General features: G+C 67.5%; 114 protein-coding genes (2 of these 114 only partly in view). 69 read left to right on the top strand and 45 right to left on the bottom strand.

The window, feature by feature from the left end:
* The 20 genes from rpsC to rplQ form a co-directional block, all read left to right on the top strand.
* On the top strand, window positions 1-484 hold the 3' portion of the coding sequence (gene rpsC / locus G578_RS0116865; protein WP_028795252.1) for a 30S ribosomal protein S3. It extends 209 nt beyond the left edge of the window; 484 of the gene's 693 nt are visible here — the last part of the coding sequence; its start codon lies beyond the left edge, outside the window; its stop codon occupies window positions 482-484.
* A 24-nt stretch (window positions 485-508) separates the two neighbouring features.
* Entirely contained in the window at window positions 509-922 is a 414-nt protein-coding gene (gene rplP / locus G578_RS0116860; RefSeq protein ID WP_028795251.1) for a 50S ribosomal protein L16, read from the top strand.
* A 16-nt stretch (window positions 923-938) separates the two neighbouring features.
* Entirely contained in the window at window positions 939-1,151 is a 213-nt protein-coding gene (gene rpmC, locus G578_RS0116855) for a 50S ribosomal protein L29 (protein ID WP_028795250.1), read from the top strand.
* A gap of 28 nt (window positions 1,152-1,179) precedes the next feature.
* A complete protein-coding gene (gene rpsQ / locus G578_RS0116850; protein WP_028795249.1) occupies window positions 1,180-1,428 on the top strand; it encodes a 30S ribosomal protein S17 in 249 nt (82 codons plus the stop codon).
* A gap of 22 nt (window positions 1,429-1,450) precedes the next feature.
* A complete protein-coding gene (gene rplN / locus G578_RS0116845; protein WP_028795248.1) occupies window positions 1,451-1,819 on the top strand; it encodes a 50S ribosomal protein L14 in 369 nt (122 codons plus the stop codon).
* Window positions 1,816-2,148, top strand: coding sequence for a 50S ribosomal protein L24 (gene rplX, locus G578_RS0116840; RefSeq protein WP_038015146.1), 333 nt, complete (start codon window positions 1,816-1,818; stop codon window positions 2,146-2,148). Before rplN ends, rplX begins: the two co-directional genes overlap by 4 nt.
* Window positions 2,149-2,154: 6 nt before the next feature.
* On the top strand, window positions 2,155-2,694 hold the full coding sequence (gene rplE / locus G578_RS0116835; RefSeq protein WP_028795246.1) for a 50S ribosomal protein L5: 540 nt from the start codon (window positions 2,155-2,157) through the stop codon (window positions 2,692-2,694).
* 18 nt (window positions 2,695-2,712) lie between these two features.
* The gene (gene rpsN / locus G578_RS0116830) at window positions 2,713-3,018 is read left to right on the top strand and encodes a 30S ribosomal protein S14 (RefSeq protein WP_028795245.1); all 306 of its coding nucleotides are present in this window, start codon (window positions 2,713-2,715) and stop codon (window positions 3,016-3,018) included.
* A 15-nt stretch (window positions 3,019-3,033) separates the two neighbouring features.
* Window positions 3,034-3,432 (top strand): 30S ribosomal protein S8, encoded by a 399-nt coding sequence (gene rpsH / locus G578_RS0116825; RefSeq protein WP_028795244.1) that lies wholly within the window; start codon window positions 3,034-3,036, stop codon window positions 3,430-3,432.
* A gap of 12 nt (window positions 3,433-3,444) precedes the next feature.
* Window positions 3,445-3,978 (top strand): 50S ribosomal protein L6, encoded by a 534-nt coding sequence (gene rplF / locus G578_RS0116820; protein ID WP_028795243.1) that lies wholly within the window; start codon window positions 3,445-3,447, stop codon window positions 3,976-3,978.
* 10 nt (window positions 3,979-3,988) lie between these two features.
* The gene (rplR, locus tag G578_RS0116815; protein ID WP_028795242.1) at window positions 3,989-4,351 is read left to right on the top strand and encodes a 50S ribosomal protein L18; all 363 of its coding nucleotides are present in this window, start codon (window positions 3,989-3,991) and stop codon (window positions 4,349-4,351) included.
* A 13-nt stretch (window positions 4,352-4,364) separates the two neighbouring features.
* Window positions 4,365-4,937 carry a 30S ribosomal protein S5 gene (rpsE, locus tag G578_RS0116810; RefSeq protein ID WP_028795241.1) on the top strand — a complete coding sequence of 191 codons (573 nt, stop codon included), beginning with the start codon at window positions 4,365-4,367 and terminating at the stop codon, window positions 4,935-4,937.
* Between the two features lie 14 nt (window positions 4,938-4,951).
* Window positions 4,952-5,143 carry a 50S ribosomal protein L30 gene (gene rpmD / locus G578_RS0116805; RefSeq protein WP_028795240.1) on the top strand — a complete coding sequence of 64 codons (192 nt, stop codon included), beginning with the start codon at window positions 4,952-4,954 and terminating at the stop codon, window positions 5,141-5,143.
* A 72-nt stretch (window positions 5,144-5,215) separates the two neighbouring features.
* Window positions 5,216-5,704 carry a 50S ribosomal protein L15 gene (rplO, locus tag G578_RS0116800; RefSeq protein WP_028795239.1) on the top strand — a complete coding sequence of 163 codons (489 nt, stop codon included), beginning with the start codon at window positions 5,216-5,218 and terminating at the stop codon, window positions 5,702-5,704.
* 72 nt (window positions 5,705-5,776) lie between these two features.
* A complete protein-coding gene (gene secY, locus G578_RS0116795; RefSeq protein ID WP_028795238.1) occupies window positions 5,777-7,126 on the top strand; it encodes a preprotein translocase subunit SecY in 1,350 nt (449 codons plus the stop codon).
* The gene (locus G578_RS0116790) at window positions 7,123-7,686 is read left to right on the top strand and encodes an adenylate kinase (RefSeq protein ID WP_028795237.1); all 564 of its coding nucleotides are present in this window, start codon (window positions 7,123-7,125) and stop codon (window positions 7,684-7,686) included. The genes secY and G578_RS0116790 overlap by 4 nt, the downstream gene beginning before the upstream one ends.
* Window positions 7,687-7,914: 228 nt before the next feature.
* Window positions 7,915-8,283, top strand: coding sequence for a 30S ribosomal protein S13 (rpsM, locus tag G578_RS0116785; RefSeq protein WP_028795236.1), 369 nt, complete (start codon window positions 7,915-7,917; stop codon window positions 8,281-8,283).
* A 75-nt stretch (window positions 8,284-8,358) separates the two neighbouring features.
* Window positions 8,359-8,754 carry a 30S ribosomal protein S11 gene (gene rpsK / locus G578_RS0116780; protein ID WP_028795235.1) on the top strand — a complete coding sequence of 132 codons (396 nt, stop codon included), beginning with the start codon at window positions 8,359-8,361 and terminating at the stop codon, window positions 8,752-8,754.
* Between the two features lie 124 nt (window positions 8,755-8,878).
* Window positions 8,879-9,895, top strand: a complete 1,017-nt coding sequence (locus G578_RS0116775) for a DNA-directed RNA polymerase subunit alpha (RefSeq protein WP_028795234.1) — start codon at window positions 8,879-8,881, stop codon at window positions 9,893-9,895.
* Window positions 9,896-9,937: 42 nt separating this feature from the next.
* Window positions 9,938-10,378 (top strand): 50S ribosomal protein L17, encoded by a 441-nt coding sequence (rplQ, locus tag G578_RS0116770; RefSeq protein ID WP_028795233.1) that lies wholly within the window; start codon window positions 9,938-9,940, stop codon window positions 10,376-10,378.
* Between the two features lie 177 nt (window positions 10,379-10,555).
* Here rplQ and G578_RS0116765 read toward each other — a convergent pair whose 3' ends face one another.
* The 12 genes from G578_RS0116765 to G578_RS0116710 form a co-directional block, all read right to left on the bottom strand.
* On the bottom strand, window positions 10,556-11,314 hold the full coding sequence (locus tag G578_RS0116765) for a sulfotransferase domain-containing protein (RefSeq protein ID WP_028795232.1): 759 nt from the start codon (window positions 11,312-11,314) through the stop codon (window positions 10,556-10,558).
* Window positions 11,315-11,407: 93 nt separating this feature from the next.
* Window positions 11,408-11,806, bottom strand: coding sequence for an LIC12192 family sporadic carbohydrate cluster protein (locus G578_RS0116760; RefSeq protein ID WP_038015145.1), 399 nt, complete (start codon window positions 11,804-11,806; stop codon window positions 11,408-11,410).
* A 5-nt stretch (window positions 11,807-11,811) separates the two neighbouring features.
* Window positions 11,812-12,642: a sporadic carbohydrate cluster 2OG-Fe(II) oxygenase gene (locus G578_RS0116755; protein WP_051244946.1), complete on the bottom strand. Its 831-nt coding sequence runs from the start codon at window positions 12,640-12,642 to the stop codon at window positions 11,812-11,814.
* A 52-nt stretch (window positions 12,643-12,694) separates the two neighbouring features.
* A complete protein-coding gene (locus G578_RS26755) occupies window positions 12,695-13,294 on the bottom strand; it encodes an SIS domain-containing protein (protein WP_051244945.1) in 600 nt (199 codons plus the stop codon).
* A 6-nt stretch (window positions 13,295-13,300) separates the two neighbouring features.
* Window positions 13,301-14,860: a PfkB family carbohydrate kinase gene (locus tag G578_RS0116745; protein WP_051244944.1), complete on the bottom strand. Its 1,560-nt coding sequence runs from the start codon at window positions 14,858-14,860 to the stop codon at window positions 13,301-13,303.
* A 269-nt stretch (window positions 14,861-15,129) separates the two neighbouring features.
* Window positions 15,130-16,743, bottom strand: a complete 1,614-nt coding sequence (locus G578_RS0116740) for a TIGR04372 family glycosyltransferase (protein WP_156907366.1) — start codon at window positions 16,741-16,743, stop codon at window positions 15,130-15,132.
* Entirely contained in the window at window positions 16,740-17,816 is a 1,077-nt protein-coding gene (locus G578_RS0116735; RefSeq protein ID WP_084618973.1) for an FkbM family methyltransferase, read from the bottom strand. The genes G578_RS0116740 and G578_RS0116735 overlap by 4 nt, the downstream gene beginning before the upstream one ends.
* Window positions 17,817-17,911: 95 nt before the next feature.
* Window positions 17,912-19,030, bottom strand: coding sequence for an FkbM family methyltransferase (locus G578_RS0116730; RefSeq protein ID WP_028795226.1), 1,119 nt, complete (start codon window positions 19,028-19,030; stop codon window positions 17,912-17,914).
* 73 nt (window positions 19,031-19,103) lie between these two features.
* Window positions 19,104-19,958 carry a class I SAM-dependent methyltransferase gene (locus tag G578_RS0116725; protein ID WP_028795225.1) on the bottom strand — a complete coding sequence of 285 codons (855 nt, stop codon included), beginning with the start codon at window positions 19,956-19,958 and terminating at the stop codon, window positions 19,104-19,106.
* A 173-nt stretch (window positions 19,959-20,131) separates the two neighbouring features.
* Window positions 20,132-21,415 carry a TIGR04372 family glycosyltransferase gene (locus G578_RS0116720; protein WP_038015144.1) on the bottom strand — a complete coding sequence of 428 codons (1,284 nt, stop codon included), beginning with the start codon at window positions 21,413-21,415 and terminating at the stop codon, window positions 20,132-20,134.
* 31 nt (window positions 21,416-21,446) lie between these two features.
* Window positions 21,447-22,109, bottom strand: a complete 663-nt coding sequence (locus G578_RS0116715) for a class I SAM-dependent methyltransferase (protein ID WP_028795223.1) — start codon at window positions 22,107-22,109, stop codon at window positions 21,447-21,449.
* Between the two features lie 117 nt (window positions 22,110-22,226).
* Window positions 22,227-23,435 (bottom strand): hypothetical protein, encoded by a 1,209-nt coding sequence (locus G578_RS0116710; protein ID WP_028795222.1) that lies wholly within the window; start codon window positions 23,433-23,435, stop codon window positions 22,227-22,229.
* 136 nt (window positions 23,436-23,571) lie between these two features.
* Between G578_RS0116710 and G578_RS0116705 the strand changes: the two genes are divergently transcribed.
* The 12 genes from G578_RS0116705 (at window position 23,572) to G578_RS0116650 (ending at window position 36,638) form a co-directional block, all read left to right on the top strand.
* Window positions 23,572-25,026: a Do family serine endopeptidase gene (locus tag G578_RS0116705; protein WP_038015143.1), complete on the top strand. Its 1,455-nt coding sequence runs from the start codon at window positions 23,572-23,574 to the stop codon at window positions 25,024-25,026.
* Between the two features lie 9 nt (window positions 25,027-25,035).
* Entirely contained in the window at window positions 25,036-26,331 is a 1,296-nt protein-coding gene (locus G578_RS0116700; protein ID WP_028795220.1) for a replication-associated recombination protein A, read from the top strand.
* Window positions 26,332-26,336: 5 nt separating this feature from the next.
* Window positions 26,337-27,188, top strand: a complete 852-nt coding sequence (locus tag G578_RS29615) for a hypothetical protein (protein WP_156907365.1) — start codon at window positions 26,337-26,339, stop codon at window positions 27,186-27,188.
* 15 nt (window positions 27,189-27,203) lie between these two features.
* Complete coding sequence (gene crcB, locus G578_RS0116690; protein WP_028795218.1) at window positions 27,204-27,584, top strand: fluoride efflux transporter CrcB; 381 nt, start codon at window positions 27,204-27,206, stop codon at window positions 27,582-27,584.
* On the top strand, window positions 27,581-28,570 hold the full coding sequence (locus G578_RS0116685) for an RluA family pseudouridine synthase (RefSeq protein WP_028795217.1): 990 nt from the start codon (window positions 27,581-27,583) through the stop codon (window positions 28,568-28,570). The genes crcB and G578_RS0116685 overlap by 4 nt, the downstream gene beginning before the upstream one ends.
* A 2-nt stretch (window positions 28,571-28,572) precedes the next feature.
* Window positions 28,573-29,259, top strand: a complete 687-nt coding sequence (locus G578_RS0116680) for an HAD-IA family hydrolase (RefSeq protein WP_093154058.1) — start codon at window positions 28,573-28,575, stop codon at window positions 29,257-29,259.
* Between the two features lie 3 nt (window positions 29,260-29,262).
* Window positions 29,263-31,152 (top strand): AsmA family protein, encoded by a 1,890-nt coding sequence (locus G578_RS0116675; protein ID WP_028795215.1) that lies wholly within the window; start codon window positions 29,263-29,265, stop codon window positions 31,150-31,152.
* 68 nt (window positions 31,153-31,220) lie between these two features.
* The gene (locus tag G578_RS0116670) at window positions 31,221-31,925 is read left to right on the top strand and encodes an ATP12 family chaperone protein (protein WP_028795214.1); all 705 of its coding nucleotides are present in this window, start codon (window positions 31,221-31,223) and stop codon (window positions 31,923-31,925) included.
* Between the two features lie 97 nt (window positions 31,926-32,022).
* A complete protein-coding gene (locus G578_RS0116665; RefSeq protein ID WP_028795213.1) occupies window positions 32,023-33,555 on the top strand; it encodes an acyl-CoA carboxylase subunit beta in 1,533 nt (510 codons plus the stop codon).
* 130 nt (window positions 33,556-33,685) lie between these two features.
* A complete protein-coding gene (locus G578_RS0116660; protein ID WP_028795212.1) occupies window positions 33,686-35,674 on the top strand; it encodes an acetyl-CoA carboxylase biotin carboxylase subunit in 1,989 nt (662 codons plus the stop codon).
* A 14-nt stretch (window positions 35,675-35,688) separates the two neighbouring features.
* Window positions 35,689-35,973: an acylphosphatase gene (locus G578_RS0116655; protein WP_028795211.1), complete on the top strand. Its 285-nt coding sequence runs from the start codon at window positions 35,689-35,691 to the stop codon at window positions 35,971-35,973.
* Between the two features lie 173 nt (window positions 35,974-36,146).
* Window positions 36,147-36,638: a hypothetical protein gene (locus G578_RS0116650; RefSeq protein ID WP_028795210.1), complete on the top strand. Its 492-nt coding sequence runs from the start codon at window positions 36,147-36,149 to the stop codon at window positions 36,636-36,638.
* A 6-nt stretch (window positions 36,639-36,644) separates the two neighbouring features.
* Here G578_RS0116650 and G578_RS26750 read toward each other — a convergent pair whose 3' ends face one another.
* The 5 genes from G578_RS26750 to G578_RS0116625 all read right to left on the bottom strand — a co-directional run bounded on the left by G578_RS26750 (window position 36,645) and on the right by G578_RS0116625 (window position 40,059).
* A complete protein-coding gene (locus G578_RS26750; RefSeq protein ID WP_038015141.1) occupies window positions 36,645-37,076 on the bottom strand; it encodes a GFA family protein in 432 nt (143 codons plus the stop codon).
* Window positions 37,077-37,172: 96 nt separating this feature from the next.
* Entirely contained in the window at window positions 37,173-37,910 is a 738-nt protein-coding gene (locus G578_RS0116640) for an SDR family oxidoreductase (RefSeq protein WP_028795209.1), read from the bottom strand.
* Window positions 37,911-38,003: 93 nt separating this feature from the next.
* The gene (locus G578_RS0116635) at window positions 38,004-38,678 is read right to left on the bottom strand and encodes a cupin domain-containing protein (RefSeq protein ID WP_028795208.1); all 675 of its coding nucleotides are present in this window, start codon (window positions 38,676-38,678) and stop codon (window positions 38,004-38,006) included.
* Window positions 38,675-39,145 carry a peptide-methionine (S)-S-oxide reductase MsrA gene (msrA, locus tag G578_RS0116630; RefSeq protein ID WP_028795207.1) on the bottom strand — a complete coding sequence of 157 codons (471 nt, stop codon included), beginning with the start codon at window positions 39,143-39,145 and terminating at the stop codon, window positions 38,675-38,677. Before msrA ends, G578_RS0116635 begins: the two co-directional genes overlap by 4 nt.
* A 92-nt stretch (window positions 39,146-39,237) precedes the next feature.
* Window positions 39,238-40,059 (bottom strand): enoyl-CoA hydratase/isomerase family protein, encoded by an 822-nt coding sequence (locus tag G578_RS0116625; RefSeq protein ID WP_028795206.1) that lies wholly within the window; start codon window positions 40,057-40,059, stop codon window positions 39,238-39,240.
* Between the two features lie 76 nt (window positions 40,060-40,135).
* On the opposite strand from G578_RS0116625, the gene G578_RS28585 reads away from it, so the two are divergent.
* Window positions 40,136-41,470, top strand: a complete 1,335-nt coding sequence (locus G578_RS28585; protein ID WP_051244943.1) for a class I adenylate-forming enzyme family protein — start codon at window positions 40,136-40,138, stop codon at window positions 41,468-41,470.
* 6 nt (window positions 41,471-41,476) lie between these two features.
* Here G578_RS28585 and G578_RS26740 read toward each other — a convergent pair whose 3' ends face one another.
* Window positions 41,477-42,352 carry a DMT family transporter gene (locus G578_RS26740; RefSeq protein ID WP_051244942.1) on the bottom strand — a complete coding sequence of 292 codons (876 nt, stop codon included), beginning with the start codon at window positions 42,350-42,352 and terminating at the stop codon, window positions 41,477-41,479.
* 161 nt (window positions 42,353-42,513) lie between these two features.
* On the opposite strand from G578_RS26740, the gene G578_RS0116610 reads away from it, so the two are divergent.
* From G578_RS0116610 to G578_RS28580, 5 genes are all read left to right on the top strand, one after another.
* Window positions 42,514-43,269 (top strand): SDR family oxidoreductase, encoded by a 756-nt coding sequence (locus G578_RS0116610; RefSeq protein ID WP_028795205.1) that lies wholly within the window; start codon window positions 42,514-42,516, stop codon window positions 43,267-43,269.
* Between the two features lie 555 nt (window positions 43,270-43,824).
* The gene (locus tag G578_RS0116605) at window positions 43,825-44,940 is read left to right on the top strand and encodes an LLM class flavin-dependent oxidoreductase (protein ID WP_038015140.1); all 1,116 of its coding nucleotides are present in this window, start codon (window positions 43,825-43,827) and stop codon (window positions 44,938-44,940) included.
* Between the two features lie 48 nt (window positions 44,941-44,988).
* Window positions 44,989-46,380, top strand: coding sequence for an aspartate aminotransferase family protein (locus G578_RS0116600; protein WP_028795203.1), 1,392 nt, complete (start codon window positions 44,989-44,991; stop codon window positions 46,378-46,380).
* Window positions 46,381-46,405: 25 nt separating this feature from the next.
* The gene (locus tag G578_RS0116595) at window positions 46,406-47,647 is read left to right on the top strand and encodes an MFS transporter (RefSeq protein WP_028795202.1); all 1,242 of its coding nucleotides are present in this window, start codon (window positions 46,406-46,408) and stop codon (window positions 47,645-47,647) included.
* Window positions 47,648-47,678: 31 nt separating this feature from the next.
* Window positions 47,679-48,533, top strand: a complete 855-nt coding sequence (locus tag G578_RS28580; protein ID WP_051244941.1) for an alpha/beta fold hydrolase — start codon at window positions 47,679-47,681, stop codon at window positions 48,531-48,533.
* 69 nt (window positions 48,534-48,602) lie between these two features.
* On the opposite strand, the gene G578_RS0116585 is transcribed toward G578_RS28580, so the two are convergent.
* A complete protein-coding gene (locus tag G578_RS0116585) occupies window positions 48,603-50,513 on the bottom strand; it encodes a PhoX family protein (RefSeq protein ID WP_051244940.1) in 1,911 nt (636 codons plus the stop codon).
* 197 nt (window positions 50,514-50,710) lie between these two features.
* On the opposite strand from G578_RS0116585, the gene G578_RS0116580 reads away from it, so the two are divergent.
* From G578_RS0116580 to G578_RS0116565, 4 genes are all read left to right on the top strand, one after another.
* Window positions 50,711-51,778, top strand: coding sequence for an isocitrate/isopropylmalate dehydrogenase family protein (locus G578_RS0116580; protein ID WP_028795200.1), 1,068 nt, complete (start codon window positions 50,711-50,713; stop codon window positions 51,776-51,778).
* A complete protein-coding gene (locus G578_RS0116575) occupies window positions 51,775-52,524 on the top strand; it encodes an enoyl-CoA hydratase/isomerase family protein (RefSeq protein WP_028795199.1) in 750 nt (249 codons plus the stop codon). The genes G578_RS0116580 and G578_RS0116575 overlap by 4 nt, the downstream gene beginning before the upstream one ends.
* Before the next feature lie 2 nt (window positions 52,525-52,526).
* Window positions 52,527-53,357, top strand: a complete 831-nt coding sequence (locus G578_RS0116570; RefSeq protein ID WP_028795198.1) for an aldo/keto reductase — start codon at window positions 52,527-52,529, stop codon at window positions 53,355-53,357.
* Between the two features lie 121 nt (window positions 53,358-53,478).
* Window positions 53,479-53,952: a thermonuclease family protein gene (locus G578_RS0116565; protein ID WP_051244939.1), complete on the top strand. Its 474-nt coding sequence runs from the start codon at window positions 53,479-53,481 to the stop codon at window positions 53,950-53,952.
* 15 nt (window positions 53,953-53,967) lie between these two features.
* Here G578_RS0116565 and G578_RS0116560 read toward each other — a convergent pair whose 3' ends face one another.
* The gene (locus tag G578_RS0116560; protein WP_028795196.1) at window positions 53,968-54,393 is read right to left on the bottom strand and encodes a hypothetical protein; all 426 of its coding nucleotides are present in this window, start codon (window positions 54,391-54,393) and stop codon (window positions 53,968-53,970) included.
* Window positions 54,394-54,655: 262 nt separating this feature from the next.
* On the opposite strand from G578_RS0116560, the gene G578_RS0116555 reads away from it, so the two are divergent.
* Together G578_RS0116555 and G578_RS0116550 are read left to right on the top strand one after the other, a co-directional pair.
* Complete coding sequence (locus tag G578_RS0116555) at window positions 54,656-54,970, top strand: hypothetical protein (protein ID WP_093154019.1); 315 nt, start codon at window positions 54,656-54,658, stop codon at window positions 54,968-54,970.
* Window positions 54,971-55,050: 80 nt separating this feature from the next.
* Window positions 55,051-56,013 carry a DUF3179 domain-containing protein gene (locus G578_RS0116550; protein ID WP_028795194.1) on the top strand — a complete coding sequence of 321 codons (963 nt, stop codon included), beginning with the start codon at window positions 55,051-55,053 and terminating at the stop codon, window positions 56,011-56,013.
* On the opposite strand, the gene G578_RS26730 is transcribed toward G578_RS0116550, so the two are convergent.
* Window positions 56,007-57,236: an MFS transporter gene (locus tag G578_RS26730; protein ID WP_051244938.1), complete on the bottom strand. Its 1,230-nt coding sequence runs from the start codon at window positions 57,234-57,236 to the stop codon at window positions 56,007-56,009. The two genes, G578_RS0116550 and G578_RS26730, sit on opposite strands and share 7 nt — an antisense overlap.
* A 221-nt stretch (window positions 57,237-57,457) precedes the next feature.
* On the opposite strand from G578_RS26730, the gene G578_RS0116540 reads away from it, so the two are divergent.
* Entirely contained in the window at window positions 57,458-58,834 is a 1,377-nt protein-coding gene (locus G578_RS0116540) for an NAD(P)/FAD-dependent oxidoreductase (RefSeq protein WP_051244937.1), read from the top strand.
* Here G578_RS0116540 and G578_RS0116535 read toward each other — a convergent pair whose 3' ends face one another.
* Both G578_RS0116535 and G578_RS29610 read right to left on the bottom strand, forming a co-directional pair.
* Complete coding sequence (locus tag G578_RS0116535; RefSeq protein WP_028795192.1) at window positions 58,835-60,046, bottom strand: MFS transporter; 1,212 nt, start codon at window positions 60,044-60,046, stop codon at window positions 58,835-58,837.
* A gap of 262 nt (window positions 60,047-60,308) precedes the next feature.
* Window positions 60,309-60,458, bottom strand: coding sequence for a hypothetical protein (locus G578_RS29610; RefSeq protein ID WP_156907363.1), 150 nt, complete (start codon window positions 60,456-60,458; stop codon window positions 60,309-60,311).
* Between the two features lie 121 nt (window positions 60,459-60,579).
* Between G578_RS29610 and G578_RS0116525 the strand changes: the two genes are divergently transcribed.
* Window positions 60,580-61,518 carry a VOC family protein gene (locus G578_RS0116525; protein WP_028795191.1) on the top strand — a complete coding sequence of 313 codons (939 nt, stop codon included), beginning with the start codon at window positions 60,580-60,582 and terminating at the stop codon, window positions 61,516-61,518.
* A gap of 10 nt (window positions 61,519-61,528) precedes the next feature.
* On the opposite strand, the gene G578_RS0116520 is transcribed toward G578_RS0116525, so the two are convergent.
* From G578_RS0116520 to G578_RS0116505, 4 genes are all read right to left on the bottom strand, one after another.
* Complete coding sequence (locus G578_RS0116520; protein WP_028795190.1) at window positions 61,529-61,990, bottom strand: YybH family protein; 462 nt, start codon at window positions 61,988-61,990, stop codon at window positions 61,529-61,531.
* Between the two features lie 92 nt (window positions 61,991-62,082).
* On the bottom strand, window positions 62,083-62,679 hold the full coding sequence (locus tag G578_RS0116515; RefSeq protein ID WP_169400873.1) for a protoglobin domain-containing protein: 597 nt from the start codon (window positions 62,677-62,679) through the stop codon (window positions 62,083-62,085).
* Window positions 62,680-62,851: 172 nt separating this feature from the next.
* Window positions 62,852-63,448: a thiamine pyrophosphate-dependent enzyme gene (locus G578_RS0116510; RefSeq protein WP_028795188.1), complete on the bottom strand. Its 597-nt coding sequence runs from the start codon at window positions 63,446-63,448 to the stop codon at window positions 62,852-62,854.
* Complete coding sequence (locus G578_RS0116505; protein WP_028795187.1) at window positions 63,445-63,981, bottom strand: thiamine pyrophosphate-binding protein; 537 nt, start codon at window positions 63,979-63,981, stop codon at window positions 63,445-63,447. Before G578_RS0116505 ends, G578_RS0116510 begins: the two co-directional genes overlap by 4 nt.
* A gap of 127 nt (window positions 63,982-64,108) precedes the next feature.
* On the opposite strand from G578_RS0116505, the gene G578_RS0116500 reads away from it, so the two are divergent.
* The 6 genes from G578_RS0116500 to G578_RS29605 all read left to right on the top strand — a co-directional run bounded on the left by G578_RS0116500 (window position 64,109) and on the right by G578_RS29605 (window position 71,701).
* A complete protein-coding gene (locus G578_RS0116500; protein WP_028795186.1) occupies window positions 64,109-66,817 on the top strand; it encodes a 2-oxoglutarate dehydrogenase E1 component in 2,709 nt (902 codons plus the stop codon).
* Window positions 66,818-66,843: 26 nt separating this feature from the next.
* On the top strand, window positions 66,844-69,156 hold the full coding sequence (locus G578_RS0116495) for a molybdopterin guanine dinucleotide-containing S/N-oxide reductase (RefSeq protein ID WP_028795185.1): 2,313 nt from the start codon (window positions 66,844-66,846) through the stop codon (window positions 69,154-69,156).
* Window positions 69,157-69,322: 166 nt separating this feature from the next.
* The gene (locus G578_RS0116490) at window positions 69,323-69,634 is read left to right on the top strand and encodes a GIY-YIG nuclease family protein (RefSeq protein WP_028795184.1); all 312 of its coding nucleotides are present in this window, start codon (window positions 69,323-69,325) and stop codon (window positions 69,632-69,634) included.
* Between the two features lie 180 nt (window positions 69,635-69,814).
* Window positions 69,815-70,555 (top strand): SDR family oxidoreductase, encoded by a 741-nt coding sequence (locus tag G578_RS0116485; RefSeq protein WP_028795183.1) that lies wholly within the window; start codon window positions 69,815-69,817, stop codon window positions 70,553-70,555.
* Window positions 70,555-71,496, top strand: a complete 942-nt coding sequence (locus G578_RS0116480; RefSeq protein WP_038015139.1) for a threonine ammonia-lyase — start codon at window positions 70,555-70,557, stop codon at window positions 71,494-71,496. The genes G578_RS0116485 and G578_RS0116480 overlap by 1 nt, the downstream gene beginning before the upstream one ends.
* A 16-nt stretch (window positions 71,497-71,512) precedes the next feature.
* Window positions 71,513-71,701 carry a hypothetical protein gene (locus tag G578_RS29605; protein WP_028795181.1) on the top strand — a complete coding sequence of 63 codons (189 nt, stop codon included), beginning with the start codon at window positions 71,513-71,515 and terminating at the stop codon, window positions 71,699-71,701.
* A 159-nt stretch (window positions 71,702-71,860) separates the two neighbouring features.
* Here G578_RS29605 and G578_RS0116470 read toward each other — a convergent pair whose 3' ends face one another.
* The 6 genes from G578_RS0116470 to G578_RS29145 form a co-directional block, all read right to left on the bottom strand.
* The gene (locus tag G578_RS0116470; RefSeq protein ID WP_028795180.1) at window positions 71,861-72,205 is read right to left on the bottom strand and encodes a hypothetical protein; all 345 of its coding nucleotides are present in this window, start codon (window positions 72,203-72,205) and stop codon (window positions 71,861-71,863) included.
* 4 nt (window positions 72,206-72,209) lie between these two features.
* Entirely contained in the window at window positions 72,210-73,226 is a 1,017-nt protein-coding gene (dgcN, locus tag G578_RS0116465; RefSeq protein WP_038015138.1) for an N-acetyltransferase DgcN, read from the bottom strand.
* A 67-nt stretch (window positions 73,227-73,293) separates the two neighbouring features.
* Window positions 73,294-74,973: a tripartite tricarboxylate transporter permease gene (locus G578_RS0116460; protein ID WP_028795178.1), complete on the bottom strand. Its 1,680-nt coding sequence runs from the start codon at window positions 74,971-74,973 to the stop codon at window positions 73,294-73,296.
* A 17-nt stretch (window positions 74,974-74,990) separates the two neighbouring features.
* Window positions 74,991-75,470: a tripartite tricarboxylate transporter TctB family protein gene (locus tag G578_RS0116455; RefSeq protein WP_028795177.1), complete on the bottom strand. Its 480-nt coding sequence runs from the start codon at window positions 75,468-75,470 to the stop codon at window positions 74,991-74,993.
* A gap of 102 nt (window positions 75,471-75,572) precedes the next feature.
* The gene (locus G578_RS0116450; protein WP_028795176.1) at window positions 75,573-76,553 is read right to left on the bottom strand and encodes a Bug family tripartite tricarboxylate transporter substrate binding protein; all 981 of its coding nucleotides are present in this window, start codon (window positions 76,551-76,553) and stop codon (window positions 75,573-75,575) included.
* 198 nt (window positions 76,554-76,751) lie between these two features.
* Complete coding sequence (locus tag G578_RS29145) at window positions 76,752-77,774, bottom strand: tripartite tricarboxylate transporter substrate-binding protein (protein WP_169400872.1); 1,023 nt, start codon at window positions 77,772-77,774, stop codon at window positions 76,752-76,754.
* A gap of 52 nt (window positions 77,775-77,826) precedes the next feature.
* Here G578_RS29145 and G578_RS0116440 point away from each other — a divergent pair, with 52 nt between their 5' ends.
* Complete coding sequence (locus G578_RS0116440; RefSeq protein WP_028795174.1) at window positions 77,827-78,657, top strand: aspartate dehydrogenase; 831 nt, start codon at window positions 77,827-77,829, stop codon at window positions 78,655-78,657.
* Window positions 78,658-78,725: 68 nt separating this feature from the next.
* Here the strand turns inward: G578_RS0116440 and G578_RS0116435 are convergent, their stop codons facing one another.
* Both G578_RS0116435 and G578_RS0116430 read right to left on the bottom strand, forming a co-directional pair.
* Window positions 78,726-82,364, bottom strand: coding sequence for an AsmA family protein (locus G578_RS0116435; RefSeq protein ID WP_028795173.1), 3,639 nt, complete (start codon window positions 82,362-82,364; stop codon window positions 78,726-78,728).
* Between the two features lie 117 nt (window positions 82,365-82,481).
* The gene (locus G578_RS0116430; RefSeq protein WP_051244936.1) at window positions 82,482-83,126 is read right to left on the bottom strand and encodes a malonic semialdehyde reductase; all 645 of its coding nucleotides are present in this window, start codon (window positions 83,124-83,126) and stop codon (window positions 82,482-82,484) included.
* 95 nt (window positions 83,127-83,221) lie between these two features.
* Between G578_RS0116430 and G578_RS0116425 the strand changes: the two genes are divergently transcribed.
* The 12 genes from G578_RS0116425 (at window position 83,222) to pncA (ending at window position 93,726) form a co-directional block, all read left to right on the top strand.
* Window positions 83,222-83,680: a hypothetical protein gene (locus G578_RS0116425; RefSeq protein WP_028795171.1), complete on the top strand. Its 459-nt coding sequence runs from the start codon at window positions 83,222-83,224 to the stop codon at window positions 83,678-83,680.
* 16 nt (window positions 83,681-83,696) lie between these two features.
* On the top strand, window positions 83,697-84,461 hold the full coding sequence (locus tag G578_RS0116420) for a sulfite exporter TauE/SafE family protein (RefSeq protein WP_028795170.1): 765 nt from the start codon (window positions 83,697-83,699) through the stop codon (window positions 84,459-84,461).
* Window positions 84,462-84,593: 132 nt separating this feature from the next.
* On the top strand, window positions 84,594-85,727 hold the full coding sequence (locus tag G578_RS0116415) for an isocitrate/isopropylmalate dehydrogenase family protein (RefSeq protein WP_028795169.1): 1,134 nt from the start codon (window positions 84,594-84,596) through the stop codon (window positions 85,725-85,727).
* A 129-nt stretch (window positions 85,728-85,856) separates the two neighbouring features.
* The gene (locus G578_RS0116410) at window positions 85,857-86,360 is read left to right on the top strand and encodes a PilZ domain-containing protein (RefSeq protein ID WP_028795168.1); all 504 of its coding nucleotides are present in this window, start codon (window positions 85,857-85,859) and stop codon (window positions 86,358-86,360) included.
* 36 nt (window positions 86,361-86,396) lie between these two features.
* Window positions 86,397-86,810, top strand: coding sequence for a DUF350 domain-containing protein (locus G578_RS0116405; protein ID WP_028795167.1), 414 nt, complete (start codon window positions 86,397-86,399; stop codon window positions 86,808-86,810).
* Window positions 86,811-86,993: 183 nt separating this feature from the next.
* Window positions 86,994-87,644: a S1 family peptidase gene (locus G578_RS26725; protein ID WP_051244935.1), complete on the top strand. Its 651-nt coding sequence runs from the start codon at window positions 86,994-86,996 to the stop codon at window positions 87,642-87,644.
* Window positions 87,645-87,707: 63 nt separating this feature from the next.
* Window positions 87,708-90,458: a hybrid sensor histidine kinase/response regulator gene (locus G578_RS26720; RefSeq protein ID WP_051244934.1), complete on the top strand. Its 2,751-nt coding sequence runs from the start codon at window positions 87,708-87,710 to the stop codon at window positions 90,456-90,458.
* Window positions 90,459-90,534: 76 nt separating this feature from the next.
* A complete protein-coding gene (locus G578_RS0116390; RefSeq protein ID WP_028795166.1) occupies window positions 90,535-90,879 on the top strand; it encodes a PilZ domain-containing protein in 345 nt (114 codons plus the stop codon).
* A 120-nt stretch (window positions 90,880-90,999) separates the two neighbouring features.
* Window positions 91,000-91,392, top strand: a complete 393-nt coding sequence (locus tag G578_RS26715; RefSeq protein WP_245565638.1) for an ArsR/SmtB family transcription factor — start codon at window positions 91,000-91,002, stop codon at window positions 91,390-91,392.
* A 25-nt stretch (window positions 91,393-91,417) separates the two neighbouring features.
* Window positions 91,418-91,930 carry an arsenate reductase ArsC gene (locus G578_RS0116380; protein ID WP_028795165.1) on the top strand — a complete coding sequence of 171 codons (513 nt, stop codon included), beginning with the start codon at window positions 91,418-91,420 and terminating at the stop codon, window positions 91,928-91,930.
* A 24-nt stretch (window positions 91,931-91,954) separates the two neighbouring features.
* Window positions 91,955-93,019, top strand: a complete 1,065-nt coding sequence (arsB, locus tag G578_RS0116375) for an ACR3 family arsenite efflux transporter (protein ID WP_028795164.1) — start codon at window positions 91,955-91,957, stop codon at window positions 93,017-93,019.
* A gap of 68 nt (window positions 93,020-93,087) precedes the next feature.
* Entirely contained in the window at window positions 93,088-93,726 is a 639-nt protein-coding gene (pncA, locus tag G578_RS0116370; RefSeq protein WP_028795163.1) for a bifunctional nicotinamidase/pyrazinamidase, read from the top strand.
* Here the strand turns inward: pncA and G578_RS0116365 are convergent.
* The 8 genes from G578_RS0116365 to G578_RS0116330 form a co-directional block, all read right to left on the bottom strand.
* Window positions 93,723-94,970, bottom strand: coding sequence for a cation:proton antiporter (locus G578_RS0116365; protein WP_028795162.1), 1,248 nt, complete (start codon window positions 94,968-94,970; stop codon window positions 93,723-93,725). The two genes, pncA and G578_RS0116365, sit on opposite strands and share 4 nt — an antisense overlap.
* Window positions 94,971-95,058: 88 nt before the next feature.
* A complete protein-coding gene (locus G578_RS26710; RefSeq protein WP_084618964.1) occupies window positions 95,059-98,241 on the bottom strand; it encodes an efflux RND transporter permease subunit in 3,183 nt (1,060 codons plus the stop codon).
* Entirely contained in the window at window positions 98,238-99,353 is a 1,116-nt protein-coding gene (locus G578_RS0116355) for an efflux RND transporter periplasmic adaptor subunit (RefSeq protein WP_051244933.1), read from the bottom strand. Before G578_RS0116355 ends, G578_RS26710 begins: the two co-directional genes overlap by 4 nt.
* Window positions 99,354-99,468: 115 nt before the next feature.
* Window positions 99,469-100,782 carry a tetratricopeptide repeat protein gene (locus G578_RS0116350; protein WP_028795160.1) on the bottom strand — a complete coding sequence of 438 codons (1,314 nt, stop codon included), beginning with the start codon at window positions 100,780-100,782 and terminating at the stop codon, window positions 99,469-99,471.
* A 174-nt stretch (window positions 100,783-100,956) separates the two neighbouring features.
* Complete coding sequence (gene rpsD, locus G578_RS0116345; protein WP_028795159.1) at window positions 100,957-101,571, bottom strand: 30S ribosomal protein S4; 615 nt, start codon at window positions 101,569-101,571, stop codon at window positions 100,957-100,959.
* 190 nt (window positions 101,572-101,761) lie between these two features.
* Window positions 101,762-102,526, bottom strand: a complete 765-nt coding sequence (locus G578_RS0116340; RefSeq protein WP_028795158.1) for an RNA methyltransferase — start codon at window positions 102,524-102,526, stop codon at window positions 101,762-101,764.
* A 4-nt stretch (window positions 102,527-102,530) separates the two neighbouring features.
* On the bottom strand, window positions 102,531-104,174 hold the full coding sequence (cimA, locus tag G578_RS0116335) for a citramalate synthase (RefSeq protein WP_051244932.1): 1,644 nt from the start codon (window positions 104,172-104,174) through the stop codon (window positions 102,531-102,533).
* A 104-nt stretch (window positions 104,175-104,278) separates the two neighbouring features.
* The gene (locus G578_RS0116330) at window positions 104,279-105,088 is read right to left on the bottom strand and encodes a phytanoyl-CoA dioxygenase family protein (RefSeq protein ID WP_028795156.1); all 810 of its coding nucleotides are present in this window, start codon (window positions 105,086-105,088) and stop codon (window positions 104,279-104,281) included.
* Window positions 105,089-105,315: 227 nt separating this feature from the next.
* Between G578_RS0116330 and G578_RS0116325 the strand changes: the two genes are divergently transcribed.
* Window positions 105,316-107,775, top strand: a complete 2,460-nt coding sequence (locus G578_RS0116325) for a penicillin-binding protein 1A (protein ID WP_156907360.1) — start codon at window positions 105,316-105,318, stop codon at window positions 107,773-107,775.
* A 66-nt stretch (window positions 107,776-107,841) separates the two neighbouring features.
* Window positions 107,842-108,970, top strand: a protein-coding gene (prfB, locus tag G578_RS0116315; RefSeq protein WP_139189426.1) for a peptide chain release factor 2 whose coding sequence is annotated in 2 segments (ribosomal slippage) — window positions 107,842-107,910 and window positions 107,912-108,970 — 1,128 coding nt in all. Because the reading frame shifts where the segments join, the coding sequence is not laid out codon by codon here.
* A 92-nt stretch (window positions 108,971-109,062) separates the two neighbouring features.
* Here prfB and G578_RS0116310 read toward each other — a convergent pair.
* Both G578_RS0116310 and G578_RS0116305 read right to left on the bottom strand, forming a co-directional pair.
* Entirely contained in the window at window positions 109,063-110,448 is a 1,386-nt protein-coding gene (locus G578_RS0116310) for an amidase (RefSeq protein WP_028795153.1), read from the bottom strand.
* Window positions 110,449-110,529: 81 nt separating this feature from the next.
* A complete protein-coding gene (locus G578_RS0116305) occupies window positions 110,530-111,417 on the bottom strand; it encodes an NAD(P)-dependent oxidoreductase (RefSeq protein WP_028795152.1) in 888 nt (295 codons plus the stop codon).
* 269 nt (window positions 111,418-111,686) lie between these two features.
* On the opposite strand from G578_RS0116305, the gene G578_RS0116300 reads away from it, so the two are divergent.
* Complete coding sequence (locus G578_RS0116300) at window positions 111,687-112,091, top strand: tellurite resistance TerB family protein (protein ID WP_028795151.1); 405 nt, start codon at window positions 111,687-111,689, stop codon at window positions 112,089-112,091.
* Between the two features lie 18 nt (window positions 112,092-112,109).
* A protein-coding gene (locus G578_RS0116295) for an NAD(P)-dependent oxidoreductase (RefSeq protein ID WP_051244931.1) crosses the window boundary here: on the top strand, window positions 112,110-112,489 show its start. 559 nt of this gene lie beyond the right edge of the window; 380 of the gene's 939 nt are visible here — the first part of the coding sequence; its start codon is at window positions 112,110-112,112; the stop codon falls past the right edge of the window.

Raw genomic sequence — 112,489 nt, 5'->3', positions numbered from 1 at the left:
GCGTCCGGGCGTGGTGATCGGCAAGAAGGGCACGGATATCGAGAAGCTCCGTCAGGACCTCTCGAAGATGACCAACACGGACGTCGCGCTGAACATCGTCGAGATCCGCAAGCCGGAGATCGACGCCCAGCTCGTGGCCGAGAACATCGCCCAGCAGCTGGAGCGCCGCGTTGCGTTCCGCCGGGCGATGAAGCGGGCCGTTCAGTCTGCCATGCGCCTGGGCGCGCTCGGCATTCGGATCAACTGCGGCGGCCGTCTCGGTGGTGCGGAAATCGCGCGCACCGAGTGGTACCGCGAGGGCCGCGTGCCGCTGCATACGCTGCGTGCCGACATCGATTACGGCGAGGCCACCGGCTTCACCACCTACGGCACCTGCGGCGTGAAAGTCTGGGTGTTCAAGGGCGAAGTCCTGGCACATGACCCGATGGCGCAGGATAAGCGCCTGGCCGAGCAGCAGCCGGGTTCCGGCGGCGATCGTCGCTAACCGTCCGCTGAGAGGAGAAGACAGATGCTGTCCCCGAAGCGCACAAAGTTCCGTAAGGCCCATAAGGGCCGCATCCATGGCCTGGCCAAGGGTGGGACGGCGCTGAACTTCGGCGCCTACGGTCTGAAGGCGACCACGCCCGCGCGTGTGACCGCCCGTCAGATCGAGGCCGCCCGTCGTGCGATCACCCGTCACATCCGCCGCGCCGGCCGCGTGTGGATCCGGATTTTCCCGGATGTGCCGGTGTCGAGCAAGCCGGCCGAGGTTCGCATGGGTAAGGGTAAGGGCTCTCCGGAGTTCTGGGTCTGCCGCGTGAAGCCGGGCCGTATCATGTTCGAGCTGGATGGTGTTCCGAAGGATCTGGCCGAGGAGGCGTTCCGCCTCGCCGCCATGAAGCTTCCGGTCGACACCCGGTTCGTGACCCGTCTGGGCGAGTGAGTCGGAGGAGTTAAAGATGGCAAACAAGATTGCCGAGGATCTCCGGACGAAGTCGCCGGACCAGTTGAAGGACCAGCTGCTGCAGCTGCGCAAGGAGGCGTTCAATCTGCGCTTCCAGCGGGCGAACGGGCAGCTCGAGAACTCCGATCGGATGCGCCAGGTTCGGCGCGAGATCGCGAAGGTTAAGACGATCATGGGCGAGAAGGCCCGCGCCGGGGCTTCGGCGTAAGCACCGGTCAAGGGGTTAGGAGAAAGCAATGCCGAGGCGTGTTCTTCAGGGCACCGTCGTCAGCGACAAGGGCGACAAGACGGTGGTCGTGAACGTCCAGCGGCGGGTCATGCATCCGCTCTACAAGAAGTTCATCACCCGCTCGAAGCGGTTCTCGGCACACGATCCTGAGAACCGGTTCAAGCAGGGCGACACGGTGCGCATCATCGAGTGCGCGCCGGTTTCGAAAAACAAGCGGTTCGCGGTCGTCTACGACGACGTCGCGGCCGGCGCGTGACCCGGACCTAGGAGGACAGGTCATGATTCAGATGCAGACGAACCTCGACGTCGCGGACAATTCCGGCGCTCGACGGGTGCAGTGCATCAAGGTGCTCGGTGGCTCGAAGCGCAAGGTCGCTTCGGTCGGCGATGTCATCGTGGTGTCCGTGAAGGAGGCTATTCCGCGGGGCCGCGTGAAGAAGGGTGACGTGCATCGCGCCGTCATCGTTCGCACGGCCAAGGAAATCCGCCGCCAGGACGGGACCGCGATCCGGTTCGACACCAACGCCGCCGTGCTGATCAACAAGCAGGGCGAGCCGATCGGAACGCGTATCTTCGGCCCGGTGACCCGCGAACTGCGTGCGAAGAGGTTCATGAAGATCATTTCGCTCGCTCCGGAGGTGTTGTGATGGCCGCGCGCGTTAAGAAGGGCGACCGGGTGATCGTCACCACCGGCCGCGACAAGGGCAAGCAGGGCGAAGTTCTGCGCGTGATCCCCTCGGAGAACCGTGTGGTTGTCCAGGGCGTGAACATGATCAAGCGCCACACGCGTCCGAGCCAGACCACTCAGGGCGGGATCGTCGAGCGCGAGGCGGCTCTGGATCTGTCCAACGTGATGCACGTGGATCCGAAGTCCGGCGAAGCGACCCGCGTTCGTTTCGAGGAGCGCGACGGCAAGAAGGTCCGTGTCGCGAAGCGCTCCGGCGACGTGATCGACGCTGACTCGGCGGCGAGGTAAGGCAAGATGGCTCGTTTGTACGAAGAATATACCAAGTCGATCCGCCCGGATCTGCAGTCCTCGTTCGGCTACTCGAACGTGCACGAGGTTCCGGAGCTCACCAAGGTCGTCCTGAACATGGGCGTCGGTGAAGCGGTTGGCGACAGCAAGAAGATCCAGTCGGCTCTCGACGAGATGACCCGGATCACCGGCCAGAAGCCGGTCGTGACCCGCGCCAAGAAGTCGATCGCCGGCTTCAAGCTGCGAGAGGGCATGCCGATCGGCGTGAAGGTGACCCTGCGCCGCGAGCGGATGTACGAGTTCCTGGATCGCCTGGTGAACATCGCGCTCCCGCGGGTGCGTGACTTCCGTGGGCTGAACCCGAAGAGCTTTGACGGCCGTGGCAACTACTCCATGGGCATCAAGGAGCAGATCGTGTTTCCGGAAATCGACTACGACAAGGTCGACAACATCCGGGGCATGGACATCATCGTGGTGACCACGGCGAAGACGGACGACGAAGCGCGCGAACTGCTCAAGCGCTTCCAGTTTCCGTTCGTCAATTGATCGAGGTCGGAGGACGACATGGCTAAGAAGAGCGCTGTTGAGAAGAACAACGCCCGTCGCAAGCTGCAGAGCCAGCAGGCCGCCAAGCGCGCGCGCCTGAAGGCGACTGCGATGGACCGGTCGCTGCCGATCGAGGAACGTTTCGCTGCGCAGCTCAAGATGCAGCAGCTTCCGAAGAACGGAGCGAAGGAACGCATTCGCAACCGTTGCGAACTCACCGGGCGCCCGCGCGGCGTCTATCGCAAGTTCAAGCTTTCGCGGATCGCGCTGCGGGATCTCGGCTCTACGGGCCAGATTCCGGGCCTGGTCAAGTCGAGCTGGTAAGAGGGAGGTCGGCAAATGTCGATGAGCGATCCTCTCGGGGATATGCTGACCCGCATCCGCAACGGTCAGAGCGCACGCAAGTCGGTCGTATCTAGCCCGGCGTCGCGTCTGCGGGCGAATGTGCTCGAGGTGCTGCAGCGCGAGGGTTATATCCGCGGTTTCTCGCAGGATGACGTCCGCGCCGGTGTGGCGGAAATCAAGATCGAGTTGAAGTATTCCGAAGGCGAGCCGGTCATCAAGGAGATCAAGCGGGTCTCCACGCCGGGTCGTCGGGTCTACTCCAAGATCAAGGACCTTCCGCGCGTCTATAACGGTCTCGGGATTGCGATCCTGTCGACCCCGCGCGGCGTCATGTCCGACAACGAGGCCCGTGCGGCCAATGTCGGCGGCGAAGTCCTGTGTCAGGTATTCTGATCGGAGGCGATGATGTCACGTGTCGGTAAATATCCGGTCGCCGTTCCGGACGGTGTGACGATCGAGATCGCCAACGACGAGATCAAGGCGAAGGGCAAGCTCGGTGAGCTGTCCGCCCCGATCTCGGCGGAGGTTGACGTCGTCCATCAAGATAACGTCATCAAGGTCACGCCGAAGCGCGAGTCCAAGAAGTCGCGCGCCATGTGGGGCACCACCCGCGCGCTGGTGAATAACATCGTCACCGGCGTGTCGACGGGCTTCACGGTCAACCTGGAGATCAACGGCGTCGGTTACCGTGCCGCGATCGAAGGTAAGGACCTGGTGCTGGCCCTCGGCTTCAGCCATCCGGTTCGCTTCCCGATCCCCGAGGGGATCACGATGAACTGCGAGCGCCCGACGGCGATCACCATCAGCGGTTCGGACAAGCAACGGGTCGGTCAGCTTGCTGCCGAGATCCGCGCGTTCCGTCCGCCGGAGCCGTTTAAGGGCAAGGGCGTCAAGTACGCGAACGAGATTATCCTTCGTAAGGAAGGTAAGAAGAAGTAGGAGTTCGGCGATGCTTTCGTCCAAGGATCTGTTCAAGCGCCGCCAGATGCGCAGCCGTGCGCAGCTTCGGCGCAAGGCGGCCGGTCGCCCGCGGTTGTCGGTGTTCCGGTCGTCCAAGCATATCTACGCCCAGGTCATCGACGATGTCGGTGGTGTCACGCTTGCGTCAGCCTCGTCGCTCGACAAGGAACTGAAGAGCGGGCTGAAGACCGGTGCCGACAAGGCGGCGGCCGAGGCGGTCGGCAAGCTTGTGGCGTCGCGCGCCATCGAGAAGGGGCTCAGCGACGTGGTGTTCGACCGCGGCGGCTATATCTATCACGGTCGGGTGAAGGCGCTTGCTGATGCGGCGCGCGAAGCCGGCCTGAAGTTCTAAGAGGGGCCAAGACATGGCACGTCAGGACAGGCAGGACCGCAACCAGGGTCGCGATCGCGAAGACAGCGATCTGATCGAGAAGCTGGTCGGCATCAACCGCGTGGCCAAGGTGGTCAAGGGCGGCCGCCGGTTCGGCTTCGCGGCGATCGTGATCGTCGGCGACCAGCGCGGTCGCGTTGGTCATGGTGCCGGCAAGGCGCGCGAGGTTCCGGAAGCGATCCGCAAGGCCACCGAGCAGGCCAAGCGCTCGATGATCCGGGTGCCGCTGCGCGAGGGCCGGACCCTGCACCACGACATCAGCGGTCGTTTCGGCGCGGGTCGCGTGACCCTGCGGGCGGCTCCGGCCGGTACCGGAATCATCGCCGGCGGTCCGATGCGCGCCATCTTCGAAGCGCTCGGTGTGCAGGACGTGGTGGCGAAGTCGATCGGCACCTCGAACCCGCACAACATGATCAAGGCGACCTTCGAGGCCCTGCGCAACGTGCATGCGCCGCGGTCGATCGCTGCCAAGCGCGGCAAGAAGGTGGCTGAGATCTTCGGTCGCGACAGCCAGGGCGACGCGGCGGAAGCCGCCAGCGCTGAGTAATCGGGAGACTGATGATGGCGAAGAATGCGACTGTCACCGTGCGTCAGGTCCGCAGCGGTCTGGGCCGGAAGAAGGATCAGATCGCGACGCTGACGGGCCTCGGCCTCGGCAAGCTGAACCGCGAGCGCACGCTCGAGGATACGCCGGCCGTGCGTGGCATGATCCACAAGGTTAAGCACCTGGTCGAGGTCGTCGACCAGGCGTAATCAACCGGTCGCGCGGCCCGGGGTTCACTCCCCGATCGCGGCCGCCCCGGATGCGCAGACGAGGACTGAACGATGCGATTGAACGAGCTGAAAGACAACGACGGCGCGACCAAGGCGCGCAAGCGCATCGGCCGCGGTACCGGGTCGGGCACGGGCAAGACCAGCGGCATGGGCCACAAGGGTCAGAAGGCGCGCAGCGGTGTTGCCATCAACGGCTTCGAAGGCGGCCAGATGCCGATCTATCGGCGCCTGCCGAAGCGCGGCTTCAACAACCACAACTTCACCAAGCGTTTCGACGCCGTGAATGTGGGCCGCATGCAGGCCGCGATCGACGCCGGCAAGATCGACGCCTCCAAGGTGATCGACGAGGCGGCGCTGAAGGCGGCCGGCCTCGCCGACAACGCCAAGGACGGTGTGCGGCTCCTCGCCAAGGGTGAGCTGACCTCCAAGGTCGAGGTCAGTGTCGCTGCCGCTTCCAAGGCTGCCGTCGCGGCGGTCGAGAAGGCCGGCGGTTCGATCACCACGCGCATCGCCCAGAAGGCGGAAGAGACGGCGGCCTAAGCTGCCGGTCTGTGTGCCCGGTCCCGGCGGATGCCGGGTGCCGGGCTAAGCCTCAGACGCTAGGACGAAGTCATGGCCACTGGTGCCGACCAACTCGCCTCGCAGATGAACCTCGGGGCCTTCTCCAAGGCGACCGAGCTCAAGAAGCGCATCTGGTTCACGCTGGGTGCGCTCATCGTGTATCGGCTCGGTACCTACATTCCGGTGCCCGGAATCGATCCCGGAGTCCTGAACGAGATCTTCCAGCAGACCCAGGGCGGCGTGCTGGACATCTTCAACATGTTCTCCGGCGGCGCCCTCGGCCGCATGACGATCTTCGCGCTGAACATCATGCCGTACATCTCGGCTGCGATTATCATGCAGCTGATGACGGCGGTGAGCCCGAACCTGGAGGCCCTCAAGAAGGAGGGCGAGACCGGGCGCAAGAAGATCAATCAGTACACCCGCTACCTGACCGTCGTTCTGGCGTCGTTCCAGGCCTATGGCATCGCCGTGGGGCTGGAGTCGCTGCCGGGGCCGGGCGGGACCACCGCGGTTCTCGATCCGGGCGCGTTCTTCCGCGCGACCACCGTGATCACGCTGGTCGGCGGAACGATCTTCCTGATGTGGCTGGGCGAGCAGATCACCGCCCGCGGTATCGGCAACGGTATCTCGCTGATCATCTTCTCCGGCATCGTCGCGAACCTGCCGTCGGCCCTGGCCAGCCTGTTCGAGCTCGGCCGCACCGGCGCGCTGCCTGCGATCGTCATCCCGCTGCTGCTGCTGATGGCGGTGGCGGTGATCGCCTTCATCTGTTTCATCGAGCGGTCTCAGCGGCGGATCCTGGTGCAGTATCCCAAGCGCCAGGTCGGCAACCGCATGACCGGCGGCGAGAGCTCGCACCTGCCGCTGAAGATCAACGTGTCGGGCGTGATCCCGCCGATCTTCGCCAGCTCGCTGCTGCTGATGCCGATCACGGTCGCCAGCTTCTCCGCCGGCGGTGGCGGACCGGAGTGGCTGACCCAGATCACGGTGCTGCTCGGCCACGGCCAGCCGCTGTACATCGCCATGTATATCGCGCTGATCGTGTTCTTCGCGTTCTTCTACACGGCCATCGTCTTCAATCCGCAGGAGACGGCCGAGAATCTGCGCAAGTACGGCGGCTTCGTGCCCGGCATCCGGCCCGGCAAGAACACCGCCGACTATCTGGATTTCGTGCTGACCCGTCTCACCGTGATCGGTGCCGCCTACCTGGCCTTCGTCTGCGTGTTGCCGGAAATCCTGATCAGCCAACTCTCCGTGCCGTTCTATTTCGGCGGCACCAGCCTGCTGATCGTCTGTACGGTCACGATGGACACGGTCACCCAAATTCAGTCCCATCTGCTGGCGCATCAGTACGAAGGACTGATCAAAAAATCGAAGATCCGGGGGAGACGCGGATGAACCTGATCCTTTTGGGTCCGCCGGGCGCGGGCAAGGGCACCCAGGCGAAACGCCTCGAAGAGAAGTTCGGCGTCAAGCAGCTGTCCACCGGTGACATGCTCCGCGCCGCGGTCGCCTCGGGCTCCGAGATCGGCCAGGAAGCCAAGGCCGTCATGGATGCCGGCCAGCTGGTGTCCGACGACATCATCGTCCGGATGATCTCCGAGCGGGTCGAGGAGCCGGACTGCGCGAAGGGGTTCATCCTCGACGGTTTCCCGCGCAACGTCGCCCAGGCCAAGGCGCTGGACGAGATGCTGGCGGAGAAGGGCCTGAAGATCGACCACGTGATCGAGTTCCGGGTCGACGAGGAGCGGATGATCGACCGCATCCTGAAGCGCGCGGCCGAGGAAGGCCGCAGCGACGATAATGAGGACACCCTGCGCAAGCGCATGGATGTCTACCGCGACCAGACCGCGCCGATCATTCCCCACTACCAGGGGAAGGGCGCCTTGAAGACCGTCGACGGCATGAAGCCGATGGACGACGTGACCAGGGATCTGGAGAAGATCCTCGCCGCCTGAGGCGGCACGGAGTTGGACCGCCTCTGGCGGCCAGGACTGAGGCAGACCCGGTGGACCGCGTAGGGGCGGTTCTTCGGGTTTGGGACATTGACTTCGGACCGTGTGCGACTATAATCCGCGCCCCTGATTAGCGGATTTTCTTGCGCGGGCCGACGAGGAGCCAATGGCTCCTTGTGCGGGGCGCGTTTGGTGTTTTATACGCCCCGAACTTGAGTGAGGAGAACAGGCGTGGCGCGCATCGCTGGTGTGAACATCCCGACGCAGAAACGCGTCGTTGTCGCGTTGACCTACATTCACGGTATCGGGCCGACGACGGCCGCGAAGCTGTGTTCGGTGGTCGGCATCCCCGCGGAGCGGCGGGTTCATGAGATGACCGAGGACGAGCTGTCCCGGCTGCGCGAGACCATCGACACCGATCTGGTGGTCGAAGGCGATCTGCGCCGCCAGACCTCGATGAGCATTAAGCGGCTGATGGATCTCGGCTGCTATCGCGGGCTGCGTCACCGTAAGGGCCTTCCGGTCCGCGGTCAGCGTACCCACACGAACGCCCGGACCCGTAAGGGCCCTGCCAAGGCGATCGCCGGTAAGAAGAAGTAACGACCTAGCAGCGACACCCGTCGGCACGCCAGCCTTGGCGGGTCGTCGCCGGGTCGGATCAGGAGACGGAAGACGATGGCAAAGCAACCGACGCAAGGGCGTGTTCGCCGCCGCGAAAAGAAGAACATCACCTCGGGCGTCGCGCATGTGAACGCGTCGTTCAACAACACCATGATCACCATTACCGATGCCCAGGGCAATGCCATTTCCTGGTCGTCGGCTGGTCACATGGGTTTCAAGGGCTCGCGCAAGTCGACCCCGTACGCCGCACAGGTTGCGGCCGAGGACGCGGGCCGCAAGGCCGCCGAGCACGGGATGAAGACCCTGGAGGTTGAGGTCTGCGGGCCGGGTTCGGGCCGCGAGTCGGCCCTGCGCGCGCTGCAGTCGGTCGGCTTCCAGGTGATGTCGATCCGCGACGTGACGCCGATCCCGCACAACGGGTGCCGTCCGCGCAAGCGCCGCCGGGTCTAAACGCGCCTTCCGAGGTGCCGGGGTTCCGAATTTCCGGGATCCGAAGAATACGAGCCCCGTCGGCCGCCGCCGGACCTGGTCCGGTAGCCCGACGGGATCGCCGTTCTAGAAGAAGGGTTTAGCCGTGATCCAAAAGAACTGGCAGACGTTGATTAAGCCGAACAAGCTCGATGTCCAGTCGGGCTACGACCCCAAGCGCAAGGCGACCATCGTTGCTGAGCCGCTGGAGCGCGGGTTCGGCCTGACGCTCGGCAACGCGCTGCGCCGCGTCCTGCTGTCGTCCCTCCAGGGCGCCGCGGTGACCGCGATCCAGATCGACGGCGTGCTACACGAGTTCTCCAGCGTGCCGGGCGTCCGCGAGGACGTGACCGACATCGTGCTGAACATCAAGGCTGTCGCCATCCGCATGCATGGCGAAGGCCCGAAGAAGATGCGCCTGAAGGCCGAAGGCCCGGGCGAGGTGACCGCCGGTCAGATCGAGACCGTCTCGGACATCGAGATCATGAATCCGGAGCACGTGATCTGCACCCTGGATCGCGACGCGACCCTCTCGATGGAGCTGACGGTGGAGACCGGCAAGGGCTATGTCCCGGCCTCGGCCAACCGTCCGGAAGACGCGCCGATCGGCCTGATCCCGGTCGATGCCATCTTCAGCCCGGTGCGCCAGGTCGCCTACAAGGTGGAGAACACCCGCGTCGGCCAGGTCACGGACTACGACAAGCTGTCGATCACCGTGGAGACCGACGGCTCGCTGACCCCGGATGACTCGGTGGCCTACGCCGCCCGCATCCTGCAGGACCAGTTGCAGCTGTTCATCAATTTCGAGGAGCCGACCCAGCGCGGCGCCGAGGAAGAGACCCACGATCTGCCGTTCAACAAGAACCTGCTGCGCAAGGTCGACGAGCTCGAGCTCTCGGTCCGCTCGGCGAACTGCCTGAAGAACGACAACATCGTCTATATCGGCGATCTGGTGCAGAAGACCGAGCCGGAGATGCTTCGGACCCCGAACTTCGGCCGCAAGTCGCTGAACGAGATCAAGGAAGTGCTGGCCTCGATGGGGCTGTCGCTCGGTATGGAAATCACCAATTGGCCGCCGGAAAACATCGAGGAACTGGCCAAGCGTCTGGAAGAGCCGTTCTAAGGCGCGTCCTTAGAAGCCAGGCGAGAACGAGGAGATCGAGAGATGCGTCACGGCAATAGCGGCCGCAAGCTCCACCGCACACCGGCCCACCGCAAGGCCCTGTTCAAGAACATGGCGGCGGCGCTGATCAAGCACGAGCAGATCGTCACCACCCTGCCGAAGGCCAAGGAACTGCGGCCGGTCGTGGAGAAGATGATCACCCTGGCCAAGCGCGGCGACCTGCACGCCCGCCGGCTGGTGCTGAGCCGTCTGAACGATGATGCGATGACCCGCAAGCTGTTCGACGTGCTGGCCGACCGTTACAAGGAGCGTCAGGGTGGCTACACCCGCGTTCTGAAGGCCGGCTACCGCTACGGCGATTCTGCCCCGATGGCGGTGATCGAGCTGGTGGACCGCGACGAGGATGCCCGCGGCCAGGATTCCGGCCCGGTCCAGAGCGCCGACCAGGACGAGTACGGCACGGCGATGCCGGCGGCGATCTGATCGCGGCCAGCAAGCGGAACGACAAAGGGGCGGCCGTCGGGCCGCCCTTTTTCTGTCGGAGGCAGGTGTCGCGACGTCTATCGGGACGCGGCGACCAGGCTGAGCAGTTCGAGCGCGACGGTGGCGCGGAGCACGTCGACGTGGAGTTTGGCAGTCCAGACCGCGCCGACGGATCCCCTACGCTTCGTCGAGGATCCCCAGCGAGACCGGATCCAGGCTTGGATAGAACCCGAGGATGCGGCGGATCTCGTCCTTCTGCGCGTCGGACAGCATGGCGGCCCCCCGGCCGACCACCCCCTTGTTGAACCGGGTCTTGTAGCCGAGGTCGGACCTGTCCTTGCTGAACGCGGCGATGCCCTGCTGGATGCGGTCGTCGCTGACGTCCTGGAAGTTGGCGACGTCCAGGATCCGGCGCAGGGTCCCATGGGTGTCACCGACCAGGTCCTCGTATCGGACCCAGTGCTTCTCGCCGTCCAGGGCCTCCCAGCGGTTCAGAAAGAACGTGACCCAGGGAACGAAAATCGTGATGAGGAAATCCAGCTTCTTCGACGTCTCCCACGCCATGTACTCGTCCGGGATGTAGATCATCGTCGTGTGCGGCGGGATGCCGGCCTGAACGACCTTTTCGATCTCGTCGTTGAAGCTGGCGATCACGTCATAGATGTTGCGCACCAGGATGATCGGCGCGGCGTCGCAATCGGTGAACAACTTGGACGCCCAGGCTCCGGGGCTCAGATGCATCATCGCGATCCAGGGAGAGCTCTCGCGGTGCGCATGAACGATCCGCGCGGTATCGATCTCGGCGCCAGTCACCGGGTCCCCGTAGAGCCGTACCTCGGTGTTGCCCGTGACTTGCGCCAGCATGTTGAAGAGCCAGGTCGTGCCGCATTTCGGTATGGAGGCGATGAACAGGCTTCTGGGCTTCGCTGTGTTCATGAATGCAACTTCTCAGTCATTCCAAAGGGGCGCGGCCATTGGCCCGGATCGGCTGCTTGAGACGCCCTGGATCATCAGGCCCGTGCACGGTCTCTAACCGCTCTGGAGGCTGCCCGGCTGCAGGGCGGCCTGGACTGTCAGGATGTTCTCCCAGCGCCGCGCGTCTTCCGGCGAGGCGAGCACCAGGTCCTCGCAGGCGGCATGCAGGCTGCATCCGGTTCCCAGGATTCGGTCGTAGAGTTGTCGGCGCCGGTCCGAGTGGCTCGGCAGCATGAACATGCTGTAGGCCACGATGCCGTCGAAGGCGGGCAGGTCGGAGACCAGCTTCTCCAGCATCAGGTAGCAGTGCGGGATCGCGTATTCAGTGGCGCTCAGATTGAAGCCCAGGCCGCGCTGGCGGCAGTACTCGCGGATCACCAGGTTCTGGATGTGCTGCGGGACGCGGGAGTCCGCGATCGGCCGGCTCGCGATATAGCCTGTGAGGACCGGCACCGGCGCTACTCCTGAAATCCGCCGGGGAGCTTGTAGTCGAGACCGAGACGGGTCGCCGGCCGCAGCGTGATCGGCTCGAAGAACTCGCCGAGGCGCTTGTCCGCATAGGGCGACATCACGCTCTTGAAGCGGCAGTTCATCGACCAGCGCGTCGTCGGCTCGGTGTTGACGCGGTTGCCGTGCATGACGTTCTGGCTGAACAGCAGGTAGCTGCCGTACGGCACCTCCAGGAACCGGACATGCGGTTCGATCCGCCGCCAGATGTCCTCCGCCGAACGGCCCTCGAAGTCGGTGAAGCGCGCCTGAAGCTCCCGGTCCAGGTCCGGCGGCGCGATGTACATGCTCTTGGTGGCGAAGCAGTTCACCAGCGGAATCCAGAGCACGATCTCGTACGGCGAGTCCCCGGACCAGACATCCGCGTGCACCGGCAGCAGCGAGCTGTCGTCGTTCGGAAGCTGGATCGACAGGTTCACCCGGCGCTGCATGGCGAGTTCGTTGCCGGCCAGGGTCTGCACCGCCTGCCGGGCGACCGAGAAATAGGCCGGGCGCAGCCAGTCCTGGTCGTTCATCGCGCGGAACACGGCGAGCCGGAAATCGTTCAGCTTCTCCACCGTCACGCGCGCATGGATCGAGTCGAGAAACGCCAGCGGGTCGTCCGGCGCCGGGCAGTCAAGAAGCGAGGCGGCGGTCTGCGCCACATGGTGCTGGATGCGGTCAAGCGCGGCACGGTCTTCCGCCGACCGGATGATATAGGCGTCGTCGAGGAAGGCGTCGGCCAGCTCGATCTCTTCGGGCCGGAAGAACGGGCTCAGGCTCTGCGGGATGTGTTTGCTCATGCCGGTCCCATCCTGCGGCTCACCCGCCGATCCTGACGTGGAAGCGGTGCGCTCATGCGGTCTCCGAGTCTCGGTCGCCGTGCTCCGGCCAGGCGCCGGTCAGGAGGTCGATCGCCAGATGGCACAGCATGAAATGGCTGCACTCGACGAAGCCGTAGCTGTCGCTGTTGATATAGAAGTTCAGCGCGCCCATCGATCGCAACGGGTTGTCCGGCCGAAACCCGCTCATCGTGACGACCTCCATCCCGCCGTCGCGCGCGGCCCGTGCGGCGGTCAGGATGTTGGCCGACGATCCGGAACTCGAGATCGCGAGAAGCAGGTCGCCCGGTTTGCCGAAGAGCTCTATCGGCCTGGCGTAGACGTTCTCGTATCCCAGGTCGTTGCTGATGCAGGTCAGCAGGGCGGCGTCACTGAATGCCAGGGTCGGGACCTTGCCGTTCTTCGAGAAATCCGTCGCGAAATGGCTGGCGATGGCGGCACTGCCTCCGTTGCCGACTATGACGGCCTTGGCGCCCGCGGCCGGCAGGGCGGCGAACCGGCCGACGAGGCGGCCGATGGCGGAATCAAGATCGACCGGCGCACCGGCGGCGTCGGAGACCTGAACCCCTCCCACCGTATCGCGCATGCGGTCGAAATAGCCGAGTGCCGCCATGATCTCTCACTTCAGCATGGAGATAACCGCCTTGATCATCATCACCTTGTCCACCGAGGTGCGGTGACCGACGATACCGACCTGGATCGCACCGGCAATGTTGCCAAGGAAACCGACCGTGCGCATGCGCCCGCCGGCGGCGACCAGCGGCGCGGTGATCGCAAGGAATGCGTCGCCGGCGCCCATCGTGTCCGCCACCCTGTCGGCGAAGGCCGGGATCTGCGTGGTCGCCTCGTCCGGGGCGTAGACCTGGCAGCCGATCCGTCCATGGGTCACGGCGATCTTGCTCTTCGGCTGCTGCAGCGCCAGGCCGCGTGTGATCAGGTCCTCGACCGAGCCATGCTGGTCGCCGATGGCCAGCCGGGCCTCCAGGGCATCGATGCAGATATAGTCGGGGCGCGGATACTTGGTGATCAGGTTGAAGCCGTAATTCGCGCTGTTCGTCTGAGTGTTCACGGCCAGGAAACGCGCGTGCCGGGTCAGCATGTCGATGGTCGACGGCTTGATCATGCCGTGGCCGAAATCGTTGACGATCACCACGTCGTAGCCGCCGGCGATCTCGGCCAGCCGTCCATTGATCTGCTGCTCGACATCGTCGGCCACCGGCTTGTCGACCATGTGATAGGTCTCGAACAGCTTGCGGACCGAGGCGGCGTCGATATAGCGGCTCTTGCGGGTCGTCGGTGCATCGGAGCGTTCCAGACCGATCAGCCCGACATTCGGATTGAGCTTGCCCTCGACGAACTCGCGGTAGGAGTCCTGGGCGCCGAAGACGGTCAGGACATCGACCTGGCGGCAGAAGGTCGAGACGTGGTTGGCCGTCGCGAAGACGCCGCCCGCAAAGACCTCGCTGGACTGGTTCAGCACCGTGACCAGGTTTTCCTTCGGGGCGCGGCCCATGGGGGTCACGTAGCGGTATTCGTCGATGATGGCGTCGCCGACCACGAGGATCCGCATGGTCTCGACCCGGTCGATCAGGTCGAGGATCTCCTGCTGCTCGTCGCGGGCGCGCAGCCCCTCGACGAACTGCCGGACATGTGGCTCGAAGGGATTGAAGAAGCGGTTGATCAGCGAGGACGAGCTGTGGGTGACGTCGTCGGTGAAGACCACCTTGCCGCCGAACCGCTCCACCGCGCGCCGCTCGTCGACGATCTTGCCGGTGACGTCCGACGCCATGTCGGCGTAGTCGGATCCTTTGACGTAGACGTCCGGTTTGATCGCCTGAATGGCCGGTTCGGCGGTCGGGCCGACATTCAGCCCGACATGGTCGACGAAGGAGAGGGCGGCCAGCATCTCGGCGCGCACCAATTCGCCGAACACGGGTCGGCCCGGGCCCTTGTTGACGAAGCGATCCGGGGTGACCGAGACCACCAGCAGATCGCCGTGGCTGCGGGCCTCCTCCAGATGCCGGATGTGGCCGATATGCAGAATGTCGAACACCCCATGGGCGAGGACCACGCGGCGACCCTCGGCACGCGCCATTTCGACCGCCTTGCCGATGTCCTCCAGGGTGTTGATCTTGGCGGCGGCATTGGCCGGCGGTTGCGTGGGTGACGGGGCCGTCATCGGTCGGTCTTGAACCTGTTCATGGTACTCTCACCGTCGCTTCGCGGGTCGGACCTGCTTGTCTCCACCTGTTGCCCGGACCGATTCCCCAGGCACTCCGCACCTTCTGACTGTAAACGCACTTAATTGGCGCTCATACCTCAATCCCCGACCCTGCCTGCCCGCCTGCCCCGGGTTCGTGTCCGATTGTCGCGCGCGGCGACATCGATCGCGCCGATTTCTGCAAGAACACTGGCCGAATAGGATCGCGCGGCCGGCCACGCGGCCGGTCATCCCCCGTAGTAATGGTTCCAGAAACGCGGCGGAATTTTCGGCCGCATGCGGAGTGGAGATTGTCCGAATCGACGCTGTGCTTCCTCAAAGTCGCTGTCCGGGAGATCGAGCAGGCCGGTCTCGCGGTCGGCGTGGCGCTCCATCAGCTGAACCGCCTCAAGGATATCCTCCGGGCGGCTGATCTCGTGATAAATGGCGTGGAACTCCAGTTCCTTGTCGTTGGCGAGGCGCGGGAAGCGTGTCGCGAAGGTTTCGAACGGCACGATGTTGCCGTCGACGTCGAACAGGGGTTTGAACACCGTCAGGACGTTCGGTGTGTCGCAGATGTTCACCAGGGTGATGTAGTTGGTGAAGGCGACCGGGCGGCCGAACAGCATGGGCACGTAGGACATGCCGGACGCCGTGCCGAGGTGGTAGTGGCACTGGCTGGCCAGAAAGATGTCCATCCAGTCCGACTTGTGCTCGGTGAACGGGTAGTCGATGAAGCCGGCCCGCGTTCCCAGCGGGGTCATGGAGGTGTCGCCCAGGCGGATGACAACGCCACCGTTGTCGATCACCGCATCGATCGCTTCGCGATAAGAGTCGATCGATCCGTTTCGCATGCCGTAGTACTCGGTATCCCGGAACCGCGCGGCGAGGGACTCCGCGTGGAACCCGGGCTCGCGGACATGCATGGTGACGATCCGGTCGCCGGGTTCGACGCCGTATTCGGCGAGCACCGCGTAACCGCGCTCGATCACCTCTGGCTCCAGGGTCAGGAACGGGCGCCGTCCCTCCGACCATACCCGACCCGCCTCCGACAGCAGCTTCATGACGTGAGCGAGCCGGTGATCCTTCAGGAAGAAGCTCTTCGCGCCGTCGGCGATTTCGCCGAAGCGGTGGTTTGGCGGCACCTCCGGATCCAGCCGCGTCAGGATGCGGGTGCTGAGGAACGCGTTGTGGAACCTGCCGGGGATGGCCGCGACCTTCCGGGGGCCGAACCCGTCGCCCCGCAGGGTTTCGACCAAAGCGGCGGCAACGACGCAGTGGCCGACATTCAGGAAGTATCCCGGCGACAGCACCAGGGTGTCTTCGGCCGAGCGCATCTGGTGCTCCACCGCGGCCCAGAACATCTCCAGCCGGTCAGCCTCCTCGAGAAGACCGGCGTTGCGCATCGGGGGCAGGGTGGCGCGTATCCCCTCGATCGCGTTGCGAAAGTCGCCCAGGACACTGCCGGATGTCTGCGAAATCGCGCCGGTGGTCATGAACGAGAAGAAGACTGCGGCGAGCTTCTGACCTGGCCCTTCCTGCATGCCGAGCAGATCTAGCGATGCCGATCTCTCACCGTTCTTCCAACGGGCGAAGTTCGTCAGGAAGATGTTCGCCGCTGCGTGAGGCGGGTTCACGCGTTGAAACATCCCGGCGACAATCCCGCCGCGCTGATCCAGGCTGCGTCCACCGGCCATAACCACGACCAGATTGAGCAGCGTTATCATCGCAGTGTGATCGAGCCACAGGATGAAGAGGGTCTTGAGCGCCGAGTCGTCCCGACCCGCTGATTGTCGCAGGGTATCCACCAGGTCACGGACCTGACGCAGGCGCTCCGGCGATGCCCCGGCCGGAGGAGTCACGGCGATGCGTTCCGGGCCGGTCCGGCCGGGCGGGGCTCGAAGACGAGCTTCGGGTTGGGATCCTTCGGATCGGGCCGAATGTCGCCGGCCTGGTCGATCGGGTACATGCCCTCTTCGGTCATCTGTTTGGCGATCCAGCGGTCCTTGGCGAAGAACGCGAGGAGATCGGCCGCGTCCCGGCCCTGCCGGGCAACCAGGTGGGGATGGAACTCGACGACGAAGATCGTGCGGGCCAGGTCGATGATCCGGGCCGCACCTTCGAGCACCGGGAGCTCATGCCCTTCGACATCGATCTTCACCATGGTGGGCAGGAGCCGATCATCGGCGAAGGTCGCGTCCAGGGTGACCAACGGCACGGCGTCGTTGACCAGCGACAGGGGAAACGTGTCGAGTTCTCCGCCTTCCTGGGCCTCCAGCTGAAATCCCGGATGCGGGGTCATCCGCTGGATCATGCCGAGGCCCGGCGTCGAGGAGGCGCCCGCATGGAGCACGCGCAGCTGGTCGAAGCCGTTGATGATGGCGAGCTGCTCGATCAGCGGGATCAGCTCTCTTTGCACCTCCAGGGCGAAGACGCTGGCGCCTGTGGTCGACGCGAAGGCGCTCGTGTACCCGATATGCGCGCCGACATCGACGAACACGTCCCCGGGTCGAAGCGTGTCGGTGACGAAGTCGTGCAAGGCATGCTCGAAGCCGCCTTCGTAGCCCTCGGCGATCTCCTTGAAGACCCGGGCGGGGCCGTCGGCCAGCGGGAAATTGATCGGCTGTCCGTTCCGGGTGGTTGCCTGCCACGTGTTGGCATTGGCAACCCGCATCGCACGCTGCCGGATGTACTGGATCAGCTGCTGCACCCGGTAACGAATGTGTGCCAGTCGTGTCCGAACCGCCGGATCGGCGCCCGCCGAGGTATCGAGCAGCAGAACCGACCGCTGGATCGACTGTGCGCACCGCGCGAGATCGGCCCTGGTTATCGGTGGCCAATGGGCGTCGACCGTGGCTGCGGGGTTCGCCGGATCGCTTAGCAGGGAGCGTCGGGCCGCCTCACGGTGCGCCAGCGTAGGGTCTTCATGCGTCATCGAGGCCTCTTCCGGCTTTCCCATGCGGGGCATGGACTCGCGGCTTGTGTGGCGGCGTCGGTTGAGAACCGTGACCCCAGAACCACCGCCAAGGCTTAATCCATTTTAGGGGTAAGGACAATTTTGGGGTGGCTGTCGCGGGCGTCCGGGATGATGTCCTGGGGACCGGAGATCGGTTTGACGCCCTCGTCGGTCAGTTGGCCCAGATCCCACAAGGCGCGGTCGAACTGGGCGGTGACCTCTTCGCCGCGGCGCTTGAAACTCGCCATGTGCTCGCTGGAGTGATACTCGATCACGAAGATGGTCCGGCGCTTCTCGATGATGCTCCGCGCCCCTTCCAGGATATCCGCCTCGTGGCCCTCGGCATCGATCTTGATGATCTTGGGCATCAGGTCGTCGTCATTGAACGCGGCATCCAGCGTGATGGTCGGCACATAGTCGTTCAGGATCGAGTCGGGGTCGCCCAGGAGGTCGGTATGGGTGGCGCCTTCGAGCTGCGCGGCGGGCGTCGTCCAGCCGCGGCGCATCAGCGACAGCCCGGACTTCGACGATGCCCCGAGATAGAGCGGACGCAGATGGTCGAACGCGTTGATGGTCGCGAGCTGTTCGAGCAGCGGCATCAGGTTGCGCTGGATCTCCAGCGCGAAGACCGTGCAGCCGGTGGTCGCCGCGAAGGCGCTGATGTAGCCGGTATGGGCGCCGATATCGACGAACACATCGCCGGGGCCGAGGCGGTCGTTCAAGAAGGTGATCAGGGCCCGCTCGTAGTGTCCGCCATATTCCTCGACGATCTTCTTGAACATGTCGGCGGCCGGATCGGTCATCGGGAAGCGGATGACCTGTCCGTTGGGGGCGGTGACCGACCAGACGTCCTTCGTATGCCAGCGTTTCTCGCGGCGCTGAAAGAATTCGATGAGCTGACGGACCCGGTCGACGGCGCGGATCAGGTACTGGATCTGACCGGGATCCTCGACCAGCCCGCTGGCACGTAGCACGAGGGCGTGGCGGATGCGCTTGGAACTGGCCAGGAGCTGAACACGGGTCCGGGGCGGCCAGGTCGCCCCGATCAGCGGCGCGCCCTGATGTGGGTCCTCGACCGCCTGCCGGCGGAACTCGGCGGCGTTCTGCGTGTCGAACATGTGCAAGGCCCAATCCAACGGCCAAGCCTTCTTGTCACCGGCGCCGCCATCCTTACCGGTCGTGCTGTCGGCCATGCGTCAGACCTTTCCGTCAATCGAATCAATTGTAGCATTGTCGAACATTCGGCGCACCGATCTCCCTGCTCCGCTACCGGACGGTTCGGATGGCCGCCACCGCCGCGCGCGTCTCCGGGGGTGCGTAGATCGCCTGGGGCGGCACGCGGAGTTCGTCGGGACTGTCGGCAGTGCGGCGAAGCGCCACCATGCAGCAGTCGAGCACGTACTGCGGAAGCTGCCCCGGAGCCGCGGCCTGCATGTGGAGGCCGGTGTTCCGCAGGAAGTTGATGGCGACGGTCAGGCGGAAGTTGCCGTACTGGCCCTCCAGCGGCTTGATCGGCATGCTGTCGAAGTCGAACTGGCAGGTGCCCTGCTCGTCGAGTTTCACCGACCGGCCGACCACGTCGTCCACGTACTGGAAGTCGCCGATCTCCATGTTGTTGGCCACCGCCAGATCCGTCCACAAGGTCGGGTGGAGATTGTAGAAGCCGTGGTTGATCTCGCCGAATGTGGGGAGCACGAGCAGGGCCACGCCGCCCACCGCCAGATGGCGGTACTGGGAGCGGAGGACCGTGGCCACCTCGAAGATGTGCTCGGCCGTGCCGAAATTGGTGACCGCGCTGAACTTGCGTCCGAGATCGAGCGGCTCGTTCAGATCGTGCTGCACTTCGGCAAGCTCGTCGCCGAAGTCGACCGCGAGGTAGTCGTCCAATCCCAGGGCCCGATACACTTCGGTCTGGGGGCGCGGCGCCGCCGGCGTGCCGTAGATCCGCTCCATGGCATCCTGGGCCGCCCGCTCGCCTGTCCGGCGGGTGAGGAATTCGCTGACCACGGGGCGTGCCGCGTTGATGTGCTGGGGGCCAAACTCGAGGACCGGGCCCGGCGGAATGATCTGGTACTCCGCCAGATGATCCAGCCAAGCCAATGTGATCGCACTGAGCGCCATCGCTGATTCACCCCTGCCCATCCGTCGCGGTGGGCCGACCCGGAGGCCGACCTTACGTCGCAGCAGACTAACAGATCGCGGTCCGCCGTCCGCCTCTATCCTGTCTGCCCGGGCGTGGGACCGACCACGGGGCCACGATGGAAGCCGGCCGCCGGTAGCGCGGGCGACTGGGATCAGTCCAGGAAGTCCGGGGCGGACTCAAGAATCTTGCCCGAGAAATCGCCGAAGGGATGGGCGTGGCTGTAGAAGTCCAGCGTCTCCTTCTGGAACCAGGGATCGGCGGCAATCTCGCGCTCATACGCCCGCCCCAGGGCCAGGAATCGGCGGTAGTCGTCCGGCGGCAGGCGGCTCGGGCCGCCGGCGAGCATCCCGAAGAACTCTTCGGTGGCGGCATCGATCTCGTCGGCCGAGTTTTCCACCACGCTAATGTCGAGCTTCGCGTAGTCCTCGGAGCGGATCACCGCCGGCAGACGACGGTCGAGGATCTCGCGGTAGGGGAGCATGCGTCCGGTCCTGTCGTCCCGGTACCGTTTGAACAGCGACAGGTCGCGGGTATAGGGCAGGTTCAGGTGCTCATACGGCGTGTTGGTGCGCAGGGTGGGGGTCCCGAAGGCGGCGGCGACCCAGATCGGCCCGGAATTCTGCGCCGTCCCGAAGGCGGCGTCGGCCAGCACGGCGAGATCGGCGGCGCGATCCTGCGGAGCCAGTTCCGGCAGGGCGTCGGGCAGGCTGAAATAGCCGTCGCTGAACCAGTCCGGCGGCTCCAGGCCCTTCTCGCCGATCCGCACCACCTGATAGCCGGCGTCGAGGATGCGCCGGATCGACGGCCGGTAGGTTTCGATGCTGGCGGTGCGGTGACCGTGATGGGTCATCGTCTCGCGGTATTTCGGCGTGCGCATGTGGAAATAGGCGAAGGGCGCGCCGGGATCGAGGCCGATGTCCCGCAGCTGCGCGTGACCCTTCTCCCGTGCGGCGTCCGGCAGGCCGATCAGCTTCGGCTCGACCCCGTCCACCATCTTCTTGAAGAAGTCGACGATCGTCAGCCGCGGCGAGCTCAGCAGCAGGTGGAACAGCTTCAGATCGGCCAGGCCGCCGTCGATGAACCCCATCGCCAGGATGACCTCGTCGTCGGTCTGCACCCACACGAAGCGGTCGCCGTAGCAGGACGGGACCAGGGCGTTGGTGCCGGGGCGGTCCCAGGGCGCGGTGACGACGACGATCCGGTCGTAGCTGTCGCCGTAGAGGCTGTCGAGGATCTGCGGCTCCAGGGTGAAATGGCCGATGCGGTCGGACTGGGTGAGGATGTAGACCAGCGTCCGCTGGCCCTCGCGCAGGTGCGGCATCACCATGCCGAACAGCTTCGCCAGGTTCTCGCGGGTGACGAATTTGGTGCGCATGTCGCGCTCGAAGGCCTCGGCGTCGGGCCTGGGGGTCTCGGGTAGGTGGGGTCCGGTCATCGGGTCATGGCACCGTGCGGTGGGTGGCCGGCTACTCGAAGTAGATGTATTCGACGTCGCCCTGATATCCGGCCTGCTCATAGACCCAGTCCCATTCCTCCGGCGCGAGGAACGACTCGCAGGTCAGCTGCCAGTACAGCAGGTTCACCTTCTCCGTCTCGTTGCGGTAGCTCTCGACCATGATGTAGCGGTTGCGCCGGCCGACCCGCTGGATCTCCCGCACAGCCGAGACGAGGTCGGGCAGGCGCAGATTGTGGAGCGTGGCGAGCGAGATCACCAGGTCGAAGCTGCCGTCCTCGAAGGGGAGTTCCCTGGCATGTCCGTGGCGCAGCATCGGCCGGATCTCCTCCTTGGCGTTCTCCAGCGCGTAGGTCGAGATGTCGAGACCGACGACCTCGATGCCGGGGACCGCACGGGTGAACTCGTAGAGCAGGAACGCCTTGCCGCAGCCGACATCGAGGACGCGGTCGCCCGGCTTCAGGCCGTAATGTTCGGCCATGGCCTCGGCCACGGGCAGCCAGCGACCGTCGTAGCGATAGCCGCCATAGCCGTAGCGCCGGTCGCCGTCCCAGTAGTCGCGGCCCCATTGCCTGGCGACCCGGGCGGACTCCGCCTTGTCGTGCTCGTTCACCCGCCCGAGATAATCGCGGGCGGTGCGGGTGTGCAGCGGGGTGACGAACTCAACCAGGGCCATTGCTTCGATCCATGGGGCAGACGGGTGCCGACATTTGAAGTGCTTGGGCGGGAAAGGTAGGCAAGGACCCCGGCCGAGGAAACTCCGAACTTCGGCGCGCGATGCTAGCAGCCGCCCTCAGACGTCGGCCAGATCCAGGAACGTGGCCACTTCCATCAGTTCCATGTTCTCCGGATGGGCGAAGACGAGGCTGCGGAGGTCGTCGGCGATGATGTTGGCCGCCGCGTGGTCGCCGCGGTCGCGATGGGTCAGCACAAGATTGGCCGAGGCCTTGGCATGGGCGAGGCAGATCGAGGGATCGTCGTCATGCACCACCGACAGCCCGGACAGGTCGCCGTAGAGCAGGGTCGCAAGCTCCGTCTCGCCGCTCTCGCACAGGTCGGTGATCAGGTTGAAGGCGGCGTCGGCCAGCCGGCGGCGCACCGGCGGGCCGGCTTCCGGCAACTGGGCCAGGGACGACAGGTCGTCGTAGTGCCGCCGCGCCAGGGCGACCTCGCCGCGGGTGCCGAGACCGGTGACGAAGGCGAACAGCCCCTCCGCCGCCAGGTCGACCAGATCCGGGTCCACCGGGGCGCGGCGGGCGACCTCGATCAGCGCCGCCAGTTCGGTCAGGCCGCCGACCGCGGCGGGCTGGGAGGCGGATGTGGCGGCGGACAGGGTGCCGGTCTCGGCCCGGCGGGCGGCATGGGCGACCCGATTGAACAGGCCGCGGCCGCGTTGCTGGCGCACCGGCAGGATCTCCGGCTGGTCGGCCTCCAGACGGGCGAGGTCGGCCAGCGCCCGGTCGGCTTCCAGCGGCGCGTCCGCCTCCAGGGCCAGGGCGACCAGGTTGGCCGCCCCCTTGGCATGGGCGCAGGCCACGTTCGGATCGCCGCCGCGGGCGAGGCTGATGGCGACGACGGTGCGGTAGGTGTCGAGCGCGCGCGGGAAGCCGGACTGCCGCGCCTCGGCCAGCATCAGATCGACCGACGCCTCGGCCAGGGCACGGTGGGGCAGGGGATCGTCCTCGTCGCGCAGGGACAGGGTGGCAAGGAACAGGTGGGCGTCGCGCACGATCCCGATATCGCCGATCCGCCGGCCGATCGCCAGATACCGGGTGGCGCCGCAGACCGCGACCCGCATCAGCCCCTCGGTCTGGGGATGCAGATCGGCGATCTCGCGCAGCCGGCCGAAGGCCGTGCGCGCCTCGGAGAGGTCGGCCGGGGGCAGGCCGGCGGGCAGATCGGAGGCGTGCTGGACATGGGCGCCGATCGCCTCTGCGGCGATATGCGCGGCATCCAGCGGGCGCTGGGATCTCGGGTTCTGAGGTTCCGGCGCGTCGGTCATGCCGCGCCCCCTTTTCCTGTCACCGGGGATCCGGGTTGGAATGCCCTCTGGCACCGCCGGCTGGACTCCCTAGATTGGGAAGCCTAACACAGCTGCCTGTGGCTACAACCGACCTGCACGGGCTGGAGATCCGAGAATGAAGTGTCTGACCGCCGCTTGGCACGCCGTCTGGCTGATACTGGCCGTTTGTATCGCGCAGAATCCCGTTCCCGCCGTCGCCCAGGGGGGTAACCAGACCGAGGTGATCCCGCGCGGAAAGGGCGAGATAAGCCTGACCTTCGCGCCACTGGTGCGCGAGGTGGGGCCGGCCGTTGTGAACGTCTACACCCGCACGGTGGTCTCCGAGCGGCGGGGCGTGTCGCCGCTGTTCGACGACCCGTTCTTCAAACGGTTCTTCGGCGATCTGGTCCCCTCCCTGCCGCAGCGCCGGCGCGAGGCGACATCGCTCGGCTCCGGCGTGATCGTCGATGCGGCCGGCACGGTGGTGACCAACAATCATGTCATCGAGGGCGCCGACGAGATCACCGTCGTGCTCAACGACCGGCGCGAGTACAAGGCGCGGCTGATCCTGGCCGATCCGGACACCGATCTCGCCGTGCTGGCGATCGACGGGGTGGACGAGCCGCTGCCCTATGTCGAGATCCACGACAGCGACGACCTGGCGGTCGGCGATCTGGTGCTGGCGATCGGCAACCCGTTCGGGGTCGGCCAGACCGTGACCATGGGCATCGTGTCGGCCCTGGCCCGCACCAATGTCGGCATCACCGACTACAGCTTCTTCATCCAGACCGACGCCTCCATCAATCCGGGCAATTCCGGCGGCGCGCTGATCGGCACCGACGGCCGGCTGGTCGGCATCAACACCGCGATCTATTCCAACCAGCGCGGCGGCAGTCCCGGTGGCTCGGTCGGCATCGGCTTCGCCGTACCCTCCAACATGGTGGCGACGGTGCTCCGCGCGGCCAGGGACGGCGGGGTGGTGCGCCCCTGGCTCGGTGCCAGGACCCAGACGGTCACCGCCGATCTGGCCGACAGCCTGGGCATGAAGCGGCCGGTCGGCGCCCTGGTGAACGACCTCTATCCCGGCGGTCCGGCCGAGCAGGCCGGCCTCCAGGCCGGCGACGTGATCGTGGCGGTCGACGGCCGCGAGGTGATCGACAGCGGGGCCCTGCGCTACCGGGTCGCCACACGCGCGCCGGGCGAGGATGTCGCCATCCGGGTGATCCGCGGCGGCGCGGAGCGCGAGCTGTCCCTGGCCATGGTTCCGCCGGCCGAAGATCCGCCGGCCCAGGTCACCGACGTCACCGGCCGCAACCCCTTCGCCGGCAGCCGGGTGGCCAACCTTTCCCCCGCCCTGGCGGTGGAAGAGGGCTTCGACGAGATGGCACGGGGCGTCGTGGTGCTCGGCCTCAAGCGCGGCTCGGCCGCCGACCAGATCGGCGTGCGCCGGGGCGACATCGTCGTGCGGGTCAACGGCCTGGAGATCGACAGCGTCGCCACCTTCAACGAGGCGGTGGCCAGCCCACGCGGCGGCTGGGAGCTGGCGATCAAGCGCGACGGCAAGGTGCTGACCACCCGGGTCCAGGGCTAGGCGCGGGCCATGAGCCTGTTCGAGAGCCAGGCCCCGCGTCCACTCGCCGACCGGCTGCGCCCGGAACGGCTGGAGGAGGTGGTCGGCCAGGACCACCTGCTCGGTCCCGAGGGGCCGATCGGGCGGATGCTGGCCAAGGGCCGGCTGGCTTCGATGGTCCTGTGGGGGCCGCCGGGCTGCGGCAAGACCACCATCGCCCGGTTGCTGTCGGAGAAGGCGGGGCTGGAGTTCATGCCCTTGTCGGCCGTGTTCTCTGGCGTCGCCGACCTGAAGAAGGCGTTCGAGCAGGCCCGCGGCCTGCGCGCCTCCGGCAAGGGCACCCTGCTGTTCGTCGACGAGATCCACCGCTTCAACCGCGCCCAGCAGGACGGTTTCCTGCCGGTGGTGGAGGACGGCACCGTCACCCTGGTGGGGGCGACCACCGAGAATCCCAGCTTCGAGCTGAACGCCGCGCTGCTGTCCCGCGCCCAGGTCTTCGTGCTGCGCCGGCTCGACGACGCGGCGCTGGACCGGCTGCTCGACCGGGCGGCGGAGGAGGAGGGGCGGCCCCTGCCGGTGACCGAGGACGGCCGCGCCACCCTGCGCGCCATGGCCGACGGCGACGGCCGCTTCCTGCTGAACATGGCCGAGGAGGTGTTCGAGCTCTCGCCGCACCAGCCCCTGGACTCCGCCGGGGTGGCCGCCGGCGTGAACCGCCGTGCCCCGGTCTACGACAAGAACCGGGAAGAGCATTACAACCTGATCAGCGCGCTGCATAAGTCGATGCGCGGCTCCGATCCGGACGCGGCCCTGTACTGGCTGGCCCGCATGCTCGCAGGCGGCGAGGATCCGGCCTATCTGCTGCGCCGGCTGACGCGGTTCGCGGTGGAGGATGTGGGCATGGCCGATCCGACCGCCGTCACCACCGCCATCGCCTGCTGGGAGACCTACGATCGGCTCGGCTCGCCGGAGGGGGATCTGGCGATCAGCCAGCTGGTCATCCACCTGGCAACCGCGCCGAAATCCAATGCCGGCTACAAGGCCCATGGGGCGGCCAAGCGGGCGGCGAAGGAGACCGGCTCGCTGATGCCGCCGGCGCATATTCTCAACGCGCCGACCAAGCTGATGAAGGAACTGGGCTACGGCGCCGGCTATGCCTACGACCACGACGCCGAGGACGGCTTCTCCGGTCAGGACTACTTCCCCGAGGGCATGGCGCGGCAGCGCTTCTACAACCCGGTGGAGCGCGGCTTCGAGCGCGAGATCCGCAAGCGGGTCGACTATTTTGCTAAGCTTAGGGAGAAACGTCGGAAAGAAGAGGAGTAGGGCTTTTGTCTTCTTTCGAACGGTTTGTCGCGATTGACTGGTCTGGCGCTAAAGGAGAGCGCCACAAGGGCATTCAAGTGGCGATCTGTGAGCGCGGTACGGCGGCACCGGCGTTGCTCTCTGGGCCTTCTGGCAGACATTGGAGCCGACAAGAAATTTGTGACCTAATCGGCAGCTTCAGTGATTGCAGAACGCTCGTCGGGATTGATTTCGCATTTGCTTATTCGTTCGCTGACTATAGGGCTTATTTCCCCAACATCCTCGATAGCCCTCGGCGAGCCACGGCGCTTTGGGAGCTGATAGAGGAGATCGCAGCAGATGCTCCTAACCTGTACGGTGGACCTGTTTTCCAGTCCGAATCTTCTCCGTTGCGCTCAGTTTACTGGTCGCGTGGACCTAAACCAGATTGGTTCCAGCTGAGACCGCGTATTACAGAACAGCACGCGACAGCCATAGCAAAGCCGAACTCTCCCTTTCAGACTTTTGGGCCCGCAAATGTTGGAACGGGGTCTCTAGCTGGGATGCGGATGCTACACCGTCTGTACAAAGAAATTCCTGTCTGGCCGTTTTCTGTTCCGGGTAATACTACTGTTGTGGAGATCTTTCCGACTTTTCTCGTAAGGAAGGCTGGTGTGGATAACCGACGGCTATACTTGGATCAGAGCCGCATCTCCTCGGTTTTAAACTTTTACAACACCGAGCCATTCGTCGGTGGCTCGATAGACACTGAGGACAAGGCCGATGCGGTGGTCGCGGCGGCGGCGCTGCGCCGATTGTCGGACGATCCGACGGTCTGGTCGGCTCCGGCCCGCGAACCCGCTTCCCGGCACGAGGGCTGGATATTCGGCGTCACCTGAGATAAGCCCGCGCCCATGAAGATGCTTCTCGCTGTGGCCCTGGGCGGCGCGCTCGGCGCGGTCCTGCGGTACAAGACCGTCGGATGGATCGCGCACCTGATCGGGCACGGCTTTCCCTGGGGCACGCTGGCGGTCAACGTGGTCGGGTCGTTCGCCATGGGCGCGCTGATCGAGCTGGGGGCACTGAAGCTGAACCTGTCGGGCGAGATGCGGGCGTTCCTCGCCGTCGGACTGCTCGGCGCCTTCACAACCTTCTCCACCTTTTCGCTGGACGTGGCGACGCTGTGGGAGCGGGGTGCCGTGATGGCGACCGGCGCCTATATCGCCGCTTCGGTGGCCCTCTCGATCCTGGCGCTGTTCGCCGGGCTCGCCTTTGTCAGGACGGTGATCGCATGAGCGCCTATGTCGAAACCCGCACGGTCGACGCCGACGAGGCGGAACAGCGGCTGGACCGCTGGTTCAAGCGGCATTTCCCGTCGGTCGGCCACGGCCAGCTCTCCAAGCTGTTACGCACCGGGCAGATCCGCATCGACGGCAAACGTGCCAAGGCGAACCAGCGGCTGGAGGCCGGGCAGCAGATCCGCATTCCGCCGCTGGGCGACGCGCAGCCGCATCTGCAGTTCGCCAAGCCCGCCCGCAAGGACACCGAGACCGGCGCCGAGCTGATCGAGGCCGTGATCTACCGCGACGACGAGATGATCGCGATCAACAAGCCCGCCGGCCTTGCCGTCCAGGGCGGGTCGGGCACGACCAAGCATATCGACGGCGCGCTGGACAGCCTGCGCTTCGGCTACAGCGAGCGGCCCCGGCTGGTTCACCGGCTCGACAAGGACACCTCGGGCGTCCTGGTGCTGGCCCGCACCCAGCGTGCCGCCCGCCGGCTGACCCATGCGTTCCGCGCCAAGTCGGCGCTGAAGATCTATTGGGCGCTGGTGGTGGGCGAGCCGAAACCGACCAACGGCCAGATCGAGCTGCCGATCGGCAAGCTGCCGGGCAAGCTCGGCGAGAAGATGGCCGTCGACCACGAAAACGGCCAGTCGGCGGTTACCCGCTACGTCACCCTGGAGAAGCTCGGCCGGCGCGCCGCTCTCGTCGCCCTGTCGCCGGTGACCGGGCGCACGCACCAGCTCCGCGTCCATATGGAGGCCATCGGCACCCCGATCCTGGGCGACGGCAAGTACGGCGCGGCGGAAGCCTTCCTGCAGGGGGAGGGGATCAGCCGCAAGCTGCACCTGCACGCCCGCGCCATCCGCATCCCCGACGAGGACGGCGTGCCGATCGAGATCATCGCCCCGCTGCAGGATCACATGATCCGCTCGTTCGACTTCTTCGGTCTTGAGCCGGAGCTTGACGGGTCGCCGTTCGAGCCGTTCGAGGAGTAACCGTGCCCGCCCTGAAGCTCTGTGTTTTCGATCTGGACGGCACGCTGGTCGACAGCCAGCACCGCATCGTCGCCGCCATGACCGCCGGTTTCGCGGCCGAAGGGCAGGTGGCGCCGATGCCGGACGCGGTGCGTCAGGTCGTGGGCCTGCCCCTGGACGTGGCGATCCGACGGCTGGCGCCGGGCATCGGCGGGTTGCAGATCGAGCGGCTGGTGGAAGCCTATCGCGACGCCTATTTCGACCCGCGCAACGACGGCGAAGGGCCGGAGCCGCTGTTTCCCGGCACGCGCCAGATGCTCGACGCCATGGAGGCCGACGGATGGCTCCTGGCCATCGTCACCGGCAAGAGCCGGCGCGGGCTGCTCCACGTCCTGGACGCCCACGGAATCCGCCAGCGCTTCGTCTCGCTGAAATCGGCCGATGACGGACCGGGCAAGCCGAACCCGACCGTGCTGCTGGAGGCCATGGCCGAGGCCGGGTGCACGGGCCGGCGCACGGTCATGGTCGGCGACACCAGCTTCGACATGGAGACGGCGGTGAACGCCGAGGTCGCCGCCGCCATCGGCGTGTCCTGGGGCTATCACGACGCGGTTCGGCTCCAGGCGGCCGGATCGGTTATCATCCTCGACAGGTTCGACCAGCTCCCGTCCGTGGCGGACGGCCTGGTGGCCTCGCAACAGGAGGAGTGAACCATGCGCTGGATCCAAGTCCTCGCCGGTCTCGTCGGCGTTCTCGCGATTGTCGTCATCGGTCTGGTGATCTTCGTCGCGACCCTGGACCTGAACAGCTACAAGTCGGAGATCGAGGCGGCCGTGGCCGAGGCGACCGGCCGAGACCTGACGATCGAGGGCGATCTCGACCTCGCCTGGACGCCGCGCCCGACGCTCAGCACCGAGACGGTCCACTTCGCCAATGCCGACTGGGGCAGCCGGCCGGACATGGCCACGGTCGGCAAGCTGAAGGTGGCGGTGGACGTGGTGCCGCTGCTCTCGGGCACGCTGGACGTGCAACACATCGCGCTGGCCGACGTGGACATCCTGCTGGAACGCAACGCGGACGGGGCCTCCAACTGGCAGCTCGGCGGCGGCACTGGCGGCGGCACTGGCGGCGGCACTGGGGGCGGCGCTGGGGACGGCGGCGGCGGGATGACGGTGCCGCTGATGCGCAGCGTCGAACTGGTCGATGTGGTGCTGCGCTGGAAACCGGCGCCGGATGCCGAGGCGCAGACCGTGCGGATCAACCGTCTCGACCTCGAGGCCGGGGAGGGCAACGGGCCGCTGGACGTCACGCTCAAGGCCGACGTGAACGGCGATCCGGTGACGCTGACCGGCACCCTGCCGGCGGTGGCGGAAGCGCTGCGGCCGGGGGCAAGTCTGCCGATCGACGTGACGGGCAGCATCGGCGCGCGCGAGATCGCGCTGGCCACCAACCTGCGCTACGCCCTGGGCAAGGACGGCGGTCTGGCCTCGGTGGAGGCCGACCGGCTGTCGCTGACCGCCGAAGGGGTCACGGTGACCGGCAGCGCCTCGCTCGCCCTGGACGGGGCGCGGCCGAGGCTGGTGGCCGACCTGAAGAGCGACGCCGTCACCCTGCCCGAAGGCGGGGAGGACGGAGCGGGCGACGGGCTGGAGGCGGCCGTGCCGCTGGCGCTGCTCGGCCTGGTGGACGCCGAGATCAAACTTGCGGTGGCCTCCCTCTCCGCCGACGAGCTTTCGGTGACGGACATCGCCGCCACCGCCACGCTGACCGACGGAACCCTGCGTCTCGATCCCGTCGAAGCGGTGCTGTCCGACGGCAGGATCGAGGCCACGGCCACGATCGCCGCCAACGAGGCGGTGCCGACCCAGGCCCTGAAGGCGTCGTGGACGGGGGCCGATTTCGGCAAGCTCGCCCGCACTCTGCACGGCTCCGAGACGCTGGAGGCGAAGGGCGACGCGGCGGTCGACCTGACCGCCTCCGGCGCCAGCATCCGCGACATGATCGCCAGCCTCGCCGGTATCGCCTGGATCACCACCGAGGACGGCAAGATCGCCAACGAGGACTGGGAACTGATCGCCGCGGACCTGACGACCAAGTTCCTGCCCTTCCTGGAAGGGGCGGCCCGCGGCACTCTGAACTGCGCGGTCGGCCGCTGGACCCTGAAGCGCGGCGTCGCCGACACGGTCGCGCTGATGATCGACAGCGACCGGGTGACCGTCGGCGGCGAGGGCACGATCGACCTCGCCCGCGAGACCCTCGACATGCGCCTGACCCCCAGCCCGAAGGACGCCAGCCTGGTCAGCCTCGCCACGCCGATCCTGATCACCGGCAAGATCGCCGACCCGGACATCGCGCCCGACCCGGTGGCGGTGGCCAAGGGCGTCGGCTCCCTGGTCGGCGGCGCCGCGCTCGCCGGACCGCTGGCGCTGATGCTGCCCTTCGTGTCGTCTGGGTCGACGGAGCCGGCCTGCGCCGAGGCCGTCGCGGTGGCCCAGGGCACCAAACCGATGCCGAGCGGCGGGAATGCCGGCGCCACCGAGCAGCCGGGCAAGCCCGGCGGCATCAAGGGCCTGTTCGACAGTCTCCGTAAGGCGGTGGAATAGCCGATTGGGAACCGACAGAGGCCAAAACCGACAGAGGCCGAGACTGATAGAGGAAAGACACGACCCGCATGAAACGCTTCTACAAGACCGTCGCCGTGAGCGAGGCGGATGACGGTGCCTTCCTGGTCACCCTCGACGATCGCAACCTCAGCTCCCCCGCCAAGCGTCCGCTGCGGCTGCCGACACGGGGCGTGGCCGAGGCGATCGCCGAGGAATGGGACGACCAGGGCGAGAAGATCGACCCGTCCTCCATGGCGATGATGAGCTTCGCCGCCACGGTGACCGACCGGGTCACCCCCCAGCGCGACCATGTTGTCGGCGAGATCGCCGGCTTCGGCGGCTCCGACCTGCTGTGCTTCCTGGCCGACGGGCCGGACGAACTGGTCGGCCGCCAGGTCACGCAATGGACCCCGTGGCGCGAGCGGGCGGAGAAGCGGCTGGCCATGCGCCTCGTCGTGACCTCCGGCGTGATGCCGGTGCGGCAGTCCGAGAAGGCATTGGCGGCCTTCCGCGCGGCGGTGGAGGCCGTCGACGACTGGTCCCTGGCGCCGCTGCATACCGCCACCTCGATCACCGGCTCGCTGATCCTGGCGCTCGCCTTCCTCGACGGCGATCTGGGCGCCGCGGAGGCGTTCGGGCTGTCGCAGGTCGACGAGGCGTTCCAGGTGGAGAAATGGGGCCAGGACCGCGAGGCCGAGCTGCGCCGGCGCGGTCTGCTGGCCGAGATGAAGGCGGCCGAGCGGTTCAAGACCCTGGTGAGCGGCGAAGGCTGACCGCGCCAACAGAATGAATTCCCGGTCACATATGCCGGAGAATTGCTCTAGGATCGCCGGCCGAACGACTGTGGGAAACGCGTAAGGGGCATCGACGATGCAGGACATCATCCACCGTCTCGAAGAGATGCGGGAGCAGGCCAGGGCCGGTGGCGGCGAGAAGCGGGTCGCCGCCCAGCATGCCAAGGGCAAGCTGAGCGCGCGCGAGCGCATCGACCTGCTGCTCGATCCCGGCTCCTTCGAGGAGTGGGACATGTTCGTCGAGCATCGCTCGACCGATTTCGGCATGGCCGAGCAGAAGGTGCGCGGCGACGGCGTGGTGACCGGCTGGGGCACGGTGAACGGCCGTCTGGTCTTCGTCTTCAGCCAGGATTTCACCGTGTTCGGCGGTTCGCTCTCCGAGGCCCATGCCGAGAAGATCTGCAAGGTCATGGACCAGGCGATGAAGGTCGGCGCCCCGGTCATCGGCCTGAACGACAGCGGAGGCGCGCGCATCCAGGAGGGCGTGGCCTCCCTCGGCGGCTATGCCGAGGTGTTCCAGCGCAACGTGCTCGCTTCGGGCGTGGTGCCGCAGATCTCGATGATCATGGGCCCCTGCGCCGGCGGTGCGGTCTATTCCCCGGCGATGACCGACTTCATCTTCATGGTGAAGGACAGCTCCTACATGTTCGTCACCGGCCCCGACGTGGTGAAGACGGTCACCCACGAGACGGTGACCCACGAGGAACTGGGGGGTGCCGTCACCCATACCACCAAGTCCGGCGTCGCCGATCTCGCCTTCGACAACGACGTCGAGGCGCTGCTGAACCTGCGCCGCTTCATCGATTTCCTCCCCAGTTCCAACCGCGAGCAGCCGCCGGTGCGGCCGACGGCGGACGAGGCGGACCGCCCGGAATACTCGCTCGACAGCCTGGTCCCAGCGAACCCGAACAAGCCCTATGACATGAAGGAGCTGATCCTCAAGGTCGTGGACGAGGGCGATTTCTTCGAGATCCAGCCGGGCTATGCCGGGAACATCCTGATCGGCTTCGCCCGCATGCAGGGGTCGACCGTCGGCATCGTCGCCAACCAGCCGATGGTGCTGGCCGGCTGCCTCGACATCGAGAGTGCCAAGAAGGCCGCCCGGTTCGTGCGGTTCTGCGACTGCTTCAACATTCCGATCGTGACCTTCGTCGACGTGCCGGGCTTCCTGCCGGGTACCGCCCAGGAATTCGGCGGCATCATCAAGCACGGCGCCAAACTGCTCTTCGCCTATGCGGAGGCGACTGTGCCGAAGGTGACGGTCATCACCCGCAAGGCCTATGGCGGCGCCTATGACGTGATGAGTTCCAAGCACCTGCGCGGCGATGTGAACTACGCCTGGCCGACGGCGGAGATCGCGGTCATGGGGCCGAAGGGCGCGGTGGAGATCATCTTCCGCGGCGATCTCGGCGACGAGGCCAAGATCGAGGCCCGCACCGAGGAATACCGCGAGCGCTTCGCCAACCCGTTCGTGGCGGCCAGCCGGGGGTACCTGGACGACATCATCCGCCCGCACAACACGCGCCGCCGGATCTGCCGGGCGCTGGCCATGCTGCGCGACAAGCAGCTCAGCAACCCGTGGAAGAAGCACGACAACATCCCGTTGTGACGGCTGCGGGGCACCCCCGACCGTCTTCCCGGACCTGATCCGGGATCCAGGGGCGGGGCGGCCGCGAGCTTGGTGAATTGGCCCTGAATCGAGTTCAGGGCGACGAGAAAAGAACAGGGAACTGGGTCCGATGTTCAATAAAATCCTCATCGCCAACCGCGGCGAGATTGCGTGCCGGATCATCCGCACCGCCAAGCGGATGGGTATCGCGACCGTCGCCGTCTATTCCGACGCCGATGCGGACGGAAAGCATGTGCGCATGGCCGACGAGGCGGTGCGGCTCGGCCCGCCGCCCTCGGCCGAGAGCTACCTGCTGATCGACAAGATCATCGAGGCCTGCAAGCAGACCGGTGCGCAGGCGGTACATCCCGGCTTCGGCTTCCTGTCCGAGCGCGCCGCCTTCTGCGAGGCGCTGGAGAAGGCCGGCATCACCTTCATCGGCCCGGGCGTGAAGGCCATCGAGGCGATGGGCGACAAGATCACGTCGAAGAAGATCGCCAAGGAGGCCGGGGTCAGCACGGTGCCGGGCTTCGTCGGGCTGATCGAGGGACCGGACCATGCCGCCGAGATCGCCGACGAGATCGGCTATCCGGTGATGATCAAGGCCACCGCCGGCGGCGGCGGCAAGGGCATGCGCATCGCCCATTCCAAGGACGAGCTGAAGGACGGCGTGCGCTCGGCCATGAACGAGGCCCGCTCCTCCTTCGGCGACGACCGGGTCTTCATCGAGAAGTTCGTCACCGAGCCGCGCCATATCGAGATCCAGGTGCTGGCCGACAGCCACGGCAACGTCATCCATCTGGGCGAGCGCGAGTGCTCCATTCAGCGCCGCCACCAGAAGGTCATCGAGGAGGCCCCGTCCCCGTTCATCGACGCCGAGACCCGGGCGAAGATGGGCGAACAGGCCTGCGCGCTGGCCCGGCAGGTCGGCTACGTCTCCGCCGGCACGGTCGAGTTCATCGCCGATGCCGACAAGAACTTCTACTTCCTGGAAATGAACACCCGCCTGCAGGTCGAACACCCGGTCACCGAGATGGTCACCGGCCTCGACCTGGTGGAGCAGATGATCCGGGTCGCCTATGGCGAGAAGCTGCCGCTGACCCAGGACGAGGTCAAAATGGACGGCTGGGCGATCGAGGCCCGCGTCTATGCCGAAGATCCGTTCCGCGGCTTCCTGCCGTCGATCGGCCGGCTGACCCGCTACGACCCGCCGCTCGACGTCGACGGCATCCGGGTCGATGACGGCGTGGAGGAGGGGTCGGAGATCTCCATGTTCTACGACCCGATGATCGCCAAGCTGATCGCCTATGGCGAGACCCGCGACCAGGCGGCCGACCGTATGGGCGAGGCGCTGAACCGCTACCGGATCCGCGGCGTCGGCCACAACATCCCGTTCCTGTCGGCGACCATCGCCATGGACCGGTTCCGCAAGGGCAACATCACCACCAACTTCATCGCCGAGGAATTCCCCGACGGCTTCGAAGGGGCGGCGATCGGCGACTACGAGCGCGGCGCGATGCAGGTCCTGGCCGTCGCCTTCGCCCGCGACGACGCCGAGCGCAGCCTGCGGATCAGCGGCCAGGTCGCCAACCGCGGCAAGTCGGAGATCGCCACGGTCTGGACCGTGCGCGAGGGGCGCGAGAACACCCGCGTCGAGATCCGCCCGGTGGAGGACGGCTACGACGCGGTGGTCGGCGGCCAGCGCTATGCCGTCCGCGGCGCGCTCGACGCCACCATCGCGGTGTTCGACGGCAACGTGAACGGCGAGCCCTTCCCGGTGCAGATCGACCGCGACGGCATCTACCGCGCGCTGTCCTTCGGCGGCGCCTCGATGCGGGTGCTGGTGGTGCCGCCGCGGGTGGCGGACGCGCTGGACAAGATGCCGGCCAAGGAAGCGGCCGACACCTCCAGGCTGCTGGTCTCGCCGATGCCGGGCCTTCTGGTCTCGCTCGCGGTCTCGGAAGGCGACCCGGTGAAGGTCGGTCAGGAGATCTGCGTGGTGGAAGCCATGAAGATGGAGAACGTGCTGCGCGCCGAGAAGGACGGCACGGTCGCCAAGATCCACGCCAGCGCCGGCGCCAGCCTCGCGGTCGACCAGACCATCGTGGAATTCGAATAGAATAGGAGGCTTACATGGCCGAGACCCGACACCTGACCGTCACCGGCCGGGTGCAGGGCGTGGCCTACCGCGCCTGGACCATCGGCACCGCCAAGGAACTCGGCCTTGTCGGCTGGGTCCGCAACCGGCAGGACGGTGCGGTCGAGATCACCGCCCGCGGCGAACCGGACGAACTGGACGCCCTGGCCACCCGGTGCCGGCGGGGACCGCCCATGGCCCAGGTCCAGGACGTGGTGGAGGCGACGGTCGACGACGATCCGGATCTCGGCCCGTATTTCGTGCAGATCGCCTCGGCGTAGGCTCGATTAGGCCTGGAATCGATTCGGCCTGGGATCGATTCGGCGGCGCCGGCAGGCGACTGCCGCGGCCCTACCGCGCCCCTGCCGCATGAAAGCTCTAGGCTCCCGCCGCCGGCTGACGAAACCGACGCCAGGCCGTATCGTTCTCGTAGAGACGACGCGAGGAGGCTGCGATGACGCTGATCGATCCCCCGTCCCATCGGCAGTGGACCGAGCGCCTGCGCTGGTTCGACGACCGGCTGCGCCGGGCCGGCGGCGGCGGTCCGCTCCAGGTCGACGCACAGACCGAAGCGATCCTCACCGAGCTGCGCCGGGTCTTCGCCGCCGGTGCCTGGGTGACCGCCGTCATCCTCGCCCAGACCGCTATCGACAGCGACGTGGCCGACCAGGTCGGGCATGACGACTGGGAGATGGAGGAGGCGGATGTGGCGGTCGGCATGAGCGCCGGAGGGCGCGCCGGTGGGGGCGGTGGGCTGCATCTGAACACCGTGCGCTTCGGCCGCGACTACGTCTGGCTGCGCGACAAGCGCAACGGCTACGTCCATAACGACGACCGGCTGCCGGCGATCACCGCCCGCGAACTCGCCCTGGAGGCCGCGCGCCTGGAACAGGAGGCCCGCAAGGCGGTGGAACTGATGGCCGACGCCCTGGCGGGGGCGGCGTAAGGCGCGCTACCCCCGGGGCGGCATCGGGACGCTGTCGCCGCCATCGGTGTAGGCCGGGGCGTCGTCCAGGTCGTAATAGTCGCCCTTCTCCGCGGTGAAGATGTGCGCGGCGATCTGCAGGTCGCCGTCGCAGCCGTCATCGAGGGAGCCGGCGGCGATGGACATCTTCTCGCCGCCGTCCATACGGAAGAAGATCGAGCAGCCGCAGGTCTTGCAGAAGCCGCGCCGGCTCTTCGGCGCGGACCGGTACCAGCCGAGATCCCGGCTCTCGACCATCTCGAAATGCTCGTTCCACACGTCGAACGAGGGCAGGAAGTGCCCGGTCATCCGCCGGCATTCGCGGCAATGGCAGGCGACGATCTGCTTGATCGGACCGGTGATCTTGTAACGCACGCCGCCGCACATGCAGCCGCCTGTGCGCACCGGATGGTCAACCATGGCATGTCCTCCCCATCATTTGGTCCGGCAGAGTGCCAGCGCGCGCCCGGGGTGAAAAGTTCTTTTTTTGTTCCTTTTCGCGGGCGGCGCTTCCCCCTACGGTCGGCCGCCCGCGACCCGGATGTTGGCGCCGGCCGTGTAGGCGGCCCGGTCGCTCATCAGCCAGACGATGGCCTCGGCGATCTCCTCCGGCTCGCCAAGGCGGCCCATGGGGATGCGGCCCACATTGGCGGCGGCCGCCTCCTCGGTGACCATCTCGGTGGCGGTCATGCCGGGGGAGACGGCGTTCACCCGGATGCCCTCGCCGGCGACTTCCTGGCTGAGGCCGATATGCAGCGAGTTCACCGCCCCCTTGGAGATCGCGTACATCACCTGGGTACCCGGATTGCCGAGGTAGGCCGAGCCGGAGGAAACGTTGACGATCGCCCCGCCCTTGCCGCCGTGTTTGGTGGACATCCGCTTCACCGCCTCCCGGCAGGCGAGGATGCAGCCGACCACGTTGGTCTTCAGCACCCGGTCGATATCGGCGGGTTTCAGGGCATCGACCCGGCCGACCGGGCCGATGATGCCGGCGCAATTGACCAGCCCGTCGATCGGGCCCAGTTCCTTTTCGACCGCCTCAAACATGGCGACCACCTGGGCCTCGTCGCCCACATCGGCCTGGACCGTCATGGCCCGGCGACCGGTGGCGCGCACATCGATGGCCACCTTCTCTGCGGCCTCGGCATTGCCGGCATAGTTGACGGCGACGTCCCAGCCTTCGCGGGCCAGCAGGCGGCAGGTAGCGGCGCCGATGCCGCGCGATCCACCGGTAACGAGAGCGATTTTCGCCATTGGGTTTCCTCCCTTTGATTGTGCGGGGAGGATAGCGCGATGCGGGCCCTGCGGCACGCCCCCGGATATCGGACCGGCGGGCGGGGCGACTACCTAGCCGAGATGGCCGCTTTTTACGTAGAGCAGGGCGCCGCCGGACGACCGCGCCGTGTGGCGCGAGCCGGCCGGGTAGCGGACCCAGGTGCCGGCGGGATGCAGGCCGAACTCGTCCTCCACCGATCCCTGGAGCACGAAAACCTCCTCGCCGCCGGCATGCTCATGCTCCGGCGTCGATGCCCCGGGGGCGAAGCGGGCGAGACGGATATGCTCGGGATGGCCATCCTCGCGATAGAGATCCTGCACCTCGATCCCCTCGGAGAGACCTTGGCGCCAGGACCCCGTCGCGGTGTCCACGGTGAGTTGGCGCCGCACGCCCGGATACTGCCGCAGCTTCACGAACAGCACGCAGCCGTCGGTCGATCGCGGAGCATGCTCGAAGCCTTCCGGGTTCAGCAGGAAGGTGCCGGCCGGATAGTCGCCGTGCTCGTCGGAGAACACCCCTTCCAGCACCAGGATCTCCTCGCCGTCCGGATGCGGATGGCTGTGGAACCGGCTGTCGGGTTCGTAGCGCACCACCGAAGTGACCCGGCTGGCCTCCTTGTCTCCGGCGAGGTCGAGGCGCTTGCGGAAGACGCTGGGGCTGGGGCTCGGCTGCCAGTCGATCTCGTTGGTATCGATACGGGCGAACAGCGACAGATCGCTGTTCAGCCCATCGGCCGGATCGCTCACCGGAACAGGTTCCCGAACACGCCCTTGCGGCGCTTGGCCAGGAACTGCTGGTGATATTCCTCGGCCCGCCAGAAGGTGTCGGCCTTGCTGATCTCGGTGGCCACCGGCACGCCGCGCGCCGCCAGCTTCTCCTTTACCGCCCGGGCCGCCGCTTCCTGTTCCGCGTCTTCGTAGAACACGGCCGAGCGGTACTGGGTGCCCACGTCCGGGCCCTGGCGGTTCACCTGGGTCGGGTCGTGGATGTCGAAGAACACCTCCAGCAGATCCTCATAGGCCACCTTCTCCGGGTCGTATTCGACCTCGACCACTTCGGCGTGGCCGGTGTTGCCGGTGCAGACCTCCTCGTAGGTCGGGTTTTCCTTGGCGCCGCCGGCATAGCCCACGGCCACGTCGGTCACGCCGGGTACCTTGCGGAACTGCTCCTCGGGGCTCCAGAAGCAGCCCGCACCAAAGATCGCCTTCGCCATTCTGTCCTCCTTGCGCGCGGTGAGGTGGGCGCGATGTCATCGGGCGCGCCGGTCAAAGATGTGTATCGCGGGGTTGGCCGTCCAGGGTCCAACTATTCCCGTTCCCCCTCGGCGGCCCGCTCCTCGCGCCATTTCAAGGCCGCGCGCAGGCCGTCGGACCGGGCGATCTCGAGAAAGTGATGCTTGGTCGCCATGCCCTCGCCCTCGATCAGCATGTCCACCTCCAGGGCGGATTCCAGGGCCGTGCCCATGCCCATCAGCTCGTAGGTCCGGTTCACCGCCCGCTTGGTCTCGCGGATCAGGGTGCGGTCCATGGCGGCCATGCGCCGGGCCAGGGTCAGCGCCACCTCCACGTCCTGGCCGACCGGCACGATGCGGTTGATCAGTCCCATCTCCTTGGCCTCGGCGGCGGGAATGTCGTCCAGGCCGAGCAGGATGATCTCCTTCGCCCGTTTCGGGCCGACGACCCAGGGCAGGATCATGGTGACGATGCCGGCGCCGAACTTCACCTCCGGCTCGCCGAAGATCGCGTCCTCGGCGGCCACGGTGATGTCGCAGGCCATGGTCAGCTCGCAGGCGCCCGCCAGCGCCGGACCGTGCACGGCGGCCACCGTCGGCTTGCTCATGTGCCAGAACCGCATGGTGCAGTCGAAGTCGCGGCGCAGCACCGGCCGCCATTCGGCCACGCCCTTCGGGGTGTTGCGCGCCTGGGCCTGCAGGTCGAAGCCGGAGGAGAAGGCCTTGCCGGCCCCGGTGACGACCACGGCGCCGACCTCATCGTCCGCCTCGGCCTTGTCGCAGGCCGTTTCCAGCGCCTTCAGCATGTCCTGATCCATCGCGTTGAGGCGCTCCGGCCGGTTCAGGGTGATCAGGGCGACCTTGCCCCGGCGCTCGTAGAGAACGGTGTCGGTCATGGCTGTGGCTTGTCCGTTTGCTTGGGTCGGGTGAGGATGAGGGTATGATCATGCTCCCGTTCTGTCTGCCCCGCCGATGACCGTGTTCGCCGATACCCTGTTCGCGGCCATGGCGGCCCATGGCGACGCGCCCGCGATCGAGCGGCAGGGGGCGACCCTGACCCATGGCGACCTGCTGCGCCGGTCGGAGGCGCGGGCGCTCGAGCTCAAAGGGGAGGGCGTCGGCGCCTTCCGGCCGTGCCCGGTCCTGGTGGACAACAGCCCGGTCGATCTGATCGAGCTGCTGGCGGTCTATCGGGCCGACGGCGTGGCGGTGCCGATCCACCGGGCGACGCCGCGGGCCCGGATCGAGGAGCTGGTCGCCCGGCTGGTTCCGGACCCGATGCTGCACGGCGCGTCGACCATCGTCTTCACCTCCGGCACGACCGGCGCGCCGAAGGCGGCGGTGCTGTCGGCGGAACGGCAGGCGGCGAAGCTCCAGATGATCCGGCGCGAGACCGGATGGCAGGACGGGCGGCGCACCCTGCTGGCACTGCAGCTGACCTTCAGCTTCGGTCAATGGGTGACGTGGCTGACCCTGCTGTCCGGCGGCACGCTGGTGTTTCCCGAGAAACTCTCCGTCGATGCGGTGGCGGCGGTGCTGGCGCGGCGCGACGTCGACCGGCTCCCGGCCGTGCCGACCCTGCTGCGCGGGCTGCTGGACCGGCCGGAGACGGCCGCACTGCCGGGCTGGGCGGGGGCGGTGATGGCCGGCGGCGAGGTGCTGCCGGCGGGGCTCGGCGCGAAGATCCGGGGCGCCTGGCCGGGGGTCGGGATCGGCGACATCTACGGGCTGACCGAGACCGGCACCTGCGATTTCTTCGTCGATCCGCCGGACTACGACGCCGCGTCGGGATCGCTCGGGCGGCCGGGCGGCGATATCGAGATGCGGATCGCCGAGGACGGCGAACTGCAGATCCGCTCGCCCTACGGCATGGTCGGCTACCTGCGCGATCCGCAGCGCACGGCCGAGGCGTTCGACGACGACGGCTATTTCCGCACCGGCGATCTGGCGCAGCTGCGCGACGACGGGCGGGTGACCCTGGTCGGCCGGGCCAAGGACCTGATCAACCGCGGCGGCATGAAGGTGGCGCCGCTGGAGGTGGAGGCGGTGCTGGCCGCCCATCCGGACGTGGCGGGCGCCCTGGTCGCCGGCGTGCCCGATCCGCAGTCGGGCGAGGCGGTGATCGCCGTCATCACCGCCGCACCGGGCCGCGAGCCGGTACCGGAGCGGGTGCTGGCCTGGGCGGGCGAGCGGCTGGAGCGCTACAAGCTGCCGTCACGCCTGAAGGTCGTCGAGGCCCTGCCGACCGGCGCGACCGGGAAGGGGGACCGGGGTGCCGTCGGCCGGTTGTTTATCGAGCCGGTCTGACCGCCGTCAGGGGGCCACTTCCGGCGGGCGGGGCGGCACCGGCGTGTTCTTCATGGCGTTGCGGCGGATGGTGTAGAGGGTCGAGCCGATGATGAAGACGGCGCCGATCACCGTGTAGATCGTCGGCACCTCGCTGAACATCATGAAGCCGAGCCCGGCCGAGGCCAGCAGGCGGATGTACTCCACCGGTGCGATCGCCGCCGCCTCGCCGTTGGAATAGGCCTTGATGTTGACGAACTGGGCGAGCGACATCACCCCGCCGATCACCGCTGTCAGGGCCAGATCCTCCCAGGTCGGCCAGACCCAGAAGTACCAGGCGGGCCCGGCCAGGATGACCGTCAGGCAGACCGACTGATAGGCGATGATGGTCGCCGGCCGCTCGGTGCGGGCCAGCATCCGCAGGCAGATCATGATCATCGCCACGAAGAAGGCCGAGAGCAGGGCGAGCAGCGCGTATTCGTTGAGCCCCGAGGGCGAGGGATGGGCGACGATGACCACACCGACGAAACCGACCGCCGTTGCGGTCCACCGCCGCCAGCCGACGATCTCGTGCAGGATGACGACGGCGAGCATCGTCGTGAACAGGGTCCGCGAGAAGCTGATCGCCGTCGCCTCGGCAAGCGGCAGATGGACCAGGGCGGTGAACCCGGTCGTCATGGCGATCGCCGACAGCCCGACCCGCAGTGTGTGCAGGCCCAGCCGCTCGGTCCGGAACACCGCCGGAAAGCCTTTGATGATCGCCGGCGAGACCACGACGATCACGAAGGCCTGGCGCAGGAACAGGATCTCCACCACCGGCAGACGCTGGCCGACGAATTTGATCAGCGCCCCCATGACGGCGAAGACCAGGCCCGCGGCGAACAGCCAGATCGATCCCCGCACATTGCCGGACAGTCCGTCCCACCAGGACCGAAAGCGGACAAGGGGGGTGGCTAGCGCCGGCGTACCGCTATCGGCACTTTGAGGACTGTCGGAAGGAGGGGGCATATCGCTAAGCTTTGGGAATCGGAAAAACAGTATCGACCAAACGGGAGGGGGAGCCAATGCGCAGTGTTGACGGAATGGTGGCGTGGATCACCGGAGCGGGGACCGGGATCGGCGAGGCGACGGCGCGGCGGCTGGCCGGCGACGGCATGACGGTGGTGCTGAGCGGTCGCCGCGAAGAGCCGCTGCAGACCCTGGCGGAGGCGATCCGCTCCGACGGGGGCAAGGCCCAGGTCATCGCGCTGGACATCACCGACCGCGCGGCGGTGCTGGAGGCGGGCAAGCGGATCGACGCCGACCACGGACGCCTGGACCTCCAGTTCAACAACGCCGGCACGAACGTCACCCAGCGCACCTGGCGCGAGGCCGCGGCCGATCCGTCGCTGCTGGACGGCTGGGACGACGTGATCGACGCCAACATCAAGGGCGTCTACAACGGCGTCGCTGCGGCCCTGCCGATCATGCTGCGGCAGAAGGACGGGGTGATCGCGACGACCTCGTCCTGGGCCGGGCGGTTCTATTCTGAAGTCGCCGGCGTCGCCTACGGGGCGTCGAAGCACGCGGTCATGTCGCTGAGCTTTCTCATTCAGCGCGAGCACGGCAACGACGGCATCCGGTCGACGGCGATCTGCCCGGGCGAGGTGCGCACGCCGATCCTCGACCGCCGGCCGAAGAAACTCACGCCGGACGAACTGAAGCAGGTGATCCAGCCGGAGGACGTGGCCGACGTGGTGGCGTTCCTGGCGGCGCTGAGCCCGGGCGCCTGCCTGAACGAGATCCTGATGAGCCCGACCTTCGACCGGCACAAGGTGTGAAACCGGCACAGTCGGTGCGAGGCACCGGCGCAGGCCGGGCTGGCCGACTTTCCTTACCCGAAACAGTCCCCGGCCTTGTGCCGGGGCAAGCGGGTGGGCCATGCGCTACATCGTGAAAGCCACGAGCGGCGTCCGGGCTCGCCCCGGACTGAATCCGGGGAGTGGGTAGAAATCCAAACATCTCCAGAACATTCCCCGGGTTCAGTCCGGGGCCCACGCCTCGGTGTTGCCCCCCGTCCGTTCGCTCAGCGAGCAGCTTTGGGGTAGGCCCCGGAACAAGCCCGGGGAGTGGGAACGGTGTGGGGCACTGGGAACAGTGTGAAGGATCTACGGAACACTCCCCGGATTAAGTCCGGGGCCCACGTCTCAGCGTTGCACTGCGTTCGTTGGCTTGGGCGCAACGCTTGGGGCGGCCCCGGAACAAGCCAGGGGAGAGATCGTCGCGTGGAGAGGAACCGATTCCCCAACTTCCGCCGCCCCCGAGGCCGGTGCTACCGTTCCGGCATCCGTCCAACCGGCCCGCTCAAGAGGTCACACTGTTCAGGGGAAATAGCGATGGTCAATCTCGGCCTGTTCATGATGCCGCTGCACCCGCCGGCGCGCGATCTGACCACCGTGATCGAGGAGAACCGGGAGCTTGTCCTGCTCGGCGACCGGCTCGGCTTCTCCGAGGCCTGGATGGGCGAGCACTACACCTCCACCGGCGAGCCGATCCCCTCGCCGCTGATCTTCAACGCCTCGCTGATCGCCGAGACCAAGCAGATCAAGTTCGGCACCGGCGTCGTGTCCCTGCCGCAGCAGCACCCGGTGGTGGTCGCCGGCCACGCGGCGCTGTTCGACCATCTCTCAAAGGGCCGGTTCCTGTTCGGCATCGGCTCCGGCGGGCTGTCCAGCGACTGGGAGGTGTTCGGCAATCTCGACGGCCGCAAGCGCGCCATGGCGATGATCGAGTCCATCGACCTGATCATGAAGATCTGGACCGAGGACCCGCCCTTCACCCATGAGGGCGACCACGTCCAGACGTCGCTGACCGACCGGATCCTGCCGGAGATGGGAATCGGCCGGTTCATCCGTCCGTACCAGCAGCCGCACCCGCCGATCGCCGTATCGGTGCGCGGCGCCAACTCGATGACCGCCAATTTCGCCGGCCAGCGCGGCTGGTGCCTGCTGTCGGGCAACTTCGTGCCGGCCGCCGATATCGCCACCCACTGGCCGTCCTATGCCGCCGGCGCCGAGCAGGCCGGACGCAAGCCCGATCCGTCGGTCTGGCGGGTCGGCCGCAGCGTGCTGATCACCGACAGCGACGCCGAGGCGCAGGAGATCCTGGACGATCCGGAAGGTACCTTCACCTGGTACTACACCTATCTGAACGCCCAGGGGAAACTCGCCGGCGGTGACTTCAACACCGATATCGACTGGACCGCCGCCAAGGCCGAGGCCATGGTCAAGGCCAAGGAGCTGGTGATCGCCGGCTCGGCCGACACGGTGCTCGACCGGCTGATCGCCTTCCGCGACGAGGTCGGCGATTTCGGCACCCTCATGCTGACCGGCCACGACATGGAAGGCGCGCTGCCCCTGTGGCGCCGGTCCTTCACCACCCTGGCCGAGACCGTCTGGCCGAAACTCTCCGCCTACATGGCCGACAAACGGATGTCGGCCGCCGCCGAATGACTGACGCCGAATGACTGACGCCGACTAACTCACCGAACAGGATCTCCCATGCCCGACAGCCGTGCCGCCGAAGAGCGCCTGACCAACTCGCCGATCGAGGCCGCCTATCGCGAGAAGACGCCGGGCTCCGCCGCCCTGGCGGCGGAAGCGCGGGAGCTGTTTCCCAGCGGAATCACCCATGACGCCCGGCACCTGAAGCCTTACGGCCTGTATGTCGACAAGGCGGCCGGCCCGATCAAATGGGATGTGGACGGCAACGACTATGTCGACTTCTTCGGCGGCCATGGCGCTTTGCTGCTCGGCCATGCCGATCCGCGGGTGACGGCGGCGACCCAGGAAGCGGTCGCCGAGGGCACACAGTTCGCCGCCGGCCAGCGCCGCGAGATCGCCTGGGCCAAGGCGGTCAAGCGGCTCTATCCGGCGGTGGAGCGGGTGCGCTTCACCTCGTCGGGCACCGAGGCGACGCTGATGGGGCTTCGGCTCGCCCGCGACTTCACCGGCAAGAACAAGATCATCCGCTTCCGCACCCATTTCCACGGCTGGCACGACCACATGACCCATGGGGTCGCCTCGCATTTCGACGGCAAGTCTACGCCGGGCGTGCTCGGCGGGGTGACCGACGCGGTGGTGCTGGTCGATCCGAACGAGCCTGAGCAGTTGAAGCGCGTCCTTGCCGAGGACAGCGACATCGCCGCCGCCATCATCGAGCCGATCGGCGGCAGCACCGGCTATACGCCGCTGGCGCCGGGCTTCCTCGCCATGCTGCGCGAGGAGACGGCGAAGCACGGCGTGCTGCTGATCATGGACGAGGTGGTGACCGGCTTCCGCCTGGCGCCGGGCGGCGCGACCGAGGCGTTCGGCGTCACCCCGGATCTGACCTCCTGGGCGAAGATCCTGGCGGGCGGCATGCCGGGCGGGGCCATCGGCGGCCGCCAGGACATCCTCGACGCGCTGGACTTCGACGCGGCAGCCGCGAAGGGGCGCGACAAGATCGGCCATCCCGGCACCTTCAACGCCAACCCGGTCTCCGCCGCCGCCGGCACCGCGGCGCTCACGATCATCGCCGAGGGCGATGCCTGCGCGCGGGCCAACGAGACCGGCCGCGCCCTGCGCGAGGCCCTGAACCGGGTGATCGCCGACAAGGGGGTGCCCTGGGCGGTCTATGGCGATTTCTCGATCTTCCATCTGTTCATGCAGGACGGCCATCCGGTGGCGGACCCGTTCGCCTTCGATCCGCTCTCCCTGCCGACGGTGGCGATGAAGGACCGGCCGAAGGAGCTGATCCGGCTGCTGCGGCTGGCGATGCTGGTCAACGGCGTCGATCTCAACCCGGCCTGCGGCGGGCTCGTCTCTTCGACCCACGGCACCGCGGAGGTCGACCGGGCCGCCGAGGCGCTGTCCGCCTCCATCGACATGCTGCGCCGCGCCGGCCAGATCTGATGGGGCCGGATCCGATGGCTCTTAGATGACGGCAGCCTCCGGGAGCAGCGGCGGAGGGGGAAGCCGAGCTTCGGGTCCGCTGTCCCTCATCGCCGATCCGACCTTCCGAAAGCTGTGGACCATCGGCGTGCTGATGGGCGCGATGCGCTGGCTGGAAATGCTGGCGGTCGGCGTGTGGGCGTATGCCGAGACCGGATCGGCGGTGATGACCGCCGTGATGACCATGCTGCGGATGGCGCCGATGGCGCTGTTCGGCTCGGTCACGGGGGTTATCGCCGACCGGGTCGACCGCAAGCTGCTGCTGATCGGATCGCTGTCGCTGATGGCGGTGACGGCGGCCCTGCTGGCGCTGTCTGCCTGGGCGGGGACGCTGACCCTGTGGCAGGTCGGGCTCGGCGCCTTCCTGTCGGGGCTCGGCTGGTCGACGGACTTCCCGGTCCGCCGCACGATCCTGGGCGAGTCGGTGGGTACATCCCGTCTCGGTGCCGCCATGGCCATGGACAGCGCCTCCAACAACGCCACCCGCATGGTCGGTCCGATCGCCGGCGGCGGGCTCTACGCCACCATCGGCATGCAGGGAATCTTCGTCGTCTCGGGCACGTTCTTCGCGATCTCGGTGCTGCTGGCGGTCCTGGTCGTCTACCGCCCGGCGGCGAAGGAACCGCGGCCCTTCGCCCTGTTCTCGGAGATCCGCGACGGCTTCGCCTATCTGCGCCGGTCGCGCGCGCTGATGGGGCATCTTGGCGTCACGGTGATCGTCAACCTGTTCGCCTTCCCCTACGCCGCGATGATCCCGGTCGTCGGCAAGGAGACCTTCGGCGCCGACGCGGTGTGGACCGGCCTGCTGCTGTCGGTGGAGGGTGCGGGCGCCTTTGCCGGGGCGATGGCCGTCGCCTTCCTGGCCGCACCCGAGCGGTTCCGTCGGATCTACCTTCTGGGATCCTGCCTGTTCATCTTCTGCGTCTTCCTGTTTTCCCTGCAGACCGACTATGGCCTCGCGCTGGCGGTTCTGGTCGTGGGCGGGCTCGGGATTTCCGGATTCGCCTCGATGCAGAGTGCCATCATGTTCTCCGAGGCCCCGCCGGAGATCCGCTCCCGGCTCATGGGCATCCTGTCCGTGTGCATCGGCGCCGGCCCGCTCGGCGTGCTGCATGTGGGCTGGCTGGCGGACTGGCTGGGCGGGTCGATGGCGCTGACGGTGATCTCCTTGGAGGGGCTGGTGGCGATGGCGCTGCTGGTGTTCCTGGTGCCCGAGTTGAGGCGTTGACTTCCGTCCCGGCCCCCGCTTCGATCGGACCATGACCAGCTTTCCTGCGGCAGATCCCGCCGCCGAACTCGCCCGCATCGAAGCCCTTTCCCGCGTGATCCGCACCCCCTGCGGTTCCGGCACGATGGTGTGGCGCGAATGGGGGCAGGGGGAGCCGCTGATCCTGCTGCATGGCGGCTTCGGGTCGTGGAACCACTGGGTGCGGAACGTGGAGTTTCTCGCGCGTCACTTCCGCGTCATCGCCGCCGACATGCCGGGTCAGGGCGACAGCGACGACCCCGATCATCCCTTCGACGCCGACAGCCTCGCCGCCATCGTGACCGAAGGCGTGCGCCAGGTGGTGCCCGGCGAGACGCCGTTGCGGATGATGTGTTTCTCCTTCGGCTCGATCATCGGCGGCCTGGTGGCGGCCGGCCTGGGCGAGCGGGTGCTGAGCTACACCGGCGTCGGAGCCGCCGGTCTGGGCGACCGCGGGCCGATGACCCAGCAGATGATCCGCATCACCCCGGACATGCCCGCCGACGAGCAGGTCCGCCTGCGCCGGCACAATCTGGGCATCCTGATGTTCGCCGACGAGGGCAATATCGACACCCTCGCGGACCACATCCAGGAGATCAACATGGCGCGCAACCGGATCCGCTCGCGCCCGATCTCGCTGAGCGACCGGCTGTCCCGGACCTTCCCGCTGATCAAGGGCCGGATCAACCTGATCTGGGGCAGCGAGGACGTGACCGCCGTCGGCTTCTTCGAGCCGCGCCACGCCGCCCTGAAGGCGATCCAGCCGGATGCCGGTATCGCCATGCGCGACGGCGTCGGCCACTGGGTGCAGTACGAGGACGCAGACTGGTTCAACCCGGTGGCGCTCGACTTGCTGCACGGGGGCTGAACGGTCTCGTCAAAATCAAGGGGCGGCCCGAAAGCCGCCCCTGCTTTGTGTCCTATACCCGTTCGACCGTCACCCGATCAGGCCGCCGTCCTCGCGCTTGATCGCGACCACGCAGGAGCGCGGCACGGAGCCCTCGTCGCCGGGGAAGCTGCTGTTGCCGTCCTCGCCCGGGTGCTGGACGCCGACGAAGACCGTGCGGCGGTCGGCGCTCCAGGTGACGCCGGTGATCTCGCATTCCTTCGGGCCGACCAGGAAGCGCCGGATCTCTCCGGTCTCCGGATCGCCGATCAGCATCTGGTTGTTGCCCATGCCGGCGAAATCGCCCTCGTTGTCGTAGCTTCCGTCGGTCTGAATCCAGAGCAGGCCGGTGCTGTCGAAGGCGAGGCCGTCGGGCGAGTTGAACATGTTGTCGGCGGTCACGTTCGCCGAGCCGGCATAGGCGTCCTTGTGGACGGTCGGGTTGCCGGCCAGCACGAACAGGTTCCAGGTGAAACCGGCGGCCGTGTGATTGCCGTTCTCGGGCATCCAGCGCACGATCTGGCCGTAGTTGTTCTTCTCGCGCGGGTTCGGCCCGTTGGTCGGGGTCGCGTCGCCGCCGGCATTCGGCTTCACGCCGCGGTTCTTGTTGTTGGTCAGGCAGCAGTAGACCTCGGCCTTCGTCGGATTGGCCGAGACCCATTCCGGCCGGTCCATCGTGGTCGCCCCGACCGCCGAGGCGGCCTGGCGGGTGTGGACGCAGATCTCCGCCTGGGAGGCCATGCCGGTGGTCTGCGGCGTCAGCGCCAGCCACTCGCCGGTGCCGTCTTCGTTGAATTTGGCGACGAAGAGGGAGCCGGATTCCAGCAGGCCGGAATTGTCGCCGCCGAGCGTGTAGGTGCCCCCGGAGACGAACTTGTAGAGGAACTCGCCGCGCTCATCGTCGCCCATATAGACGACCGCGTGGCCGGAACGGTCGATGACCAGCTCGGCGTTCTCGTGCTTGAAGCGGCCCAGCGCGGTGCGCTTCTTCGGCGTGGAGGCCGGATCGAACGGGTCGATCTCGACGATGTATCCGGCGCGGTTCGGCTCGTTCGGGTGCCTGGAGATGTCGAACCGCTCGTCCGCCATGGCCCAGGCGTAGCCCCAGTCCTTGTTGGACACCCCGTAGCGGGATAGCGCCTCGCTCGGCTTGTAGTCGGCGTCGGAGGAGGAGAAGTAGCCGTTGAAGTTCTCCTCGCAGGTCAGATAGGTGCCCCACGGCGTGCGGCCGTTGCCGCAGTTGTTCCAGGTTCCCAGCGAGGCGGTGCCGGTCGGGTCCGCCTCGGTCTTGAGCAGGTCGTGGCCACGGGCCGGACCGGTGATCTCCATCGGCGTGTCGGCGGTGATGCGGCGATTGAAGGGGCTGTCCTTCACGACGCTCCAGCCGCCGTCGGCCTCGGCGACCTCCATGACGGACACGCCGTGCGCCGCCTTGCCCTTGCGGACGTCGTCGGCGTCGACCGGCTTGCCGTCGGGACGGTTGCCGAAGGTGTGCACCAGGTTGGTGTATTCGTTGTTCACCGCCAGGATGCTGCGCGCACCGTCCGTGAACAGCGCCATGCCGTCATTGTTGTCGCCGAAGGCCCGCTCCTGGCTGGCCCCGGTGCCGCGGGTCTGCGGATCGAAATCGGCCGCGTCCGACCACAGCGGGTCGCCCCAGGTCGTGAGGACCTGCCAGCGGTAGCCGTTCGGGACGGTGATGGTGTCCAGGCTGTTCGCGGCGACGGCGTCGAACGCCAGCCGGGAGGCGGCCCGGGCCGGGGTGAGGGCGGAGGTGCCCATCAGGAAGGCGGCACCCCCCAGCATGGCGATGCCGCCGAGGAAGCCGCGGCGCGACATCGCACGGTCGACGACGGTGTCGAAATCGGTGACGGCCGGCCGCGGCGAGCGAAGCTCGTCCCAGTCGTCGAAGCTCAGTTTCTCGGTGGACGTGGCGCGAACGGTATCTTGCGTGCGATCCATGGGTATGTCTCCCTAAGGCCGGAAACGGCGCGGCCTGCCGCGGGACCGGAATGGTCGGGGCGGTGTCGAAGCGAGACGCGTCTGTCCGCGCGTCTTTATGCCGTTCTGGATACCGGTGGCCCGTGACGCTTTCGTTGCGGGGCTCTTACAAGAAAAGGAATTCGGCGGACGCGCTCCGTCGGCCCTGGGGAGACACAATGAAGCTGCTGCTTTTGCCCGGAGACGGGATCGGTCCGGAGATCTCGGACGTTGTCGCCAGCGTGCTCGACCGGCTGGAATCGGTCTTCCGTCTCGGCCTTGAGATCGAGACCGGGCGGGTCGGGCTGCAGGGGCTCAAGCAGGACGGCATCACCGTCAGCGACGACACCTTCGCCCGCTCGACCGCGGTGGACGGGGTCATCCTCGGACCGGTCGATACCGCCTCCTATCCGCCGCCGGCCGAGGGCGGGCTGAACCCGTCGGCCGAGTTCCGCAAGCGTCTCGACCTTTATGCCAATATCCGGCCGTCGCGCACCCGCGTCGGAGTGCCGTCCCTGGCCAAGTCGATGGACCTGGTGATCGCGCGGGAGAATACCGAAGGCTTCTATGCCGACCGCACCATGCATATCGGCTCCGGCGAGTTCATGCCGACCCCCGACCTGGCCCTGGCCGTGCGCAAGATCACCCGCCAGGGATCGGAGCGGATCGGCCGCACGGCGGCGGCGCTGGCGGCGGGCCGGCGCAAGAAGCTGACCATCGTGACCAAGTCGAACGTGCTGAAGCTGTCCGACGGCCTGTTCCGCAACGCGGTGATCGCGGCGGCGCATGACGAGAGCGGGCTGGAGGTGGAGGAGGTGCTGGTCGATGCCATGGCCTCGCTGCTGGTGCGCGAGCCCGAGCGGTTCGACGTGATCTGCACCACCAACATGTTCGGCGACATCCTGTCGAACCAGGCCTCCGAGCTCGCCGGCGGCCTCGGCGTGGCCGGCTCGCTGAATGCCGGTGACAAATACGCCATCGCCCAGGCCGCCCACGGCACGGCGCCGGACATCGCCGGTAAGGGGATCGCCAACCCGACCTCCCTGGTGCTGTCGACCGCCATGCTGATCGGCTGGATCGCCCGCAATTCCGGCGACGACACCGCCCTGCGCGCCGCCATGGCGCTGGAGGAGGCGGTCGATACCGCGCTCGCCACCCCGGCCGGGCGCACGGTCGATCTCGGCGGCACCGCCTCCACCACGGAAGCCGGCAAGGCGATTGCCGACGCGCTGGGAGCGGCGGGGTGAGCGAGCCGGTTCTTGTCGCCCGGGACGGTGGGGTCCTGCGCCTGTCCCTGAACCGGGCGGACCGCAGCAACGCCCTGGGCCCGGATATCGTGGAGGCCCTGCTGCCGGCCGTGGAGACCGCACCCGGCGATGGGGTCCGGCTGATCGTTCTGCAGGGCGAGGGAAGGCATTTCTGCGCCGGCTTCGACCTCAGCGATCTGGAGGCGCTCAGCGACGGCGATCTGCTGCTGCGGCTGGTGCGGATCGAGACCCTGCTGCAGGCGGTCTATCATGCGCCGGTGCCGACCCTGGCGCTGGTCCGCGGTGCGGCGATGGGGGCTGGGGCCGACCTGGTCGCCGCCTGCCGCCGGCGTATCGTGGTCGGCAGCGGGCGCTTCGCCTTTCCGGGGGCCGGTTTCGGCATCGCGCTGGGCACCCGTCGGCTGGCCGGCCGGGTCGGACAGGACAAGGCGCTGGAGATCGTCGCCGGCGGCCGCCGTCTCGACCAGGACGAGGCTCTGGCGCTCGGCCTGATCGACGCTGTGGTCGACGAAGACGCGGTGGCCGGCGAGATCGAACGGTCCACGGCGATGGCGACGCGGCTGGAGAGCGGTATTCTGGCGACGGTCTCGGGGCTGACACTGGAAGACGGTCGGGCGCGGGACATGGCGGCGCTGGTCGCCTCGGCCTCACGGCCTGGCCTGAAGGATCGGGTGATGCGCTACCAGGAGGAGGTGCGCCGCGCCCGCGACACACGGGGGAGGTAATCATGAAGACGGTGACATTGCCCGGGGGCGAGAGCGTCCCGGCGCTGGGTCTGGGGACCTGGCATATGGGAGAGCGCGGCTCCGACCGCTCGGCCGAGGCGGATGCCCTGCGGCTCGGCATCGACCTCGGGATGACCCTGATCGACACGGCAGAGATGTACGCGTCCGGCGGCTCGGAGGAGGTGGTGGGCGACGCCATCGCCGGCCGGCGCGACGGGTTGTTCATCGTCTCCAAGGTCCTGCCCTACAACGCCGATCATACCGGCACGGTCGAGGCCTGCGAGGCCAGCCTGCGGCGCATGGGGATCGAGACCATCGATCTGTATCTGCTGCACTGGCCGGGATCCTCGCCGCTGGAAGAGACCTTCGGCGCTTTCGAGCAGTTGCAACGGGACGGCAAGATCCGTCATTGGGGCGTCAGCAATTTCGATACCGGCGAGATGGAGGACGTCCAGGACGCCGGACGGGGCAACTGCGCGACGAACCAGATCCTCTACAACCTGACCCGCCGGGGCCCCGAGTTCGACCTGCTGCCCTGGTGCGATCGCAAGGGCATGCCGGTCATGGCCTATTCGCCGCTGGAGCAGGGTCGGCTGGGTGGCCACAAGGCGCTGCGGCCGATCGCCGACAAGCATGGGGTGTCCGATCTCACCATCGCGCTGGCCTGGGTGCTGCGGCGCGACGGCGTGATCGCCATTCCCAAGGCGGCACGCCAGGAGCATGTGCGGGCGAATTTGGCCGCACTTGAGGTCGCGCTGGACGACGAGGATATCGCCGCCCTGGACGCGGCGTTCCCGCCGCCAAAGGCCAAAAAGCACCTGGAGATCCTGTGATCCCGGTACTAATCCCGACGATCAATCCGGGTATCGGACAGAACCGCGATCTCATGTAGACTGCGCCCGCCTTAGCGACCGTTCGAAGAACTCGAAAGTGGGAAATATGCGGAGAACCTTGATGATGGCCGGCCTCGGGCTGGCCATGGGGTTGGTGGGTGGGACCTCCGACGTTCAGGCACAGCAGATCAAGGGTCGGCCGACGGTGACCTCGGGCGATACCCTGTCGGTCGGTCGCGACGATGTCCGCCTGTCCGGGATCGACGCGCCGGAGATGGACCAGTACTGCGAGAACGAGTTCGGGCGGCCCTATCAGTGCGGCATTCAGGCGATGGATGCCCTGCGCGAGTTGGTCGGCCGCAACGACGTGGTCTGCGTCAAGGAGGGCGCCGACGAGGAGGGTCGGATGGTCGGCACCTGCTATGCCGGCGACATGAACCTGAACACCCGCATGGTGCGCACGGGGTGGGCGGTCGCCCTGCCGGAGGAACGGCCGGACTATGCCCCCCTGGAGAACATGGCGAAGCGCGAGAAGCTGGGGATCTGGGGTCTCAAGTTCGAGCATCCCGCCGAGTGGCGGAAGCAGAACCAGTAGCCGCCGCCTGCCGCCTCACGAGCACTTGAACGGAAACCAGGCGTCGACGAAGGCGCCGGCGTCGCGCGCGGACTGGAACCAGAAGATCGGCGCCGCGCCGCGCACCACCTCGACCCGCCAGGCCGCCTCGCAGTGTGCCGTGCACCAGTCGCGGCGCAGGATCATGTTTGAATCGCTGTAGGCCTTCTCCTCGGGAAATCCGCCGCAGCGGGATTCCCAGCCGGAGGGGAAGCGGACCGGATGCCAGTCTCGGCGCATCTCCTCCAGCCCGTCGGAGATCCGGTGGAATTTCCCGGCCGTGTCGGCCGCGGCGACGATGCTCGGGCCGGCAGGCGCGGCGCCCGATGCGGAGAGTTGTTCCAGACGGAGCTGACGCAGGGTCATGCGGACGGCGAGCGCGATCAGGCCGGCGAAGACAACGAGGGGAATCAGAACTTTCATCGCCGCACTCCTGCAGGGCATCGACGCCCAACGCTACCGGAGAGCGGACATCACGGCAATTGCACGCGCGGGCCGCCAGGTCTCCGACTCCCGGCGCGTGAAATGGACAAGCAGCCGCTTTCCGATCTGAAATACACGCGGCCCGTTAACGCTGAATCAGATATCAATAAAATCAAATTCACTTGCGCGACTCGGTCGAATCATTGAATCTGGCTAACGGTTGGTGATGATGGCGTCCATTGTGGACGCGTGTGAGTGGCTCATGGCAAAAACCGAGTCCGAGCGCAAGGCTTTGGAAATTCTGGCGGATGCGGTTGACCGTACCGTCGGGACGGGGTTTGTGCATGCGGCCGTTGTGAAGGCCGCGAATACGCTTGCCGAGATCGACCGCCGCCACGCCGGCAAGGCCTTCGGCATGCTGAACCCGCGCGAGACCCGCAAGGTCCAGAACACCGCGATCGAATCGGCCGAGTTGTTCCGCCAGTTCGGCGATATCGATGATCCGATCGGCGAGCTGCCGCCCGATCCCCGCCTGTCCAATATCCGGTCCCGGTCATCCAAGCTCGGCACGGGCTGAACCAGCCGGCAATGGCCATCTGGATGTATTCTCCGGTTCGTGATTTCCGTTGAAGGCCCGGGTTGCCTCATTGTTCAGCCATGCCTGATGTTCGTGTCCTGCCTGTGCTGATCGCCGCGTTCCTGCTGGTCTCTTCCGCCGTCGAGGCGGGCAACGCCTGGGAGCAGGCGTGGCCGGATACGGATTTCTCGGTCCATTCGGTGCCGCTGGACGAGATCAGCTCCGGCGGTCCGGTCCGCGACGGCATTCCCTCGATCGACGATCCGCTCTTCGCCGATGTGACTGGCGGGTTCGCCGGGGTTGCGCCGACCGAGCCGGTGGTCTCCGTCGCGATCTCCGGCGACGCCCGCGCCTATCCCCTGCGGATTCTGATCTGGCACGAGATCGTCAACGACATGGTCGGCGGCATACCGGTGGCGGTCACCTACTGTCCGCTGTGTAACGCCGCTATCGTCTTCGACCGGCGGGTCGAGGGCCGGCCGCTCGAGTTCGGCACCACCGGCAACATCCGGAACTCCGGGCTGATCATGTACGACCGCGAGACCGAGAGTTGGTGGCAGCAGTACACCGGCGAGGGGATTGTCGGCGACATGACCGGTCAGCGGCTGCGCTCGGTCCCGGCGCGGATGGAGAGCGCCGAGCGGTTCGCCGAACGCCACCCCGACGGACAGGTCCTGATCCCGAACAACCCTAAGGCCCGGCCCTACGGCATCAATCCCTACAAGGGATATGACAGCATGCCGGTGCCCTTCCTCTATGACGGCTCCATGCCGGAGGGGCTGGCGCCGATGGCGCGGGTCGTGGTGATCGGCGACATGGCCTGGAGCCTGGCGATGCTGCGCAAGAAGGGCTGGTGGAGCGACGGCGATCTGATGATCACTTGGGAACCGGGGCAGAACTCCGCCCTGGACACCCGCAAGATCGCCGAGGGCCGGGATATCGGCAATGTGGTGGTGACCCGCGACGGCACCGACGTGGCCCACGAGATCACCTTCGCCTTCGTGTTCCACGCCTTCCGGCCGGACGGCAAGATCGTTTACTGAGCGCGGGCGGCGCGGCGCGAGATCCCGAGGAACACCACGCCCAGGGCCGCGAGTGCCGCCGATGCGAGGAACGTCGCCGAATAGCTGCCCGTCACCTGATACAGCATGGAGAACACCACCGGTCCGAACAGCACGCCGGAGAAGGTGACGAACAGCACGCCGCCGGTGGTGTGTCCGATGTTGCCCGGCGGGCTGATCCGGGCCGCCTCGCTCGCGAACACGCCGTTCCAGCCGACCGCCACGATGCCGAAGACGAAGAAGAACCCGAAGACCACGAACTGCGGCCAATCCGCCTCGATCTGCGAGGCGGTCAGGCTGGCGACCGTCATGGCGCTGCCGATCAGGATGAGGACGGCGGTGCTCGAGCGCAGCCGGTCGGCGATCACGCCCCAGCTCACGCGGCCGATCACCCCGGCCACCTGGACGCAGGACAAGGCGACGCCGGCCGTGACCAGCGTCCAGCCGACCTCGTCCACCAGCAAGGTCACGGTGAAGGACATCAGCGAGAGTTGCACGGCGGCGAAGCACAGGCCCGTGAAGGCGAAGAAGCGGAGCGCCCGCGACCGCAGCACCAACCGCAGGCCAGAGAACGGGTCGCGCACGACCGCCGCGTCCGGCTGCCGGTTGGCGTCGAACCTGGCGCGCAGCGGCTGCATGGCGACGAACAGCAACAGGCCCAGCGCGCCGACCACCAGCATGGTGGCCCGCCAGCCGAAGGCCAGGGTCAGCGACGGCGCCACCAGGCTGGCGAGCACGCCGCCGATCGGCACGCCGGTGAACCGCACCGAGAACACCAGATTGCGGTTCGACGGCGTCACCACCCGGTTGAGCAGATCCAACGCCGGCGGGTTCATCATCCCATAGCCGAAGCCGGTGGCGAGCGAGCCGAGGACCATCAGTTCCAGATGTCCGCTCATGAGGATCAGGTGGCCGATCGCCAGCATGCCGAGGCTGCTCTGGCTCGTGCGCCACGCGCCGAAGCGCTGGACGAAGCCGCCGACCAGCAGGCTGGTCGTCATTGCGCCCATATAGGCCAGGGTGAACTGGTAGCCGACCAGGGACGGCGACACGTCCAGATCGGCGGCCACCGCCGGGGCGATCGCCGGGATCCATAGCACGGCCATGCTGGCCAGCGTCATCACCATGGTGGTGAAGAACACCACCACCAGCAGATCGCGCAGGCTTGGCTTGTTTTCCGATTGAGGGTCGGCGGTCTGGGTCATGCCGGCACTAGACAGGGACATCCGGCGCAGGGGTAGTGCAATTCCTGCAAAGGCGAAAATGCCAGAGTGGGCGAAAATGCCAGAGGGGGCGAAAATGCCAGAGGGGGCGAAAATGCCAGAGGGGGCGAAAATGCCGGAGGGGCAGGGATCGTTCGATCGGCGCGCGGATGCCGACCGATAGGGCATTCCGCAGCGCCGCGTCCCGATCTAGCATCGGGGCCATGACGAAGATCGCGCATGAGGGCTACAGCCCCACCCTGTTCGAGCGGCTTGCGGCGGCCCCGCATCCCTCGGTGTCGTTTCAGTCCTCGTTCTGGCATGCCACGGCGCCGGCCGGGCCCGAGACCGGACCTCTGGCGGGGGAGGTGGAGACCGATGTGGCGGTCGTCGGCGGCGGCTATCTGGGCTTCTCCACCGCCCTGCATCTGGCCGAGGCCGGTGTCGAGGTTACGGTGCTGGAGGCGGACGAGCCGGGCTTCGGCGCCTCGGGCCGCAACACCGGCTTCGTGGTGCCGAACCTGCTGACCGGTCTCGATCCCACGGTCATGAGCAAGGCCCTGGGCCCCGACTACGGCCTGCAGGTCTGCGAGATGATCGGCCAGGGCGGCGAACTCGTCTTCGACCTGATCCGGCGCCACGGCATCGACTGCGAGGCCCGGCAGAGCGGCTGGATCCAGCCGATCCACACGCCGGAGAAGCGGGCGTGGCTGGAGGACCGGGTCGCGCAGTGGCAGAAGCTGGGCCGCCCGGTGCAGGCGCTGTCGCGGGACGAGGCGGTCCACGAGACCGGCAGCACCGTCTATCACGGCGCCTTTCTCGACACCTCGGGCGGCCATCTGAACCCGCTGGCCTATTGCCGCGGGCTGGCCGGGGCGGCGGTGAAGGCGGGGGCGACGCTGTTCACCGGGTCCCGCGCCCGCGGGATCGAGCGCCAGGGCGACCGCTGGCGGGTGTCGACCGACGGCGGCGCGGTGATCGCCCGGCGCCTGTTGCTGACGACCAACGCCACCGGCGACGGTCTGGCACCCCGGGCCGAGGCGACCCAGTTCCCGATCACCCTGTTCCAGATGGCGACCCAGCCGCTGGATCCGGCCCTGCGCGACAGCGTGCTGCCGAACGACAGGGCCTCCGCCGATACCCGCAAGGAACTGGTCGCCTATCGCTGGACCTGGGACAACCGGATCGTGACCGGCGGGTTGCTCGCCTCGCCCTTCGGCTCGGCCGAGCGGGCGAAGAGCTATCACCTGGCGCGGCTGAGCGAGATGCTGCCGCAACTGCCGCCAATGGAGTGCGCCTATGCCTGGCAGGGCCGGCTGGCCGCGGCGCGGGACTTCATGCCGCGCCTGATGACCCTGGGCGAGCGCGAGGACGCCCAGGCCTGGTCGGCGATCGCCTGCAACGGCCGGGGCATGGCCATGACCACGGCCCTCGGCCGCCGGATCGCCCTGTGGCTGGCCGGCGGGTCGAACCAGGGCCTGCCGGTCCCGATCACCAAGGCGGACCCCGTGGCTTTCCCCGGGCTCGCCTCCATGGCCTTCTCGGTCTGGCTGCCCTGGAACCGCCGCATCGACCGTCAGGAACTGAAGCGGGCCAGATGATCAGCCCGCCTCCGCGGTGGCGAGGTCGCCATAGCTGCGGATCGACCGCAACCTGCTGAAGGCGGCCCCGGCGAAGGACAGGCCGTAGGCGAGGGCGACGAAGGCCACCGCGGTCTCGGGCGAGGTGGCCGAGATCAGAAACCCGCCGCAAAGGGCGCCGAGCGGTCGTGCGCCGTAGATCGTGGTCTGGATCACCGCGTTGACCCGGCCCAACACGGCGCGCGGACTGACGAGCTGACGCACGGAGTTCTGGGCGATCATCCACATGGACGGGCCGAACCCCAGCAGGAAGAAACCGGCATAGATCGGCAGCGGCGAGCCGCCGGGCGACACCGACAGGAGCAGCAGGACGGCCGGCACCGAGCTGCCGGGCCCGAACAGCAGGATGAGGCTCGGCCGGATGCGTCCGGCATAGCGCGCCGCCAGGCTCGATCCGGCGAACGCGGCGAGGCCGAAGGCGGCCATGGCGATGCCGAAGACGCCGGCCTCCATCCGGAACACGTCGGTGATCAGCGGCACCATGGTCACCAGAAGGGCGGAGAACGCGAAGTTCCAGAACAGTGCGCAGCCGGCGATCGCCATCAGCAGGTCGTTGGACCGCACGAAGGCGCCGCCCTCCACGACCTTGCGCAGTGGGCTTCCCGCACTCGGTGGGCCGGCCTCGTATCGCGGCAGGCCGGCGACGGCCGCCAGGGCGACGACCCCTCCGGCGATGGCGGCCGGGAAAACCCAGTCGACGGTTGCCACCGAGATCACCGCGCCGAGGACGAGAGGGACGGCGAAGGAGGCCGCCGCCCGGGGCATCTCGATGCGGGCGTTGGCCTGGGCGAGGCCGGTCGGCGGCACGCTGCGTGGCATCATCGACAGGACGGTCAGGACGAACAGCACGATCCCGAACCCGGCGGCGGTCACGCAGGCGCCGAACCCGATCAGGGTGCCGGAAACGACGCTCGCCGCCGTCCCGCCGAAGCCGAACAGGGAGATCAGGACCGCCGCGCGCGCCACCCTGTGCGGGGCACCGCGGTCGACGATCAGGCCGGCCGGGATCGAGCCCAGCAGATGCGCCAGGGACTGGCAGGCGACAAGAATCCCGATGATTTCGGGCGAGGCATCGAAGGCGAGGGCGGCGGTCAGGGGAACGCCGACCAGGGCGATCTGGTCGGCCAGATGCATGCCGCATCCGGCGATCTGTAGGCGGGTGACGAGCGACATGGTCCGATCTCCGAGGTTGTCTCGGCGATCCGTAGTCGGCGGTGGGGAGGACAGCTATCCGCGGCTTGCGGGTCTATCCGGCGGGCTGACGGGTACTCGGCACCCGGCGCACCCGGGGGCGGCGCGGGACGGTGTCTTGTCGGATGACTGGAAGCGGACGGTGCGGCTGTCGCGGCCGCCGCGTCGGTGTGGTTCCGAGGGGTCGGTCCGGCGGGAACCGAGGCACGGAGCCCCGATCACGCCCGCTCAGACCGCCTGCGGATCACATGGCGAGGCTGGTCATCAGCCACGCGGTCGCAGCGATGGCAGCCGCCATCATGGTGCCTACAACGACGGTGTCGGTGAAGTGCGCATGAGCGGCTCTGGCGGTCAGCGCAGCGCGGCAGTGGCAGCGGCGGATACGGTCTTTCATGGCATCCTCCAATCGGGCGGAGTGGCGGTTCGAAGACACCGTCTGGTCACTCCGCTCATCTTCCTTATCATGTCCCAGTCTATAGATCAGTTAAACCTCACTCCCGAAAAAGGGCATAAACATGGCGGCATGGCGACAGCTTCCGACGACCGGCGAGACGTTTCTCGACCATCTCGGCCACTTCGTTCCGGACATGGAGGCGGCGCATCAGGAGCTGACGAGGCTCGGCTTCAAGCAGACCCCCTACGTGCTGCACGCCTTCACCGACGAGGCCGGCCAGCGCAAGCCGATGGGTACGGCGAACCGCTGCGTGATGCTGCGCGAGGGGTATCTGGAGGTCCTGACCGTCACCGACGGATCGACCCCGACCGGCGCGCGCACCCAGCGTCAGCTCGACCGCTATACCGGCGTTCACATTGTCGCGATGGCCGATCCGGACGCGATGGCGCGACGCGAGCGGCAGGCCGCGGCCGGCTTCCATCCGCAGGAGCCGACGCCGCTTAAGCGCCCGGTGCCGCTGCTCACCGAGGATGGCGGGGAGACCGGCTCGGGCGAGGCGGCCTTCACGGTGATCAAGAACCCCGAAGAGGACATGCCCGAGGGCCGGGTACAGGTGCTGAGCCACCACACCGAGGAGCTGGTGTGGCAGGAGTTCTGGATGCGCCACGAGAACGGCATCGTGGCCCTGCGCGACGTGATCATCGTGCCGAAGGATCTGGGCGAGGCGGAGGACCGCTATGCCCGCTTTACCGAGGTCGCGCCGCAGCGGCTGGACGACGGGCTGATCCGCTACCCGCTGGCCCGCGGCGGCATTCTACTGGCGACCCCTCAGCGTGCCGCCGAGCTGCTGCCGGGCGCCACGGTCCCGCCGGCGCCGGGCGTGGCCGGCTATGCCCTGCTGTCCGACGATCTGGCGGCGACGCGGAGCTTCCTGGAAGGGCGCGGCTTCGCACCGAAGGACACCGCATGGCCGGGCGTGATGTCGCTGGTTCTCCCGGGCTCGCTCGGCGGGTGCTGGCTGGTGGCGGAGAGCGAAGCGGCGCTGCCCTGGAACGGCTAAGGGCCGCCGTTCAGCTTTTTGGCGGCCTGGCGCCGTGGCTTTTCTGCGGCGTGCCGGGCGTGAGGGAGATGTGGGTGTGCACCCCGCTCCAGACGTCGCCCACGGCCGTGCGCGCGAAGGCGACGGTGCCGCGGCCCGGCCGGTCGAAGCGGCTTCCGTCCTCGGCGATGCCGGTCGAGGAGAAGGTGATGATGCCGATGGCGAACAGCCGGTCGGGAGAGACGCCGACCTTCAGCGTCTCCAGGTTCCAGCGGAAATCCTCGATCGTCGGCCACACGTTGCGCCACTGGTTGTCGGCCAGCGCCTGAAGACCCTCGACAACGTCCATGTGGGTTCCGAAGCTCGCGATGTTCTCTTCGAACAGCTCCAGGGCCGGAGCGAAATCCACCTCGGCGACCTGGCCGCTCCAGGTCGCGAACCACCGCTCGATCGCCGCGCGGTCTTCTTCGGGCGTGTTCCAGGTGAAGGCCATGGCTCGGTGTCCTTCGTTCGGTCCCGTCCTACCTCGGCTTGGCGCGGGGCGGGGAGAATTCCAGTTCCCGGTCGATAGCCCGGCCGGCGGCGTCAGACCAGCCCCAGGTTCTGCTCCTCCGGCTTGAGGCGCAGGATCTCGGCGAGGAAATAACAAGAGATGGCGATGTCCATGTCCAGGGAGACCACCTTGATGATGGCATTGACCGTATCCGACGCGGACAGCGAGCCCGAATGGTGCCGGATAGCCAGGGTCGTCAGGTCGCAGAGCACCCGGTTGTAGCCCGACAGGTACAGGTGCAGCGGCAGGCCGATCGCATGGTGCACGAGGCCGATCCGGGCGGCCGAGGCGATGTAGGGCCGGTCGAACTCGGCGGAGAACAGGCGCTCCCAATGCTGGATCTGGCGGGATTTCAGTGCGTTGATGTCGCTGTTCTGCAGGTATTTCCGGGTCTGCGGGAACTGCATCATGTGCCGGTAGAAGTCCGAGAGGATCGCGGACATCTCGTCGGCGATCTTCGGCTGGAAAATCTTCAGGCGCTCCCGGGTGTAATCGTCGATCGCCTCCAGCCGCAGCCTGGACTGGACATTCTCGAAGATCCGGTCGGTGACCAACTGATGAAGGCCGGTGTCGAACGGGCGGCGTCTGGGCGGGCTGCCGCTGCGGTCCATGTCGGAGGGTGAAGGCATTCGGGCTACCGGGAATCTGCTGTCGTTCATGTCGCTCGGGTCGCGGCCGGAAAGCGCGCTGCTTTCCGGCTCTGACTTCAGGCGGCTGACCCGTCAGGTTGCGGTCAGGTGGCCCCTTTAGGTTTAAAATCTGTCCGTTCTGGCACCATATTATACGGGATGCCGGCCGACGTCACGGGCGTGTCGCGACCTCCTCGCCGAGCAGTCCGATGCGGAACCTGGTCTTCAGGTATCCACCGTCGCGCGGCGGGACCGTCATCGGCAGGTCCTCGTCCACGACCTTCACCACCGCACAGACCGGTCCGGCGTCGCGGAACAGCAGCTGGGCCAACCCCTTCGCGTCCGCCTCGGTGCGGATCATTGCCGTCTTGGCGAAGCCGCAGGCGGCCGCGACGGCTGACAGGTCGGTGCCAAGGCCCGTCGCCGTCGGCTGCCGGCCGGTTTCGGTATAGGTCTCGTTGTCGATGACGCAGATCGCCAGGTTCGAGGGCCGCTTGGCGCCGATGGTGGAGAAGCTGGTCATGCCCATCAGCATCTCGCCGTCGCCGGTGATGACGACCACGCGGCGCTCGGGCTGGGCCAGGGCGATGCCGAGGCCGATCATCGTGGCGTTGCCCATCGCGCCCCAGAGATAGAAGTTCTCCGGCCGGTCGCCGAAGGAGGCCAGATCCCAGGTGGTCGAGCCGAGGCCGGAGACGAACAGGGTGTCGCCGCGCTCGGCCATGGCGGCGCCGAGCACGTCGCGCCGGTGCAGGGAGATTGCGCTCATTGGTTCACCGCCTTTCCGGCTGTCCAGATCTTGGAGCCGATCACCTTCTGGCCGACCAGAACCGCGACCGGCGTGTCGGTGGAATAGGCCATGCGCAGGCCTGACTCGATCATCATGTCGACCGCGTCCGGGCTCTCGGCGAGGAAGGTCTTCACCCCGACCGCTTCCAGGGTCGGGACCACCGCCTGACCCATCGGGACCTGCCACGGATTCCCCTCACCCCACTGCCCGCGCATCGTCACGATGGCGAAGAACGGAAAGTTGGCAGAGGAGATCAGCGAGGCGATCGCGTTGATGGTGTTGCCCACACCGCTGGACTGCATGAACACCGCCGATTTCTGCCCGCCGAGCCAGGCCCCGGCGGACAGGCCGACGGCTTCCTCCTCGGTCGCGCACATGACGGTCTCGATCTCGTTGTCACCAAGACAGCGTTCGATCAGCAGGCGCAGACCGCCGTCCGGCACATAGCCGATCTGGCGAACGCCCGCGGCTTTCAAGTGACGGTGGGCCGCCACGCTCCAATGTTCATCCATGAGCTGTCGGATCCGTTTTGCTAAGGGAATCCGAAGGCTAGGCGGCTCGAGGCAGGTCTGTAAAGATGGTGGCATGCAGCTGCATACAATCTGAAAAACTCCCGCGACCGACCATTTCGGACCCCCCATGAATACCCTTCCCACAGCCGGCGCCGGCTATCTCGACGACCTCTACGCCCGTTTCCTGAAGGACCCGCTCTCGGTTGATCCGTCTCTGTGGGCCATGTTCGCGCCCTATGCCGACCGGAGCGACGGCGTCCGGTCCGAAGCCGCCGGCGACGGGCGGCTGGCGGTCGCCTGCGAGCGGCTGACGACGGCGTGGCGCCTGTACGGGCATCTGGCCTCGTCCCTCGATCCACTGGATCTGAATCAGGCGCCGGGGCATCCGGACCTGTCGCCGTCGGCGCATGGCCTGGACGACGGAGATCTCGACATGCCGGTGGCCGGCACCACGCCTCGAGACCTGGAGGCACGGCTGCGCGCCGCCTGGGGCGGGCGGTTCACCGCCGAGGTGATGCATGTGGAGGACCGCGCGGCCCGCGACTGGCTGATCGAGGCGGTGGAAGGCGGCCTGTACGCCGATCCGGCGGCCGACGAGCGGCGCGGCCGTCTCGACGCGCTGCTGGCGGCGGACGCGATGGAAACCTTCATGAACAAGCGCCTGCCGACCAACAAGCGGTTCGGCCTGGAAGGGCTTGAGTCGCTGATCGTGCTGCTGGAGGCGATCGTCGGCGACGCCGCCCGCGCGGGCATGGACAAGGCGGTGATCGCGCCGATGCACCGCGGTCGCCTGACCCTGATCACCCGGCTGGTCGGCAAGCCGCTGACCGCCGCCTTCTCCGAACTACTGGGCACGCCGCAGGTCCCGGAAGGCACGGAAGCCTCGTCCGACGTGCCCTATCACCTGGGCTTCACGGGCGAGCGCAGCTTCACCGACGCGGAGGGCACCGAGCGGCGCATCCGCCTGACCATGCCGTCCAACCCGAGCCATGTGGAGATCGTGTCCGCCGTCACCCTGGGCAAGACCCGGGCGACTCTGGACCTGCGCCGCCGCGATGGTGAAGCGGATCCGACCGCGCGCGTGCTGCCGCTGCTGATCCACACGGACGGCGCCTTCTCCGGCCAGGGCGTGATCGCCGAGATGCTGCAGCTCGCCGGCCTGCCGGCCTATGGCGTCGGCGGTTCGGTGCATGTGCTGGTGAACAACCAGCTCGCCTTCACGGTGAAGCCGGAGCATGGCCGCTCCTCGCGCCATCCCAGCGACGTGGCCAAGGCGATCGGCGCCCCGGTGATCCATGTGTCGTCGGAAGATGTGGACGCGTGTGCCCGGGCCGGGCGGATCGCGCTCGAATACCGCCGGAAATTCGGCAAGGACATCCTGGTCGACATCGTCGGCTTCCGCCGCCGGGGACACAACGAGCTCGAGGAGCCGATGTTCACCGAGCCGGTGCGCTACACCCGCATCGCCGAGACCCCAGGCATCCCCCAGCGCTATGCCGAGGCCTGTGCCGCCGCCGGTGTCGTGTCGGAGACCGACGCACAGGCGATGGTCGAGAGCCACTGGTCGACCCTGGACGACGCCTTCGACCGGGCGAAGAGCTACAAGCCGAACGCGGCCGACCGGCTGCAGGGTCGCTGGTCGAGCCTGTCGACGGTGGGCGAGGGCGCGGTGCCGGTGACCGGCGTCGGCGCCGCCCGCCTGCGCCGTCTCGCCGAGGCCAGTGTCGCCGTGCCCGAGGGCTTCGCGCTGAACGCCAAGATCGCCCGGCAATGGGGCGAGCGGCTCGACACCCTGGACGACGGGATCAATTTCGGCACGGCCGAGGCGCTGGCCTTCGCCTCCCTGCTGGAGGACGGCAAGGCGGTGCGCCTGACCGGCCAGGACAGCCGGCGCGGTACCTTCTCCCAGCGCCATGCCGTGGTGTTCGATCAGAAGACCGGCGCGGAGCACACCCCGCTCGCCGAGCTCGCCACCAGCCCGCATCACCTGACCTTCGCCGACAGTCCGCTGACCGAGGAGGCCTGCATGGCCTTCGAGTACGGGATCTCGATCACCGATCCCGACGCGCTGGTCTGCTGGGAGGCGCAGTTCGGCGACTTCGCCAACGGTGCCCAGGCGGTGATCGACCAGTTCCTGGTGGCGGGCGACGACAAGTGGCTGCGCCAGTCCGGCCTGGTGCTGATGCTGCCGCACGGGCTCGAGGGCGGCGGACCGGAGCATTCCTCGGCCCGGCCAGAGCGTTTTCTGCAGATGGCGGCGCGCAACAACATCTCGGTCGTCGCCTGCGGGTCGCCGGCCAACCTGTTCCACGCCCTGCGCCGGCAGCTCCTGGCGCCCTGGCGCCGGCCACTGGTGCTGCTGACCTCCAAGTCCGGCCTGCGCCATGCCGAGGCCCAGTCCAAGCTGAGCGAGATGGGGGCCGGCACCCGTTTCCGCCCGGTGATCGACGACGCCGGGGTGGAGTGTGACGCCCGTAAGGTCGTTCTGACCTCCGGCAAGACCTATTTCGATCTCGCCGCCGCCCGGCGGGAGCGCGGGATCGACGACATCGCCCTGGTGCGGATCGAGGAGCTGTACCCGGTGCCGGAGACGGCGATTGCCGAGATCCTGAAGAAGCACCCCAAGGCCGAGGTGGTCTGGGCCCAGGAGGAGCCGGAGAATATGGGTGCCTGGCGCCACCTGGATCCGCATCTCGCCCGCATTCTCGGTGGCTTGCGCGAGTCCGGGGCTCGTGCCACCTATGTCGGACGCGATGCCGCACCGTCGCCGGCCGTGGGCTGGGGCGTGTGGCACAAGGCGGAGCAGGCGGCGGTCATCGAGGCCGCGCTGGCCTGATCGGCCGACGGGAGAGGACGAAAGACATGAGCACCGCGATCAAGCGTACCCTGATTCCGACCGCCACCCATTGGGGCACCTATTACGCCGAGGTCGAGGGCGACAGGCTGCTCGCGGTGCACGACTACGAGAAGGATCCGGCCCCGGCGATCATCGGCCCGGGCATCGTGGACGCGGTGACCCACGAGACCCGTGTCGCCCGCCCGCATGTCCGCAAGGGCTGGCTGGAGAAGCGCCACAACAGCGACCGCACCGGCCGCGGCAACGAGCCGTTCGTCGCCGTACCCTGGGACGAGGCGCTGGACATGGCCGCCCAGGAACTGCAGCGGGTCAAGGACGAGCACGGCAACGGCGCGATGTATGCCGGCTCCTACGGCTGGGCGAGTGCCGGGCGCTTCCACCATGCCAACTCGCATATCCACCGGTTCTTCAACCAACTCGGCGGCTATGTCTCCCACCGGGGCACCTATTCCTACGCGGCGGCCGAGGCGATCGCCCCGTATGTGGTCGGCCCGTTCCGCGACGTGCTGAACACCCACACCACCTGGCCGGTCCTGGCCGAGCATTGCGAACTGCTGGTCATGTTCGGCGGCATGCCGGTGAAGAACGCCCAGGTCACCTCCGGCGGCGTCGGCCGGCACACCTGCTATCACGGCCTGCGCGACTGCGCCGATGCCGGCTGCGAGCTGGTCTATCTGAGCCCGATCCGTTCCGACCTGCCGCCGGATCTGGGCGGCGAGTGGATCGCCCCGCGGCCGGGCTCGGACATGTCGATCATGCTGGCGCTCGCCCATACGCTGCTGAGCGAGGGGCTGCACGACAAGGCGTTCCTGGAGCGCTACACCACCGGCTTCGCACCGTTCGAGGCCTATCTGCGCGGCGAGACCGACGGCCAGCCGAAGACCGCCGACTGGGCCGCCAAGATCAGCGGCGTCGACGCCGACACCATCCGCGACCTTGCGCGCCGCATGGCGTCGAAGCGCACCATGATCAATTCGACCTGGTCGATGCAGCGCGCCGAATACGGCGAGCAGCCGATCTGGATGACCGTCGTGCTGGCCGCCATGCTCGGCCAGATCGGCCTGCCGGGCGGCGGCTTCGGCCTCGGCTACAGCTCGGAGAACGGCATCGGCAACCCGGTGAAGCAGTTCCACTGGCCGTCGGTGCCCCAGGGCATCAACAACGTCGGCGACTTCATCCCGGTCGCCCGCATCTCCGACATGCTGCTGAACCCCGGCGCGGAATACGACTACAACGGCGAGCGGCGGTCCTATGCCGACATCAAGCTGGTCTACTGGGCCGGCGGCAACCCGTTCCACCATCACCAGGACATCAACCAGCTCGTCCGCGCCTTCCAGAAGCCGGACACGATCATCGTCAACGAGATCTTCTGGACCTCCATGGCGCGGCACGCTGACATCGTCTTCCCGTCGACCACGGCGCTGGAACGCAACGACCTGTCCATCACCCATTGGGAGCCGCTGTCCTCGGCGATGAAGCAGGCGATTCCGCGTGTGGGCGAGAGCCGGCCGGACTACGAGATTTTCACCGGGCTGGCCGATCGCCTCGGCTTCGCCGAGCGCTATACCGAGGGCCGCGACGAGATGGACTGGATCCGCCATCTCTGGGACCAGTCGCGCCAGCGCGCGGCGGAGGCCGGGTTCGAGCTGCCGGATTTCGAGACCTTCTGGGAGCGGGAGCATGTGGAACTCCCCGATCCCGAGAAGCCGATGGTGATGCTGGAGGAGTTCCGCGCCGATCCGGACGCGCACCGTCTGCAGACCCCGTCGGGCAAGATCGAGATCTTCTCGGAGACCATCGACGGCTTCGGCTATGACGACTGCCCGGGCCATCCGGTCTGGCGCGCGCCGGACGAGTGGCTGGGGGCGGAGAGGGCGCAGGAGTTCCCGCTGCACCTGATGTCGAACCAGCCGCGCACCCGGCTGCACAGCCAGCTCGATTGCGGTCAGGTCAGCCAGGGCTCCAAGGTGGCCGGACGGGAGCCGATGACCCTGCATCCCGACGACGCGGCGGCCCGGGGCATCTCGTCGGGCGACATCGTGCGGGTCTGGAACGACCGCGGCGCCTGCCTCGCCGGCGCGATCGTCAGCGATCAGGTGATGCCGGGCGTGATCCAGCTCTCCACCGGCGCCTGGTACGACCCGGAGACCCCGGGCGGCCTGGAGGTCCACGGCAACCCGAACGTCCTGACCCGCGACCGGGGCACCTCGCGGCTGGGCCAGGGCCCGACGGCGCACTCGACGCTTGTCGAGGTAGCCAAGGTCGACGGCGTGGTGCCGGACGTGACAGTGATGCGGAAGCCGAAGGTGGAGGGGTAGAGGGCGTCGTCTTTCCCGTCGTCCTGACACAAGTCGGGACGACGGGGAGAATTTCAGGACGACGGGGAGTACCTAAGCCCTATCCTCACCCCGTCATCCTGATGCAAATCAGGATCAACGCGCGGATCCCGTCGGGAAGCAGGCCTGCGCCTCCCATACCTTCGGCATGCAGCCGACGGTCTACATCCTCACGAACCATAGGCGCGGCACGCTCTACATCGGCGTGACGGCGAACCCGGTCTCGCGCATTCTCCAGCACAGACGCGGCGAGGGCTCGGAGTTCGTGCGCCGCTATCGGCTGCATAGGCTGGTGTATGTCGAGCAGTTCGCTCGCATAACCGATGCGATCCTGAGGGAGAAGCAGCTGAAAGCCTGGCGCCGCGCATGGAAGATCGAGCTGATCGAGGGGGCCAATCCTGAGTGGACCGAGCTGTGGCCGACGCCGGGCGTCGAAGCGTGTGATCGTGGAGGGCCTTGATCCTGATTTGCATCAGGATGACGAAAGAACGGAGCCGTCGTCCTGACGAAAGTCAGGACCAAGTCGCCGGCGGGCCCATCGCCAGCCGGTGTCGCCTGTCCGACTGACCCCCTTGCCCTCTCCGTGCGCGCCGGGCTAACTGCCGGCAGCAACAAGAACACCACCCGGGAGGACACCACCATGGCAGGCCGGCTCAGCGGCAAGACCGCGCTCGTCACCGCGGCGGGGCAGGGGATCGGGCGCGCCTGCGCCGAGGCCCTCGCACGGGAAGGGGCGTCGGTGATCGCCACCGACATCAACGACAGGACCCTGGCGGAACTCGGCGCCATCGCCGGGATCACGCCGCGCAAGCTGGACGTGCTCGATGCGGAGGCGGTCAAGGCTGCGGCCGGGGAAGTCGGCGCCGTCGACGTGCTGCTCAACTGCGCCGGCTTCGTCCACCACGGCACGATCCTGGACTGCGACGAGGACGCCTTCGACTTCTCGGTGAACCTGAACGTGCGGGCGATGTACCGCATGATCCGCGCCTTCCTTCCGGCGATGCTGGAGAACGGCGGCGGCTCGGTGATCAACATGGCCTCGGTGTCCGGCAACCTGAAGGGCATCCCGAACCGCTTCATCTACGGCACGACCAAGGCCGCCGTGATCGGCCTGACCAAGTCGATCGCCGCCGATTTCATCCGCCAGGGCATCCGCTGCAACGCGATCTGCCCCGGCACGGTCCAGTCGCCCTCCCTGGACGACCGGATCAATGCCTTCGACGACCCGGTCCAGGCGCGCAAGGACTTCATCGCCCGCCAGCCGCTCGGCCGGCTGGGCACGGCCGAGGAGATCGCCGCCATGGCGGTCTATCTCGCCGGCGACGAAAGCGCCTACACCACGGGTCAGGCCATGATCGTAGACGGAGGAATCACGATCTGATGACGGTTACGCTCGACACCATCCGCGCCGCCCAGGCCCGGATCGCCGGCCATGTGCGCGCCACTCCGGTGCTGGAGCCGGTGGGTCTGCTCAATCCGGTGACCGAGGGCCGGCTCGCCCTCAAGCTCGACTTTCTGCAGCCGACCGGCTCGTTCAAGGTGCGCGGGGCGGTGAACACGCTGAAGTCGCTCAGCGCCGAGCAGGTGTCGCGCGGGCTGATCACCGCCTCGGGCGGCAACCATGGCCTCGCCGTCGCCTATGCCGCTTGGATGGGCGGGGCGAAGGCGGTGGTCTACCTGCCCCGCTCCGCGCCGCCGGCCAAGGCCGAGAGCCTGCGCCGCTGGGGAGCGGAGGTGGTGATCGAGGGCTCCGTGTTCGACGAGGCGGCGGTCGCTGCCATGGCGCGGGCGCAGGAAGAGGGCATGACCTGGGTCCATCCCTTCGCGCCGGAGAGCGTGATCAACGGCCAGGGGACGCTCGGCCTGGAAATCCTCGATCAGGTGCCGGACGTCGATACCGTCGTCGTCGCCATCGGCGGTGGCGGGCTGATCTCCGGCGTGGCCACGGCCATCAAGTCGGTCCGACCGCAGGTGAAGGTGATCGGCGTCGAGCCGGTCGGCGCCCCGACCCATTACGAGAGCCGCAAGGCCGGCGGTCTGGTCACCCTGGACGCCATCGCCACGGCGGCGGGCACGCTTGCGCCGCGGCGCAGCGAACAGCTGAACTACGACCTGATCACCGCCCATGTGGACGATATCGTGCTGGTCGACGACCAGGCGATGTATGCGGCGGCCCGCTGGCTCTGGGCGGAATGCGCCATCGGAGCCGAGTTGGCGGGCGCGGCGGGCGTGGCCGCGCTGATGAACGGCGCGGTCCGTGTGGCGGCCGGCGAAACCGTCTGCACGATCGTGTGCGGTGCCGGCACCGACGGGGTGACGTAAACCGAGGGAGGCCGCCGTGAGCCCATTGGCCAACTGGTGGTGGCACATGGCCGGGTGGCTGGTGTTCGTCGTCTCCGCCCTGTTCTTCATCGCCGCCTCCTGGCGGGCGGAAGACTGGCTGGCGATCGGCGGCAGCGTCACCTTCCTGATCGCCTGCCTGGTCTTCATGGTGCCGCTGTTTCGCGCCTGGCCCGGGCGGCGGTGACGGGGGCGTACGGAGGACGCGAACAAGAACGCGTCTCCCGGACGTGCTCCGGGACCCAGAGACGCCGCCGATGGAACGCTTCGGGCCATTCTTCGAATGTTCCGGCTTGTCCTCTGTCTGGTTCCCGGATCACGTCCGGGAAGACGGGGAGGGCCTAAGTCATTCCCTATACGCCGCCCAGACCTTCTCCAGTTCCAGCTCATGGAAGGTCGCCGCCTGCGGGCCGCGGTCGGGGCCGAAATACAGGCCGAGATCGGAGGCTTTCTGAAAGAACCCGGGGGCGGGCACGCCGTCGCGGGCCTTGGAGATGGCGACGGCCGCCAGCAGAGGGCGGCCGTGCGCGGCATCCTGCTCCATCAGCACTTCCAATGCCTCGCCGGTCTTATGGATCGAGTGCGGGGACGGGACCCCGGCGGCATGGGCGAGATGGGCATAGAGGATCGTCGCCCCCGCCCGCGCCCGATCCTCCAGGACCGGGCGCAGCAGGTCGGCGATCGCCGTCATCTGATCAGTAGCTGGCGACGATGTTGTCGACGATCGGCGCCACACCGTCCTTCAGCGGATCGACGACCGGCAGGCCGGTCTCCTCGGCGGTCTTCTTCTTGAACGCCTCGGCCTCCTCGGCGGTGACGTTGGAGGTGTTCAGCGACACACCGACGAACTTGACGTCGGAGTTCACCATCTTGGCCATGTGCAGGATGGTGTCCATCGCGGTCGGGATCGCCGGGACCTCGTAGTCCGGCAGGCCGCGCATGTGCGGGCGGCCGATCTCGTGGCACATCACCAGCGCGTCGGACTGCGCACCGTGGATCAGGCCCAGGGTCACGCCGGAGTAGGACACGTTGTACAGCGAGCCCTGGCCCTCGATCAGGTCCCAGTGGTCCTCGCTGTTCTCAGGCGCCAGCCACTCGATGGAGCCGGAGATGAAGTCGGCGATCACCGCGTCGACCGACAGGCCCGAGCCGGCGATGAAGATGCCGGTCTGGCCGGTGGCGCGGAAGTCGGCGTTCATACCGCGGTCCCGCATCTCCTTCTCGATGGCCAGCGTGGTGAACATCTTGCCGACGGAGACGTCGGTGCCGACGGTCAGCAGGCGCTTGCCGGTGCGCGGCACGCCGCTGGCGACCGGGTAGTCACGGGTCGGGTGGCGCACGTCGAACAGCTTGCGGCCGTTCTTCTCGGCGGCTTCCTTCAGCGCCGGGATCGTGGTGATCCGGGTGTGCAGGCCCGAGGCGATGTCCATGCCCAGGTTCAGCGCCTTGACCAGCTCGACGATCCAGGCGTCCGGGATGAAGCCGCCACGGTTGGCGACGCCGAGGATGACGGTCTTCACGCCGGCGGCGGCCGCTTCCTCGATGGTCATGTCGGGCAGGCCGAGATCGGCCTTGCAGGCCGGGAAGCGGAACTGGCCGAGACACCAGTCAGGGCGCCACACCTTCACGCCGTTCGCGGTCTTGGCGGCCAGCTGGTCCGGGGCGTCGCCCAGGAACAGCAGATACGGGTTCTGAATCTCGAAACGCGACATGACGCTCCCCAGGGGATTGCAGGTGGTGGCCGGCGTCGGGACGAATACCGGCCGGCCGTTTGACGGATCAGGCGGCGTCGTCGGTGCTAACGCTCCATCCGCGACGCGCGCTTTGGACCAGAAGATAAACCGCGCCCAGCACCAATACCACTGCGATAAGTGTGCGCGGCCAGCCCTCCATCATCGCCATCGGTACCGCAAGGCAGACCATCAGCGCCGGCAGATAGCCGAGCGTCCAGGCGGCCCGCTCACGCGCCTTCTGGTACCAAGGGAAGACGACCGAGAAGGCGGCCACGACGAGGAAGAACAGCGCCCAGGGTCGGGTCACCATGTCGAGCAGGAACTGGTCCGTCGTGCCCGACAGGGAGATCGCCCGGCTGAGGTTGAGCTCGGCGACATGACCCAGCACCACGCCCAGGATCATCGGCGCCAGCGGGAAGCCCAGCAGCTTCATGGCATAGCCGATCAGGCCGAAGACGAAGAGCGTCCAGATATCCTCCTGGATGTTGTTCAGGGCGAACACGCCGATCGCGCAATAGGCCAGGATGACCGCGGCCAGCATGTACATCGGGATCCGCACCACCAGAAGGAAGGCGCGCAGGCAGAAGGCCTGCATGATGATCATGATGAAATGAGCCAGGAAGAACGCGATGAAGATCGCGTAGGCGAGATCCGGATTCTCGGTGATGAAGGTCGGGCTCGGCTGCACGTTGTGGATCAGCAGCGCGCCGAGCATCACGGCGGTGATCACGTCGCCCGGAATGCCGAGCGCCATCATGGTGATCAGCGCGCCGCCCGCGGTGGCGTTGTTGGAGGCTTCCGGGGCGATGATGCCGTCCGGCGTGCCGGTGCCGAACTCGTGGGAGTTCTTCGACGCCTTCTTGGCCTGGTCATAGGCCAGGATATTGGAAATCGAGCCGCCGGCGGCCGGCAGCACGCCGGTGAACACGCCGATCAGCGAGGAGCGCACCAGGTTGACCCAGCGCTTGAAGATGATCCGGACCGCGGCCAGGTGCTCGACCCGGATGCCCTTCGCCTCGACACCGGTCATCAGCGGCTGGCGGGCCTTCTCGGTGTTCTGCACATCGGACAGGAGCTGGCTGAACGCGAACAGGCCGATCAGCACCGGCAGGAAGTCAAAGCCACTCTCCAGGGTCTCGCTGCCGAAGGTGAAACGGGCGACGCCGTTGACCTCGTCCTCGCCGACGGAGGCGACGAACAGGCCCAGCAGGCCGGCGATGATCCCCTTGATGAGGGTCTCTCCCGACAGGCTTGCCGTGATGGTCAGCGCGAAGAGCACCAGGGCGAAATAGTCCCACGGCCCGAATTCGAGGCCGATCTTGGCAAGGCTCGGGGCCAGGGTGACCAGCAGCACGGCGCTCAGAATACCGCCGAAGAAGCTCGACCAAACGCCGAGGCCGAGCGCCAGACCGGGCCGTCCCTTGCGGGCCATCGGGAAACCGTCGAAGGTCGTGGCGATCGAGGACGGCGTGCCGGGAATGCCGGTCAGCATGCCGGACATCAGGCCGCCGGACAGGCCGCCGACGAACACGCCGATCATGGTCGACAACCCTTCCACCGGCGACAGGCCGAAGGTGAAGGGCAGGGTGAGGACCACCGCCATGGTGATGGTGAAGCCCGGGATCGAGCCCGCGATCAGCCCTGCCGTGGTGCCGATGAACATCAGGCCGAGGTTCTTCCAGTGGAAGACCTCCTGGAAGGCGAAGAGAACGTTTTCGATGATCATGGTTCCGGTCTCCCCGCTCAGATCGGCAGGATCTCGCCCTGGGGCAGGATCACCCGCAGGCCGAAAGTGAAGATCGACCACATCGCGCCGATGGAGATGACGGCGATCGCGGCGTGGAGCGCGATGAGCTTCGGTGACGGGCGGCCAAGCGCGGTCAGCGACAGGAAGACGAACAGCGCGCCGCCGAGATGCATGCCGAGGGTCGGTAGCGTCAGCAGGAACAGCAGGAACAGTGCATAGATGATCGCCGCGTTGCGATAGCGCCGGAAGAACGGCTCGCTCGAGGCCTCCTCGACGGGCGCGTCGTCATGCGACGACAGGGATTTCAGGAGCAGCAGGGCGGAGAACACGGCCGTTGCGACGATGATGATGCGCGGCCACACCGAGCTCGGCATCGTGCCGTAGCTGGTGATCTCGATATCGTATGACGCGTACCAAAGCACGCCGCAGAACGCCAGCAGCAGGATGGCGACGATCGTGTCGCGGCTCACCGACATGTCCCGGTCTCCCGTCGTTTCTTGGTTGTTCGGGGTCGAACTGTAACAAACGAAACGGGCGCCGGCACATCTGCCGGCGCCCGCTGTCAGGCGTTCTTGTGATCAGTCTTTGGCCTTGTAGATGCCGACGTCCTTCGCAATCTTGCTCCACTTGGCCTGGGTTTCGCTCCAGTACGTCTCGGACTCGGCCGGGTTCATGTAGTTCACATAGGTCCCCTTGGCGTTCATCGCCTCGACCACCTTCGGGTTCTCGGCGGCCTGTTTGAACAGCCCGGCGTAGTGATCGATGATCTCCTGCGACGTGCCTTCCGGCAGCATCACGCCACGGTCGACGCCGTAGACCAGATCGTAGCCCTGCTCCTTGAGGGTGGCGACGTCGGGGATCTCCGAGTTGCGCGCCTCGGTGGTGATGCCCAGAGCCTTCAGCTCGCCGGTCTGGATATACTTCTTGGCGGCGGCCAGGTTGATCTCGCCGGTGTCGATGTTGCCGGCCAGCAGCGCGGTCATGCGCTGGCGGGTGCCGTCGTAGGAGACGTGGTTGAACTTGATGCCAGCGGCGTCTTCCAGCAGCAGATAGACGAACTGGCTGGTCGAGCCGAGGGTGCCGCCGGCATTGATCTTGCCGGGGTTCTCCTTGGCGTAGGCCACCATCTCGGTGATGTTCTGATACGGAACGTCGGCATTCGCGCCGAAGATCGACGGCGTGCGGGTCAGCATGGCGACCGGCTCGAACTTGTCCCAGGTGAAGTCGATGCGGCCGGTGAAGTAGCTGGTCAGCGCGCTCTGGTGGATGGCGAACAGCGTGCAGCCGTCCGGCTTCGCCTTGGCGGCTTCCTTGGCGCCCTTGTTGCCGCCCTGGCCGCCGATGTTCACGACCTGCAGCTCCGGCTCGGCGCCCGCCTCGTTCACCGCTTCGACGAACTGACGGAAGATCACGTCGGTGCCGCCGCCGGCGCCCCACGGAACGATCAGTTTGGCGGTCCTGCAGCCGAAGTCGGCGGCCGCTGCCGGGCTGATGCCGAACGCCGTACCGGCGACGACGACGGCGGCCGTTGCCGCCAGAAGGGTGGATTTAAACGTCATCGGTCAATTCCCCTGTTCGTCCTGTTGATTGGCTGGATAATTATCCGGACATAAACGCCGTGCCCTGTGTCTCCACCCCGGTGTTTTTGATCGTCGGGTGCAAACCAACGGCACGACCATCCGACCTTTCTTAAAGGGATGGGACGATGTGTCAATGTTACCGTCCATAGTCGGTGGTGGCCGAAAGCGGCCCAACCGCTAGCGCGAGGTGCGCTCGTAGCCGGCTTCCTCGGCGATCTCGCGCCAGGACGCCATCAGGTTCTCCCAGTAGATCGCGTACTGGGTCAGCGGGCGGAAATCGACGCGGACGTCGTAGCCCTCCATCGCCTTCTGGAACGCCGGATCGTCCAGTGCCTTCTCCAGGTCGCCGGCGAGGCGGGCGGCCAGATCCTCGGGCGCCGAGGGGGGCAGCAGAATGCCCAGATCGACGGCGTAGTCGAACGGAACGCCCTGATCGCGCAGCGTCTCAACCGCCGGAACGATCGCACTGGGCTCGCGATCGGTCACGGCGATGGACCGCACCATCTGCGTCTCGCCCAGCCGCTTGGCCAGGGCGGTCGGAACGGCGGTCAAGTCGATATCGCCGGCCAGCAGGGCGGACAGCCGCTCCCGCGCGCCGTCGATGGCGTCGTATTCGAGCTCGATCTCGGCCGCCTTGGCCATGGCGCGCAGGCCGAACTCGGCGATGGTGCCGGGTCCCACGCCGGCCGTGAGGGTCCCGCTGCGGGCGGCCGCCCGCATCTCCCGCGCATCGGCGAAGGAGGTGGAGACGGGGGCCACGAGGACCATCGGCGTCCGGGTCAGCAGGGCCACATGGCGGAAATCCTGCCAGGCGAAGGACGCGCGCCAGGTCAGGAAATTGACGAGCAGCCCCTGATGGGCTGCCAGCATCATGCAGCCGTCGCCCGGCGCTTGCAGCACGGCCTGGGCGCCGTCGATTCCGTCGTCGCCGTCGATGTTGCGCACCTTCAGCGGCGGCTTCATGCCCGTCCGGTTGGCGGCCTCGGCCAGCGCCCTGGCGATCAGGTCGGTGCCGCTGCCCGCGCCGCCGGCGACCACCAGTGTCGCCAGCCGACAGGGGGGCGGCGTCTCGCCATCCGACGCGGTCTGAGCCGCAGCCGGTGTGAGGCTCGATGCCGCCACGAGCAGGCCGGTCGCCAGCCCCAACGCGGAGGCAGCCGCATGGAGGCGACGGGCGACGGTGGATGGACGGCTGGACATGGGTGACACACCGGGGCTACGACAGCGACCAACCTTGGACGAGGAGGACGGCGTGTCAACATCGCCCGCAACGGGACCGCTTACGGTCGGCATCGGAGGATTCGGCGCGATCGGCCAGAAAGTGGCCGCCGCGCTCGACAGCGGCAGCATCGAAGGACTGAAGCTCGTGGCGGTCTCCGCCCGCGACGCGGACAAGGCCCGGGCCAACATGGCCGGCTTCCAGACGGAAGTGCCGGTCGTATCGCTGGGTGAGTTGGCCGACCGGGCCGACGTGGTCGTGGAATGCGCCCCGGCCTCGGTCTTCGCCGAGGTGGCGGTGCCGGCGGTCGAGCGTGGCCGGATCTTCCTGCCGATCAGCGTCGGCGCGCTGCTGCGCCACGACGAGCTGGTCGACCGGGCCCGGCGCACCGGCGCGCGGATCGTGGTGCCGACCGGCGCGCTGATCGGGCTCGACGCGGTGCGTGCCGCGGCGGAAGGGGAGATCTCAGAGGTCCGCCTCGTCACCCGCAAACCGCCGGGCGGTCTCGCCGGCGCGCCCTATCTGGTCGAGAACAACATCTCGGTCGAGGGGTTGAACACCGCCAAGAAGGTGTTCGACGGCTCGGCCCGCGACGGCGCCGCCGGTTTCCCGGCGAACGTCAACGTCGCCGCCGCCCTGTCGCTGGCCGGCATCGGCGCCGACGCCACGAAGCTGGAGATCTGGGCCGATCCGCAGGTCACCCGCAACACCCACACGATCACGGTGGAGGCGGACAGCGCGCGGTTCACGATGACCATCGAGAACGTGCCGACGGAGGAGAACCCGAAGACCGGCAAGATCACCGCGCTGAGCATCATCGCCACCCTGCGCCGCCTGGGCGCGCCGATGACCGCGGGCACCTGACGGCCCGATCCCGGGCTGTCGACAGCGACGCGGGCCGGTTCTCCGGCCCGCGTTTCGTTTAAGGGGGGTTACTTCTTCAGCAGGTTCTGCAGCAGGCCCTTGGCGGCATCCTCGAGCTGCTGCTTGGGGTCCTGGGGCTGCTGCTGAGGGGGGCTGCCGTCGGTGCCGCCGGCTCCCGTCCCGCCGCTGCTCTGGCCGGAGCCGGGGTTCAGCAGGTTGTCCAGCTTCTCCACGGTGCCGCTCCTGTCGAGCTCCTTGAGGGTGCGGGTGCCGATGGTCTGCACCACGTAGCGCTGCATCTCGTCGATATCGAGGATCTGCCGCGGATTGTCGAACGGTCCCACCAGGCGCATGCCGACCGGCGGTGCGTTCGGATGGTCGGTTAGACGGGCCTGGGCGTTCACGTCCATCTGCCGCGGCGGCAGGTCGATCACGGCGGTGGCCGAGCCCTTGGCGGCATCGGCGTCCAGCGCGACGTCGTTCGAGCGCAGCACGCCCTGCTGCACCGTGTAGCTGCCGGTCAGCGCGGTGAAGGCCGTTTGACCGCCGGACAGCGCGCGCTGGGTCAGGTCGAGGAAATCGGTCGCCCGGTTCAGCTCCTGCAGTCGGTCGGAGAAGGCGCGCAGGTCGAACCCCTTCACCGTGCCGTCGCGCACCTGGAACGACCCGGTGCCGTTCAGGTTGGAGACGAGCTCGTATTCCGAACCGCCGGTCGCCTTCAGGTCGGTGTCATAGGTGAGGATGCCGCTGACCACGTCGGTCTCGGCCGCCGTCTGCGCCGCCTGCCGGACATCGGCGTCGCGCACCTTCACGGTCACCGCGGCCTCCGGCGTCGGCCGGTCGGCGAGCATGGCGGTCAGATCGAAGGTGCCGCCGAACATGCCGCCGGCGAGCTTGGAGACATTGAGGACCCCGTCCGTCAGGGCGGCCACCAGCTCCGCGTTGTCCACGACATAGCTGCCGTACTCGATCGCCTCGATGCCCATGGTCACGTCGGCATCGACCGCGGACAGGCCCGACGTGTCGATCTTCTCGCGCGACCAGCCGCCGCCGGCGCCGCTCCCGCCGGTCGGCGCCGCAGCCGGGGCGGCGCCCCGGGGTGTCGACGCGCTCGGCGGCAACCAGGGATCGACGGCGATCCGGTTGGAGGTCAGGGCCAGGGTGATCTTCGGCCGCGGCCCGGTATTGGCGATCGAGCCGTTGCCGCTGATCCGGATCGGCCCGGCGGCGATCGCCGTCTCGCTGAGGGTCAGGCCGTCCACCGGTCCGTTGAACAGGGTGGAGGCCTCGAAGCCGCCGAGATCGCCGCCGCGCGCCCGATAATCAGGCGAGGCGAGGCGGATCGCCTGGGTCGCGTTCGGATGCGAGATCACCACCTTCATGTTGACGTCGGGCGTGGCCGCGAAGGGGTCGACATTTCCGATCAGCTCAAGCCGGCCGCCACCGGTATAGGCGGCGACCTGATTGGCGTAGCGGCCGTCGTCGCGGGTTTTCAGCTCGCCGTTGATCTCCAGCGAGCCGAGCGATCCAAATCCGTCCAGCGCACCGGGGGACAGGGTGGAGACCAGCCGGTTGGTGTCGGGATGCCGGACCTTGTAGGTGACGTTCACCGTCGGCGGCGCGGTGAGCGGCTGGGCGGTGCCCTTCAGGTCGAGGGTGCCGCCGGCGACGGTCAGCTGCGCGTCCAGCGCGACGTCGCTCATGTCGCCGGAGGCAGAGCCCTTGAAGGCCACGGTACCGAGCTGCTTGGCCGGCACCGGGCTGTCGGTCGACAGCAGGCGGGCGAACCGGTCGGCGTCCTTCACCGACACGTCGAAGGTCATGTCGACCGACGGCTGGCTCGCCGCGTCCTTGAGCACGCCCGAGATCGTGCCGGCCGCCCCGGCCATGTCGCCGACCGAGGCCTGGCGCAGGGTCAGGGTGCCGTTCTGCAGCAGGGCGTCGATCCGGGCATCCGCCAGGGTGATGCCCGTCACCGTCGCCTCGCCGACCCGCAGGTCGATATTGGCGTCGAAGCTGTCCAGAACCGCCAGCGCGTCGGCGGTGCCGCCGCCGTCGGCCGCTGCCGGCTGGGTGGTGCCGGACCCGCTGCCGGTCGGCGCCGGGCCGTCTCCCTGCGGCAGATAGGCATCCACGTTGATCCGGTCGATCGCCAGGCTCAGCCCGAAGGCGGGGCGCTCGCGCAGCGCCAGGGTCAGGCCGCCCTGGGCCCGGGTGGCGTCCAGCTCCATGGTCCAGTCGGATACCTGGATCTCCTGGGCCGAGGCACGGATGGCCGCGCTGACCACCGCCTTGCGCAGACGGTCGGCGGGCACGGAAGCCAGGTCGACCTGCAGCCAGTCCAGGGTGGCCCGCAGGTTGTCGGACGCCGCTTCGAGCCGGCCGACGAAGGTCGGTCCGCTCTCCAGGCCGCCGATCAGCGTCACATCGGTGCCGCCGGGAAGCTGGGCGGTCGCCAGGCGCAGATCGCCGACCCCGTCGCGCAGGGACACGTCGATCTGCACGTTGCGGATGGCCGCGCCGTTGTACTGGACCGCATCCACCTTGAGGTCGAGGCGGGCGTCGATATCCGTGGGCAGGACCGCGGCATCGGCGGTCGACTGTCCGCCGGACGGCGCGGACGGGGGCTGTGTGGAGCCGCTGTCGCCGGTGGGGGAGGCGCCGTCCGTGGCTGCGGCGCCGTCCTTCGGCAGCAGGGCGTCGAGATCGAGCCGGTTGCCGGACAGGGACGCGTCGATCGACAGTTTCGGCTCGAGCGCCGCGGTCACCGCGCCCTGGAATCGGGACTCGCCCAGGGTGACGACCAGATTGTTCGCCTTGACGGCCTGCGGCGACCCGTCGATATCCGCGGTGAGGGACGCGGCATTGGCCGGCAGGCCCTCGGGCGCGGCTGCGCCGAAGGTGGTCGCGATCTTGGCGGCCTCGGACAGGTCGGGCGCCTTGGCCTCCAGATGGCCCTTGAAGCTGGGACCCGCATCCATGTCGAGCGTGCCGTTGAGCGCCAACTCGATGGCGCCCTCCCGGCCGGTTGCCGTCAGCTTGACCGGGGTGGCCCGGCCGGCATCCAGCGCGCCGACGGATCCCGCCAGCGCCAGGGGGATGCCCTGGTAGCCGACGTCGCCTTCGATCTCGAACGGTCCCTGGAGGCCGCCGGCGGAGATCTCCAGATTGACGTCTGAAAGGGTGTGCTCGGCGCCGCTGGTGGCGTCGCGGTAGACGAGGCGGCCGTCCTCGATCACCGCCTCGTCGATCGCCAGGGCCGGAGCGCCGCCGCCGTCGCCCGATGCCGGATCGCCGGCGCCGCCCTCGCTGCCGGTCGTGCCGTCGAACGTCCAGTTGGCGCGGCCGTCCGGAAGCCTCTCCAGGACGATCACCGGCTTCACCAGAGTGACCGAGGTGACGCGGATCTCGCCGGACAACAGCGGGATGAGGGCCACGGAGACGTCCAGCGATTCCAGGCTCGCCATGTCGGGGGTCGTTCCGCCCTCCACATTGGCGAGGCTCACATCGGCGACGGAGAGGGTGGGCGAGGGCAGGATCGACAGCGACAGGTCGCCGCCGATCGTCAGTTCCCGACCGGTGGCGTCGCGCGCGGCGGCCTGGATCTCCGGCTTGTATCCGTTCCAGTCGATCAGGCTCGGCACCACCAGCACGGCGGCGACGAGAACGATGACCAGACCAACGATCGCAATCAGGACCTTACGCACGACAACTCCCTAACTTCGCTCACCCGCCGGGCGGGCAGTCTGCTTCGGCTGAACATGTCCAACGCCCGGCACCGGCATTGGCTCCCCGCCCGGATCGGCGCGTCATGGGACGCGCGTTCATACGATGCTGCAAACATCCTCGAATTCAAAGCGCGGCAGGCGCTGGAAGACGCTTTCCGGGGTTCCGTATCCTAGGTTGCAGAGGAAATTGGACTTGATTGTGGTGCCGGCGAAGAACTCGGCATCGACCTTGCCCTGATCGAAGCCGGACATCGGCCCGCAATCCAAGCCCAGCGCGCGGGCGGCGATCATCAGATAGGCGCCCTGGAGCGAGCCGTTGCGGAAACCGCCGGTCTCTGCCGCCTGCGGGTTGTCCTTGAAGGCACCGGACATGTCGCGGTGCGGGAACAGGAACGGGAACTTCTCCCAGAAGGCGGGATCATAGGCGACGATGGCGCAGACCGGGGCGGCCATGGTCTTGTCCATGTTGCCACCGGACAGCGCGGGCTTCAGCCGCTCCTTGCCTTCGGCGCTCTTCACGAAGACCAGGCGCATGGGCGATCCGTTGGCGGCGGTCGGGCCCATCTTGGTCACGTCGAAGAGCGTGCGGAGCAGCGAGTCCGGCACGTCGCGATCCTGCCATCCGTTGAACGTCCGCGCTTCGCGGAAGATCAGGTCGAGCCCGTCGTCATCGAGAGCCTGGATACGCTGCTTGAGCGACCGAACGGCCTCCTGAGCGGCGGCGACTGCGGCGTCGGTCATGGATACTCCTCTTGTGGGCCGGCGAGACCGGCTGTTGTTAACGCAGGGATATGCGTGTTTATTGCGCGGCGTAAAGGTCGTGGGAAAGAACTCAAATGAGCAAGACCATGGTGCGCCTGTTCCGCTTGCTGACGGTTGTCTCCGCCATTGCCTGCGCTGCACCCCTTTGGAGCGGCACCGTTCAGGCCCAGAACCAGACCCAAACCCAGACCCCGGGCAAGGATCCGCTGAACGGGCGCGAGCGCCAGCTGATGGGGATCGCGGCGTCTTGCGTCGCCTTCTACCAGGCCGCCATGGCCGAGCTGGAGTTGCCGATCGAGGGCAACGAGGCGAAGCGGCAGACCTATCTCGACGTGTTCGACGCCCTGGCCAAGCGAGGCCGGCCGCGCAAGGACTACGAGGCCTCGTTCCAGCGCGACGTGGTGATGCGCACCATCGAGGTGACGACGATCATCCAGAACGACCCGCAGACCGCCCGCCCGCAGGTGCTGGCCAACCTGCCGAAATGCGATGCCCATCTCGACGAGATGAAGACCGTTGCCGGTCTGAACTGAGGGTCGGCATCGCCCAGTGGACGCCCTGCTCGCTCTGATCATACCGGATCCGCTCAGCGACCTCGCGGCGGTCTCCCTGATCGCCCTCAGTTTCGTGACGTCGCTGATGACCGCGGCGCTCGGCCTCGGCGGCGGTATCCTGATGGTGGCCGCCATGGCCAGCGTCGTGCCGCCGGCGGCGCTGATCCCCGTTCATGGCCTGGTCCAGCTCGGGTCGAACAGCGGCCGGGCGGTGCTGTTCCATCGCTTCATCCGCCGGCCCATCGTGATCTGGTTCCTGCTCGGCGCCGCGGTCGGGGTCACGATTGGCGCCCAGGTTGCGGTGCGCCTGCCGCGCGAAGTGCTGCTGGTCGTGGTCGGCGGCTTCGTGCTGGTGACGACCTGGATGCCGTCGCTCGGCCGCTATCGGGTGCCGGACCGGGGCTTTGTCGCCATCGGCGCCGTCACCGCGTTCATCACCATGTTCGCCGGCGCGACCGGGCCGTTCCTCGCCCCGTTCCTGTCGCCGGAACGGCTGGGCGATCGGCATGCCACCATCGGCACCTTCGCCGCCTGCATGACCCTGAAGCACGGCTTGAAGGTGACGGCCTTCGCCGCGGTCGGATTCGCCTATCTGCCCTGGCTGCCGCTGGTCGGGCTGATGGTCGTCAGCGGGTTCCTCGGCACCGTGGTCGGCCGGCAGATCGTCAGCCGGATGCCGGAGGCCCGGTTCCGAACCGCCTTCAGGATCCTGCTGACCGTGCTGGCTCTGCGCCTGCTGTACGAGGGGCTCGTCGGGTGAAGGCGCTGGGTTAAAGGCGCCGGGGTTAAAGGCGCCCGGGTTAAAGGCGCTTGTCGGCGCTACCCGTCGCACGCCACCATGCGCCGCAAGCCGCAAAGGCCGACAAAAAATGCTTACGGGAGGATATCCGCCATGAGTGCCAACACCGCCTTCGAGATCTCGGTCTTTCCCGGTGACGGGATCGGCCCGGAGGTGATCGACCCCACGGTGGCGATCCTGCAGACCCTGCGCGACCGCATCGGCGGCTTCGACCTCCGCTTCCGCTCGGAGGCGGCGGGGGCGGCCCATTACAAGGAAACCGGCACCGCCCTGCCGGAAGAGGCGATGTCCCGGGCGGACAAGGCCGACGCGATCCTGCTCGGCGCCATGGGCATGCCGGACATCCGCTATCCCGACGGCCGCGAGATCGCGCCGCAGCTCGACATGCGCGAGACCTTCGAGCTGTTCGCCGGCGTGCGTCCGGTGCGAACCCTGCCGGGCGCGCCGGTGCCGCTCGGCGACCCGCGGGCGCAGAACCTGGACTTCGTGTTGATCCGCGAGAGCACCGAGGGCCTGTTCGCCGGACGCGGCAAGACGGTCTTTGACGGTCCCGCCGACCGGCCGACCGCCGCCCACGACACCCAGACCATTACCCGCGCCGGCTCCGAGCGGCTGTTCGATTTCGCCTTCAACCTGGGGGCCAAGCGCAAGGAGCGCGGCCATGCCGGCCAGGTCACCTGCATCGACAAGGCGAACGTGATCGGCGGCTTCTACTTTTTCCGCCAGATCTTCGACGAGGTCGCCGCCCGCCACGGGGTGAGCGACCCGGCGCATATGTATGTGGACGCCTGCGCGCTGAACATGGTCCGCCGGCCCTGGATGTTCGACGTGCTGGTCACCGAGAACATGTTCGGCGACATCCTCTCCGACCTCGGGGCCGGACTGATGGGCGGCATGGGCATGGCGCCCTCGGCCGATATCGGGCCGCGTCATGCGGTGTTCCAGCCCTGCCACGGCAGTGCGCCGGACATCGTCGGCCAGGGTTTGGCGAACCCGACGGCCACGTTCCTTTCGGCGGTGATGATGCTGGAATGGCTGGCCGACACCCATGGGGTGGCCGACTGCGCGCGGGCCGGGCGGGTTCTCGACAAGGCGGTGGAGGTCGCGTTCCGGGACAACGGCCTGGTGCCGACCGAGTATGGCGGGTCCTCGGGCACCCGGGCGATCACCGACGCGGTCGTGGCGGCGATCGCCGACGGGCGCGCGGAGGCCGGGCTGGACGCATAGGCGATTCCGGTCGCCGGCCGATCACGCTCTAACCCATTCAAGATAGAGCAAGTTCACACGAGCAGATGTTTCCATCTGATCGTGATTTGCTCTAGGCTCCGCCAACGACAACCGAACGGCGGTTTGTTCATGTCCCTGAGCGACCCTGACGCCATTTCCGGTGAGGGCTTCTTCAAGGATATCGCGATAGGGCGGGACCAGCGCATGCAGGACCGCTACGTCACCCACCGCACGGCCATCAATGTCGACCGGCAGCGCTGCCTGGTCTTCGATATCTCCACCGGCGGGCTGCGCATGCAGATGCCGCCGGAAACCCGGAAGGTCGGGGACGACATCCGGGGGCTGCTCGTCTGCAAGGCGGGCGGCGCGGATATCCGCGTCATCGTTCACGGGCGGATCGTGCGGGTCGAGCCCGACGGGCAGTCCGTGGGCGTTCAGTTCGCCGATCTGCCGCCGGCCCACCTGGAAGCGGTCAAGGCCATCATCCACATGATGGAGCGGCTGGAGATCGAGGCGTCCTACGAACAGGCCCGCCGCCCGAAATCAAGTCCGCCCATGCTGCGCGCCGCGGTCGCCATCGCGGTGTTCGGCGCCACGATCGGCATCGGCGCCCTCTATCTGACGATCCGTTAGCCCTCTCCCGCTCACCTCCCGACCCGAGGCCCCCGCATGCACGCCGTGATCGAGTCCTTGCTGACCGGATTGCCCTATCTCCTCCTGCACCTGACCGTGACCCTGGCCATGCTGGCGGTCGGCGCCTGGCTGTACGAGAAGATCACGCCGATCCGCGAGGTCGATCTCATCAAGGCGGGCAACGTCGCGGCGGCCGTCTCCTATTCCGGCGCGCTTCTGGGCATGGCGATTCCGCTGGCGTTCTGCATGGCCGCCAGCGTCAACGTTCTCGACATCGTGGTGTGGGGCGTGGTGGCGCTGGCGCTTCAGCTCGCCGTGGTCCGGCTGGTCGAGGCGATACTCGGCGGGCTGTGGCACCGGATCGAGGCGGATCAGATCGGTCCGGCCATCCTGGTCGCGGCGGTGAAGCTGTCCGTGGCGGCCATCAACGCAGCCGCCGTCTCGGGCTGACCCGTGCGCCTTGGGAACAACCGCATCGGCCTTCTCGGATTCCTGCTGGTGATGGTTCTCTCTGCCGTCTCCACATACCTGAAGGGTCCGTCGTCATCGCCGAAGGACGGTGAGGACGTTTCCGTGCGCCGCCCCCTGCCAACCCCGCCTCCCGGGGATCTCGCGGGACTGCCTGAATTTTCGGTGGAGATCGGAGAGAAAGCCGACGGCCGGGGCACCGCCTTCGCGATCGGGTCGGGTTTCTGGATGACCGCGCGCCACGTGGTGGACAGCTGCGACGTGGTCGGGATTCTGGAACGGCCTCGCCGCGGGCTGCGGGCGCGCAGCTACTCGGTTCATCGCAGCGCCGACGTGGCGGTGATGCGGATCGACCGGTCCGCCCCGCCGGTGCGCTTTGCCGACGCCCCGCCTCAGCCGGGCGATATCGCCTATCACGTCGGTTTTCCCAGGGGCAAGCCGGGCGAGCTGCGCTCCCGGATGCTCGGGCTCAGCGTCATGAACGCGCGCGGGCGCTACAGCACCCGGGAGCCGGTGATCGCCTGGGCGGAACTCGAGCGTTTCCCGGAGGATTCGAGCCCGCTGTCGGGCATCAGCGGCGGCCCGGTGTTCGACAGCCAGGGGCGTCTGATCGGCGTCCATGTGGCGGGATCGGTGCGCCGGGGTCGATCCTTCACCGCGCACCCCTCGTCGATCCGGGAAATGGTCGATCGTTCCGGTGCGGCGCCGTCGAGCGCTGCCGAAGCATTGCCCTTCACGCCGGACACTTTGCCCGCGGTCGCCGATGCGCTGCGCGACCGGGGTACGGTGGCGATGGCCCTGTGCGACGTCCGTTAGCGGTCCACCTTCCGTAGAACGCCGTCCGCGGCTACGGTGATCAGGGGCGATAGGAGTATCGCATTGGTATTTCATACCGAGATTCGGGACGCTATCGACCGCCTGGTCGAGAACCGGACGATTCGGGGCCTGTATCGCGAATGGTCCGATCTGGCGTCCCCCGACCGGCTGCCTCCCTACGCCTCCTTCCAGCCGGAGATGCGGCCGCTTTTGGCGTCCCACCTCATGGTCCTGGCACCGGAGGATGTCGGCTACCGCTACCGGCATTACGGCGTGAGCATCGCGCGGGCCGCAGGCTTCGATATGACCGGCCGCTCCACCGCCGATTTCGACAGCGATGTCGGCCGGTTTTTCGAGGAGAAGTACCGCCAGACCCTGGCCAGCCGGCAGCCCCTCTACACCCTGCACCGGGCGAGCCATGCCCGCGCCGTCTTGTTGTGGGAACGGTTGATCCTGCCGGTGGACCACGAGGGCAGCACCCTGCTGGTCTGCTACAACACGCCGGCGGACAACAAGACCGACGCCTTCGACGCGCTGATGGAGTCCAGTTCGGAGGGGTTGCTGCTGCTGCGCCCGGCACAGGATGAAGGCGGTCGGGTGACGGATTTCGTCATCGCGGTGGCCAACCGGCGCGTCCAGGAGATCTTCGGGACCTCGGACTCACTCGACGGTCGGCACCTGGGCGAGGCCTCGCCCGTGGTGAGCGAGCAGTTGTTCAACGCGTGCCTTCGGGTGCTGACCACGGGAGAGATGGAGCGTCTTCGGGTCCGGGGCGACACCGGCGCGGCGGAAGACGGCCCGATCTACCAGGTGGGGCTCTCCAGCGCGTCGGATCGGGTGATGATGTCGCTCAGCGATGTGACGGAGGTCACCCGCGCCAAGGAGCAGGCGGAACGGGCGAACGAGGGCAAGTCCCGGTTCCTGGCGATGATGAGCCACGAGATCCGCACGCCGATGAACGGGCTGATCGGCATGCTCGGGCTCGTGCTGAAATCCGAGCTCGCCGACGAGCAGCGCTCGATGGTGTCCCTGGCCAAGCAGTCCGCGGACAACCTGCTGGTCATCCTGAATGACATTCTCGACTTCTCGAAGATCGAGTTCGACAAGCTGGAGCTCGAGCACGCGTCCTTCGAACTGAACGACCTGGTCGCCAGCGTGACCGACCTCTTCTACCCGCAGGCGGCGGCGAAGGGCCTGGAGGTGGTGTCCTATATCGACACGTCCGTGCCGATGCGGCGTCTCGGCGACCCCAGCCGGGTGCGCCAGATCCTGATGAACCTGGTCGGCAATGCGGTGAAGTTCACCGAAACGGGTGGCGTTACCCTTAGCGTCACCGGCGTCGACGGCGATGGGGTTCGGTTCGAGGTTCGCGACACCGGCATCGGAATTCCCGTCGACCGGCTCCATACGCTGTTCAAGGAATTCTCCCAGGCCGATGAGAGTATTTCGCGGCGCTACGGCGGGACCGGTCTCGGTCTGGCGATCAGTGAGCGGCTGGCTCAGATCATGGGAGGGACGATCACGGCCGAGTCCGTCACGGGCTTGGGCAGCCGGTTCCGTGTGGACCTGCCGCTCGCCGTCGCGGCGGACCAGACCCCGCGCGGCTCCGTGATCGACCGGCTGCGCGGCAAGCGGTGTCTGATCGTCGACGATACCGCCGTGAACGTCGACATCTTCCGCCGGCAGGTGGCATTGTGGGGTATGGAAAGCGTGGGGCTGGACGACCCGCGGCGGGCCGTCTCTCTCCTGCGAGATGCCGAACGGGAGGGCAGGGCGTTCGATGTGGCCATTCTGGATCACAAGATGCCGGAACTGACCGGACTGGACCTGGCGCAGCGCGTGCGCAGTGACCCTGCGCTGGACGGGACCCGTTTGATCCTGGCCTCGTCCGCCGATATCGGCTTCAGCGAGGGTCGCGACGGCTTCGATCTGTTCGACCGCGTCATGCGCAAGCCGATCCAGCCGCTGGACCTGATGTCGGCGCTGGCCGGCGACGCAACGCGTCTGCCGACCGACCCGCAGGCCGAGGAGACGCGCATGACCGATCATCCGCTGCGGGTGCTGGTGGCCGAGGACAACAACATCAACCGGATCCTGATGCAGACCGCCCTGACCCGGCTCGGACATACGGTCTCGCTCGCCGAGAACGGGGTCGAGGCGGTGGACGCGGTGCGGCGCGAGACCTTCGACGTGATCCTCATGGACATCGAGATGCCGGAGATGGACGGCGAGGAGGCCGCCCGCCGGATCCGCGCGGACCATGGTCCGAGGCCGGCGATGGTCGCGCTGACCGCCCATGCCGGTGAATCCCATCGCGAACATTTTCTCGGGCTCGGCTTCGACGGGTATCTCGCCAAGCCGGTCGATTTCGAGGAACTGGACGTCCTTCTCGGGCACCTGGTCGGCGGCGAGGCCACCGCCGTGCCTTCAGAGCCGGAGACGTCTTCCGCCGCCCTGATCGAGCCGGACCGTATCGACGCGCTCACCCAGGCGTTGGATCGGACCACGGTGGCGGCGATGCTGACCAAATTCGCCGACGGTCTCGAGGAGGCCCGGCCGAAGCTGGTGGAGATGCAGGAGACGGGCGATCTGGCCGGCATGGCCACGCTGGCCCACACGCTGAGGGGGATGTGCCTGAACTTCGGAGCACAGAGGCTCGCGGAGACCGCCCTGGCGGTCGAGCGGACACTGACCTCGGGGACGGCGCTGGGCCAGCCCGAACTGAAAACGCTGGTCGATCTTATTATCCATACTTATGATGAGGTCTTGGGCTTGGCGCATCGACTTCATGAGAGCAGCGACCGCATCTCGTAGTCGTGCCGACCGGGCGTCTGGTGAATCCCGCTCCGGTCGGCTATCTGGACAGTCACTCTGGTGCAATGGATTTGCGATGAGCAAGGAACGCCGAAATTTCGAACGTCGCAAGACGGACACGTTTGCAACTGTCGCCACGATCGGCGGCCAGGATCTCGATACCGCGGCCCGGGTACTTAACCTTTCCGTGGACGGGATCCGGCTCGCCACGCCCGCGGCTCTTGTGCCCGAGCACCGGTACCGGGTGAAGCTCGCCAAAACGGACAGCTGGTTCGAGATCGTCGTGCGGGAGCGGGTCGGGGATGAGTGCCGGTGCCGCATCGAGTCCTCCTGGGACGATCTGCAGGACGTCATTCGTCAGAGCGACGATCTGACATTGCTGCTTCTCGGCTCCTCCGACACCGAAGAGGATGACCGGTGAGCGGCGCGACCTCCGCCTTCGAATTCCCCGCGCTCTCGAGTGTTCTGAGCCCACAATTTTCTGCGCCCTCGAAATTTTCTGCGCGTCATGTGCTCGTAATACTTCAATGATAATTGAAAGATGAGTATGGTCGAGGAACAGGCAATCGGCGCCTTCGCCGCTTTGGCGCATGAGAACAGGTTGACGATATTCCGGTCGCTCATGCGCGCTGGGCCGTCGGGCATGTCAGCGGGGGACATCGCCGTCGCCGCGGGACTGGCGCCGTCGAACGTCTCCTTCCATGTCGCCCAGATGGAGAGGGCCGGATTGCTGCGGTCGTGGCGGGTCCGACGGAACATCTTCTATGCCGTCGATACCGATGGCGTGCATCGGTTGCTGACGTTCCTGACCGAAGAGTGCTGCGCCGGCCATCCGGAGCTGTGCGGGCTTCACGTGGCCGGGGCGTCCGGCGGTGGGCGGCGCGCGGCGCAGGCGGCCGAGGGTGAACTGACCGGGGACACCGCTGCCGAGTGACCCCGGGCGATCTATGGCGGGGGTCATGACCGACGAGAAGACCTACAATGTCCTGTTCCTGTGCACGGGCAATTCCGCGCGCAGCATTCTGGCGGAAGCAATTCTGCAACGTGAGGGCCTCGGCCGGTTCCGCGCCTTCAGCGCCGGGAGCCACCCTAAGGGGCAGCTGCATCCCTTCGCCCTGGACCTGCTGAAGCGCCAGAACCACCCGGTCGAAGGCCTGCGCTCGAAGAGTTGGGACGAGTTCGCCGTTCCGGATGCCCCGGAAATGCACTTCGTCTTCACCGTCTGCGACGATGCCGCCGCCGAGGCCTGTCCCGTGTGGCCCGGCCAGCCGATGACGGCCCATTGGGGGGTGCCGGATCCCGCGGCGGCGGCCGGCACGGAAGCCGAGCGCCGCCTGGCGTTCTCCGAAGCATATCGTATGCTGAACAACCGGATTTCGATCTTCGTCAACCTGCCGCTGAACGCGATCGACAATCTGGCGCTGAAACAGCGTCTTGCGGAACTGGGGCGCACACCGTCCAGCGCCGCCTAAAGTCACCTGACTGATGGAATTAAAATGACGCAAGGTATCGCCCAGCCGGCAGCTCCGGCCGGGATCGGGTTCTTCGAGAAGTGGCTGTCCGTCTGGGTGGCCCTGTGCATCGCCGCTGGGGTCGCGCTCGGCTCGACCGTGCCCGGGGTGTTCGAGGCGCTGGCGGCCGTCGAGGTCGCCCGGGTCAATCTGATCGTCGCCGTGCTGATCTGGGCGATGGTCTACCCGATGATGGTGAACATCGACTTCGCCAGCCTCGGCCATGTCGCCGACAAGCCGAAGGGGCTGGCGATCACCATCCTGGTCAACTGGCTGGTGAAACCCTTCACCATGGCCGGGCTGGGGGTGCTGTTCTTCGAGGTCCTGTTCGCCGATCTGATCGCGCCGGCCGACGCCCAGCAGTATATCGCCGGGCTGATCCTGCTGGGGGCCGCTCCCTGCACCGCGATGGTGTTCGTGTGGTCGCAGCTCACCCGGGGGGATCCGAACTATACCCTGGTGCAGGTGTCGGTGAACGACGTGATCATGGTCTTCGCCTTCGCGCCGATCGTGGCCCTGCTGCTCGGGGTCACCGATATCGCCGTGCCGTGGGAGACGCTGCTGCTGTCGGTCGGTCTCTACGTGGTGATTCCGCTGGTGGCAGGCGCGATTACCCGTTGGCGTCTGACGGCGCGCGGCGGCGGCGAGGCGGCGGTCGCGCGTTTCACTGGGGCGATCAAGCCGGTATCCGTTCTCGGCCTGCTGGCGACGGTGGTGCTGCTGTTCGGTTTCCAGGGACAGGTCATTCTGGAGCGTCCGCTGGTGATCGCCATGATCGCCGCTCCGCTGCTGATCCAGTCCTACGGCATCTTCGCGATCGCCTATGCCGCGGCCTGGGCCTGGCAGGTGCCGTTCTCCATCGCCGCCCCCTGCGCGCTGATCGGCACCTCCAACTTCTTCGAGCTGGCGGTCGCCGTGGCGATCAGCCTGTTCGGGCTGGAGTCGGGGGCGGCACTGGCCACGGTGGTGGGCGTGCTGGTCGAGGTGCCGGTGATGCTGTCGCTGGTCGCCTTCGCCAACCGCACCCGCGGCGCTTTCCGCGCGGAGTGAGACAGGTCGATGCATCGACGGGGCGGCGCCTGCCGCGCTATCCTCGCTCGCGTTGACCGGAGGTATTTATGACCGCGACGCCGCTGCGCGAGACCGACTGTCTCGTCCTGATCGATCTGCAATACGATTTCATGCCCGGCGGCGCCCTGGCGGTGGCCGAGGGCGACCTGCTGGTGCCGGTGGCGAACCGGCTGGCCGAGCGCTTTCCCCACGTGGTCGCCACCCAGGACTGGCACCCGGCCGGCCACAGCTCCTTCGCGTCGCAACATTCCGGGCGCGAGCCGTTCACCACGGTGGAGATGCCCTACGGCACCCAGACCCTGTGGCCGGACCACTGCGTCCAGGGCACGCCCGGCGCGGAGCTGCACAAGGATCTGGCGCTCGACCGGGCCGAGCTGATCCTCCGCAAGGGCTACCGGCGCGACATCGACAGCTATTCCGCCTTCCTGGAGAACGATCAGAGTACGCCGACCGGTCTGGGCGGATACCTGTTTGAGCGGGGTATCCAGCGGCTGTTCTTTGCCGGCCTGGCGACCGATTTCTGCGTCGCCTGGTCCGTGCTGGACGCCCGCATGGCGGGGTTTGAGGCGGTGATCCTGACCGATGCCTGCCGGGCGATCGATCTCGCCGGGTCCCTCGACGCGGCCATGGCCGGCATGGCCGAGGTCGGGGCGGTGATTACCGAGAGCTCGGCGGTCCTGGGTTAGGCCTCGCCGCTCTTCCGCATGTAGTGGCGCACCACCCTACCGGTGGTCAGGCCCTGGACGACGATGGAGAAGATCACCACCACATAGGTGACGGTCAGCAGCAGCGGCTTCTCCGGATGGTCCGGCAGGGACAGCACCAGGGCGACGGAGATCGCGCCCCGCAGCCCGCCCCAGGTCATGATCGGCACCACGCCCGGGGTGAAGGCGCGGCGCAGCCTGAGTGCCGAGATCGGCACGCCCACGGCGATGGCGCGGGCCACCAGGACCAGCGGGATCGTGGCCAGGCCGTAGAGCAGATAGACGGTGTCGAAGGCGACCGTGAGCACCTCCAGGCCGATCAGCAGGAACAGCACCGCGTTCAGGATCTCGTCGATCAGCCGCCAGAAGGCTTCCACATGCTCCCGCGTCGTGGCGCTCATGCCGTAGCGCACGCCGCTGTGGCCGATCAGCAGGCCGGCGACCACGACGGCGATCGGGCCGCTCATGTGCAGGGCATGGGCCAGCGAATAGGTGCCCATCACCAGCGCCAGGGTCAGCAGCACCTCCAGGGCGTAGTCGTCCATCCGGCGCATGATCCGGTAGACGATCCATCCGGCCGCGCCGCCCAGCACAGCGCCGCCGCCGGCCTCCAGCACGAAGAGTTCGGCCATCTCCAGCGCCGTGATCGGGCTGTCCGACGCCTCGCGGAAGGCTATGGCGGTGGCGATCAGGAAGACCACATAGGCCACGCCGTCGTTGAACAGGCTCTCGCCGGCGATCTTGGTCTCCAGCGACTTGGGCACCTTGATCGACTTCAGCAGGCTCAGCACCGCCACCGGGTCGGTCGGCGAGATCAGCGCCCCGAAGACGAAGGCGATCAGGATCGGCACGCCGGTGATCAGATGGAACCCGGCGGCCACCAGGGCGGTGGAGATCAGCACGCCCAGGGTCGCCATCAGGGCGACGGCCCATTTCTGCTCGTGCAGGGACTCGAAATCCACATGCAGCGCGCCGGCGAACAGCAGGAAACCGAGCATGCCCTTCAACAGGGCGTCGGCGAAATCGATCTCGAGGATGTGGCGGCGCACCACGTCGTCGATGCTGAACCCGGGGATCACCGCGTTGAGAGCGACCAGGATCAGCGATGCCGCCAGTCCGATGACCACCAGGCCGACGGTCGAGGGCAACCGGATCACGAAGTGGTTCAGCACCCCGCATGCCGCCGCAAGGCTGACCAGGATCGCGGCGATGTCGAATGGCGTCATGGGGGCCCCGGGTGTGCGGCATGGACGACAGAGGACCCGTGTCTAGCACCAAACAGCCGGGTCGCGCACCGGCCGTCCGCCGGCCGGGTCAGTCGTCGCCCGCCCCCTGGGGCTTCGTCGTGGTCTGGGAGGCGGCGTCGTCCCCCTCGGCCACGTCGGGAACGGTCCGGGCATGCGCCATCTCCTGCTCCAGTTTGCCCGCGCCACTGGCCCGGGCGGGCGACAGGCGGGCGAGCGCGAGATAGACCACGGGCGTCAGGTACAGGGTGAACACCGCCGCGAGGCCGAGGCCGCCGAACACCACCCAGCCGATCGCCATGCGCGCTTCCGCTCCGGGGCCGTGGCTGAGGATCAGCGGAAGGCCGCCCAGCACGGTGGAGACCATGGTCATCACGATCGGGCGCAGCCGGACCACGGCTGCCCGTTCCACCGCCTCGCGCACGGAGAAGCCGCGGTCGCGGAGCTGGTCGGCGAACTCGACCACCAGAATGCCGTTCTTCGCCATCAGCCCGATCATCATCACCAGGCCGATCTGGCTGTAGACATTGACGGACGTACCGGTCAGCAGCAGGGCGTAGATCGCCGCGGCGATGCCGAACGGGACCGTGACCATGACGATGGCCGCACTGGTGACGCTCTCGAACTGGGCGACCAGCACGAGGAAGACCACGACGACGGCGATGGCGTAGGTGATCAGCACCTCGCGTTCGGCCTCGGCCAGCGCCTCCGCCTCGCCCAGCAGGATCATGTCGATATCCTCGGGCAGGACCTCGTCGGCGATGTCCCGAATGTCCACCGCCGCCTGGTTCAGGGTGACGCTGGGGCTCACATCGGCATCGATCTCCACCGCCCGGCGCTGGACGTGCCGGTCCAGCTCGTTGGCCACGCCCTCCTCGGTCAGGGTCACCAGGCTGGACAGGGGCACCAGCGTGCCGCGGCTGGTTCGCACATGCAGGTTCACCAGATCGCTGGGATCGTCGATCGCGCCGCCGCGCGCTTCCAGGATGATGGGAATGGACTCGTCGCGGACGTTCAGATCGGCCACGTCCAGGCCGTCGATCATCACCCGCAGGGTGTCGGCCAGGTCGTCCAGCGGGATGCCGAGATCGGAGGCACGGCGCCGGTCGATGCGTACCGAAAGCTGCGGCTGGCTCGGCTGGTAGGAGATGCGGATGTCCGAGAGATAGGGCAGCCGCTGCTCGATCTCCGCCGACATGCGCTTGGCGGCTTCATAGAGATCCAGATAGTCGTTGCCGATCAGCGCGACCTCCATGCCGCCGGCATTGCTGCGCAGGTCCAGGCTGTTGGAGCCGTAGACACGGATCCGCATGCCGGGGATCGCGTTCATCTTCGGCCGGATCTCGTCCATGATCTCCTGCTGGGACCGCTCGCGCAGGTGCCACGGCGCCAGCGGCGCGGAGATATAGACCCGGTTCAGGTCGTAGCGGCCGACGATCGTGAACAGGGACTCGATCTCGCCGCTGTCCAGATAGGGCTGCAGAACCGCTTCCATGTGGGCGGACTGACGGTCGCTGTAGGACAGGCCGACCCCGTCCGGGCCGGTGCCGAACACGAAGATGTTGCCGCGGTCCTCGGTCGGCAGCAGTTCCCGGTCGAGGCGCTCGAAGGCGAGCCAGGATCCGGCCGCCGCGACCAGGGCGACGGCGACGACGACCAGGGGCACGGCCAGTGCGCCCCGCAGCGTGACGGCGTAGAGTTCGGCGAGTCGCCGCCCCAACCGGCCCAGGGCCTGGCGAACGCCGAAACGGCTGGGCCTGTCGGTGCCGAGGCGGGCGGCCAGGGCCGGCACCAGGGTGAGCGCGACGAAGGAGGAGATCACCACCGCAATCGCCAGCACGAAGCCGAACTCGCGGAACAGCCGTCCGGCGGTGCTCGGCAGGAACGAGATCGGCACGAAGACGGAGACCAGGGTGGCGGAGGTGGCGATCACCGCGAAGAAGACCTGACGGGACCCGAGCACGGCGGCGGCCCGGGCGCCGAGGGACTGGCCGCGCCGGCGCTGGATGTTCTCCAGCACCACGATGCTGTCGTCCACGATCAGGCCGGTCGCCAGCACCAGGGCGAGCAGGGTGAGGATGTTGATCGAGAAGCCGAGCAGCCAGATCGCCGCCACCGAGCCGATCAGCGCGATCGGGATCGACACGCAGGGGATCAGCGTGGCGGCGGGCGATCCGAGGAAGATCCACAGCGTCCCGATGACGATGAGCACCGCCAGGAACAGGGTGTAGAGAACCTCGTTCACGGAGCCTTCGATGAATTCGGCGTCGTCGGAGGTCACGCTGACGCTGACACGCTCGAAGCGGCTGTTCAGGTCGGCGACGGTCTCGTGGACCCGCTTGGAGATCTCGATGGTGTTGGACTGGGCCTGACGCACGATGCCGAGGCCGACCACTTGGGCGCCGTTCACCCGGACATAGCTCTCGGCGTCCTCCGGCCCGAAGAACACTTGGGCGACATCGCCGATGCGGATGTTGTCGCGAATGACGATCGCCTCGACCTCGCTGGCGCTCTCCACGGTGGCGTCGGCCCGCACGAGCAGTTCCTGGTCCTGGGAGCCGAAGCTGCCGGCGGGGATGTCGAACGGCGCGTTCTCCAGCACGTCGATCACGTCGCTGGCCGACAGCTGATAGGAACTCAGGCGCAGCGGGTCGAGGACCACGCGGAGCTGACGCTCGCGGTCGCCGAACAGGGTCACGTCGGCCACGCCGTCGACCGAGATCAGTTCCGGAATGATGTCGTTCTCGACGATGCGGGCGAGATCCTCGTCGCGCAGGCCGTCGCCCTGCACCGCCAGCCGCAGGATCGGGGAGGCGTCGGCGTCGGCCTTCACGACGGCGAGTTGCTCCACATTGTCCGGCAGTTCGCGCTGAACCCGGCTGACCGCCTCGCGCACATCGGCCGCGGCGAGGTCGAGGTCGGCGCTCGGGTCGAACTCCACGCGCATGCGGAAATTGTTCTCTTCGCTGGAGGACTGGATCTCGCGGACCCCGTTCACCCGGGCGACCGCGCCCTCGACGATGCTGGTGACCTCCCGGTCCATCGTCTCCGGCGAGGCGCCCTGGAGAATGCCACGCACGCTGACGATGGGCCGGTCGACATTCGGCAGCTCGCGGACCTCCACCGCCAGGATGGCGGCCAGACCGGCGAGCGCGATCAGCAGGTTGAGGACCAGGGCGAGGAGCGGTCGACGGACGCTGAGCGCCGGCAGGTCGTTCGCGTCGGACGGCGGTGTCGGCTCCGGCGTGCTCATGAGCCGGCGCCCTGCAGATGGGCGGGCACCGGTTGCGGCGCGCGCTTCTCCTCCGGAATGATCTCGACCGGCGCGCCCGGACGCATCCGGTGCAGGCCTTCGACGACGACGAAATCGTCGCGGTCGATGGCACCGTCGACCAGCACCATCGCTTCCTGACGCTGGACGATGGTGACCGGGACGCGCCGGGCCGTCTGGTCGCGGACCACCCAGACAAAAGAGCCGTCGCCGCCCCACTGGATCGCGATCTCCGGCACCCGGGGGCGCTCCGGACCCTGGATGTCCAGGCTGACGCGGAAGCTCATGCCGGGGCGCAGGCGATCGTCCTCGTTGGGAATGCGAGCCCGCACGGCGAAGGAGCGGTTGTCCTCGTCGACGCGGCTGTCGACGTCATAGACCGTGCCTTCGGCGGAGATGTCGGTGCCGGTCCAGGGCACGACCGATGCCGTGTCGCCGACCTGGATGCGTCCCAGCAGGGCCTCCGGCGCGTCGAACCGGACCAGGAGGGTGGAGCGGTCGTCCAGGGTGGCGATGCGGGTGTCGGGGGCGATCCGGTCGCCGACATCCAGATCGGTCAGCCCGATCCGGCCGGAGAAGGGGGCGACGACGAACCGGTCCGACAGGGCGACCTCGGCCGTCTTCAGCTCGATCCGCGCGGCCTCCAGGGTGGTCAGCGCATCGTCCAGGGTGGCCTGGGCGACGGCGCCCGAACGGCTGAGGCTGCGCAGGCGGCCGACGATCCGGTCCGCGTCGGCGCGCCGGACCCGGGCGAGTTCGACCGCCAGTTCCTCCGCCTCGCGGTCGAGTTCCAGCAGGACGTCGCCCTGGGCGACCTCCTGGTCGGAGGTGAAGTTGATGGCCTCCACCTCGCCGGCGGCGGGGGCATAGAGCGTCGCGGAGCGATGTGCGCGGGCCGTGCCGACGGCTTCGAGACGGATGCGTTCGGGGCTGAAGGTCACCTCGGCGACGACCGCGGCGCTCGCCCTGTCGGCCGGTCTGCCGCCGGCCGTACCCGTCCCCTCTTCGGACAGGATCGGCCGGGCGAAGATCCAGCCCGCGACGACCAGGGCGCCCAGCAGTCCGACGACGAAAATTTGGCGCAGGATACTCATGCGGCCCTCCGGTGGCGGCCCCGGGAGCGGCTCTCCGACGGGCGCGACGACGGTATACAATCCTACCGCCAACGTGAAACCGTCCGATGTCCGTCGCTCCGGACATGCGGGTCGGTCAGGCGGCGATTTTCTCCGCCAAGTATATGATGCCGGTAATGGGTTTACCGCGATCGTTTCGCAGTGCGGTGCGGAGTTTGTCCACGACCGCCAACCCGTTCTCGGCCATCAACGACGATATATAGGCGTCGCCGTGGCCAAATCGACCCGACGGCCGAAGAACCCAGGACGCGGCCGGGACCTCGGCTTCGACCGAGAAGGCCAGCATCCCATGATCGTTGAGCCTGTCCGCGATCAGGCCGATGGTCTTGTCCAGGGCACCCATGTAGATGAACACGTCGCCCGCCATGACGAGGTCCACCCGCTGATCCGCCTCCTCGAGATAGCTGTCGATGTCGGCGGTTCTCAGGGCGTCGTACACGCCCTTCACTTCGGCCTGACGCAGCATGTTCTCCGACAGGTCCACGCCGGCGAGGTGGTCGACGAAGCCCCGGGCCGCCGCACCGGTGAGGCCGGTTCCGCATCCCAGGTCCAGGGCGCGGCCGAAGCGGCGCCCGCGCCGGTGCTGGTTCAGCAGGCCGACGATGTCGAGATGGATCCGGCACTGCAGATCGCCGACCAGATGCGCCTCGAAGCGCGGCGCATAGTCGTCGAACAGCTTGCGGACATAGTCGAGCGGAGCCCGCTGGGTCGTGCGGCCTTCCAGGGCGGCCACCAGATGCCGGGCGTCGCTTCGCTCGGGGTTGATCTCCAGCGCGCGTTTCAGATGGATCAGCGCGTCGTCGGTCTGACCCTGGCGATTCAGCAGCATGCCGACATTGTAGTGCACGGTATCGCTGTCCGGCATGCGATCCGCGGCGTGGAGATAGGCTTCCACCGCCTCGGGCAGCTCGCCGATCTCCTGGTAGGCATTGGCCAGGTTGTTGTAGGTCTCGCCCAGGGTCGGGTCGAGGTCGAGCGCCCGGCGGTAATACTCGATCGCCCGCAGCAGATGTCCCTCCGATTTAAGGATCACGCCGAGATTGCTGTAGGCATCGGCGAAGCCGTCGTCGATCAGCAGCGCCTTCTGATAGCAGCTGGCGGCGGCCGCAATCTGTCCGGCCTGCCGCAGGATGAGCCCGAGCGTGTTGAGCGCGCCGGGTGCGCGGGGGTCGACGAGGACGGCCTTGGCGGAGAACGGCACGGCGCTGGAAAGGTCGCCGCGTTGCAGCATCAGCGTGCCCATCAGGTTGAGGGCGTCGGAATCCAGGGGGTCGGCGGCGAGGGCGCGGCCATACAGATCCTGCGCCGCGTCCAGATGGCCCAGCTGATGCGCGCGGATCGCCTGGGCGACCAGGACCGGGGCCGGCGTTTCGAGCGTCGCCGAGGCCATGCTGCTTGTTCTCCCTCTCCAATTGGATCGTATATCGCTCAACTCCGTTGAACAATTGGTTAAGAAAGACTCAAGCGCTTATCGGAAGTGGTGGCAAAGGCGAATGCGGGCCTGGAAAAGCAAAAGGCCGGCCACAAGGGCCGGCCAGTCGCCGATTTTCTGAAACGCCGCCGATCAGCGCGAGTAGAACTCGACCACGAGGCTGGGTTCCATCTGCACCGGGTACGGCACGTCCTCGAGCTTCGGGATTCGGATGAAGGAGCCGGTCATCTTGCTGTGATCGACTTCCAGGTAATCCGGAACGTCGCGCTCGTTCGACTGCGCGCCTTCCAGGACCACGGGCAGCTCGCGGGATTTCTCCTTGACCTCGACCACGTCGCCTTCGCGCACCAGGAACGAGGGGATGTTCACGCGCTTGCCGTTCACCTTGACGTGGCCGTGGTTGACCAGCTGGCGGGCGGCGAAGACGGTCGGCACGAACTTCATGCGGTAGACGACCGCGTCCAGGCGGGTCTCCAGAATGCCGATCAGGTTCTCGCCGGTGTCGCCCTTACGACGCACGGCCTCGGCGTAGTACTTGCGGAACTGCTTCTCGCCGATGTTGCCGTAATAGCCCTTCAGCTTCTGCTTCGCCATGAGCTGCACGCCGTAGTCGGTCGGCTTGCGGCGGCGCTGCCCGTGCTGACCCGGGCCGTATTCGCGGTTGTTGAGCGGGGATTTCGGGCGGCCCCAGAGGTTCACACCGAGGCGGCGGTCAATCTTGTGCTTCGCAGCGATGCGCTTGGCCATCGCGTTGCTCCTTCTTCTTCTGCCCGTTTCTGGCCGTTTTCAGCCGTTGGGCGGGTTGTCCCGATAGGGTGATCCGGCACGCTGCTCGCGCTTTGGCCGGGCCGGGAACACGCGCGTAGGCATGCTCCTCGTTCTCAGGAATGGGCGCGTTATACGGATCGGCCGGGAAATGTCAAACAGGCCGTGCCGATCAGGGCCGGCGCCGCCGCTTGCCGGTCAGCGCCTTGACCACGCCGTGCAGGCTCTGCACCTCCTGGTCGGTGAGGCCGGCGCGGGTGAACATGGTGCGCAGATTGCGCTTCATGGTCGGGCCGAAATGCTCCGGATAGAAGAACCCGACCTCCTCGAGTTCGGCCTCGAGGCGGGAGAAGAAAAACTCCCGGGTCTCCACCGGCGCCGGCGGGCTGTCGGACATGAGCTGGACGTCCGGCGTGTCGTCGCCGCTCTGGAACCACTCGTAGCCGACCAGCAGCACGGCCTGGGCGAGGTTCAGCGACGAGAAGCCCGGGTTGAGCGGCACGGTGATCACCGCGTCGGCCAGGGTCACGTCGTCGTTCACCAGCCCGGCCCGCTCCGGGCCGAACAGCACGCCGGCCGGCTGCTCCGCCGCGATCCGGGCGCGGAGCTGGGCGACGGCGGCGCGCGGCACCAGCGCCTCCTTGGTCACCCCGCGCGGCCGGGCAGTGGTCGCCAGGACATAGGTCAGGTCGGCGCACGCTTCGGCCGTCGTGGGGTAGACCCGGGCCTGCTGCAGCACCTCGATGGCGCCGGCCGCCATGGCCTCGGCGGCGGGGTTGGGCCAGCCGTCGCGCGGATTGACCAGGCGCATGTCGGTCAGGCCGCAGTTCAGCATCGCCCGCGCGCAGGCCCCGATGTTCTCGCCGAGCTGCGGTTCCACGAGCACGATCGCCGGCCCGGAGCCCGCGACGGACCTGGCGTGGTCGGTCCCCGCCATCTGGTCAGGCGTCCGTTTTCAGCACTGCCGCGCCGGCGCGCAGCAACTTCCAGGTGATGGCGTCCGACAGGGCGGCAATGGAGGCGTCGATGATGTTCGGGCTGACGCCGACCGTGCGCCAGGTGGTGCCGGTCTCGTCCTCGCTCTCGATCATCACCCGGGTGGTGGCGTCGGTGCCGTCGCCGTCGCGGGCGGGCGGCAGAATGCGCACCTTGTAGTCGATCAGCCGCATGGTCTGGATCGCGGGAAACTTCGGCGTCAGCGCCTTGCGGATGGCGGTGTCGAGCGCGTTGACCGGCCCGTTGCCGACCGCGACCTCGTGATGGGCGGTGCCGCCGACCGTGAGGGTCGCCGTCGCCTCGGACTCGATCACCAGATCGCCACGGGCGTTGAACCGGCGTTCGTCCATGACGCGCCAGCGTTCGATGGTGAAGAACTCCGGCACCCCCTGGATCAGCCGGCGGGCCAGCAGCTCGAAGCTCGCTTCCGCGCTGTCGTAGGAATAGCCGAGGAACTCCTTCTCCTTCACCTCGTCGACCAGCCGCTGGATCTTCGGATGCTTGGGGTCGATCTCGACGCCGATTTCGGCGAAGCGGGCCAGGATGTTGGAGCGGCCGGCCTGGTCGGACACCAGGATGTGGCGCTGGTTGCCGACGATGCCCGGCTCCACATGCTCGTAGGTCTTCGGGTCCTTCTGCACCGCGGAGACGTGCAGCCCGCCCTTATGGGCGAAGGCGGCGGCCCCGACATAGGCGCGGTGCGGGTCGCTCGACCGGTTCAGCCGCTCGTCCAGCATCCGGGACACCGAGGTGAGCTGCGTCAGCTTGTCGGCGCCCACATTGGTCGTCATCCCCATCTTGACCACGAGGTTCGGGATGATCGCCATCATGTCGGCATTGCCACAGCGCTCGCCCAGGCCGTTGATCGTGCCCTGGACCTGCCGGGCGCCGGCCCGGATCGCCGCCAGCGAGTTGGCGACGGCGTTGCCGGTGTCGTTGTGGCAGTGGATGCCCAGATGGGTCCCGGGCACCCGCGCGGCAACCGTGGCGACGATCGCCTCGATCTCGTGGGGCAGGGTGCCGCCGTTGGTGTCGCACAGCACCACCCAGCGCGCCCCGGACTTGTAGGCCGCCTCGGCGCATTCCAGGGCGTAGTCGGGATTGGCCTTGAAGCCGTCGAAGAAATGCTCGCAGTCGAACATCGCCTCGCGGCCGACGGTGACGGCGCGGGCGATGCTGTCGCGCACCATGGCCACGTTCTCGTCGCGCTCGATCTCCAGCGCCACGTCGACATGGAAGTCCCAGGTCTTGCCGACCAGGCAGACCGCGGGCACCCGGGCGTCGAGGATGCCGGCGAGACCGGGATCGTTCTCGGCGCTGCGGCCCGGGCGGCGGGTCATGCCGAAGGCGACGATGCGGGCGTTCTCCATCTTCGGCGGTTCGGCGAAGAACCGGTCGTCGGTCGGATTGGCACCCGGCCAGCCGCCTTCGATGTAGTCGATCCCAAGCTGGTCCAGCGCACGGGCGATCGCCGCCTTGTCGGCGACGGTGAAGTCGACGCCGCGGGTCTGCTGCCCGTCGCGCAGGGTGGTGTCGAACAGATAGACGCGGTCGGCGTCCGGTGTGTCGATCGTGCTGTCGCTGGCCATGGAGCCTCTCCCGGCCCGCTCCGTGAGGGATCGTCAGGGAGGCGGGCGACTCGGTAATGGGAGAGGGTCTCTACCAGCGCGAAAGCCGGTCGGCAAGCGGGTGACTACCCCCGTAGGACCGGGAATTCCTCGCCCCGCAGCGGGTCGCCGTGGTTCAGCCGGACATCGGGGAAGGGCGGCGATACTTCGCCCTTACGTCTCACGTAGACCACGTCGTCGCCGCAGAACCGGGCGGCGAAGGCGCGTCGGCGGTTGCCGCCGGTGCCCGGATTGCCCGGCGCGCCGTGCACCGTCAGGAAGGAGAAGGCGATGGCGTCGCCGGGCTCCATGTCCCAGCCGAGGATGGTGTGCTCGCCGCGCTGCAGCTCGATATCCGGCAGCGGCTCCAGGCCCTCGTCGCCGCGCTCGTAGGCCTCGCCCTTGAACTTGGTCGGCAGGAAGCGCTTGCCCCAGGTGTGGGAGCCGGCGACGAACTCCACGCAGACCTCCCGGGGCACCGGATCGAGCGGGATCCACAGCGAGCAGGTCTGGGTTCCCTCGATGCAGTAGTAGGGCTGGTCGTGGTGCCAGGGAGTGCGCTCCTCGGTGCCCGGCTCCTTGACCAGCACATGCTCGTGGAACAGCACGACCTTCCGCGCGCCCATGAGCTGACCGGCGAGGTCGGCGGCCGGGGAGTCCTTCAGGAACCGGTCATATTCCGGAATGCGCTGCCAGTTGCAATAATCGCCGAAGAAGTATCCCGGCTTACCCTCGGGGGTGTATTCCTTGGCGTAGGTTCCCGGTTCCCGCATGTTGCGGTCGATGCCGTCGCGGAGTTCCGCGATCCAGTCCTTGTCGAACACGCCGGACAGCTTCACCGCCCCGTCGCGGCGGAAATGATCGATCGTGGTCTCGGGGAGCGGGCTGCTGGTCATGGCATCGTCTCCGGGGCAATCCTGATACAGATGACCGGTAGCGTGCGAAGTCGCCCGTCTTTCGTCAATCCATCCCGACGAGCGGGCCATGCCGAAGTGCGGGAGCCCACATCCCGCCGCCTTCGCGACACATTATCCTCGTAGGGTCCGCAACCGATCGCCGGTCACGGCGTTGGGAATGCATATGCCCAGCGCGTCTGGTAGGGTGGGGCCGGGCTTCGGAGGGTATGGATTTGCTGCGTTGGCTGCTCGGAATCTTCGTTTTCTTCCTGATCGCCGCGATCGGCGGCGTGGGAGCCGTGCTGTACGCGTTCCACCATTTCGGCCGCGGCCTGCCGGACTATGAGTACCTGGCGGATTACGAGCCGCCGGTGGTGACGCGCGTCCATGCGGGCGACGGCCGGCTGCTTGAAGAGTATGCGCGCAACAAGCGTGTCTTCGTCGCCATCGAGGCCATCCCCAAGCGCGTGGTGAAGGCGTTTCTCGCGGCCGAGGACAAGAATTTCTACAACCACCCGGGCATCGATTTCGTCAGCCTCGCCTCCGCGGTGGTGCTGAACCTGAAGAACTACGGCACCGGCCGTCGGCCGGTGGGGGCGTCGACGATCACCCAGCAGGTGGCCAAGAACTTCCTGCTGACCAACGAGGTGTCGATCGATCGCAAGGCCAAGGAGGCGATCCTCTCCTTCCGCATCGAGCGGGTGCTGAGCAAGGACCGGATCCTCGAGCTGTACCTGAACGAGATCTATCTGGGCTTCGGTTCCTACGGCGTCGCGGCGGCCGCGCTGAACTATTTCGACAAGCCGCTGGCCGAACTGACGATCGCCGAGGCGGCCTATCTGGCGGCCCTGCCGAAGGCGCCGAACAATTATCATCCGACCCGCAAGCACGACGCCGCCGTCGCCCGGCGCAACTGGGTGGTCGGCCAGATGTCGGATAACGGCTTCATCACCCAGGCCGAGGCGCAGAGCGCGGTGCAGGAGCCGCTGACGGTCTCGACCGCGACCACGGGCGACGAGACCTCCGCCGATTACTTTGCCGAGGAAGTGCGCCGCGACCTGCTCGAACGCTATGGCGACGAGGGTCTGTACGAGGGCGGTCTGTCGGTCCGCACCACCCTGGACCCGGAGCTGCAGCGCATGGCCGACAAGGCGCTGCGCGGGGGCCTGATCGACTATGACCAGCGGCATGGCTGGCGCGGACCGTTGGCCCGGATCGAGATCGTTCCCGGCTGGGGCGACGCGCTCGCCAAGGTCGAGCGGCCGTCCGGTCTCGGCGACTGGCGTCTTGGCGCGGTGGTCAAGGCGGACGCCAAGGCGGCGACCATCGGCTTTCCCGACGGGTCGCTGGCCAGGCTGCCCTATGACGAGATGAAATGGGCGCGCCAGTGGCTGGAGGATCAGCGTTTCGGCGGCACGCCCAAGTCGGTGACCGAGGTGCTGTCCGTCGGCGATGTGGTGCCGGTGGAGACGGTGACCGAGGACGGCAAGGGCGAGGCCTACAGCGAGGCGACCGTTGCCCTGCGCCAGATCCCGGACGTGAGCGGCGGACTGGTGGCGATGGACCCGCATACCGGGCGGGTGCTGGCCATGACTGGCGGATACAGCACCGAGATGAGCGAGTTCAACCGGGCGACCCAGGCGTGGCGCCAACCCGGCTCCTCGTTCAAGCCGTTCGTCTACCTGACGGCGCTCGACAGCGGCTACACCCCCGCCACGCAGATCCTGGACGCGCCCTTCGTGCTCGACCAGGGGCCGGGGCTGCCGAAATGGAAGCCGTCTAACTATTCCAACGAGTTCTACGGGCCGACGCCGATGCGCCTCGGCATCGAGAAGTCGCGCAACCTGATGACGGTGCGCCTCGCCCAGACCATCGGGATGGAGAAGGTCGTCCAGTACGCCAAGCGTTTCGGTGTGGTGGACGACATGCAGCCGCATCTGTCCTTCTCGTTGGGGGCGGCGGAGACGACGCTGCTGCGCATGACCACCGCCTATTCGATGCTGGTCAACGGCGGCAAGCGGATCACCCCGTCGCTGTTCGATCGGGTGGTCGACCGCCATGGGAAAACCGTCTACCGGCATGACGACCGATCCTGCGACGGCTGCTCGGCGGAGTCCTGGACCGGCGGCCCGCCGCCGCAGATCCCCGACACACGCGAGCAGATCGTCGATCCGGCCTCCGCCTACCAGATCGTCTCCATGCTGGAAGGCGTGGTTCTGCGCGGCACGGGCCGGCGCATCGCCGAGCTCGGCAAGACGCTCGGCGGCAAGACCGGGACGACCAACGAGAACATGGACACCTGGTTCGTCGGCTTCTCCCCGGACCTCGCGGTCGGTGTCTATGTCGGATTCGACCAGCCGCGCACGCTCGGCCGGCACGACACGGGGTCCAGCGTGGCCGCCCCGATCTTCAAGGCCTTCATGGCGGATGCGCTTGAGGATGTGGTGACCCCCGATTTCCGTATTCCACCCGGTGTGCGCATGGTCTGGGTCGACCTGGAATCGGGTCAGCGGGCCAATCCCGGCGCCCCCGGCGCGATCCTCGAGGCGTTCAAGCCCGGCACCGAGCCGACCGGCGAGAGTCTGGTGATCGGCGGCGGAATGGGACCGGCTCCGTCGAACACGGATCCCGCCTCCGCGCCGTCCTCCGCCGCCCCTGTTGCGACCAGCGGGTCGGGGCTCTATTAAGCGTCTGACATCGTCCCGATACCCATCTTCCCCGATATGGCGGACGTCACCTGAATGGAGGGCGCAATGCGCGCCGAGACCACCCAGACCCTCGATGAGATCAAGCAGTCGATCGAACTGCTGAGGAGGCATCTTTGACTGGGATGTCGCACTGACACGACTGTCCGAGCTCGATGCCCTGACCCAGGACCAGAGTCTCTGGGACGACCCGGACCGGGCGCAGAAGCTGATGCAGGAGCGCACCCGGCTGGAGAAGCAGATCGCCGACGTGAAGGCGCTCGACCAGACGGTCGAGGATGCCGTCATGCTGATCGAACTCGGCGAGGCCGAGGGCGACGACGCGACCATCGCCGAGGCCGAGAAAGAGCTCGAGGCGGTCCGGGTTAAGGCCGAGAAGATGCAGATCGAGAGCATGCTCTCGGGCGAGGCCGACGGGCTCGATGCGTATTTGGAAGTCCATGCCGGCGCCGGCGGGACCGAGGCCCAGGACTGGGCCGAGATGCTGCTGCGCATGTATACCCGCTGGGCCGAGCGGCAGGGCTACAAGATCGAGTGGCTGGAAGAGAGCGCCGGCGAAGAGGCGGGTCTCAAGTCGGCCACCATCAAGATCTCCGGCCACAACGCCTATGGCTGGCTGAAGACCGAGAGCGGCGTGCACCGGCTGGTCCGCATCTCGCCCTATGACAGCCAGGCCCGGCGCCACACCAGCTTCTCCAGCGCCTGGATCTATCCGGTGGTCGACGATTCCATCGACATCGTGATCGAGGACAAGGACCTGAAGGTGGACACCTACCGGGCCTCGGGCGCCGGCGGCCAGCACGTCAACCGGACGGACTCCGCGATCCGCATCACCCACATACCCTCCGGCATTGTCGTGCAGTGTCAGAACGACCGGTCGCAGCACCGCAACCGGGCCACCGCCATGGACATGCTGCGGGCGCGCCTCTACGAGGCCGAATTACAGCGCCGCGAGGAAGAGGCGAACGCGACCGAGGCGACCAAGTCGGACATCGGCTGGGGCCACCAGATCCGCTCCTACGTCCTGCAGCCCTATCAGATGGTCAAGGACCTGCGCACCGGCCATGAGAGCGGCAACCCGTCCGCCGTGCTGGACGGCGATATCGACGCGTTCCTGGAGGCCTCTCTGGCCGGCAAGGTCGGCATGACCCGCGACGGCGACGCGGCGGCCGGGTAGAGGTCCCGCTCCATACCGTGATCACTCCCCGGCACAGGGCTGGGGAGTGGTGCCGGTGAAGGAGGAAGAGCCGGCGCCCCTGTTATCGCCTCCTATTTCCGGAACCCGCTCATATCCGGCGCCTTGCCGGCGCCGAGCACCGTTTCCATCGCCATCGAAATCGACAGCAGCCGGGCATCGTCGCCGTTCGGACACATGAGCTGGAGGCCGACCGGCAGAGCCGCGCCGAACTGGTGGATCGGCAGCGAGGACGAGCAGAGCCGGAAGATGTTGGCCGGCTGGGTGTTGCGCGACGACAGGCTGCCCCGCGCCGCTTCCTCGGGGTGCTTCAGGTTCTCCACCGGCATCGGCACGAACGGGCAGGTCGGCGAGATCCAGCCGTCCAGCCCCGCGAACCGCGCATCGGCGATCCGCTCCAGCTCGACCCGACGGTACTGGGCCGCCAGATGCTCCACCGCCGAGACTTCGAGCCCGTGGGCGGCGCGGTCGGCCGTCACCGGGTCCATCTTCGGCCGGGCCTTGTTGAAGCCGTCGGGGGTCAGTCGGGCGATCAGCTCCGGCGGGACGATGGCCGGGAACAGTCTCGCCCGCTCCGCCGCCTCGGGGATCTCGATGTCGACGATCTCGACCCCGGCGGCACTCAGCGCAACGATCGCCGACTCGACGGTTCCGGCGACCTGGTCGTCGAGATCCTCGAAGAAGTAGTTGGTCGGCCGGCCAAGCCGGAGCCCTTCCAGCCGTGCCGGCATGGGTATGTCCTGCCCGGTGATCACCGCGTGGATCAGCGCCGCGTCCCCGGCGTTGCGGGTGAGCGGACCGATGGAGTCGAGCGTCGGGCTGAGCGGGAACACGCCGTCGGTCGGCCAGAGACCCACGGTGGTCTTGTGGCCGAACAGACCGGTGAAGCAGGCGGGGATGCGCACGGACCCGCCGGTATCGGTGCCCAGCGCGAAGCCGCAGAGCCCGGCCGCCGTGGCTACGGCGGAGCCGCTGGACGAGCCGCCGGGAATGCGGTGGGTGTTGGCGTCCCAGGGGTTCCAGGGCGTGCCCCGCGCCTCGTTCACGCCGGTGGCGCCCAGCGCGAATTCCACGGTCTTGGTCTTGCCGATGGGGATGCAGCCGGCGGCCTTGAGCCGCTGCATGATCGTGCCTTCCGGCCCGGTCAGGTGCTCGCTCTTCATCTTCGAGCCGTTGGTGATCGGCAGACCGTCCAGGGCGATGATGTCCTTGACCCCGATCGGCACGCCCATGAGCGGACCGAGATCGACGCCGGAGGCGAGCAAAGCGTCGATCGCCTTGGCCGCTTTCAGCGCGCGCTCGCCGTCCACCACCATGAACGCGCCCAGCTTGCCGTCATATGCCTCGATCCGAGCCAGGCAGGCCTTCACGGCGGCGACCGCCGTGACTTTGCCCTCGCGCAGATCCTGGGCATAGGCGGCGATGCCGTGTTCGAAATAATCCTTCAGGGTCTTCGACATATATCTCCTCCCGCGTGATGGATCACGGTCGCACGGCGCCAAGGCGCAATCAAACCCGGTTCTGCCGATCCGATCCGGCTCTCAGTGCTTTGGCGGCGCGTAGAGATCGATGGTGGCGGCGTTGTCCGCGTCGCCCAGCCCCTGCTTGACCAGCAGCTTGTGGATCTCCGCCGCAAGCCCGGTCAGCGGCAGCGACGTGCCGAGTTGGCGGGCGCTCTCCATCACCGTGTTGAGGTCCTTGACCATGATCGCCACCCGGCCCTGAACGTCGCGGTCGCGGGCCGCCATGCGCGGCAGGAACTGCTGCAGGATCGGCGAGTCGGCGCGGCCGCCCGCCAGCGCCTGGGGCAGTTTGGCCGGATCGATGCCGGCATCCTCGGCGAACTGGCAGCATTCGGCCATGAGGGCAAGCCCGGCGCCGACGATCATCTGGTTGATCAGCTTGGTCGACTGTCCGGCCCCGTTTTCGCCCATCAGGGTGAATCGGCCGGCGAGGTGGGCGACGACCGGCTCGACCCGCGCGAAATCCTCCGCCGAGCCGCCGGCCATGACCGTGAGAGTGCCGTTCGTGGCACCCGGCACGCCGCCGGAGACGGGGGCGTCGATCCAGCCCATGCCGGTCTCGGCGCGCAGCCGGGCGGCGAACTCCTTGGCCTTGTCGGGCTTCATCGAGGAGAAATCGACCAGCACCTTGTCCGCGGACGCCGCCTCGGCGACTCCGTCGGTGCCGAAGATCACGGTCTCCACGGCGTCGGTATCGGTCAGGCAGGTGAAGACGATGTCGCTCCGCTCGGTCACGGCGCGGGGCGAGGCGGCCTCGATCGCGCCGGCCGCCGTGAGGGGAGGCAGCTTGTCGCGAGATCGGTTCCAGACGGCCAGGGGGAAGCCCGCGGCCGCCAGGCGCTGCGCCATCGGCCCTCCCATCAGGCCGAGTCCGATATAGCCGAGCCGTGTGTTGTCGCTGCTCATGGGTGTGTCCTGCCTTTCTGGACCGTTGTGGACCGCCACCGACCCCGGTCCAGGGCCGCTGCCTTCGTATCCCGTTCGGACGGGAGTGCCTATTTGGGAACGAACGCGTTGCGCGAACAACCCCAGCAATGGAGTATTGTCGGATGATGGGGAGGCAGTGCCGCCAGTAGGCCTCTGTTGTCGCGGCGTGGAGAGACCGGTATACCGAATGCGTGTGAGGCCGATGGCCGTCCACACGTCCCATCTATCCAGCTTTCCAAGGGATACCGATGATTAGCCACCACGCCGCCTTGATTTACGCCATGATCATCGGCGCCGCCGCCGACGGCTCGCTCGCCGACAGCGAGTTGGAGACGATCCGGGGGATCGTGCACCACCTGCCGATCTTCAGCGATTTCGAACGGGGCAACCTGCCGCAGATCGCCGCCGCCGCGACCGACATGCTGTCCGAGTCCGACGGGATCGAGACCGCGATCGGCCAGGTCAAGGCGAACCTGCCGGAGCGGCTCTGCGCGACCGCCTACGCCCTGGCCTGCGATGTGGTCGCCGCCGATGGCGAGGCCACTCAGGAGGAGCTGCGGTACCTGGAAATGCTGCGCCACGACCTGAATGTCGACCGGCTGACCGCCGCCGCCATCGAACGGGGTGCGGGCGCTCGTTACGCGCGCCTGTAAACCGATAGGGGCGACGTCGTGACCGAGCCCCATAACGCGTCGGCGGAGACACCGGTCCTCCGGGGCCGGCGGATCGGCCTCGTCGGCCTCGGCCTGATGGGCGAGCCGATGGCCCGACGTCTGGCCTCGGCCGGTGCCGAGCTGTCCCTGTGGAACCGCTCCATCGAGAAGGCCGAAGCCCTCGCCGCCGAGTTCGCCGGCGTCACCGCCCAACCCTCGCCGAAGCACGTTGCCGAAGCCTCGGACATCGTCATCGTCATGGTGTCGGATGCCGAGGCGGTGCGCGAGGTGGTGTTCGACCCGGTGGACGACAGCTGGGGCGTTCTGCATGGTCTGGCCGAGGGCGGGGTCCTGGTCGACATGGGCACAACCGGTCAACCGGCCACCCTGGACTATGC

It is taken from the genome of Thalassobaculum salexigens DSM 19539, assembly GCF_000423805.1.
Lineage (GTDB): Bacteria > Pseudomonadota > Alphaproteobacteria > Thalassobaculales > Thalassobaculaceae > Thalassobaculum > Thalassobaculum litoreum.
This window is presented reverse-complemented; position numbering and strand designations above follow the sequence as displayed.

Bases quoted from the DNA above. Each gene is read 5' to 3' on its own strand.
- arsB (WP_028795164.1), top strand. From the start codon at position 91,955: ATGACGCAAGGTATCGCCCAGCCGGCAGCTCCGGCCGGGATCGGGTTC.
- G578_RS0116495 (WP_028795185.1), top strand. From the start codon at position 66,844: ATGAGCACCGCGATCAAGCGTACCCTGATTCCGACCGCCACCCATTGG.
- rpsD (WP_028795159.1), bottom strand. From the start codon at position 101,571: ATGGCCAAGCGCATCGCTGCGAAGCACAAGATTGACCGCCGCCTCGGT.
- rplO (WP_028795239.1), top strand. From the start codon at position 5,216: ATGCGATTGAACGAGCTGAAAGACAACGACGGCGCGACCAAGGCGCGC.
- G578_RS0116625 (WP_028795206.1), bottom strand. From the start codon at position 40,059: ATGACCGACACCGTTCTCTACGAGCGCCGGGGCAAGGTCGCCCTGATC.
- G578_RS0116310 (WP_028795153.1), bottom strand. From the start codon at position 110,448: ATGTCGAAGACCCTGAAGGATTATTTCGAACACGGCATCGCCGCCTAT.
- G578_RS0116535 (WP_028795192.1), bottom strand. From the start codon at position 60,046: ATGTCGCTCGTCACCCGCCTACAGATCGCCGGATGCGGCATGCATCTG.
- G578_RS0116305 (WP_028795152.1), bottom strand. From the start codon at position 111,417: ATGAGCAGCGACAACACACGGCTCGGCTATATCGGACTCGGCCTGATG.
- G578_RS0116480 (WP_038015139.1), top strand. From the start codon at position 70,555: ATGACGGTTACGCTCGACACCATCCGCGCCGCCCAGGCCCGGATCGCC.
- G578_RS0116730 (WP_028795226.1), bottom strand. From the start codon at position 19,030: ATGGCCGACAGCACGACCGGTAAGGATGGCGGCGCCGGTGACAAGAAG.
- G578_RS26730 (WP_051244938.1), bottom strand. From the start codon at position 57,236: ATGACCCAGACCGCCGACCCTCAATCGGAAAACAAGCCAAGCCTGCGC.
- crcB (WP_028795218.1), top strand. From the start codon at position 27,204: ATGAAGATGCTTCTCGCTGTGGCCCTGGGCGGCGCGCTCGGCGCGGTC.
- rpmC (WP_028795250.1), top strand. From the start codon at position 939: ATGGCAAACAAGATTGCCGAGGATCTCCGGACGAAGTCGCCGGACCAG.
- G578_RS0116745 (WP_051244944.1), bottom strand. From the start codon at position 14,860: ATGACGGCCCCGTCACCCACGCAACCGCCGGCCAATGCCGCCGCCAAG.
- G578_RS0116585 (WP_051244940.1), bottom strand. From the start codon at position 50,513: ATGGATCGCACGCAAGATACCGTTCGCGCCACGTCCACCGAGAAACTG.
- G578_RS0116600 (WP_028795203.1), top strand. From the start codon at position 44,989: ATGCCCGACAGCCGTGCCGCCGAAGAGCGCCTGACCAACTCGCCGATC.
- G578_RS26715 (WP_245565638.1), top strand. From the start codon at position 91,000: ATGAGTATGGTCGAGGAACAGGCAATCGGCGCCTTCGCCGCTTTGGCG.
- G578_RS0116355 (WP_051244933.1), bottom strand. From the start codon at position 99,353: ATGAGTATCCTGCGCCAAATTTTCGTCGTCGGACTGCTGGGCGCCCTG.
- G578_RS0116300 (WP_028795151.1), top strand. From the start codon at position 111,687: ATGATTAGCCACCACGCCGCCTTGATTTACGCCATGATCATCGGCGCC.
- G578_RS0116790 (WP_028795237.1), top strand. From the start codon at position 7,123: ATGAACCTGATCCTTTTGGGTCCGCCGGGCGCGGGCAAGGGCACCCAG.
- G578_RS0116325 (WP_156907360.1), top strand. From the start codon at position 105,316: ATGGATTTGCTGCGTTGGCTGCTCGGAATCTTCGTTTTCTTCCTGATC.
- G578_RS0116670 (WP_028795214.1), top strand. From the start codon at position 31,221: ATGAAACGCTTCTACAAGACCGTCGCCGTGAGCGAGGCGGATGACGGT.
- rplP (WP_028795251.1), top strand. From the start codon at position 509: ATGCTGTCCCCGAAGCGCACAAAGTTCCGTAAGGCCCATAAGGGCCGC.
- rplQ (WP_028795233.1), top strand. From the start codon at position 9,938: ATGCGTCACGGCAATAGCGGCCGCAAGCTCCACCGCACACCGGCCCAC.
- G578_RS28585 (WP_051244943.1), top strand. From the start codon at position 40,136: ATGACCGTGTTCGCCGATACCCTGTTCGCGGCCATGGCGGCCCATGGC.
- G578_RS0116430 (WP_051244936.1), bottom strand. From the start codon at position 83,126: ATGACCGACGCCGCAGTCGCCGCCGCTCAGGAGGCCGTTCGGTCGCTC.
- G578_RS0116380 (WP_028795165.1), top strand. From the start codon at position 91,418: ATGACCGACGAGAAGACCTACAATGTCCTGTTCCTGTGCACGGGCAAT.
- G578_RS0116460 (WP_028795178.1), bottom strand. From the start codon at position 74,973: ATGATCATCGAAAACGTTCTCTTCGCCTTCCAGGAGGTCTTCCACTGG.
- msrA (WP_028795207.1), bottom strand. From the start codon at position 39,145: ATGGCGAAGGCGATCTTTGGTGCGGGCTGCTTCTGGAGCCCCGAGGAG.
- G578_RS0116560 (WP_028795196.1), bottom strand. From the start codon at position 54,393: ATGAAAGTTCTGATTCCCCTCGTTGTCTTCGCCGGCCTGATCGCGCTC.
- G578_RS0116365 (WP_028795162.1), bottom strand. From the start codon at position 94,970: ATGACGCCATTCGACATCGCCGCGATCCTGGTCAGCCTTGCGGCGGCA.
- rpsE (WP_028795241.1), top strand. From the start codon at position 4,365: ATGGCACGTCAGGACAGGCAGGACCGCAACCAGGGTCGCGATCGCGAA.
- G578_RS0116540 (WP_051244937.1), top strand. From the start codon at position 57,458: ATGACGAAGATCGCGCATGAGGGCTACAGCCCCACCCTGTTCGAGCGG.
- G578_RS0116515 (WP_169400873.1), bottom strand. From the start codon at position 62,679: ATGCCTTCACCCTCCGACATGGACCGCAGCGGCAGCCCGCCCAGACGC.
- cimA (WP_051244932.1), bottom strand. From the start codon at position 104,174: ATGGCCAGCGACAGCACGATCGACACACCGGACGCCGACCGCGTCTAT.
- G578_RS0116580 (WP_028795200.1), top strand. From the start codon at position 50,711: ATGAAGCTGCTGCTTTTGCCCGGAGACGGGATCGGTCCGGAGATCTCG.
- G578_RS28580 (WP_051244941.1), top strand. From the start codon at position 47,679: ATGACCAGCTTTCCTGCGGCAGATCCCGCCGCCGAACTCGCCCGCATC.
- G578_RS0116610 (WP_028795205.1), top strand. From the start codon at position 42,514: ATGCGCAGTGTTGACGGAATGGTGGCGTGGATCACCGGAGCGGGGACC.
- G578_RS0116510 (WP_028795188.1), bottom strand. From the start codon at position 63,448: ATGAGCGCAATCTCCCTGCACCGGCGCGACGTGCTCGGCGCCGCCATG.
- rplN (WP_028795248.1), top strand. From the start codon at position 1,451: ATGATTCAGATGCAGACGAACCTCGACGTCGCGGACAATTCCGGCGCT.
- G578_RS0116415 (WP_028795169.1), top strand. From the start codon at position 84,594: ATGAGTGCCAACACCGCCTTCGAGATCTCGGTCTTTCCCGGTGACGGG.
- rpmD (WP_028795240.1), top strand. From the start codon at position 4,952: ATGGCGAAGAATGCGACTGTCACCGTGCGTCAGGTCCGCAGCGGTCTG.
- G578_RS0116655 (WP_028795211.1), top strand. From the start codon at position 35,689: ATGGCCGAGACCCGACACCTGACCGTCACCGGCCGGGTGCAGGGCGTG.
- G578_RS0116525 (WP_028795191.1), top strand. From the start codon at position 60,580: ATGGCGGCATGGCGACAGCTTCCGACGACCGGCGAGACGTTTCTCGAC.
- G578_RS0116665 (WP_028795213.1), top strand. From the start codon at position 32,023: ATGCAGGACATCATCCACCGTCTCGAAGAGATGCGGGAGCAGGCCAGG.
- rpsK (WP_028795235.1), top strand. From the start codon at position 8,359: ATGGCAAAGCAACCGACGCAAGGGCGTGTTCGCCGCCGCGAAAAGAAG.
- G578_RS0116450 (WP_028795176.1), bottom strand. From the start codon at position 76,553: ATGACGTTTAAATCCACCCTTCTGGCGGCAACGGCCGCCGTCGTCGTC.
- G578_RS0116330 (WP_028795156.1), bottom strand. From the start codon at position 105,088: ATGACCAGCAGCCCGCTCCCCGAGACCACGATCGATCATTTCCGCCGC.
- G578_RS0116550 (WP_028795194.1), top strand. From the start codon at position 55,051: ATGCCTGATGTTCGTGTCCTGCCTGTGCTGATCGCCGCGTTCCTGCTG.
- G578_RS0116660 (WP_028795212.1), top strand. From the start codon at position 33,686: ATGTTCAATAAAATCCTCATCGCCAACCGCGGCGAGATTGCGTGCCGG.
- G578_RS0116555 (WP_093154019.1), top strand. From the start codon at position 54,656: ATGGCAAAAACCGAGTCCGAGCGCAAGGCTTTGGAAATTCTGGCGGAT.
- G578_RS26755 (WP_051244945.1), bottom strand. From the start codon at position 13,294: ATGGCGGCACTCGGCTATTTCGACCGCATGCGCGATACGGTGGGAGGG.
- G578_RS0116720 (WP_038015144.1), bottom strand. From the start codon at position 21,415: ATGACCGGACCCCACCTACCCGAGACCCCCAGGCCCGACGCCGAGGCC.
- G578_RS0116715 (WP_028795223.1), bottom strand. From the start codon at position 22,109: ATGGCCCTGGTTGAGTTCGTCACCCCGCTGCACACCCGCACCGCCCGC.
- G578_RS0116735 (WP_084618973.1), bottom strand. From the start codon at position 17,816: ATGACGCATGAAGACCCTACGCTGGCGCACCGTGAGGCGGCCCGACGC.
- G578_RS0116675 (WP_028795215.1), top strand. From the start codon at position 29,263: ATGCGCTGGATCCAAGTCCTCGCCGGTCTCGTCGGCGTTCTCGCGATT.
- G578_RS29145 (WP_169400872.1), bottom strand. From the start codon at position 77,774: ATGTCCAGCCGTCCATCCACCGTCGCCCGTCGCCTCCATGCGGCTGCC.
- G578_RS0116500 (WP_028795186.1), top strand. From the start codon at position 64,109: ATGAATACCCTTCCCACAGCCGGCGCCGGCTATCTCGACGACCTCTAC.
- G578_RS0116765 (WP_028795232.1), bottom strand. From the start codon at position 11,314: ATGAACACAGCGAAGCCCAGAAGCCTGTTCATCGCCTCCATACCGAAA.
- rpsQ (WP_028795249.1), top strand. From the start codon at position 1,180: ATGCCGAGGCGTGTTCTTCAGGGCACCGTCGTCAGCGACAAGGGCGAC.
- G578_RS0116650 (WP_028795210.1), top strand. From the start codon at position 36,147: ATGACGCTGATCGATCCCCCGTCCCATCGGCAGTGGACCGAGCGCCTG.
- rplE (WP_028795246.1), top strand. From the start codon at position 2,155: ATGGCTCGTTTGTACGAAGAATATACCAAGTCGATCCGCCCGGATCTG.
- G578_RS0116570 (WP_028795198.1), top strand. From the start codon at position 52,527: ATGAAGACGGTGACATTGCCCGGGGGCGAGAGCGTCCCGGCGCTGGGT.
- G578_RS0116340 (WP_028795158.1), bottom strand. From the start codon at position 102,526: ATGGCGGGGACCGACCACGCCAGGTCCGTCGCGGGCTCCGGGCCGGCG.
- G578_RS0116595 (WP_028795202.1), top strand. From the start codon at position 46,406: ATGACGGCAGCCTCCGGGAGCAGCGGCGGAGGGGGAAGCCGAGCTTCG.
- G578_RS0116390 (WP_028795166.1), top strand. From the start codon at position 90,535: ATGAGCAAGGAACGCCGAAATTTCGAACGTCGCAAGACGGACACGTTT.
- G578_RS26750 (WP_038015141.1), bottom strand. From the start codon at position 37,076: ATGGTTGACCATCCGGTGCGCACAGGCGGCTGCATGTGCGGCGGCGTG.
- G578_RS0116485 (WP_028795183.1), top strand. From the start codon at position 69,815: ATGGCAGGCCGGCTCAGCGGCAAGACCGCGCTCGTCACCGCGGCGGGG.
- G578_RS0116405 (WP_028795167.1), top strand. From the start codon at position 86,397: ATGCACGCCGTGATCGAGTCCTTGCTGACCGGATTGCCCTATCTCCTC.
- secY (WP_028795238.1), top strand. From the start codon at position 5,777: ATGGCCACTGGTGCCGACCAACTCGCCTCGCAGATGAACCTCGGGGCC.
- G578_RS0116640 (WP_028795209.1), bottom strand. From the start codon at position 37,910: ATGGCGAAAATCGCTCTCGTTACCGGTGGATCGCGCGGCATCGGCGCC.
- G578_RS0116520 (WP_028795190.1), bottom strand. From the start codon at position 61,990: ATGGCCTTCACCTGGAACACGCCCGAAGAAGACCGCGCGGCGATCGAG.
- G578_RS0116490 (WP_028795184.1), top strand. From the start codon at position 69,323: ATGCAGCCGACGGTCTACATCCTCACGAACCATAGGCGCGGCACGCTC.
- G578_RS0116605 (WP_038015140.1), top strand. From the start codon at position 43,825: ATGGTCAATCTCGGCCTGTTCATGATGCCGCTGCACCCGCCGGCGCGC.
- G578_RS0116350 (WP_028795160.1), bottom strand. From the start codon at position 100,782: ATGGCCTCGGCGACGCTCGAAACGCCGGCCCCGGTCCTGGTCGCCCAG.
- G578_RS0116705 (WP_038015143.1), top strand. From the start codon at position 23,572: ATGAAGTGTCTGACCGCCGCTTGGCACGCCGTCTGGCTGATACTGGCC.
- rplR (WP_028795242.1), top strand. From the start codon at position 3,989: ATGCTTTCGTCCAAGGATCTGTTCAAGCGCCGCCAGATGCGCAGCCGT.
- G578_RS0116425 (WP_028795171.1), top strand. From the start codon at position 83,222: ATGAGCAAGACCATGGTGCGCCTGTTCCGCTTGCTGACGGTTGTCTCC.
- G578_RS0116725 (WP_028795225.1), bottom strand. From the start codon at position 19,958: ATGGCGCTCAGTGCGATCACATTGGCTTGGCTGGATCATCTGGCGGAG.
- rpsH (WP_028795244.1), top strand. From the start codon at position 3,034: ATGTCGATGAGCGATCCTCTCGGGGATATGCTGACCCGCATCCGCAAC.
- G578_RS26710 (WP_084618964.1), bottom strand. From the start codon at position 98,241: ATGAGCACGCCGGAGCCGACACCGCCGTCCGACGCGAACGACCTGCCG.
- G578_RS0116755 (WP_051244946.1), bottom strand. From the start codon at position 12,642: ATGAGCAAACACATCCCGCAGAGCCTGAGCCCGTTCTTCCGGCCCGAA.
- G578_RS0116410 (WP_028795168.1), top strand. From the start codon at position 85,857: ATGTCCCTGAGCGACCCTGACGCCATTTCCGGTGAGGGCTTCTTCAAG.
- G578_RS0116685 (WP_028795217.1), top strand. From the start codon at position 27,581: ATGAGCGCCTATGTCGAAACCCGCACGGTCGACGCCGACGAGGCGGAA.
- G578_RS0116470 (WP_028795180.1), bottom strand. From the start codon at position 72,205: ATGACGGCGATCGCCGACCTGCTGCGCCCGGTCCTGGAGGATCGGGCG.
- G578_RS29610 (WP_156907363.1), bottom strand. From the start codon at position 60,458: ATGAAAGACCGTATCCGCCGCTGCCACTGCCGCGCTGCGCTGACCGCC.
- G578_RS0116505 (WP_028795187.1), bottom strand. From the start codon at position 63,981: ATGGATGAACATTGGAGCGTGGCGGCCCACCGTCACTTGAAAGCCGCG.
- dgcN (WP_038015138.1), bottom strand. From the start codon at position 73,226: ATGTCGCGTTTCGAGATTCAGAACCCGTATCTGCTGTTCCTGGGCGAC.
- G578_RS0116565 (WP_051244939.1), top strand. From the start codon at position 53,479: ATGATGGCCGGCCTCGGGCTGGCCATGGGGTTGGTGGGTGGGACCTCC.
- rpsN (WP_028795245.1), top strand. From the start codon at position 2,713: ATGGCTAAGAAGAGCGCTGTTGAGAAGAACAACGCCCGTCGCAAGCTG.
- G578_RS0116700 (WP_028795220.1), top strand. From the start codon at position 25,036: ATGAGCCTGTTCGAGAGCCAGGCCCCGCGTCCACTCGCCGACCGGCTG.
- G578_RS0116455 (WP_028795177.1), bottom strand. From the start codon at position 75,470: ATGTCGGTGAGCCGCGACACGATCGTCGCCATCCTGCTGCTGGCGTTC.
- pncA (WP_028795163.1), top strand. From the start codon at position 93,088: ATGACCGCGACGCCGCTGCGCGAGACCGACTGTCTCGTCCTGATCGAT.
- rplF (WP_028795243.1), top strand. From the start codon at position 3,445: ATGTCACGTGTCGGTAAATATCCGGTCGCCGTTCCGGACGGTGTGACG.
- G578_RS0116710 (WP_028795222.1), bottom strand. From the start codon at position 23,435: ATGACCGACGCGCCGGAACCTCAGAACCCGAGATCCCAGCGCCCGCTG.